The organism is Mesorhizobium sp. M0848, assembly GCF_040319805.1.
Taxonomy (GTDB): Bacteria; Pseudomonadota; Alphaproteobacteria; order Rhizobiales; family Rhizobiaceae; genus Mesorhizobium.
The window spans coordinates 57,672-148,743 of sequence record NZ_JAMYOM010000020.1 but is presented as its reverse complement, the minus strand read 5'-3'; the positions used below and the strand labels follow the sequence as shown (position 1 = coordinate 148,743).

Below are 91,072 nucleotides of genomic sequence, written 5' to 3'. Positions count from 1 at the left end.
CCCACTCTAGTTCAATACAAGTCGAGTCGTCTAGTCGTCTAGTCGACTAGTCTCCTAGTCCCCTACTCCCCTACTCCCCTACTCCCCTACTCCCTGCGAGCATCATGGCCTACCAATCCCCGATCTCCCCCGGCCGGTCCTGGTATGAGGACACAGCCGGTCCGAGACCTGAATACCCGGCGCTGGATGGCGACCGGGCATGCGATGTCGTCATCGTCGGCGGCGGCTTTACCGGTCTGTCGGCGGCGGCGCACCTGGCCAAGGCAGGCACCAATGTCGTGCTGATCGACGCTTACCGCTTCGGCGATGGCGCCTCCGGTCGCAATGGCGGGCAGCTCGGCACCGGCCAGCGCGCCTGGGCCGAGGACCTGGAAGCCGAGTATGGCTTGGCCCGCGCCAAGGCGCTGTTTGATCTTGCCGAAGAGGCCAAGGCGCATCTCCTCGAATTCACTGCCGCCAACCAGATCGATATCGACTATATGCCGGGCCAGCTCTCGGTGGCGCACAAGCCGCGCTATGTCGACGACTACAAGGCGCATGCCGAGATCATGGCGAGCCGTTTTTCCTACCCGCATATCTCGTTCATGGATGCCAGGGAGACGGCGGAGCGGTTGGGCTCGACCGCCTATTTCGGCGGCACGCACGACACCGGCACCGGCCACATCCATCCGATGAAGCTGGTGATCGGCACGGCGCGGGTGGCAGCGCTTGCAGGCGCGCAGCTGTTCGAGGGGACGCCGTCAACCGGCATCATGTCCAGTGGCGGCAAGGTCAAGGTTTCGACACCGAGGGGGACGGTGACGGCGCAGAAATGCCTGATAGCGGTCAACGCCTATGGCGGCGCGCTCGAGCCGGTTAGTGCGGCGCACATCATGCCGATCGGTTCCTTCATCGGTGCGACCGTGCCTTTGGGAGCGGATTCGAACGTTTTGCCGGGCGGCGAGGCGGTCGACGATTCCCGCTTCGTCGTGCGCTATTTCCGCAGATCGAAGGACGGACGGCTGCTGTTTGGCGGACGCGAGGTCTATGGCGTCAACGATCCGAAGGATATCCACATTCACATCCGCCGCCAGATCGCGGAACTCTATCCGGCGCTCGGGGATGTCGAGATCACGCATGGCTGGGGCGGCTATGTCGGCATCACGGTGCCGAGAAAGCCTTTCGTGCGCGAAGTGATGCCCAATGTGATCTCGGCCGGCGGCTATTCCGGCCACGGCGTCATGCTGTCGAACTACTTCGGTAAACTCTATGCTGAAACCGTTGCCGGCAACCGCGACCGGCTGAAGCTGATCGAGGATCTGAAAATCCCGCCGTTCCCCGGCGGTCGGCGCTTCCGCACGCCGCTGCTGTTCCTGGCGCTCAACTGGTTTGCGTTGCGGGACAGGATCTAGCCGACCGACCTGATGTAATATTGTAATATTCATTGTAACATTTGTTGCCCGTGCGACGCATTGCGCAATTTCCCGCAAAGGCGCAGAATCCCCTATAATGGCGTACTGATGCCACAATCGCAGGCGAAAGCTGCCGGTTCTGGGCGATTGTTCGGGGATTGTTGCGGGACTGCCCGCGTTGTTTTTTTGACCTATGCGGATCAGACGCCGGACTTCCGGCACCGACCGATAGAACGTCGGCCCCGCTTATGGAGGTGGCAAGAGTGAGAGAGCCCTTCAGTTTCGGTACGCCGGAACGTCGGCGCTTTGCCATGCAGTTCGGATACGACATGCGGCCGTCCTTCTGGCAGGAAGTCCGTTCGAACTCGCATCTGGTGATCGCCGCGATCGGCACTGCCGCGCTGCTTGGCGTCGCCGCCGTGGCGCTGTGGCTGGCATTGCCGGCCAGCGACAGACAAGCGGCAGCGAGCCCCGAGCAGACCATTCCAACGGTTCCGGTGAAGACGACGAAAATAACCCCGGTTGGGGCCGCGGTCGCCGCGGCAGCCGTGCCGCAGGCGCGCAAGTCCGACGCTATTCCGACAACCGTGGCGGCCGCGCAAGCCAACATCTCCGCACTCGCCGCCAACGATCCGCGCTGGACCGGTTCGCAGCCGAAGGACGCCGCCACTTCCGATTCGACTGCTCCCAGCCAGGCAGCGGACAAGCAAGCTGCGGCATTCGCACAGCCGGCAGCCGATACCGATGCCGCCACCGAACTTGCCAAGGTAGCCGCGCCCAGCGCAGCCGCGGGCAACCACCCCGACGGCGCACAAACCGCCGCCATCCCCGCGGTGCAGCCGCAAGAGCCAGCGGCAGAAGGCGATGACAGCCAAGCCAAGGCGAAGCCCAGGAAAGCCGCAGCCGCCGGAACAGGGCGCATCCTGAGGGCCGTGACCATGCGAAGCGGCCCGAAGAAAAATGCCGCCGCCATCGGTACGGTGCCAGCCAAAACCTCGGTGCAGGTGATGAGCTGCAAGAAATGGTGCCAGATCACCTACAACGGCAAGACCGGCTGGATCTACAAGAGTTACATCAAGACCGGCGCCTGACGCCCACCGCTCTGCGTGAGGCAGGCCTGTTGTTCTGATGCATGTCGTTCTCCCAAACCGGGGCCGCTTTCGAGCGACATACATCAGGCTTTCAGATGCAGCGGCCGCCATCGACCTCCAGCGCCACGCCGGTGATGAAGGCGGCCTCGTCCGAGGCCAGCCAGAGTGCGGCGTTGGCGATGTCGAGCGGCGTCGAAAGCCGGCCGAGTGGGATCGATGCGCGGAACTTCTCGCGGATCTCGGGCGTGTCGGCGCCCATGAATTTCTCCAGCATGCCGGTCTCGCCGGCAACCGGGCAGAGGCAGTTGACGCGGATGTTCTTCGGCGCCAGTTCCACCGCCATCGATTTGGTGGCGGTGATCGCCCAGCCTTTCGACGCATTGTACCAGGTGAGGCCGGGGCGCGGCCGCAGACCCGCGGTGGAGGCCGTGGTCAGGATGACGCCGCCGCCCTGCCGCTCCATGATCGGCACCACGGCAAGTGCCGCGTGATAGATCGCCTTCATGTTGACGGCGGTTATCAGGTCGAAGGTGTCCTCGTCGACATTGAGCATGTCGCCGTTGCGATGGGTGTAACCGGCATTGTTGACCATGATGTCGATGCGGCCGAAGGCGCTTTTCGCGGCATAGATCATCTCGTCGAATTCGGAGCGCAGCGAGACATCCGTCTGGGTCCAGATCGCAGCTTCACCGATTTCGCCGGCGACGCGCTCCGCACCCCTGGCGTTGAGATCGGCGACAACGACCCTGGCACCCTCCTGCGCAAAGCGCCTGGCGATGCCCTCGCCAAAACCCGACGCAGCACCGGTGATGATCGCAACCTTGTTTTCCAGACGCATGTTTTTTCCGCTCATTATTGGTGACGATCAACGGGCACGTCATTGGCGCTCCTCCGCGCAAAGCCACGGCTTCTGACCGGATTGGCCGAAAGATGTGGGTCCATCGCCGATTTCTCCTTTGGCTTTCGCGTCGATCCCGCTCTATGCTGCAACTGCGAAGGCTTCCGGAGCCGCGCCTTCGACAAGCCTCCGGGTCATCGGACTGTCAAGGGGCCGGCGCATACACCCAGATGTGACACCATGGCACTGGAAAATTTAAATCGATTAGATTATATCAGCCGCGTCACAGCGACCGGCGTCAAAGCGGACAGACCATGACCAGCCAGATCATCCCCGTCGAGCCTTTCGACTTCATCATTTTCGGCGGCACCGGCGATCTGTCGGAACGCAAGCTTCTGCCGTCGCTCTATTATCGCCAGCGCGACCATCAGTTTTCGGAGCCGACACGCATCATCGGCACGTCGCGCTCGAAAATGAGCGACGAAGAATTCCAGGCCTTCGCCAAACAGGCGATCTCCGAGCACGTCAAACCGGCCGACATCGACGCCAAGGAACTGAAGACTTTTCTGGCGCGGCTGTCCTACGTCTCCGCCGATGCGACGAGCGGCGCCGGCTTCGACAAGCTTAAGAAGGCGATCGGAGACAGCGACCGCATCCGAGCCTTCTACCTGGCGGTGGCGCCGGCGCTGTTCGGCGACATCTCGCACAAGCTGAAAGAGCACAATCTGATCACGCCGAACTCGCGCATCGTGCTGGAAAAGCCGATCGGCCGCGATCTCGATTCGGCACGCAAGCTCAACGACCTGGTCGGCGACGACTTCCACGAAAGCCAGATCTTCCGCATCGACCATTATCTAGGCAAGGAGACGGTGCAGAACCTGATGGCGCTGCGCTTCGCCAACGCGCTCTACGAGCCGTTGTGGAATTCAGCCCACATCGACCATGTCCAGATCACAGTGGCCGAGACCGTCGGTCTGGAAGACCGCGTCACCTATTACGACAAGGCCGGCGCGCTGCGCGACATGGTGCAGAACCATATGCTGCAGCTGCTGTGTCTCGTCGCCATGGAAGCGCCGTCATCGATGGATGCCGACGCCGTGCGCGACGAGAAGCTGAAGGTGCTGCGGGCGCTGAAGCGCATCAACGGCAACGAGGCGCCAAAGCACACCGTGCGCGGCCAGTACCGCGCAGGCGCCTCGGCCAGCGGAGCTGTAAAGGGCTATGTCGAGGAGCTTTCCCACGACAGCAATACCGAGACCTTCGTCGCCATCAAGGCCGAGATCGGCACCTGGCGCTGGGCGGGCGTTCCGTTCTACCTCAGGACCGGCAAGCGGCTGGCAACCCGGGTTTCGGAAATCGTCATCGAATTCAAGCCGATCCCGCATTCGATCTTCGGCGACAGCGCTGGTCCGATCTTCGCCAACCAGCTGGTCATCCGGCTGCAGCCCGACGAAGGCGTCAAGCAGTTCATCATGATCAAGGATCCGGGTCCGGGCGGCATGCGGTTGCGCCAGATCTCGCTCGACATGAGTTTTGCGCAGTCCTTCGATGGCCGCGCGCCGGACGCCTATGAGCGGCTGATCATGGACGTCATCCGTGGCAACCAGACCCTGTTCATGCGCCGTGACGAAGTCGAGGCGGCGTGGAAATGGATCGACCCGATCCAGAATGCCTGGGAAAGTGCCAGGCAGGAGGCGCAGGGCTACACGGCGGGCACCTGGGGCCCATCGGCCTCGATAGCACTGATCGAACGTGACGGGCGGACATGGCACGAGAGCAATTGAACAGCGCCGCCTATAGCTGGAACGGCTTCGCTGAGCGCCAGGAACTGGCGGCAGCCCTTGCCGGCCATGTTGCAGGCAGACTGACCAAGGCGATCGCCGAGCGCGGCACGGGGCTGCTCGCCGTCTCCGGCGGCACCACGCCGGCAAAATTCTTCGCCGCCCTTTCGGCGATACCTATCGCTTGGGACAAGGTGATCGTGACGCTGGTCGACGAGCGTTTCGTGCCGGCCTCCTCGCCACGCTCCAATGCCGGGCTGGTAGCCGCCAATCTGTTGCAGAACGCGGCCAAGGCGGCTCGTTTCGTGCCGCTCTATCACGAAGCCACCAGCATCGAGGATGCGGCCTCGTCCGACGATGCAGCGCTCCGGTCCTTACCCTGGCCGCTCGATGTCGTCGTTCTCGGCATGGGGCCGGACGGCCACACCGCCTCGTTCTTTCCCGATGCCGACGATCTGGCAACGCTGCTCGAGCCGTCTTCCGACAGGATCGTGCTGCCCGTTCATGCGGCAAGCGCGGGCGAGCCGCGGCTGACCCTGTCGCTGGCGCGCATCGTCGAAGCCGGCTTCATCGCGCTGCACATAGAGGGTGAGGACAAGCGTGTCGCCTTCGACGGCGCGGTTGCGCCCGGGCCGCGAAAGCCAATCCGTGCCGTGCTCGACGCAGCACATAAGCCCGTAGAGGTTTTCTGGGCCCCCTGAATCTCGATTTACTCTGGTCCCGGCAAACGGCGGGAGGATGTTTCCGGGACCTCGCCTGAAAGGACCGACCGCCATGACCGCCAGACGCGACATCGAAGCCATCACCGAACGCATCCGCCAGCGCTCAAAGCCAGGCCGCGAGCGTTATCTCGGCCGCATCGCCGAGGCATCGAACCGCACCGCCAACCGGGCTGTGCTGTCGTGCGGCAATCTCGCCCACGGCTTTGCGGTGTGCAGCCCCTCGGAAAAGCTCGCGCTTGGCGCCGACAAGGTGCCGAACCTGGGCATCATCACCTCCTACAACGACATGCTGTCGGCGCATCAGCCGTTCGAGACCTTCCCGGCGCTGATCAAGGACGCGGCCCGCGAAGCCGGCGGCATCGCCCAGGTGGCCGGCGGCGTACCGGCAATGTGCGATGGGGTCACGCAAGGCCAGCCCGGCATGGAGCTGTCGCTGTTTTCGCGCGATGTCATCGCCATGGCCGCCGCGATCGGCCTGTCGCACAACATGTTCGACGCCGCCGTCTATCTCGGCGTCTGCGACAAGATCGTGCCGGGGCTGGTGATCGCAGCGCTCACCTTCGGCCATCTGCCGGCGGTGTTCATTCCGGCCGGACCGATGACATCAGGCCTGCCCAATGACGAAAAAGCCAAGGTCCGCCAGCTCTTCGCCGAGGGCAAGGTCGGACGCGCCGAACTGCTGGAGGCCGAGTCCAAATCCTATCATGGGCCGGGGACCTGCACCTTCTACGGCACGGCGAATTCCAACCAGATGCTGATGGAGATCATGGGCCTGCACACGCCGGGCGCTTCCTTCGTCAACCCTGGCACGCCGCTGCGCGAGGCGTTGACCCGCGAGGCGACGAAGCGGGCGCTGGCGATCACCGCGCTCGGCAACGCCTATACGCCTGTCGGCCGGATGATCGACGAACGCTCGATCGTCAACGGCGTCGTCGGCCTGCACGCCACCGGCGGCTCGACCAATCACACCATCCACCTGATCGCCATGGCGGCGGCGGCCGGCATAGCCATCACCTGGCAGGATATTTCCGACCTGTCGGAGGCGGTGCCACTGCTGGCGCGGGTCTATCCGAACGGCCTCGCCGACGTGAACCATTTCCACGCCGCCGGCGGGCTCGGCTTCCTGATCCGCGAGCTGCTCGACGAAGGCATCTTGCATGAGGATGTGCAGACGGTGTGGGGCGAAGGCCTGCGGCCCTATGCGGTCGAGGCAAAGCTCGGCGCCGACGGAGGCGTGGTGCGCGAGGCCTCGCCGAAGGCAAGCGGCGACGAAAAGGTGCTGGCGCCGTTCAACAAGGCATTCCAGGCGACCGGCGGCCTGAAGGTGCTGTCAGGCAATCTCGGCCACGCCGTCATCAAGACTTCCGCGGTGAAGCCGGAGCGGCGTATCATCGAGGCGCCGGCCAAGGTCTTCGACAGCCAGCAAGGGCTGAACGATGCGTTCAAGGCCGGCACGCTGATCGGTGATTTCATCGCCGTCATCCGCTTCCAGGGGCCCAAGGCCAACGGCATGCCGGAGCTGCACAAGCTGACTACCGTGCTCGGCATCCTGCAGGATCGCGGCCAGCGCGTGGCGCTGGTCACCGACGGACGCATGTCGGGCGCCTCCGGCAAGGTGCCGGCGGCGATCCATGTCACGCCGGAAGCGGTCGAGGAGGGTCCTATCGCCAGGATCCACGAAGGCGACATCATCCGGCTCGACGCCGAAGCCGGCACACTCGAAGTGCTGGTGCCGGCCGGCGACTTCGCTTTGCGCCGGACGGCGGATGCCGATCTCATCGGCAACGAGTTCGGTTTCGGCCGCGAGCTGTTTGCCGGCTTTCGACAACTGGTCGGCCGCGCCGATCATGGCGCCAGCGCCTTCGGCACGGCTTGACGGCAGTTCTGCGTAGTTCACGAAAAAGGGCGGCACATGGCCGCCCTCTTGCGGTTGTGCATACGATTCTATTGCACGGTTAGCTCGGCTCGCTCGCCGGCCTTGACCGTCACGTTGCCTTCTTTGGAACTGTTGTCGGATTTCTCCGAGACGACGGCGTAGTCGCCCGCAGGGATCGCTGCCTGATACTTCTGGTCGAATGCATAGCCAAGCGACTTGCGGTTGCCGTTGATGTCCTTCTTGGCCTCGAAAATCTCGATCTTCGAGGCTCCGGGCGCGATGATCGCCAGCACGCCGGCATTCATTGCGACCTTCAGATTCTGAGATTCGCCCACCTTGACAGTGAACGGCTGCTCGACGACGGCGAGATCAACCGTCGCAATCAACACATAGTCATCGGGTGGCAGATCGAATTTGCTGTCGGGTCCGTAGGCATAGGTCACCTCGTCTCTGGTTCCATCGATCTTCTTTTTTGCCTTGAGCACCTTGAAGCCGATGCCTGAACCGTCCGCCTTGTCGCCGCCGGCAGCATAATAAGCATTGGCAACGACATGGCCGACACCGGCAATCATGTCCTTTTCCACGGTCTTGCCGGCAGCCAGCGGAATCGTCTCGGTAGCCGCCCCCTGCCCGATCGTGACAGTCACCTTCTGGTCGCCGGCCGGCAACACGGCTTTCGTCGTCCCATAAAAGGTCGCGGGCATGTCTGCACCCGGATAATCGATGACGACAGCCGCGCCATCGACGACATCCGCCCCCGCGTTCGGTCGCGGGTGGATGATGAGCGTGCCGGCATTCAAGTTGAAAAGCGGCTTGTAGACCTGGCCGACCTCGATCTTGACCTTCTGCTCGGTTTTCGCCTGGCCGTCACTGGCCACGACGATATAGTCGCCCGGTTCCAGATTGGCCTTATAGGCGCCGTATTCGGTGCTGACGTAGTCGCCGCGCGTACCGTCGGGTTTGGCCTTGTGGATTTCCCAGGCGTTGCCGTCGGTGACGGGATCGCCGCCCTCGGCAAGCACCGCTATCGGCAGGAAATTGAATTCCGGTTTGGCCGGCTCCGGCGCGGGCGCTGGCGCAGGTGCCGGAGCCGGTTCAGGAGCAGGCGCCGCCACTGTCTCGGCAAGCGCCTCCTGCAACGCCTTCTCGTCGGAGGCCTGGATGTATTTGCCCCCGGTGTTGTCGGCGAGGCAGGCGATCTGCTTGCCCTCGTCGGCGGTGAGGCCGAAGCCGACGACATCGGCGGTGAAGTCGACGCCGGATGCCTCGAGCTCCTTGCCGAGCGCGCAGGGGTCGCCGCCGCATGTTTCGAGCCCGTCGGTGATGAGCACGACGGTCGCCTTGTCCTCGGTGTATTTCAACGCCTCGGCCGCCTGCTTGACGGCAGCGGTCAGCGGTGTCTTGCCGAGGAATTTCAGGCTGTCGGCAGCGGCCGAAATGGCGCTGCCCGAACCTGCCTGCGGCGGCACGATCAGCTGGATGTCGTCGCAGCTGCCCTTTGCACGATGGCCATAGGCCATGAAGCCGATCTCGTCGTCGGTGGGGACCGATTGAAGCACGGTTCGAAGCGACTCGCGGGCGATTTCGAGCTTGGGCTTGCCGTCGATCTGCGCCCACATCGAGCCGGACGCATCGAGAATGATGATGACCTTGTTTGCGGCGAAGCCGAACGTCGTCATCGACAAAAGGAGGACCGCCACCGCGACACCCCGTGCAAGTCCCGCCATCGAAATCTCCTAAATCCACCCCTGATCCGGGCGGCAAGCTATTTGACGCGGCGCCGGGACACAAGTCCGGGCGCCGGTGCGTAGGGCTCCGAACCCAGCTTGACAAAGACCAGACGGCAGCCAGTTCGGCAGTGCCGGCAGTTTTTGCGATAGGAATTTTTTCTTGACTCTATGCCCTCAGCTATGGTACATTTTCGTCCATGGTGCTGATTTGCGCCGGTGACCCGCCGCTCAGGCGGGTTTTTCGTTTGATGCACCCGTCAGCCTACGCGCAGCGAAGGCACCGAAGGAACCCGTTAACCCGAAATCGCTGCCCTGGTCCGATGCGCCGGGCCGAATGCCGTACTTTCAACGGAAGCGAAGTTCAGTAGGTCGTGCGGCGCTCTTCCGAGGGCGGCCTGCCGAATTGCAGCCGGTAGCTCTGGGCGAAGTAGGAATGCGAGGTGAAGCCTGTCGCGATCGCCACGTCGAGGATCGGCATGTTGGTCTGGCGCAGCAGTTCGCGCGCCCGCTCCAGCCGCAACCGCATGTAATAACGGCCGGGCGTGACGCTGAGATGGCGCAGGAACAGGCGCTCGACCTGGCGCACCGAAAGGCCGGCGGATTTGGCCAGCTGTACCGCCGACAGCGGCTCGTCGAGGTGGTCGGCCATCAGTTCGACGATACGCCTAAGCTTCTCCGACTTGCCGGTCAGGTCGCGTTCCGGCCCGACGCGCTGACGGTCGCCGGCCGAGCGGATGCGTTCGTGCTGGAACTGGTTGGCGACGCCATTGGCGAGGTTCGAGCCGAAATCGCCGCGCACGATCTCCAGCATCAGGTCGATCGAAGTGGTGCCGCCGGCACAGGTGTAGCGCTTGCGATCGATCTCGAAGACGTTGCCGGTGCAGTTGATGTCGGGGAAGCGTTCGACGAAGCCGGCACGGTTTTCCCAATGGATGGTGCAGCGATAGCCTTCGAGCTGGCCGGCCTCGGCCAGCAGATAGGAGCCGACCGACAGGGCACCCAGCGCATTGCCGCGCCGGCCCCAGCTTCGCAAAGCCGCCAGCACCTTGCTCTTGCCGGGGAATTCCGTCGTCAGCCCAACCGAGACGAACAGGATATCGACCGGCGGCAGGTCGGCAACGGCATAGTCGATCTTGAGCGGCAGGCCGTTGGAAGCCATCACCGGATCGCCATCGGCCGACACCGTCGTCCAGCCGTAGAAGTCACGGCCGAGCAACCGGTTCGCCGACCGGAACGTATCGATCGCGGCAGCCAGCGAGAACATGGAGAACTTGTCGACCAGCAGGAATGCGAACTGCCGGCCACCTTGAACGGGGTCCGCGATGACCGGCCGTTCTGAGGGAACACTGGGGTTCGGCAAAGCTGCGGCTTTCTGGCGGGTCAGAAGGACGGCCGTTTCAATCCGGCCGCAAGGTAGGCCGAGGCTAACGTATTGGCCATCAGCATGGCAATGGTCATAGGCCCGACACCGCCAGGCACCGGCGTGATGGCGCCGGCGGCCTTGGCCGCTTCGGCATAGGCGACATCGCCGACGAGACGGGACTTGCCCTCGCCCTTTTCCGGCGCCGGAATGCGGTTGATGCCGACATCGATGACGGTGGCGCCTGGCTTGACCCAATCACCCCTGATCATCTCCGGCCTGCCGACGGCCGCGACAAGAATGTCGGCGGTGCGGGCAAGTGCCGGCAGGTCCCTGGTGCGGCTATGGGCGATGGTGACGGTGCAATTGGCGGCAAGCAGGAGGTTGGCCATCGGCTTGCCGACGATGTTGGAGCGGCCGACGACGACGGCGTTGAGACCGGACAAATCCTTACCGCGCACCCGCTCGATCAGAAGCATCGAGCCGGCCGGCGTGCAAGGCACGAAGGCTGTCTCGAGTTCACCGGTGCCGAGCTTGCCGACATTGATGAAATGGAAGCCGTCGACATCCTTTTCCGGCGCGATGGTCTGGATGATCTTGCCGGCGTCGATGTGGGCCGGCAGCGGAAGCTGCACAAGGATGCCGTTGATGGCCGGATCGGCGTTGAGGTCGCCGATGATCTTCAGCAATGCCGGTTCCGAGGTTTCGGCCGGCAGCGTGTGCTGGACGGAATGAAAGCCGCATTCCTTGGCGGTGCGCGACTTGGACGCGACATAGACCTGGCTGGCAGGATCCTCGCCGACGATGACCACGGCAAGACCGGGCTTGGGCTTGCCCTTGGCGACAAGTTCAGCCGTCAGGGACTTGACCGTCCCCACAACGTCCCCGGCAACGCTCTTGCCATCAATCACTACAGCCATGGACTACCCTCAACACCAGAATGCCCAAGCGCGTCGCTTCCGAAAGCGACGCGCTTTTCGATCTTTCACAGCGTGGCATTTTCACGAAAATTCCAACATGCAATCCCGCCAAAGCGCCGTCCCATGCCGTTTACGCGAAACCGGCATGTTTTTGTACGGCGCCTGGAAGAATTTTGTGGCTCAGAAGTAGCGGCGCCGCGCGCGGCTCTCGGTCAGTTCGCGAACCGCTTCGCGGAATTCGCGCAGGCTGGCGCGGATTTCCTCGATTGGCGCTTGCTGCTCGGCATCCTCCACGGCCCGCGACGGCTCCGCCGATTGCTGATGAGGCTGAGGCGCCTGTTGCTGCTGGAGGGGCGGTTGTGGATAGGACTCGGAAGCAGGCTGAGCCGGATCGGGCTGCTGCCCGGCGTTGGCGGCCGGCATCGATGGCAAATAGGGATAGCCCGGCGGCTGCGCGTATCCCAATGGCTGCGCGTAGGGATAGAGCTGCGGCCCGGAATATGGCCGCTGCGTCACCATGGGAGGCGGCAGTGGCGGCTGCGCCGTCTGCTGCGGATGGCCGCCGGGCTGGAAAGGCGGCGCCGGGTATGCTGTCGCGGCCGCCTGCCGAGGCTCGAAGGCCGGCGCCGACTGGGGATAAGCGCGGTATTGCGGATCCTGCATTGGTTTCGCGTTTTCGGCAGAGGCCCATTCAACGGTATCGAACGGCTCCTCCCGGGATGGCCTGCGGGAGACGGACTTATGCAGTCTCGACAGCAAGGCACCGATCCGGCCGGGACCTTCGGCCGGCGAGACCTCGGCTTGCTGGACAGGCGGTGGCGCGGCCGGCGGTGGTGATGCAGGCGGGGGTGTCGATGGCTGCGGCGCTGGTGTTTGTGGCGGCGCCGGCGGCGCTGCCCGATATGCCTTGTCTTCGTAAGGCGTCCGGCGTTCGTCCGTGCCATGGTCGCGGCGCGAGCGCGAATTGGCGGTGTCACGCAGGCTCTCATAGGCGCCACGCATGGCTCCGAGGCCAATGCCGGAGGCAAAGCCCAGCAACAGGCCGCCGAGCGCGACCACGACCCGCGACGGCCCGTTTGCCTCGAGCGGCGCGAAGGCCTTCGAGATCACGTTGATGTTGGCTGTGTTGATGTCCTTCTGCTCGCCGGTTTCCTTGGCGCGCAGCAGATACTGTTCGTAGACGGAACGCTTGGCGGTCGCCTCGCGCTCCAGTTCGCGCATCGACACCAGGTCGCTGTTGACGTCGCCGCTGCGGACCTTCAGCTGCGCCAGGCGAGAGGCAAGGTCCTGTTCGAGCTGGACCGCGCGCTTGAGGTCGACCTGCAGCGACGAGCCTATACGGCGCAGCTCCGCGGCGATGCGGTCGCGTGCGCCGGCAATCTGGGCATTGAGCGCCTGGAGTTCGGGATGACGCGGGCCGAACCGGATAGCGGCGCGGTCAGCCTCCTGCTTGAGCGACGCATATTGCGAACGCAGATCGCTCATCGTGTTGGAGTTGATCTCCTCCGGCAAGGTGCCGGTGAGGACCGAATTGACGTCGACCGACCGCGCCGAAGCGGCCCGGGCATTCAGCTCCAGCGTGCGGGCGCGGGCAATCGACAGTTGCTCGTTGAGCTTCAGCATCTCGTCATCGCTGATGAGATGGCCCTGCGCGTCGACAAGGTCGTGCGTGGCCCTGAAATCTTCGACCTTGCGCTCGGCGGCCTCGACTCCCTTGCGCAACTCGTCAAGCCGGGCCGTCAGTTCGTCGGTGGCGCGGCCTGCGGTGTCCGACTGTATCTGGCCGAAAGTCTGCAGAAAGACATCCGTCATCGTGTTGGCGATGAGGGCCGATTTCTCGCCATTCTGCGTGGTGGCACTGACGGTGATGACGAAGGTCTTGCCGCCGCGCTCGACCGAAAGGCTCTCGGCCAGATTGCCGACAGCAAGCGCGCGGCGGCGGGCGTCGTCGACACCGCCCGGCCCGTCATTGCGGGACAGGACGGAGCGGATGAGCGACATGACGCTGAGGCCGCCGCCGCCTTGCCCATTGAATTCCGGATCATTGACCAGATTGAGCTTGTCCACGACCTTGTTGAGAACGGTGCCTGATGTCAGCACCCGGACCTGGTTCTCGACGATGGCCAGCGTTGCATCGGAAGCCACGACCGACTGGGTGAGGTCGCGATCGGTGAGCTTCAGGTCGCGTGGGTCGACGATCAGTTCGGTGGTGGCTTCGTATTTCTTCGGCGTCGACAGCGCGATGGTGATGCCGAGCGCGGCGCCCAGTATCGTCGTCGTCACGATCAGCAGCTTCGACTTGCCGACACCGCGCACGACCTGCATCGGGTCGATCAGCGGCTTCCACTGCTGGCTGTCCATGCCGTCGTTTCGGGATACCGACGCGTCGCCCGCAGCGTAAGGTTCCGATGCATGATCGGCGCGACGGGCGCCAGCGGTTTCGGCGGCACTGATTTGTGTCCGTGGCGTGGTTTGCGCGCGGTGCGGCGATGAAGCCCGCTCCTGATCCCCGTCGGTTGCGACCGGATCCGACAGTTTCGGGTTGCGCGCCTCGCGCTGCGAACGGGCGAGGCGATGACGGGTGGCGGCATCCTCGCGCCATGACGGGTCTGCCCGATCGCCTATCGAGACCAGGGACGCGTCGGGTTCGTCGCCGCGCACAGCCTGGCCAAGCGCCAGCAATGAGCGCTCGCGCTTCCAGTCTTCGCGGTTTTCCCTGTCGACCATCGTCTGGAACTTTACCTTTGGCGACCTGCAAACGGCGATTGGCCATTCGTTAAGCCACGCTAAACAGGCATGGAAAACAAAAGGTTAATTTTCCCGCGCCGAAGCGTCGGTTTCTCGCTTCGGTTGCATCTATTTTCGACACAAGCCCAAGCTCCAGAACGGCACGTTAAGTTTTCCGGCCTAGGCTCTCCTCGAGACATGACGCAGGCCAGTGACATACCGCAAAGGCGGCCCCTCGCCCGGATCGGCAGCTTTTTGGCCGAACGACGGGGGCTGCTTCGCGACTATTTCTCGGCGATCAGCGGCGCCGGCGGGCGACTGGTGTTTTCGCTGGCCTATTTCATCGCGTTGGCCAACACGCTGTCCATTTCCGAATTCGGCATGTTCGCCACCGCATCGGCGGCCGGTGTCATGCTGTCGCGCATCCTCGCTTTCGGGTTCATCTCGGCGCTCTACCGCACCGCCACCATCCGCCCCAATCTGATCGGCACCTTCTCCGCCGGCTTCCTGCTGCTCGGCGTGCTGTCGCTGCCGCTGCTGGCCGCGGCCTCGTTCGGCGTCTATCTGCTTTTCTTCGCCGACACCGTGCCGCTGTCGGTGTTTGCGGCAATCGTCTTTGCCGAAGCGCTGTTGTGGCGGCCGGTCGAGGTAGCACTGATCGTCAACAACGGCCTGGGCAAATTCGGCCGCGCCGCGCTGCTGGCCATCCTGGCGACCGCGCTGCGGGCGCTCGGCGCGGTGCTGTTCATGTTCTCAGCACAACACAGCGTCTGGATATGGTCTTGGTTCTATATCGGCGCCAATGCCGCCTCGCTGCTGATTGCCTTCGGCTTCTTCTACCCGCGCCAGAGGCTGCGGCTGCGGGTCGCTCTGTATCTTCGGCGATTGGCCGATTCCATCTATGTGGCCGGCGCCGAAGTGCTGTTCTACCTGCAGATGGAGTTCGACAAGCTGCTGGTGCTGGCGATCGGCGGCCCGCATCTGGCTGGCATCTACGCCATCATCATGCGGCTGGTAGACCTGACGGCCATTCCGATCCGCACCTTCTCGATGATGCTGGTGCAGCGCATGATGCGCGCACCGGAACTGTTGTCACGGCTGGCGGTCAAGAGCGGCATCGAAGGCGGTGTGTTCGCGGTCTCCACGGCAGCGCTGCTGACGCTTGGCATCGTGCTGCACTTCTTCCCCAACGCACTCGGCAAGAATGTCGCCGAGGCTGCCCCGCTGGTGGTGCTGGCGATCTGCGTGCCGGGACTGCGCAATCTTGTCGAATACCAGGCCGAACTTTTGTTCGCGCGCGGCCAGACGCTGGTACGGGCGCTCAATCTCGGCCTGCTCGCCGCGCTGAAGGCACTGTTGCTGACCTATGTGCTGACGACCATCCTCGACACGCCGAATCTGGTGCTATCGCTCAATGTCGTCTTCCTGCTTCTGTATCTCGCCTCGACGCTGCTCACCTATTCGGCGATGCGCAAGCCGGCGAAGGCGATTTAGCACTAAGAGCGGTCTAGCCCGATCAGACGGCGGATGCGGCCGATGTCGGTGCCGATGAAGGACTGCATGCCGATCGCCACCTGCTCCGGCGCCATGGCGGCAACGAAGCGGCGGAACTCGTCATCCGAAAGCGCTTCGCCGGTCCAGTGCACACGGCAGAACTCTTCGGAACCGTGGAAGTGGCCGGCTCCGTCCAGCAGATCATCGACATAGCGGCCGTAGATCATGCATTCGGAGAATTTGCGCGCCCAGCCGACGACCTCGACCCAGTCGCGGCCATGGACCTTCTCGATCTCGCCGCACATGGCCAGCACGCTGTCGCGCCGCCACGCGATCAGCGTCGAGATATAATCATGGATCGACGTCCGGGACGGGTCGATGCCGAGTGCCGATCCCGCATTGCGCGACCAGATGCGATGCTCCTCATGACCTTCGTCCGCCAGGACACCGTCGCGGCGAAACAGGCGCACCTTGCCGTCGCGCCAGAAGGCGCCGCAGTCGAAAGGTTTGAGGAAAGCGACGTCTGAATCGCAGAAGATGAGCACGTCTTGAGATGCATGCCCCGAGATGGCGATGCGGCGCAATTGCTGCACATGCCAGCCGCGCAGCGGCTGGGTCTTCAGGCTGAGCCAGACGCGCCGGCGAAACAGGCTGAGCGGATCGTCGACGGCGTGCAGCCAGCGCGGCAGCAATTCACGCTCGTCGACGACCGTGCGGCGGCCGGTTTCCAATTGGCGAAACAGACTGACGTCGCGATGTTCGACCAGGATGTAATGGTGCGCCGCGCCCGAAACGTGGCGATCAAGTGTCTCGCACAGCAGGCGGCAGCGCTCGAAGTCGGGCGCGTAGCTTGCCGTCACGATTGCCGCCGTCGGTGTCTGCCGCAGCGGGCTTGGCTCGACAGCGGCACCTGGCACGAACCTGCTGTTCACTTGATATCCCTCGCTGCTTCGGGTGTCCGCGAGAATTTCTGCCTGACGACGCGCAGCAGGAACAGGGGGTTGCCGACCACATAGCGGCGCCACAGGCGGCTCGGTTCGACAGCCAACCGGAACAGCCATTCGAGCCGCAGCCGGCGCATCCACAAGGGCGCGCGGGGCACCGCGCCGCTCAGGAAATCAAGCAACGCGCCGACGGCGATCGGCAGCGTGCAATGGCGCGCGTCGATGTGGCGTTCGATCCACAATTCCTGGCGTGGCACGCCCATGGCGACGAGCAGCACGTCGGGCCGAAGCGCGGCGATCCGGTCGACGATTTCCTGCTCCTGCGAAGCAGGGAAATAGCCGTCATGGATCACCACGAAGCTGTGCTGCACCGCCAATGCGGCCAGCTTGACCGACGCCGCTTCGGCATTGACGCGCGTCGCGCCGAGCAGGCCGACGGTGAGCGGCGTCGTTGAGGCCTGCAGGAAGGCCGGGACGAAATCGGTACCGTTCAGATTGTCGGGAAATGGCGCCCCGTAGAGGAGTCTCGCCGCCAGATCGATACCGATGCCGTCGGGCAGGATGAGGAAATCATCGAGTGCCTCGGCGAACACCGGGTCGGTATAGGCGATGTTGGCGTTGTGGGCGTTGAGGAAACTGACCTTGGTGAAGCGCCGCTCGGCAATCAACCGGTTCAGCAGGGCGATGGCATCGTTCCAGCGGACCGCAACCACCGGGATGCCAAGGATCGTCTTCAGCTTGTCGAGCCCGGACGCGGCGCGGGCGGAATGCATGTTCACGCAAACGCCTCCTGCCTGACGGGAGCGAGTTTTTCGAGGCCGAGCCGGATGGCGGCGTCGAGCGCCTTGACCTGCGAGCCCCGGAACGCGCTGCCGTCAACGTCGCGGATGTCGGCCGCCGCGGCCTCGAGTGCCCTGGCGAAGGCGGCGGGATCGTCGGTGACGACGCAATTGGACGGACGGTGGTCGATGCCGCGCAGCGAACGGCTGGTGGCGACGGAAGGCAGGCCGAGCTCGAAGGTTTCGATTGTCTTCAACTGGACGCCGCTGCCTGCGGTGCTGACCAGCGGAATGACGGCAGCACCGCGCACGAACGCCTGCGCGTCGGGCACGCGGCCGACAAATTCAACACCCGGATGCTTCGACGTGACGCCCGAAGGCATGTGGCCGGCGATGCGGATGCGAAAGTCGAGCCGCAGATGCGGCACGACCTTGCCCAGGAACCAGTCGAGGCCGATGCGGTTCGGCTGCCAGGTCCAGGTGCCGATCAGGGCGGCGTCGCAGTCGATGCGGCGCGGGCCTTTCAGGGTCGGCGCGTGGGCACCGGTCACCAGCGGCAGCACCGCCGAGCGGTCGTGCGAGGCGACACCGAGGGCGGTGCGGTCTTCTTCGGCCAGGGTGAAGACGAAGCGCGCCCGGCGGCAGAGACGGTCTTCGATGGTCTTGAGCAGCCTCGCCTCGCGGCGAAACAGCAGGCGCTGGAAGAGGCTGCCGGCGGCAGCGGCATTCTCCCGCGCCGAAAGATGCTCGACATTGTGGGCAACGAAGATCGAAGGCCGGTCGGTGAACAGTTTTTCGAAGGCACCGGCGAACTGCACGGAATTCAAGACATAGCCATCAACCGGTCCAGCGCGCTCAATGGCAGCGAGAACATCGCTGTCGGACACGGCGCGCAGCTTGGCCGAGGCGAAGGTGAGGCCCGAAAGCAGCGCCTTGCCGACCCAGGCCAGCTTTTGCCGCGCGGAGGCATTGTCCGTGCGCACGTCGATGGCACCCAGAACCACGGTGTTTTCGGGGTCGGCCGCGGGTTTTCCCGGCCAGGTGAAGCCGATGACGGTTACGCGCGCGCCAGCGCGCCGCAAGGCAGCGATGATCGCAGCGTTGGCGATCTCGTAGCCCGAGGCGAGAGCGCCGTCAGGCACGATCGATGTGGCGAACAGCAGATGCATCTCACCTATCCTGTGGTGTAGCCGGTAGCAAAGTGCGGTGAACCCTTGATTAAGCCAGCACATTCGACGGCCGAAAGTCCCTGTCTGGCGGGCTTCTCCGTGGAAGGTGATTAACGAAACCTTATCAACCGTGGTGCTACCAGAGCCCAACTCACCATGTGGCTGGACGCGGATGATCCCTTTGCCATCGGACGGTTCGGTATCGATCGCTGGACGCACGCCGCGGCTCGACGTCGAGGCCGTCGAAGCCGTCGTCACCTTGCCGACCTTCAAGCGCCCCGAGCAGGTGCTGGAAACGCTGGCGTCGCTGCGCGCGCAGCAAACCGGCAGGCGCTTTGCCGTGATCGTCATGGAAAACGAAGCCGAGGCGCGGGCCGGCGCCAAGGCAGCGCTGCCGCTGTTCGAGCGGGGCGAAATGTCGGGCTTAGCGATCATCGCGCATGAGCGCGGCAATTGCAGCGCCTACAATGCCGGCTGGCAGACGGCCATCCTGCAATTCCCGAACTTCAGGCATCTGCTGGTCATCGACGATGACGAGATCGCCGATCCGCAATGGCTGGAACGGATGTGCCAGGCTGCCGAAACGCTTGGCGCCGATATTGTCGGCGGCCCGCAGGTGCCCATGTTTGCCGACCCTGCCCATGCGCGATGGGCCGAGCATCCGGTGTTCGCGCCGCCTTATCGGGAAACCGGACGCGTGCCGGCGCTCTATTCGTCCGGCAATCTTCTGGTCGGGCGCAACGTGCTGATCGCCATGGGTCCGCCCTTTCTCGATCTCAGATTCAACTTCATGGGCGGCGGCGATTCCGACTTTCTCAGCCGGTCGGCGCAAAAGGGCTTTGTTCTGGGTTGGTGCGCCGAGGCCAAGGTGCTGGAAACCGTTCCGGCGCGGCGTATCGAAGCCGACTGGATCCGTGCCCGCAGCCTGCGCAACGGCGTGATCTCGACACTGGTCGAAAAGAAGAAGCGTGCCGGCACGCCAATGGCCGGCGCCAAAGTGTTGCTGAAGAGCCTGGCACTGCTTGCCGCTTCGCCCTTTCGCGGCCTGATCCGGCTGGCGCGGACCGGATCGCCTGATATCGCCATCTACCCCGTCCATGTGGCGCTGGGCCGCGTGCTGGCCGAATTCGGATATGCCAATGAGCAATACCGCCAGCCTGAGAAAAACTGAGCACGCGCCGCTCAGCGCCGCGTTCACGCGCGAAGGCGTGGCCACCGCCATTGCCGCGCTGCTGTTCACCGTCATCATGGTGTCCTTCCGGCCGTTCCAGCCGGGCGGCGCAGAACTTACCGGTCAAGGCGGCGACATCGTCAACCAGCTTGGCTTCGGCTCGCTCGGCGCCATGTCGATCTTCTCGCTGATGGCCTTTGCCGATCCGCGCGTCGTGCGCTCGCTGCTCAGCCCATCCTGGGTGCTGATGCTGGGCTTCTTTTTCCTGTCGGTGGTCCTGTCGACCGATCCGCCTTCGGCGATGCGCGCCGCCTCCTTCACCCTGATCGGCATCCTGACGATGGCGACGATCCTGGTGCTGCCGCGCGACGCCGAAGCCTTCTCGAAGGTGATCATCTTCACCGCCGTCGTGGTCATGGGCCTTTCCTATCTCGGCCTCATCGTCTTTCCGCACGAGGCGATGCACACCGCCGACTCGCAGGAGCCCGAGCATGCCGGCCTGTGGCGCGGCGTGTTTACCCACAAGAACATCGCCGGGCCGATCATGGCCTGCCTCAGCTTCGCAGGCCTCTATCTCTACCGGCGCGGACAGCGCTACTGGGGCGCCGGGATCTTCCTCGCAGCAATGATCTTCATGCTGCACACCGGCTCCAAGACGACCGCCGGCCTGGTGCCGTTCTCGATCCTGATCGTGATGTTCCCGAGCCTGATAGGCATGCGGCTCGGCACGCCGATCCTGTTTTCGCTGGCGATCGTCGCGACAGCGGTCGGCACGCTGGGCATCGTCTTCCTGCCGCCTGTAAAACATCTGGCGGCGATCTATTTCCCCGGCATGACCTATACCGGCCGCACGACGCTGTGGGAGTTCGCCGGCAGCATGCTGGCGAAGAAGCCATGGACCGGCTACGGCTATGAGAGCTTCTGGGGCACGCCGCTGCTGCTCAACCAGGATCAGCCTTTCGACCGGCCGTGGGACATCAGGACCATCGTGCACGGCCATGACGGCTATCTCGACATCGCCGTGCTGATGGGCATTCCGGCACTGTGCGTGGCGGTCTACACTTTCCTCATCGCGCCGCTGCGCGACTACATGCGCATTCCGTTGCGCAGGGAAAACATCTTTCTCGGCGACTTCTTCATGATGGTGGTGCTGTTCACGGCGCTGAACGCCTTCCTCGAAAGCTTCTTCTTCCATCGCGGCGACCCGGTCTGGCTGTTCTTCGTGCTCGGCGTGCTTGGCCTCAGGCAAGTGTCGCTGCGGCCAATCGCGGTACGCGATCCCGATCGTGGCTCGCGATCCTGACAGGGCTTCCCCAGGGAAGCGCCAGCGTCTATGTGATGGCTTCCTTCGGAGGGCTTTCGATGACGATCAGACTTGTTCTCGCCGGCTGCGGCAATATGGGCTACGCCATGCTCTCGGGCTGGCTGAAATCCGGCAAGCTTGCGCCGTCGGCGGTCTTCGTGGTCGAGCCCAATGCCGATCTGCGCAATCGCGCGGCAGCGCTGGGCTGCGCGACATCAGCCGATGCCGATGGCATACCGGCCGATGCCGTGCCCGATCTCGTCGTCATCGCGGTGAAGCCGCAAGTGATCCGCAACGTGATTGCCGCCTACAAGCGCTTCGGCGACGGCCGCACCACCTTCGTCAGCATCGCCGCCGGCACGCCTGCCGCCACCTTCGAGGAAATCCTCGGCAACCGCGCGCCGGTCGTGCGCTGCATGCCCAACACGCCCGCGGCGATCGGCAAGGGGATGATGGTGGTGTTCTCCAACAGACTGGTGTCCGACGATACCAAGCGTTTCGTCGCCGACCTTTTGTCGGCGAGCGGCGAAGTGGCCACCATCGACGACGAGGGCTTGATGGATGCGGTGACCGCCGTGTCCGGATCGGGGCCGGCCTATATCTTCCATTTCATCGAGGCGCTGACCGTGGCCGCCGAGAAGGCCGGGCTGCCAGCCAAAACCGCCAAGCTGCTCGCCATGCAGACCGTCTACGGCGCTGCCTCGCTTGCCGCAGAAAGCAGCGAAGAGCCGGGCGTGCTGCGCCAGCAGGTGACCAGCCCCAACGGCACGACGGCAGCAGCGCTTGGCGTGCTGATGGGCGAAGACCGGCTGACCAATCTGCTGACGCAGGCCGTGGAGGCGGCGCGGTTGCGGTCTGTCGAGCTGGGGAAATAGAGCGGACGTCCCGCTAAGCGAGATCCGTACGCGAAAAATCATTGCCCTTGTAGAGCAACGCTGAGCCGTGGCTCTTCGCGCAAGCGTAGGACAGGCAATCGGCGAGATTGAGCTGGGCGGGATGCCCGCGTCCCTTTCCATAGTCTGAAAAGGCCTGGACCGCGAGCTTGGCGTCACCAGCGTCGATCGGCACGATTTCGATTTCAGCCTCGCGCAGAAACGCCTCTATCGCCGCTTCCACAACAACAGGCTCGACAGCAAGCATGGTGGAGAGCCGCATTGCTGCTTCGAGCACGACTAGTGCTGAGGTTATTTTGCGTGGTGTTGCCTGGATTCGATTGCTCCATTCGCCGGCGTCCCCTTCTCTCGAAAGAATTGCGACAACCACCGAGGTATCAACGAACATCAGGAATGTCCCCACATGTCGTCGATCTCATCCTTACTTACAGGGCGGCCGCCCTGGCCGGCTTTGGCCTTAAGATCCTCGGCGATGGCAGCAAGTCGATCCGCTAGAGGAACGCGTCCGCTTTCCCGTTTCAATTCAGACTCAAGCGCTTCGATGACCGCCTCGGTCATGGAAATCTTGCGTTTGGCGGCGAGCCGCCGCGCCAGTTCGCGGGCGCGCGGATCCCTGATCTGGAGGTTCATTGGCCTGTCCTCAGTGACATTTGCCACTACAAGATAGTGCATTCGTCATGACAGTGCCACAACGGACTATCTTCCGTACAGCATCTCGTCCTGCAGCTGGCGCAAGGCGAACAGCCTTGTCGTCTGGTCGGGCGCCGCATTGTCTGACGTCAGCAACTCACCTTTCCTGACCGGTTTCAGCACCTTGCCGCCCTCGAGCAGGCCGACCGGCACAGCGCGCCGGGCGCGGGCTTCGCCGACGGTCATGGTCCAGGAGCGGTAGCAGGTCTCGCCGATCGCATCGAAGGTCTCGCCGGCGGCAAGGTCGCGCTTGGCGACGGCGCAGACTTCGGCGACCGGCCGCGGCAGCGGCACCATGTCGGGCTTGCCGAAAAGCACGATGCGGGCGGCGGTCAGCGGCACCTCCAGCGACGTCAGATGATAGGGCCGGAACAGGCTGTAATAGGGGCCGTGGCCGATATGCAGATCGTCCATGCGCTCGATGATGCGCGGATGCGTCGCCTCGACGATGACGAAGACGCCAGGCGCGACGCCTTTGCCGACCGTGTAGTCGACGACGCCTTTCTTCAACAGCAGACCGCCATCCTCGCGCGGGATCAGCACCTTGGCGAGATCATCGCGGTCGGCCTTGGGGCCGTGCATACCGGGCACGTCGGGCACCAGCCCGGTGGCGTTGGCGATGGCGCACATCTCGACCATGGTCTTGGAACCGTCGACGAACTCGACCAGCATGCGCGGGTTCATGTTGCGGCGGATGGCTTCGGCGCGATAGTCGTCCGGTACGGCATCGTGGTTGAGCGGGTTGTTCTTGCCCTTGCCGGCCGAGACGATGGTCAGCCCGAGCGCCGACGCGAATTCAATCAGTTCCATGCAGCTCGACGGCTCGTCGCCCGCACCCACCGAATAGACGACGCCAAGCCGGTCGGCCTGCTGCTTCAGATAGCAACCGATGGTGACGTCGGCCTCGACGTTCATCATCACAAGATGCTTGCCGTGCTCCATCGCCATGAGGTCGAAGTCGGCGGCGACACCCGGCTTGCCGGTGGCGTCGATGACGACGTCGATCAACGGATTGGTGACCAGCATCTCGTTCGAGGTGATGGCGATCTTGCCGCTCTCGATGGCGCCGGTGACTTTCGACGCGGTGTCGGCTTCGACCGCCATGGCTTCATCGCCATAGGCGATGCGGATGGCATCGCGCGCGGTGTGCGGGCGGCGCGTCGAGACGGCGCAGATCGAAATGCCTGGCATCAGCATGCCTTGGGTGACCAGATCGGTGCCCATTTCGCCCGAGCCGATGACACCAATGCGCACCGGGCGGCCCTCGGCGGCACGCCTGGCGAGATCACGGGCAAGGCCGGTCAGGGCGACGTTGGTCATGCAGGAATGTCCACAGCTTCGTGATTTGGGATCGGATAGCAGGGAACGGGTTCTATTTGCCAACGAAACCCGGTCGCGACCGGCAATTTCCACGAAATCGCCTCGGAAGGGACGTCCTTCGGGGCTCGATCGGCCGAAGCGCAACCAATTGACATCGCAGCGAACAACCCCAATAAAACATTCGTTTGTCAACAAAGGCAAATGTTCACCGACGCGACAGTCGGGAAGCATTCGCCTCTGGGGCAAATTGGGGAGTGTCTTTGCGCCACGGCGTCAAAGGCTGGATGGAGCATCATTGCGAGGCGTCGAGCGAAGGCTCGCGGCTCCAGGGGAGGAAAAATGGATACTGTTCTCGCGGGCCTCAAAGGGGCCATCGATACGCTTGGCCCGACGATCCTGCTGCCGATCGTCATTTTCATCATCGCCGTGGTTCTGGGCGCCAAAGTGAGCAAGGCTTTTCGCGCCGCCGTCACCATCGGCGTCGCCTTCATCGGCATCAATCTGGTGCTTGGCCTGATGTTCACGTCGATTGGCGACGTCGCCAAGGCCATCGTCACCAACACCGGCATCCATCGCGACATCATCGATGTCGGCTGGCCCTCCGCGGCCGCGATCGCCTTCGGCTCATCGGTCGGCCTTTGGGTCATTCCGGTCGGCATCCTGGTCAATATCGTGCTGCTGCTGACACGCATGACGCGCACGCTCAATGTCGACGTCTGGAATTTCTGGCACTTTGCCTTTGTCGGCTCGCTGGTGGTCGCCGCAACCGACAATCTGGCCTATGGCATCGCGGTCGCAGCACTTGTCGCAGCACTCTCGCTGCTGTTCGCCGACTGGTCCGCGCGCGCGGTGCAGCAGTTCTACGGCGTGCCCGGCATTTCGGTGCCGCATCTCGCCTCGGCACAGATCCTGCCGATCGCCATCGTGCTCAACTGGATCATGGACCGCATCCCCGGGATCAACCGCATCAACATCAACACGGACACGATCGAGCGCAGGTTCGGCGTGTTCGGCGAACCTGTCGTGATGGGCCTCATCATCGGCCTCGTGCTTGGTGCGATCGCCTTCTATAATGCGGGTGATCTCAGCGTGGTGCTGGCAAAGGTTCTGGGCACCGGCATGACGCTGGCCGCGGTGATGCTGCTGCTGCCGCGCATGGTCAAGATCCTGATGGAGGGGCTGATCCCCGTCTCCGACGCCGCACAGGCGTTCGTGCGCAAGCGCACCGGTGACCGAGAGCTTCTCGTTGGTCTCGATTCGGCGATCCTGATCGGCCATCCGGCCGCGATCTCGTCGTCGCTGATCCTGGTGCCGATTGCAATCATCCTGTCCATCATCCTGCCGGGCAACCGCGTCATCCTGTTCGCCGACCTCGCGGTCATCCCCTTCATCGTCGCCATGACCGCGCCGCTGGTCAAAGGCAACGTGTTCCGCATGGTGGTGATCGGCACGGTGACGCTGGCCATCGGCTTCTACGTCGCCAACGCGCTGGCGCCGCTGTTCACAAGCGCTGCTGTCGCATCGGGCTTCAAGCTGCCGGCGGACGCGCTGCAGATCACCTCGGTGGTCGACGGCTTCCTGTGGGTGCCTTACGTGGTCATCGAGGCGATCCAGGGGATGGGGCTTGTCGGCATCATCGTGATCGCGGTGGTCATCGCGGCATTGTTTGTCCTCTACCGCCGCAATCCGCTCGGCTGGGAGCGGGCCGCGGGCGCCGAGGACGAGCCGGCCGAAGAGACGGCCTGACCTGATAGCGTCCACCCTTTAAACCGATCGTGCGCCCTTTCCGGGGCGCACGATTTCATCGACGGAGCAAAGAATGTCCGACGTCCTCATGCAGCTTCTGGACCCCGACGCGATCGTGCTCGGATCCGATGCCTCGACCAATGAGGAGATCATCCGCATCCTGGCGGGCCGGCTGGAGAGACTTGGCTATGTCAAAAGCAGCTATGCCGACGCGGTCGTGCGCCGCGAATTGACCATCCCGACCGGACTGCCGCTGGAACGCTCCGACAATGTCGCGGTGCCGCACACCGATCCGGAGCATGTGCTGAAGCCTGGCATCGCGATGGGCACATTGAAGCAACCAGTCACCTTCGCCAACATGGAGGATCCCGACGAGATGCTGCCGGTCGGCTTCGTCTTCCTGCTTGCCATCAACGACAAGGACAAGCAGATTGAGGCGCTGCAGGCCGTCATGGCCACCATCCAGAACCCGCAAGCCTTGGATGATTTGAGGTCGGCCAGAACCCTCGAAGACGTGCGAGCCGTACTCGGCTGAAACAAGGAGAAGCAGAGATGTCCAGACAGAAAACCATTCTCTTTGCCTGCGGCACGGGCATCGCCACCTCGACCGCGGTCAATGTCGCCGTCACCGAGGAAATGAAGAAACGCGGCCTCACCTTCAACGCCCAGCAGGCAAAGGCCACCGAAGTGCCTGGACTGGCCGACAATGTCGACTTCATCGTCGCAACCACACCGATCTCCGCTTCGGTGACCAAGCCGGTGATCAAGGGCCTCGCCTTCCTCACCGGCATCGGCAAGGACAAGGTGCTGGACGAGATCGAGGCGCAGTTGCGCAAATGACGGCACAGACGCTACGCGCAGGCTGACGCGGCTTCACACCACCCTGACATAGCTCGTCATTCCCGATTTCTGGTGCTCGATGATATGGCAGTGCAGCAGCCAATCGCCGGGATTGTCGGCGACGAAGCCGAGCTGAACCTTCTCGTTGGGCTGGATAAGATAGGTGTCGGAAATCGCAGGCTGAACCTGGCGCGTCGAGGATGACAGCACCTTGAAGCTCATGCCGTGCAGATGCATCGGATGGGATTGCGGCGTCAGGTTCTCCATGTCGATGACGTAGCTTTGGCCAAGCTTCAGTTCGGCCAGAGGCGCGGTCGGATCCTTGGTGTCGCCGGGCCACGGCACTTTGTTGATGGCCCAGAAACTGTAGCCAAGCGAACCGCAGATGCCATCGCTCGGGACGTTTTCCGCCGTGGCGCTCAGTGCCAGGGAAATATGCCTGGCGCTGGCGAGATCCACTTCCGCCACCGGATTGAGCTCCAGCGGCGCGAGATCGCGAATGTCCCGTTTGAGCGAGTTTCCAGTCGCACGCAGGGTCGCCAGGATTTTTGGCTTGGTGCCCCTGACGTCCCTCAAGCTGACGATCGCACCTTCCTCGTCGGGCATGCGTATGGCCAGCTCCATGCGCTGGCCGGGTCCAAGCAGCAAGGCATCGGGCGAAAAACGTTCAGGCACCGGATTGCCGTCGAGCGCCATGACACTCGCCTCCGCACCGTCGACGCGAAAAGCGTAGATGCGCGTGACGTCGGTGATGGCGACCCTGAGCCGCACCAGCCCTCCCGCCGGCGCGTCATATTGCGGCTGATCCAGCCAATTGGCGGTGCGCACCGTGCCGTAAGTGCCGGTTCTCGCGGCATCGCGCGGCCGGAACTGGTCGATGAACTGACCGTCGTCGCCGAGGCGCCAGTCGCGCAAATTGAGGACGATTTCGGCATCGAATTTCGGGTCGTTGGGATTCTCGACCACGATCACGCCGGTCAGGCCATGGCCCATCTGCTCCAGTGTGTTGCAATGCGGGTGGTACCAGAAGGTGCCGGCGTCGGGCGGCGTGAAGGCGTAGTCGAAATGATCGCCGGTATAGACGTAGGGCTGGACCAGGAACGGCACGCCGTCCATCTTGTTTGGAACGCGAATGCCGTGCCAGTGGATCGTCGTCGGATCGTCGATCGCGTTGACAAGGCGTGCAGCGAAGGGCTCGCCCTTTTTCATTCTGAGCACGGGCGGCATTCCGGCGTTACCATAGGTCAGCACATCCCTGGTCTGGCCGACATCCATCAGCTTCGCCTGGATCTTTGCCGTCTGCAAAACCACCGGCTCAGTTGTGGCAGCTGCCAAGCCGCCAAGCCGACCCATGGCCGAAAGCCCGACCCCGCCCGCGCCGGCTATCGCTGCCGTTTTCAAAAGCCTGCGGCGTGTGAGTAAGGTCATTCGGCGCTCCAACTGCAAAGGCGACTGCCCGCGAAGGTGTAACCGCCGCGCCATGGATCACAAGCCGGGAACCCGCGCAAATTCTGTTGAGGGCATGCCGTCGCTATTCAGCCGCCTCGGCGTAGTGTGCCGGCACGTAGTTGAGGATGGGGCCAAGCCAGCGCTCGACCTCGGCCAAGGGCATTGCCTTGCGGCGTGCATAATCTTCGACCTGGTCGCGTTCGACCTTGGCGACGCCGAAATAGTAGCTTTCGGGATGCGACAGATAGATCCCCGACACGGACGAGCCCGGCCACATCGCATAGCTTTCGGTCAGGCTCACGCCCGCATTGCCCTCACCGTCAAGCAGCCGGAACAGCGTCGCCTTCTCGGTGTGATCCGGCTGCGCCGGATAGCCGGGCGCCGGACGGATGCCGCGGTAAGGTTCGCCGATCAGCTCGTCGGGCGCCAAGGCTTCGTCGGGAGTATAACCCCAGAATTCCTTGCGCACCTTCTCGTGCATGCGCTCGGCAAAGGCTTCGGCGAAGCGGTCCGCCAGCGCCTTGACCATGATCGACGAATAGTCGTCGTTCGCCCGCTCGAACCGTTCGGCGATCGCCACCTCCTCGATGCCGGCGGTGACGATGAAGCCGCCGATGTAGTCGGGCTTTCCGCTGTCGGCCGGCGCGACAAAATCCGACAGCGCGACATTGGCCTTGCCGTCGCGCTTGGTCAGTTGCTGGCGCAAGGTAAAGAAGGTCGCCAGTTCCTGCGACCGCTTTTCGTCCGTGAACAGCCTGATGTCGTCGCCGACGGCATTGGCCGGCCAGAAGCCGATGACGCCGCGCGGGGCGAACCATTTTTCGGCGATGATCTTTTTCAGCATCGCCTGCGCATCCTCGAACAGCTGGCGCGCGGCGGCGCCTTGCGCCTCGTCTTCGAGAATTTTGGGATAACGGCCCTTCAGCTCCCAGGTCTGGAAGAACGGCGTCCAATCGATGTAGCGCGCGAGTTCGGTGAGATCCCAGTTCTCGAACACCTTGACGCCGGTAAAAGACGGCTTCGGCGGCTCGTAGGCAGACCAGTCGATCCGGTGCGCATTGGCCCTCGCCTTGGCCAGCGGCAGCCGTTGCTTGTCGGCTTCGGAGCGGGCATGTGCATCCGCGACCTTCTTGTATTCGGTGCGCACCGTGTCGACATAGCCGCCCTTGCTCTCGTTCGACAGCAAGGACGACACGACGCCGACCGCCCGGCTGGCGTCGGTGACGTAGACCGTCTGCCCCTTGCTGTAGCGCGGGTGGATCTTCACCGCCGTGTGCACGCGGCTGGTCGTCGCGCCGCCGATCAGCAGCGGAATGTCGAAGCCTTCACGCTCCATCTCGGCGGCCATGTGCACCATTTCATCGAGGGATGGCGTGATCAGGCCGGACAGGCCGATGATGTCGACATTTTGGTCGCGCGCCGTCTGCAGGATTTTCGCTGCCGGCACCATGACGCCGAGATCGATGATCTCGTAATTGTTGCAGGCCAGCACGACGCCGACGATGTTCTTGCCAATATCGTGGACATCGCCCTTCACCGTCGCCATCAGGATCTTGCCCGCGGTCTGGCGTTCGCCATTGTCGATGCCGTTGGCGGCGTTGACCACCTTCTCGGCCTCCATATGCGGCAGCAGCCCGGCCACCGCCTGCTTCATCACACGCGCCGACTTAACCACCTGCGGCAGGAACATCTTGCCCGCGCCGAACAGGTCGCCGACGACGTTCATGCCGGCCATCAGCGGGCCTTCGATGACATGGAGCGGGCGCTCGGCGGCAAGCCGCGCTTCCTCAGTGTCGGCGTCGATGAATTCGGTGATGCCGTTGACCAGTGCATGGCCGATCCGCTGTTCGACAGTCCATTCGCGCCAGGCGAGATCGCGCTCCTGCGCTTCCTTGCCGGCCGTGCCCTTGAAGCGTTCGGCGATCTCCAGCATGCGTTCGGTGGCGGTGCCGCCGGCCTTGGGCATGCGGTTGAGCACGACATCCTCGCAGGCTTCGCGCAGTGCCGGCTCGATCGTATCGTAGACGGCGAGCTGACCGGCATTGACGATGCCCATGTCCATGCCGCGCTGGATGGCATGGTAGAGGAACACGGCATGCATTGCCTCCCGCACCGGCTCGTTGCCGCGGAACGAGAAGGAGAGGTTCGACACACCGCCGGAAATGTGGACATGCGGCAGCGTCGCGGTGATCTCGCCCGCCGCCTCGATGAAGTCGACGCCGTAATTGTCGTGCTCCTCGATGCCGGTGGCGATGGCGAACACGTTCGGATCGAAGACGATGTCCTCGGGCGGGAAGCCGGCCTGTTCGGTCAAAAGCTTGTAGGCGCGGGTGCATATCTCCACCTTGCGCGCTTTGGTGTCGGCCTGGCCATCCTCGTCGAACGCCATGACGACCACGGCGGCGCCATAAGCGCGCACGAGCCTTGCATGATGCAGGAATGCCGCCTCGCCTTCCTTCATCGAGATGGAGTTGACCAGCGGCTTGCCCTGCACGCATTTCAGGCCAGCCTCGATGATCTCCCATTTGGAACTGTCGACCATGACCGGGACACGGGCGATGTCCGGTTCAGCGGCGATCAGGTTGAGATACTCCACCATCGCCTTCTTCGAATCGATCAGGCCTTCGTCCATATTGATGTCGATGATCTGCGCGCCATTGGCGACCTGGTCGCGCGCCACGTCGAGCGCGGCGACATAGTCACCCGCCGTGATCAGCTTCCTGAACTTGGCCGACCCGGTAACATTGGTGCGCTCGCCTACATTGACGAAGGGAATTTCGTCCGTCAGCGTGAACGGCTCCAACCCGGACAGGCGCATCTTGCGCTCGATGTCGGGAATGGCGCGTGGCGGATACTTTTTCACCGCCTCGGCGATGGCGCGGATGTGCTCGGGCGTCGAACCGCAGCAGCCGCCGACGACATTGACCAGTCCCTCGCGGGCAAACTCCTCGATCTGCGCGGCCATGAAGTCCGGGCTCTCGTCATACCGACCGAATTCATTGGGCAGGCCGGCATTCGGATAGGCGCAGGTGAAGGTGTTGGCGACGCCTGAAATCTCGGCCAGATGCGCGCGCATGGCGTTGGCGCCGAGCGCGCAGTTGAGGCCGATGGTGAACGGGCTGGCGTGGCGCACCGAATGCCAGAAGGCCGTCGGCGTCTGGCCCGACAGCGTGCGGCCGGCGAGGTCCGTGATGGTGCCCGAAATCATCACCGGCAGGCGCACGCCCTTCTCGATGAAGATCTCTTCCGCTGCAAAGATCGCCGCCTTGGCGTTCAGCGTGTCGAAGATGGTCTCTATCAGGATGATGTCGGCGCCACCGTCGATCAGGCCGCGCAGCTGCTCGCCATAGGCGAGGCGCAGATCGTCGAAGGTCACGGCGCGATAGCCGGGATTGTTGACGTCGGGCGACATCGAGGCGGTGCGGTTGGTCGGCCCGAGTGCACCGGCGACAAAGCGGCGCTTGCCGTCCTGCTGCTCGGCCCGAACAGCGGCGCGCCGCACCAGCCGCGCGCCATCGCGGTTCAGCGCGTAGACGGCATCCTCCATGCCGTAATCGGCCTGGGCGATCGAGGTCGAGGAGAAGGTGTTGGTTTCGAGGATATCGGCGCCTGCGATGGCGTATTGATAGTGAATCTCCTCGATCGCCTTCGGCTGCGTCAGGATCAGAAGATCGTTGTTGCCTTGCTGGTGGCAGGCGCAGCCGGCGAAGGCCTCGCCGCGAAACTGGTCCTCGTCAAAGCCGAGGCCCTGGATCTGCGTGCCCATGGCGCCATCGAGGATGAGGATGCGTTCGCGTGCTGCTGCCGTCAGCGCGGCAAGCACTTCCGAGCCGTCCGGTTTTGCCGCGACGGGGCCGAACAAATCGTCCAGCGATGCAGAATTCTGCGACATTTTTTATCCCTTTGGCGACAGGCCTTTTCATGTCACATAAGGATATCTTTATGTCAATATACGGTAGGTGCGCGTGATTGTCACCCACCTGTCTCGAAGGCGGGGTCTGTGGCGCCGGTTTTCCGACGGACCTACGCTCTGTCGAAGCTTGCCAGGAAGCGGGCGAAGACCGGATTGAAGCGATCCGGCGAATCCCAGAACGGCGCGTGGCCGGATTTGTCGAGCAGATGGGCCTTGCCTTCCCATAGATTGGAGAATTTCACAGCGGAGACGAAATCGATGTTGACGAATGGCTCGTCGATGCCGTTCAGAACGGCGATCGGCGGCGTCTTGCCGGCCACGATCTCGCGCTGGTTCCGCCCGGTGCCGGCCGCGAACTTTTCGAACATCAGGCGCCGCGCCCTTCCATCGGTGCGCGCCACCGTGTCGATGAGAAACGGCTCGAACGGCTCGCCGCAGGTGCTGCGCGCATAGGCCTCGACATCCGCGTCAGTGAAGGTTTCCTGCCCGGCAAGGTGCATATGCGGGCTCGGCTTGAAGCCGTTGCCGACCTCCTCGGGCGAGACGGGCGGCGTGCCGGTGATCATCAGGCCAAGCAGGCCGGGAAAGCGGTCGATCATCTCAAGCCCGATATGGCCGCCGAGCGACCAGCCGAAGACGATGGCCTTGTCGATGCCGAGCAGCCCGAGCACTTCGGCCATGGCATCGGCATAGCCTTCCATGCTGTAGGAACGCTCCGGATCGATCGCATCGCCGGACGCTCCGTGGCCGGGCAGGTCCGGAGCGATGAGGTGGTAGCGCTCGCCCAACGGGCCGTCCAACTGGTTGCGGAAAACGGCGCTGGAAGATGAATTGCCGTGGATCAGCATGACAGCGGTGCCTTCGCCACCGGTCTGGCGAACCGCGATCTTGCCGTGGCTGGTTTCAAGGGTCTTCTGCGAGATCGCCATTGTCCGCTCCGTCGGGGGAATTGCCCTGTTTTAATGCAGTTGCGCAGCAAAGCGCCATGGCTTCCAAACCTTTGCGGGAACCATCTTCCCGGCCAGGTTGCGTTGAAAAATCCTTTTCAAATAAGAACAATTATGCGTAGATTGTCAATTATCCAACTCCCGATGAACGGGAGGAAAACAGGGAACAGCACGATGAAGCCCAAATCCGCCGCAAGTCGAATCCGCCATATGCTGATGAGCACGACGCTGATCGGCATGTTTGCCGTGTCAGGCGCCCCCGCCTTTGCCGAAATCGTCAAGATCGGCCTGCTTGCGCCGCTGACCGGCCCTGCCGCGGCGGACGGCCAGGAATTCCAGCGCGGCGTGCAGATGGCCATCGACGAGGCCAACGCAGCCGGCGGCGTTGCCGGGGATACGTTCGAACTGGTGGTCGGCGACGTCAAGGATCAGTCCGCCGGCAACGTTACCAGCGCGGTCGAGCGCCTGCTTGGCGATCCGGGCGTGCACTTCATGCTGACCGGCTATGCCAGCCTGACCAATTTCGAGATCGACAACATGGCCGAAGCGGAAATGCCTTACATGCTGGCGGCCACCTCGCAGCAGACCAGGGACATCATCGCGCCGAGCCCCGATAAATACATGTGCTGCTGGTCGCTGACGCCTTCCTTCGACGCCTACAACACCGACGTCACCCTGTTCGTCGAGAAGCTCGCGGCCGACGGCAAGATCACCTTGCCGACCAAGAAGGTCGCCATCATCTCGTCCGACAACGCTTATTCGAAGACCATCTCCGAAGGCATGAAGAAGACCTTCAAGGAGAAGGGCTGGACCATCACCGTCGACGAGATCGTGCCCTTCGGCGAAGTGACCGACTGGCGTTCGATCCTCGCCAAGGTGCGCGAGAACGTTCCCGACGTCGTCATCAACACCGACTATCTGCCGGGCAATTCGGCGTCCTTCCTGAACCAGTTCCTCGAGCAGCCGACCAAGAGCCTCGTCTTCCTGCAATACGCACCGAGCGTTCCGGAATTCGTCGAACTGACCGGCAAGAAGTCGGATGGTGTCATCTACAACCTGCTCGGCGGCGCGCTGACGACGCCGAAGAACCCGCGGGCCGACGAGGTGGCAGCCAAGTTCAAGGCAAAATACGGCGTCGAGAGCGGCACCTATGGCGTCGGCCTCTACGAAATGACCAATGTCTATTTCGACGCGATCAAGAAGGTCGGCGGCGCGTCCGACCATGCGGCGATCATGAAGGCGCTGTCGGAAACCGACAAGCAGGTCGCCGAAGGGCGGCTTAAGTTCGATCCGGCCACCCACCTTGCCACGCAGGGCGACGACTATATCCCGATCACCTTCTTCCAGATCTGGGATGGCCAGCGCACGCTGATCTCGCCGGAGAAATACGCCACCGGCGCCTTCAAGCTCCAGCCCTGGATGAAGTAGGGAATGGCCCTGCTTGAACTGGACGACGTGTCGAAGGCCTTCGGTTCGCTGAAGGCCGTCGATGGCGTGTCGTTCAAGGTCGAGGCCGGCGAGATCTTCGGTATCGCCGGCCCGAACGGCAGCGGCAAGAGCACGCTGTTCAACATCATCACCGGCATCCCGTTCGGCCCCGACCGGGGCCAGATCCGCTTTGACGGCATTGCCATAAATGGCAAATCGGGACACGCCATCGCGCGCCTCGGCCTCGCCCGTACCTTCCAGCGCGAGACCAGCTTCGACGGGCTGACCGTGTTCGAGAACGCGCTGATCGGCGCCAGTTACGGCAAGCAGGAAAAGACAGCGGCCACGGCCCGCAATGCCGCCGCCGAGGCGCTGGAGTTCGTCGGTCTGGGATCTCAGTCGTTCGGCCGGCTTGCCGGCGAATTATCCGTGTTCGAGCGCAAATGCCTGATGCTTGCCACCGCGATTGCCATGCAGCCGCGCATGCTCTTGCTCGACGAGCCGGCATCGAGCCTGACCAAGCCCGAGATCGAGACGTCGATCGGCCTGATCCGCCGCACCGCCGACCGCGGCATCACCATCCTTCTGATCGAGCACGTGCTGACCTTCCTGATGAGCCTTTCGCAGCATCTGCTGGTGCTCAACAATGGCCGTGTCCTGGCCGCCGGCGATCCGGCAGGCGTAATCGCCGATCCGCGCGTCATCGAAGCCTATCTCGGCACGAGGAGATCGGCGGCGTGAACCCGATTCTCAGCGTCGAAGGCGTCACCGCCGGCTATGGCCGCGTCACCGTGCTGCACGATATCTCGCTGGAGGCCGGCCGTTTCGGCAATGTCGGCCTGTTCGGCCCCAACGGCCATGGCAAGACGACGCTGCTGCGGGCGATCTCCGGGCTGCTGCAGCCGAAGAGCGGCCGCATCCTGTTCGACGGGCAGGACATTGCCGGCCGCAGCGCACGCGCCATCGTCGGCGCCGGCCTGATCCATGTGCCGCAAGGCAACCGGCTGTTTCCCGATCTCTCGATCGCCGACTGCATGGCGCTCGGAGCCTATTCGCCGCGGGCCCGGCCGCATGAGGCGGAGAACCGCGAGAAGGTGATCAAGCTGTTTCCGAAACTGGCGGAACGCTGGCGCCAGCGCGTGCGCACATTGTCGGGCGGCGAGCGCCAGATGGTGTCGATCGGCACCGCGCTGATGAGCCATCCGCGCCTGCTGATCCTCGACGAGCCGACGCTGGGGCTGGCACCCAAGATCAAGGACGAACTCTGCGCCTCCGTCATGGACATTTCGCGCGGCGGCGTGCCGCTGATCGTCGTCGAGCAGGACATCGAATTCCTGCTGGAGCTGACGCAGCAACTCTACCTCGTCAACCATGGCGCCGTGGCGACCGAGATCAAGCCGGGCGAAAGCCTCGACCACGGCGAGATCATGTCGATGTATTTTGGCCATTAGGAAAATCCGAAGATGAGCGCATTGGCGGAAATCCTGTTCGGCGGCCTGTTCCAGGGCTCGCTCTACGCCATGATGGCGGTCGGGCTGGCTCTGGTGTGGACGACGATCGGCGTGTTCAATTTCAGCCATGGCGTATTCATGATGCTGGGCGCCTACATCGCCTGGCAGTTGGTCGAACTCGGCCTGCCGGCGGCGGTCGCCTTTCCGATCGCCGTCGTCGTCATGGCCGGCGTCGGCTGGATCCTGCAGGCGAGCGTCGTGCGGCCGCTGATCGGCCGACCCAACATCGTGCTGGTCGTCGTCATCACCACGCTGGCGGCCGGATCGCTGATCGAGAACGGCGCCTTGACCATCTGGGGACCGCGCTCGAAGCAGATCCCTGCCCTGATCGCCGGCAACACCACCATCGGCGGCGTCGGCGTCTCCCTGCACCAGATCGCCATCATCGTCATCACGCCGCTGATCCTGGCCGCACTTTGGATGTTCCTCAACCGCACGCGGCTCGGGCTGGCGCTGCGCGCCGTGGCGCAAAACGAAGATGCCAGCCATCTTGTCGGGCTGAACGTCACCGCGCTCTATGGGCTGGCCTTCGCCATCGCCGCTTCGCTCGCCGGGCTCGCCGGCATCTTCATGGGCGGCTACCGTTTCATGTCGCCGGTGATGGGCAGCGACCCGCTGCTCAAGGCGCTGATCGTCGTCGTCTTCGGCGGCATATCGAGCATATCGGGCCCGATCTTCGCCGCCTATCTGATCGGCTTCTTCGAGGCCGCCTGCAGCTATTATTTCGGCTTGTACTGGACACCCGCGCTGCTGTTCGGCGTGCTCATCCTGACCCTGATGGTGCGCCCCGAGGGCATCTTCGCCAGCCGCTCCCGAGGCCTAGCATGACCAACACGACATCGCCGATCACCCTTGGCCATGCAGAGGCGGCAACCCCGATCGCTCCCGGCCGCACGCCGTGGGAGCAGGAGGCCATCGGCTTCGTGATCGGCTTCGCCTTGCTGGCATTGCTGCCGCTGATCTTCGGCGACACCTATGCCCGCCACATCCTGATCATGGCCTTCATCTATGCGATCGTCGCCTCGAACTGGGACCTCAGCCTCGGCTATGGCGGCGTCTTCAATTTCGGCCATCTGGCGCTGTTCGGCATCGGCGTCTATGCCTACAGCCTGCTGACCAAGCTGGCCGAATTCGACCCGTGGATCGCGCTGTTTGCCAGCGGTGTCATCGCAACCCTGGCGGCGATCCTGGTGACCATCCCGATCCTGCGGCTGAAGGGCATCTACATCATCCTGGTCACTTTCGGCTTCGCGCAGTTGGTCATGCAGGTGATCATCAGCCAGTCCGCCATCACCGGTGGCACGCAAGGGCTGGTGCGCATTCCCGGACTTTACGTGTTCGACCACAATATGGTCCGTGACGGCAAGTCAGCCTATTTCTACATCGCGCTGGCGCTGCTGGTGGCGAGCACGCTGTTCCTGCGCGTGTTCGTGCGCTCACGCGCCGGGGCCAGTATCGTCGCCTTGCGCGACAATGAGGAATACGCCGTCAGCCGCGGCGTCTCGATCGTCCGCCAGCGCATGCTGACGCTTGCCGCGAGCGCCTTCTTCACCGGCATCGCCGGCGCCTTCTACGCCGCCTACCAGCGCAATGCCTCGATCGACGTCTTCGGCATGAGCCTGGCGACCATCATCCTGTCGATGGTGCTGCTCGGCGGCACCAGCACCATTTACGGCGCCATCATCGCTTCGTTCGTGCTGACGATCTTCGCCGAATGGATGGCCGATTTCGGTGCGTGGCGGCCGATGATCACGGCGGTGCTGATCATCGGCGTGATGCTGGCCTACCCGAGCGGCCTGGTCGGCATGATCAAGGCTTCATGGGGCGCCGTCGCCGGACGCCTGGAACGCCCGGCCTGACCGTTTCGGAATAGCGGCTCCGCCTCAGCGGATGCCGCACCAGTCGATGACCGAAGCAGCGATCACCTTGGCGGTCTCGACCACCGATTCGACCTCGACATATTCGTCGGAACCGTGAAAACCGTCGCCCGACGGGCCGAAGATGACACCGTCGACGCCGGCGCCGGCATAGTGCGCGGCATCGCACACAGCGACGAAGCCGCGCGCCTGCGGCGCCTTGCCGACCATGGCCTTGCGCTTCATCAGCGAGGTCACCAGCGGATGATCGACCGGGGTGTTCATCGGCGGGAAATACAGCCCGCCGAGCTCCCATTGGATCGCAGGCGGGTTGTCGCGCAGCCACGCATCGGTCTGGGCGAAATGGTGGACGAACGTCTCGAAATCGCGGCGGTAGTCGGCCGAGTTCTCATCGGGCAGGAATTTCATGTCGAGATCGAGCACCGCGACGTCGGGAATGATGGCCGGGTTGGTCATGACGGTCGGCAGGCCGTGTTCGCCAAGGCCGGTGCCGCCATGCATGACGCCGATGTTGATCGTGTTCATACCGAGCGGCAGCAATGGATGCGATTTCGCCCGCGTCCGGTCCAGTTCATACTGGCGCACGGCGGCGATGAAGCGAGCGGCGATCTCGATGGCGTTGACGCCCGGCTCGAGCCGGTCCTTGTCGTGGCGCTGCGGATAAATCTCGTTGTAGCGCAGCGCCGAATGGGCGTTGCGGCCGCGGATCGTCACCCGCGCCCATTCGAGCCCGCCTTCGACGGGCAGGACATCGCCCCAGGTCGGTTCGGCGACCAGCACCGCCTTGGCGAGCTTGCCCTTCTTCACCGCGTCCATGGCGCCGAAGCCGCCGGCTTCCTCGTCGACGACCGAGTGGATGGCGAGCCGGCCCTGCAACGTGATGCCCACCTTGCGGATCGCGCGCGCGGCGGCGATGCAAGCGGCGACGCCGCCCTTCATGTCGACGGCGCCACGGCCATAGAGCAGGCCATTGGCGATCTCGCCGCCGAACGGATCGACCGACCAGTCCTTCATCGCGCCGACCGGCACGACGTCGATATGGCCGCACAGGATCAGGCTGCGGTCCTCGTCTCCCGCCCATTCGCCGACCAGATTGGGCCGCCCGGGCAAGGCATCCCATTGCTCGGTCCTGAACCCGTCCTGCTTGAGGATCGGCTCGAGCAGCGCCTGGACATCCGCCTCGCGGTTGATGGCCGGATTGGGCTCGAATTTGGGGTTGACCGAAGGGATGCGGACCATGTCGCGGGTCAGGCCGATCAACCAGTCGCGATCGGTCTCGATCTCAGCCTGCACGGCATCGATGATGGCTTGGTTGTCGGGCATCGTCGTTTCCTTCTCTGCATCGCCGCGTTTTGCATCGCTGCACTGGGCGCAACGACACTATTTCCTTGTGGTTTTGGATTTGGCGGCGTCGTCGGCCGATGACGACAGGGCGGTATCGAGCGTGACCGCATTGGCGCTGCGGATCCTTTCGATGTCCTCAATGCGCTTGCGCACCCCGGCGCCGTGGCCCTCCAGCGCGTGGGCAAACACGGTTTCCATCTGGGCAACGGCCGTCGCCAGCGTGTCGAACGGCGAGTTGGCGTCGATCGCGGCGACCATGGTCAGGTCCGCTATGTCAGATATCGGCGACAGCCAGACATCGGTGAACAGCAGGATGGAGACGCCGCGCTCCTTGGCCTGCTGGGCAAAGCTCACCACGTCCGACTGGTAACGCCGGTAGTCGAACACGACGAGGAGGTCGCGCTTGCCAAGGTCGATCAACAGGTCGAAATCGGCGGGGCTCAACGAACCGATGTCGCGCACGCCGGAGCGGAACTGCAGGAGGTAGCCGGCCAGCATGGAGGCGATATGCCGGCTGAACCGGCCGCCCAGCAGCACGACCTGGCCCTTGCTCTCCAGCAGCATGTTGACGGCCCGCGTGTAGGCCTGCACCGGCACTGCCGTGCGCGTGCGCTCCAAGCTGTCGGAAACCGAATGGAAATAGGCAAGTGCGGTGCCTTCGCTGGAGCCGCCCGGACGCTTGGCCTCCATCATCAAAAGCGGCGAATGCAGCCTGGATTCGACTTCGGTGAGCAGGCGTGCCTGGAAGTCGGCAAAGCCGACATAGCCAAGCTTGGTCATCAGCCGCGTCACGCTCGGGTCGCTGACGCCAGCGCGCCGTGCCAGCCGGGTCGCGGTGCCCAGCCCCGACATCGGATAATCGGCGAGCAGGACCTGGACGATCTTCTCTTCCGCGGAAGTGAACGCCACGGTCGTATTGGCCAGTTCTTCGCGGATCGACATTGTCATCGCCTATCGTCGACGGAAAGACAATTATCTTACAATTTCGCACATGTTTGTCAAATTTGGAACTTTTCTTACAGAACCATCGAGAGTTCGGCATGACTTGCAATCCCATGACAGCCAAGCCAGTCGTGCAACACATCCACGTCGGCTCGAACGAGGGCTTGCGTCTATCTGAAGCTGGCGATGGGCAGGAACTTGACCGCTGAACCGGTGAAGCGTCGGTGATCGGAGGTCTGTCCTCGCGGCTGGAATCCATCGAGATAGATGTGCTCCGGCGCTGTGCGGATGAGATTGGCGGCAATGACGGACGCCGCCGCAGGGCTAGCTCCGCCGGCGATGCCACGACCCGTCTCAATCAGCCGGCCGGACAACGCTGCCGGCACGATGACCGCGGTGGCTTCGGGATCGAGATTTGGCTGGACACGGTCGGCCTTCGGGCTGGTCCTGACGCGATCTTCGGGCTTCGATTGGGCAACCGAGACCCGCTGGCCGGCCAACCCATTGTGGCCGTCATCGGCGTGGTTCAAGGCCAGCAAGGCAGCGACCGCATCGCCGGCTTTGTCTGCTTCAGGCTGGCGCATCGGGCTTGTCAAGCTTTCCGGTCGCCATGTCGGCAACGGGATGTTGAGCGCCACAGGGTCCGGCGCGCCGCTCGCGGGACCGGCATCCGACTTGCCCGAGGGAATTTCAGCATCGGTTGCCGCTGGATTGGCCAGTTCGGCCCGCGCCGTGGAAGCGTTGGCTGTTGCAAGTTGCGCGATTTGCGGGGTCGGAATGCTGGTCGTTGGCCCGGTGCGCGGGGCGAAGGCTGGCAACGGCACTGAGCCCGGCGCCATCGCCATCACGATCGCTTCAGGCGTCTTTCCCTCCGCTCCGATCGGCGATTCTTCGGCCCGATCGACGGAAGCCGTCTGGATGTCGGCGCGCTGGGCATCCTGTGGCGGCACGATTGCGATGCCGGCGGGCCTGGGTTCAACGGACTTGGCCGGCTTGCGTGGCGCCGGCACCGCTTCGGCGACATCATCGGTCTCGTCCGCGCCGCGCCCGCCCAAAAGCGTCGCCAGCAGGCCGCGCGGCCTGCGTTGGCCGCCGTCGGCACTTGCCAGGTCGATGTTGGGCGCGCCGGTGCCCTTGCGCGATTTGTAGGCGGCAAACGCCTGCCCATAACCGGGCAGCGGTTTGCCGTCGCTCGGCACATGCAGCGTATTGCCGTTCGGGAATACCCTTGCGAGTTCCTGGCGGCTGATGCCAGGCCAATGCCGCACATTGCCGACATCCATATGTATGAAAGGCGAACCGGAGGTCGGGTAATAGCCTACGCCGCCGCCCTGCATCTTGAGGCCGATGTCGCGCAGCTTCTTCAGCGGCACATCCGGCAGGAAGAAGTCCATCGCGCGGCCAACCATGTGTTGGCTTTCCCGAGCCACGCCCTTCGAGCGGCTGCGCAGCATGGCGTTCGTCGCTGGCGACCGATAGGCGCTGACCACGTGGATATAGGCTCTCGAGCCGCTGGCGCGATAGGCCTGCCAGACAAGATCGAGCAGGCGCGGATCCATCTTCGTCGGTTCGTTGCGACGCCAGTCGCGCAGCATGAGATTGATCTTCTTCAATCCCGCCGGATCATAGCGCCCATTGCGCTTGAAGACGATTTCAGCCTTCTCGCCCGTATGGAGATGTTGAATCTTCAAAGCACGCGTCTCCGCGAACGCGCCGGTAACGCACAGACATAAGAACGCTGCCATGATGGCTGGCAGTGTCCAAAGACGGGAAGCACCGGGGGCGTTTTGCACGTTTTCGCTCACGTTCATGCCTTGCACGCTCTTTTGTTTCGGGCGATTTCAGGTTCCCGCCCAGATGAAGAGCCTTTCAGCCCCTCTTCCTGACAAGCATGGACTTGACCGACGCAGACAGGCGTCCATGCCACAATACGTCATGTCGATGAACAGCATCTTGGTTAACGAATCGTGTCTTGCCGGGAATGCGCTTGGGCTGGAGTTGCCTGTGGCAGCCATTTTCTGGAGCAATGCACCGCTGATGAGGTCCGCCAGCACGACGGCCGCGCCGTTCCCGTGTAGCCGCCTCGCCCTTGCAAATGCAGAGGACGAATGTGCGGCAACAAGGATGTTGGAAACTGGTGCTGCGAGAGAGGATTGAACTCTCGACCTCTCCCTTACCAAGGGAGTGCTCTACCACTGAGCTACCGCAGCCGCTGATGGCGGGGCTTCTGCCATATCGAACCGGCAAGCGCAAGGCCAAGCGCAACGCTTCTGTGAAAGCCTTTGCCGGATAGCTTTTAATGACATGGGGGCGCCACAATGTTGGCTATCCCTGAATGGCGGGCTGGCTGCTCACGGGCCAGAGCGGGACAATGGATGACAAGGCAATTCCAGTGAAAAAGGATGGTCCACCGAATAACAGCGCAACAATCCGCAAGGATCGGCTGGCAGAGCAATTGCGCGCCAATCTGCAGAAGCGCAAGGCGCAGTCACGCTCGCGGCGCACCGGAGATGCAGATCAACGGCCGGACGGGCTCGCTGCATCGAAGGAAATACAAAAAGATTAACTCAAATCGGCCACTCTTGGCCCGGGGTGGGCGAAATCCCATTTCTTGAACCAGCGTAATTCTTGAACCAGATCGGCCAATGGTCTAGACGGGCCGCTACTCAAACGATTGAACCGGCCCTGTTTGGCCGAGAGGGACTTTCTTCCATGGATCGCATCAGAATTGTCGGGGGCAACCAGCTCTCCGGAAGCATTCCGATCTCGGGCGCGAAAAACGCGGCGTTGCCTTTGATGATCGCCTCGCTTTTGACCGACGACACGCTGACGCTGGAAAACGTGCCGCATCTGGCCGATGTCGAGCAACTGATCCGCATCCTGGGCAACCACGGCGTCGATTATTCGGTCAATGGCCGCCGCGAGAAGCAGAATGAGGGCTATTCGCGCACCATCAACTTCTCCGCCCGCAACATCGTCGACACCACAGCGCCCTACGAGCTGGTGTCGAAGATGCGCGCCTCGTTCTGGGTGATCGGCCCGCTGCTGGCCCGCATGGGCGAAGCCAAAGTGTCGCTGCCGGGCGGTTGCGCCATCGGTACGCGGCCGGTTGATCTGTTCCTCGAAGGCCTGCAGGCGCTGGGCGCCGATATCGATGTCGACACCGGCTATGTCATCGCCAAGACAAGGAATGGCCGCCTTGTCGGCAACCGCTACATCTTCCCGAAGGTCTCGGTCGGCGCCACCCATGTGCTGATGATGGCCGCGGCGCTCGCCAAAGGCGAGACCGTGCTGGAAAACGCGGCTTGCGAGCCTGAAATCGTCAACCTCGCCGAGTGCCTCAATGCCATGGGCGCGAAGATTTCCGGCGCCGGCACCCCGACAATCACCATCGACGGTGTCGAATCATTGTCGGGCGCGCGCGTGCGCGTCATTCCCGATCGCATCGAGACCGGCACCTATGCCATGGCCGTCGCCATGACCGGCGGCGACGTCGTGCTCGAAGGTGCGCGTCCGGATCTGCTGCAGACCGCGCTGGACGTGATCGCGCAGACGGGTGCGGAGATCACGCCGACCAATTCCGGCATCCGGGTGAGGCGCAACGGCGCCGGCATTTCGCCGGTCGACGTGACGACGGCGCCGTTCCCGGCCTTCCCGACCGATTTGCAGGCGCAGTTCATGGGCCTGATGACGATGGCCAAGGGCAAGTCGCGGATCACCGAGACGATCTTCGAGAACCGCTTCATGCATGTGCAGGAACTGGCGCGGCTCGGCGCTCACATCACCCTTTCGGGCCAGACGGCGATCGTCGACGGCGTGCCGAAACTGAAGGGCGCGCCGGTCATGGCGACCGATCTTCGCGCCTCTGTCTCGCTGGTCATCGCCGGCCTGGCGGCGGAAGGCGAGACCACGGTCAACCGCGTTTACCACCTCGACCGCGGCTTCGAGCGGCTGGAAGAAAAGCTGTCCAACTGCGGCGCGGTGATCGAGCGGATTTCCGCATAGGCCAATCGCTAGGCCTCGCGGTGCGGTTGCGCGGACGGGAAAGACCGCCTAACAGAAGGTTCAGTTATCAACCTTCAGGTGCGAAATCCGCATGACTGCCCTTAAGCTTATCGCGCTCGACGATCAGGATCTGAGCATCGTTTCGGCCCATGTCCAGGACGCCGTGATGAAGGTCTCAGACCTCGAATTCCTGCCCAGAGCCAAGCGTTTCCTGCTGACCATGAACCGTTTCGTCTGGGAGGCTAAATCCGGCCTGTTTCGCCAGCACAATGAGCGGCGGCAGGCGGTGCTGCATTTCGACCGGGTGCTTGGCGCCAAGACCAACGGCATCGCCCGCGACAAGCCCAATGAGGTCCTGTCGCTGCTGGCGATCAGCTTCATCGAGATCAGCAAGCCGGCGGGCATCGTCGAGCTGATCTTTGCCGGCGGCGGCACGATCATGCTCGACGTCGAATGCATCGAGGCGCGCCTTGCCGATATTGGCGGGGCGTGGGAAGCCACCTCGCGCCCCATCCACAAGGCCTGAGCGTCCGATGGCCATCAAGCTTCGTCAGTCCGACGCCGATTTCGAGCAGCGTTTCGCCGCCTTCCTGTTGACCAAGCGGGAAGTGTCCGCCGACGTTGATGCCGCGGTGCGCGACATCATCGCGCGCGTGCGCGCCGAAGGCGACGCGGCGCTGATCGACTATTCACAGAAATTCGATCGCGCCGATCTGACTGGATTGGGCATCGCCGTCTCGAAGGACGACATCGCTCAAGCTTACAAGGCTGCCGACTCAAAGACGATCGAGGCGCTGGAATTCGCGCGAGACCGTATCCGCTCCCACCATGAGCGGCAGCGGCCGAAGGATGATCGCTATACGGATGCCGCCGGCGTCGAGCTCGGCTGGCGCTGGACGGCGGTCGAGGCGGTCGGGCTCTATGTGCCGGGCGGCACGGCGAGCTATCCAAGCTCGGTGCTGATGAACGCCATACCGGCCAGGGTGGCCGGGGTCGAGCGCATCGTCATGGTCGTGCCGGCGCCCGGCGGCATCATCAATCCGCTGGTGCTGGTGGCGGCCGACATATCAGGCGTGTCGGAAATCTACCGTGTCGGCGGCGCCCAGGCGATCGCAGCCCTCGCCTACGGCACCCGGACTATAAAGCCGGTCGCCAAGATCGTCGGCCCGGGCAATGCCTATGTCGCGGCGGCCAAGCGCCAGGTGTTCGGCACCGTCGGCATCGACATGATCGCCGGGCCGTCGGAAGTGCTCGTCGTGGCCGACGGCAGCAACGATCCGGACTGGATCGCGGCCGACCTGCTGGCCCAGGCCGAGCACGATGCATCGGCGCAATCGATCCTGGTCACCGACGATCCGGCCTTCGGCATCGCTGTCGAACAAGCGGTCGAGCGCCAGTTGCAGAGCCTGCCGCGGGCCGAAACGGCTGCGGCGAGCTGGCGCGATTTTGGCGCCGTGATCCTGGTTCCAACCATTGAATCCGCGCTGCCGCTGGTCGACCGCATCGCCGCCGAACATGTCGAACTGGCCATCGACGATGCCGAGGGTTTCCTGGCGCGGATGCGCAATGCCGGTGCCGTCTTTCTCGGCCGCCACACGCCGGAAGCCATCGGCGACTATGTCGGCGGCTCCAACCATGTGCTGCCGACGGCACGCTCGGCGCGCTTCTCGTCGGGCCTGTCGGTGCTCGATTTCGTCAAGCGCACGTCGATCCTCAAGCTTGGACCGGAGCAGTTGCGTATCTTGGCGCCGGCGGCGATTGCGCTCGCCAAGGCGGAAGGCCTTGAGGCGCATGGACGCTCCGTCGCCATACGGTTGAACATGTAGGCGGCGATGTCTGGCCCCGATCAAACCCGCGCCAGGCTGATCGATGTCGAACTCGATGAATCGATCGGCCGGTCGACACCCGATGTCGAGCATGAACGCGCGGTGGCGATCTTCGACCTGATCGAGGAGAACAGTTTTCAGCCCGTCAATGACAGCGGCGACGGCCCTTACCGGCTGAAACTGTCGCTGGCCGAGCAGCGCCTGGTGTTTGCCGTGGCGCGCGAGGATGGCACCGCCGTCGTCACTCATATCCTGTCGCTGACGCCGCTGAGGCGCATCGTCAAGGATTACTATATGATCTGCGAAAGCTACTACGACGCCATCCGTTCCTCGACGCCGAGCCACATCGAGGCGATCGACATGGGCCGCCGCGGCCTGCACAATGAAGGTTCGCAGACGCTGATGGACCGGCTATCCGGCAAGATCGACATAGACTTCGATACGGCGCGCCGGCTGTTCACGCTGGTCTGCGTACTGCACTGGCGGGGCTAGCCCTGGCACCCGGCGCCCTACCCCGTTCGATCCTGTTCCTGTGCGGCATGAATGCCGTGCGCTCGCCAATGGCAGAGCAGCTGGCGCGCCGCATGCTGCCCGCGGCCATCTTTGTCGCTTCGGCCGGCGTTCGCGCCGGCGAGCGCGATCCGTTCGTCGATGCGGTGCTTGCCGAGGAAGGCCTGTCGTTGGGCGAGCGTCACCCACGGACCATGGACGATCTCGAGGACGATTATTTCGACCTCATCGTCACGCTGGCGCCGGAAGCGCACCACGCCGCACTTGAACTCACCCGCTCGCTCGCTGTCGAGGTCGAATACTGGCCGACGCCGGACCCGACCGACGCCGCCGGCACGCGCGAACAGATCATGGCGGCCTACCGGGACGTGCGCGAGCGCCTGAAAGCGCGGATCGGGCGTCGATTCACACCTCCGGAGGCCGCCGATTAAGCGTGTTCACAAGCGGACGATTATCATATAGGTTCCGCCGAAATTCCGGCCAGGGCGCTGGAACTACCATCCAAGCAAAGGTATCGAATGCCGAAGGAAGAAGTCCTCGAGTTTCCGGGTGTCGTGACGGAATTGTTGCCGAACGCGATGTTCCGGGTAAAGCTCGAAAACGAACACGAAATCATCGCCCATACGGCCGGCCGCATGCGCAAGAACCGCATCCGCGTGCTGACCGGCGACAAGGTTCTGGTCGAGATGACGCCATACGACCTGACCAAGGGCCGCATCACCTATCGTTTCAAGTAAGCAAAGCCCGACTGGTCCGCGATGAGCATTTTGCAGAAGCTGGTGCTTGCCTCGGGTTCGCCGCGCCGAATCGAGCTCTTGCAGCAGGCCGGCATCGAGCCGGACCGCGTGCTGCCGGCCGATGTCGACGAAACGCCGCTGCGTGCAGAGCATCCGCGCTCGCTGGCCAAGCGGCTGTCGAAGGAAAAGGCCGAGAAGGCGTTCGCGTCGCTGAAAACCGAAGCCGACTACGCGCCGGGCTTCGTGCTGGCCGCGGATACGGTCGTCGCCGTCGGGCGGCGCATCCTGCCCAAGGCAGAAACCCTCGACGACGCCGCCAACTGCCTCGGGCTGTTGTCGGGCCGTTCGCACCGGGTCTATTCCGGCATCTGCCTGATCACCCCGGGCGGCAAGCTGCGTCAGCGGCTGGTCGAGACGCGGGTGCGCTTCAAGCGGCTGCCGCGCGAGGAGATCGACGCCTATGTCGCGTCGGGCGAATGGCGCGGCAAAGCGGGTGGTTACGCCGTCCAGGGTCTCGCCGGCGCCTTCGTCGTCAAGCTGGTCGGCTCCTACACCAACATCGTTGGGCTGCCGCTGTATGAGACCGTCGCGCTGTTGAGCGGCGAAGGCTTCAAGGTGCATGGCGGCTGGCTGGCGGGAACCCGGCTGTGAATTCCGACTCCAAAGTCACGCCCTTACGCCCAAAGCGCCCCTGCCCCGAATGCGGCAAGCCCTCGGCGCGCGACACCTTTCCGTTCTGCTCGACGCGCTGCAAGGACATCGACCTCAACCGCTGGCTGAAGGGCGCCTATGTCATCAAGGCCCGCGATGACGAGGAAGAGACGGACCCCGACGCTCCGAATTAAGGCTGGGCGCCGCCGATCAGGCGGCGGCCTCGTTCTTGCGCTTCAAGCGCGCCCAGGCAGGCAGCCATTCACCATGAGCAGCCAAGAGATCATCGACCAGTGACCAGATCTGGTCGAGATCGAGTTCGGCCGCGGTGTGCGGATCCATCATCGCCGCATGGTAGATGTGTTCGCGGTTCTCGCTCATCAGCGCCCGCACCGTCAGTTCCTGCACGTTGATGTTGGTGCGGATCAGCGCGGTCAATTGCGGCGGCAGGTCACCGATATAGGTCGGCTGGATGCCGGAGGCATCGACCAGGCACGGCACTTCGGCGGCGCAATCCCGGGGCAGCGAGGTGATGCAGCCATTGTTGCGGACGTTGCCGTAGATCACCGAGGGTTCGCCCGTCCACACCGAATTCATGATCGATGAGGCATATTCCCGGGACTGCTCGACCTCGATGCGATCGGCCGAGCGATAGGCCTCAGCCTGTCCCTTCCAGCGCTCGATCTGTTCGATGCAGCGCTTGGGATACTCATCCAGCGGGATGCCGTACTTCTCGATCAGGTCCGGGCGGCCTTCCTTGATGAAATAGGGCGTGTATTCGGCGAAATGTTCCGAGCTCTCGGTGACGAAATAGCCGAGCCTGGTCAGCATCTCGTAGCGCACCTTGTTGGGGCAGCGCGGGTTCCAGCCGGGCTTGGGCGCGCGGCCTTCGCGATAGGCGCGCACGAGATCGGGGTAGAGGTCGCGGTACGAACCGTCCGGCTGGCGATGCTCGAAGCTGAGATAGAAGGCCATGTGGTTGATGCCGGCCGAGCGATAGCGGATCTCTTCGTAGGGAAGGTCGAGATCGTGCGCCAGCTCCATTGCCGTGCCCTGCACGGAATGGCAGAGACCGACCTGCCTGATGTCAGGGTATTTCTCCGCTATCGCCCAGGTGTTGATCGCCATCGGGTTGACATATTGCAGCATGATCGCCTGCGGGCAGACGGCGAGCATGTCCTCGCAGATCTTCCACAGATGCGGCACGGTCCTCAAGCCGCGCATAATGCCGCCGACGCCGAGCGTGTCGGCGATCGTCTGGCGCAGGCCGTATTTCTTCGGCACTTCGAAGTCGGTGACCGTGCAGGGCTCGTAGCCGCCGATCTGGAAGGCGACGACGACGAAATCTGCGCCCGCCAGCGCCTTGCGCTGGTCCGAATGGGTCTCGGCCTTCGCCTTGACGCCGAGCGTCGCGATCAGCTTGTTGACGACGATGGCGCTCTCTTCCAGCCGCTGCGGATTGATGTCCATCAGCGCGATGGTCGCGCCGGAAAGCGACGGGCGCTGCAGCACGTCGCCGACAATGTTCTTCATGAACACCGTCGAGCCTGCGCCGATGAAAGTGATCTTGGGATTTCTTGCCATGCTAACCTCCGGCATATGTTCAGGCCACGTCGAAAGCGGCCCTGACGAGCCGTTCCGTGTAGGCGGTCTTGGGATTGGACAGGACGTCGTCGACGGGGCCCTGCTCGACGATCTTGCCGTTCTGCATGACGATCACGCGATGGCACAGTGCGCGCACCACCTTGAGGTCGTGCGAGATGAAGAGGTAGCTGAGGCCGCGCTCGTCCTGCAGCTTGCGCAACAGGTCGATGATCTGCGCCTGGACGGAGAGATCCAGCGCCGATGTCGGCTCGTCGAGCAGGATGAATTCGGGTTCGAGTGCGATGGCGCGGGCGATCGCGATGCGCTGGCGCTGGCCACCGGAGAATTCGTGCGGAAACCGTGACAGTATATCGCCCGGCATGCCGGCGCTGACCAGCGCGTCGCGCACCCGTTCGACCCGCTCGCGCCGCGTCGCCCCTATGCTGTTGACGATCAGCCCTTCCTCGATGATCTGGCCGATCGTCATGCGCGGGTTGAGCGAGGAGAACGGATCCTGGAAGACGATCTGCATGCGCGAGCGCAACGGCCGCATCTGCGCCCGCGACAGGCCGTGGATCGGCTTGCCGTCGAAACGGATCTCGCCGCGCTTGGCGTCGATCAACCTGAGCAGGGCCTGGCCGAAGGTGGTCTTGCCTGAACCGGACTCGCCGACCAGCCCCAGCGTCTCGTGGCGACAGAGTTTCAGGCCGAGATCGTCGACGGCGACCAGCTCTCGCCAGTCCGGTTTCAGGAAGGTGCCGTGGCGCAGCATGAATGAGACGCGCACGCCGCTGGCCTCCAGGATGGTGCCGCAGCCCTCCGGCAGCGGCTTCGGCTGCCCCTGCGGCTCGGAAGCGAGCAGCCGTCTCGTATAGGGGTGCTGGGGGTTGGCGAATAGCCGTTCGGTGACGTTGTGCTCGCACATTTCGCCATGCTGCATGACATAGACGTAGTCGGAGAACTGGCGCACCACGGTCAGGTCGTGGGTGATCAGGATCACCGCCATGCGCAGCTCTTTCTGCAGGCTGCGGATCAGGTTCAGGATCTGCGCCTGGACGGTGACATCGAGCGCTGTGGTCGGCTCATCGGCGATCAGCACATCGGGATTGTTGGCCAGCGCCATGGCGATCATCACCCGCTGACGTTGCCCGCCCGATAGCTGGTGCGGGTATTGCTTGAGCCGCGCGGCGGGATCGGGAATCTGCACATGCTGCAGAAGTTCCAGTGCGCGCGCCCAGGCCTGCTTGCGGCTGACTTTGCGATGCACCCGGATCGCCTCGACGATCTGGCTGCCGACCGTATAGATCGGGTTGAGCGAGCTCATCGGCTCCTGGAAGATCATCGAGATGCGGTTGCCGCGCAGCTTGCGCCGGGCGCTCTCGGGAAATTTCAGGATGTTTTGCCCGTCATAACAGACGCTCGACCCGGGCGACACCGTGGCGCGCCGCGACAGAAGGCCCATGACGGTGCGCGCCGTCACCGACTTGCCCGAACCGGATTCGCCAACGATGGCGATCGTCTCGCCGCGATAGAGCTGAAACGAGATGTCCTTGACCGCGTCGACGACGCCATGCTCGACCTTGAAGGCCACGGCGACGTTGCGGGCGTCGATGATCGGCTGGCTCTGGCGTCCGTCATGGTCGTGACGGACGATGGGTGCGAAGGATTCGGCGAGCGCGACGGACATCTCAGGCACCTCAATAAGGGTCGACGGCGTCGCGCAGGCCGTCGCCCAGCGCGTTGAAGGCAAAGACGGTGACGAGCACGAAACCGACCGGCGACAGGATCCAGGGATAAGTGCCGATGACGGAATAGGTCGCGGTGTCCTGCAGCATCAGACCCCACGAGATCAGCGGCGGCTTGACGGCGAAGCCGAGGAAACCGAGGAAGGATTCGAGCAGCACCACCGTTGGGATCGCCAGCGTCACGGCGACGATCACGTGGCTCATCACATTGGGGAAGATGTGCTGCATGATGATGCGCCGGTCGGTGGCGCCGACCGCCATGGCGGCGCGCACATACTCGATCCGCGCCAGCGCCAAAGTCTTGCCGCGCACCTCGCGAGACATCTGCGCCCAACCCAAGGCCGACATGACGATGATGACGAAAGCGAGGAAGACGTTGGTGGGAGCGGTGACCGGGATCAGCGTCGTCAGCGCCAAATAGAGCGGCAGCTGCGGGAAGGCGAGCACCAGTTCGACGAAGCGCTGCATCCAGACATCGAACCTGCCGCCAAAATAGCCGGAGACCATGCCGACGGTGGTGCCGATGACGGTGATGATTAAGACGACCGTCAGCGCGATCATCAACGAGACGCGCGAGCCATGGATGGCGCGCGACAACACGTCACGACCAAACTTGTCGGTGCCCAGGAAATGCACCGGCTGGCCGTCCAGCGAGCCGAACAGATGCCGGTCCGCCGGCAACAGCCCGAAGAGCTTGTAAGGCGCGCCATGCACGAAGAAACCAAGCAGCCTTGGATGATCGTAGTCGGGACCGACGACGGGCTGGAAAGTGACCGGATCGAGGTCCGCCGAATCGGCCAGCGCATAGACCCTCGGCCGCGCGACGAAACCGCCATCTCTGTCATGGAAAACAGGCACCTGCGGAGGCGCGAAGCCGACATCCGTCACCTTCGGGTCCATTGGCGCGATGAACTCGGCGAACACGGCCATCACCAGCAGCAGCACGACGAGCCAGAGCCCGGCCATGCCGGTCCAGGAGCGCTTCAGCCGGCGCCAGACAAGCGCGAGGTAGCTTTCGTTACCGCGCGCCGGTTTGGCTACGATGCGACCTTCGGCCGGCAGCGGTGGAGGGGATGGATCGCGCGCCAGCATCTCAGCGCTCCCCGAACTGGCGCACGCGCGGATCGAGCAGGACGAGCAGCATGTCGGCGATGATGTTGCCGACGATCAGCGTCGCCGACAGCACCATCATGAAGGTGGCGGTGACATAGACATCGCCGACAGCCATGGAGCCGACGATCGCCGGGCCGACAGTCGGCAGCGCGAAGATGATCGCCGTCTCGATTTCGCCGGTCAGCATGTAAGGCAGCACCACACCCTGATACATGATGAGCGGGTGCAGTGCGTTAGGCACGGCGTGGCGCATGACGACAGCGGCGCCGGTCAGCCCCTTGGCCCTTGCCGTCTCGACATATTGCGCGTTCAGCGTATCGAGCAGATTGCCGCGCATGACGCGCATATTGTAGGCGAGCCCGCCGAAAGTCGCGATCGCCACCACCGGCCAGACATGCTTGACCAGATCGACGAATTTGGCCCACGACCACGGCGCGCCCCCATATTGCGGCGAGAAGAATGAGCCGATCTCCGACACGTTGAACTGGAAGACCAGGAGATAGACGATGATCAGCGCCATCAGGAAGCGCGGCACCGTCATACCGAGGAAGGAGATGGCCGACAGCGCCGAGTCGATCCAGGTGTATTGCCGGGTCGCCGCCCATATGCCGAATGTGATGCCCAGCACCGAAGCCAGCAGATGGCAGACCAGCGCCAGGAGAAGGGTGCGCGGCAGGCGCTCTCCGACCACATCGGCGACCGGTTTGTTGTAGTAGAGGCTGTAGCCGAAATCGCCGCGGGTGACGATGCCGCCGATCCAGTTGAGATACTGGAGGGGCAGCGGCTTATCGAGACCATGCTCGATGCGGTAGGCCTTTGCCTGCGCGTCGGCCTCGGCGAAGGAGGCTCCACCCTGGTTGATCGCCTGCGAGCGGATGTAGTCGGCATAATCGCCCGGCGGCGCCTGGATGATGGCAAATGTGGCCAGGCTCAAAATGGCGAGGACCGGGATTGCCGACGCTATTCGCGTGAGCAGGAATCGCAGCATGGACGGTTCGTTTCCTCGTCTCGCCGACCGCGCCCTTGGTTGCGTCCGGAGGTTGGTTTGTCCGGCCGCGCCAGCGGCGCGGCCGGAGGTCTCTCAGTCAGGGAGGTAAACCTAATTCATCGGCCCCTTCTCGCCGGGTTTGCCGGGCAGTTCTTGCGGGAACAATTCGTATTTCGCCTGCTTGTCGGCCGCGACAAAGACCCGTTCGCGGGTGATCGAATCCTCGGCCCAGTTGAACATGAAGATCGGCGTGCCCTGCGGAATGTTCGAGAAACGCTTGTTGACGATCAACGCGCCGGGATACTCCGTCAGGCCGACATTGTAGACGTGCTCCGTCGAGATCTTCTGGAATTGTTTCATCAGGCTGGCGCGCTGGTCATTGTCCTGGGTGGAGACGAACTTGTTGACGATGTCGACGAGGTCCTTTTCGAACGGCATCACATCGACCTCGCCATTCTCCGGCGCACGATGGTCCCAGCTGGTGCGCGGGCCGATCGGGGCAAGCTGCACGGTGTTCTGCACCACCGACGTCAGTTCCTGTTCGTTGCGCCGGACCAGCCAATCGAAGCGGCCGGAATATTGCGAAGCGTCGCGCTGGGTGCCGTTGAGCCCGTTGAGGACGACCCGCAGCCCAAGCTTTTCCATCTGGGCGACGACGCCTTCGGCAAGGCTCTTGTCGGTCGTGTAGTCGTTGTTGACCAGCATCACGATCTCGACGTTCTTTCCGCCGGCGGTGCCGGAAGGGAAATTCACGAAGCCGTCGCCGTCCGTATCCTTGAGGCCGGCCTTGGCGAGTTCGGCCTTGGCGCCCTCGAGATCGAAGGGGTAGTAGACGGTCGAATCGCGGTCATAGAAGCTGGTGCCCGAAGACAGGCCGCCGGGATAGATGGCGGTGAACGGCCCCTTGACCAGCGAGTCGCCGAGCGCCTTGCGGTCGAGTGCCATGGTGACGGCCTTGCGGAAATCCTCATTACGGTTCAGCTCGCGGATCGCCTGGCCGCGTTCGTCCGGATTGCCCCAGCCATTGGCGGAAAAATTAAAGCGCAGATTGTAGCCGATGAGCCGCGGGCCGAAAGCAAGACGGGCCGGCGCGTTCGCCTCTGCCGCACGCTTCAGCGAGGCGACGAAGTTTTCCGGCTGCTCCAAATTGGAAAAATCGGCCGCGCCGCCCACCGCCTGGACATCGCGATCGGCCCAGGTCGACAGCTTGTAATGCAGTTCGTTGAGATAGGGCAGTTGATTGCCCTTTTCGTCGACCTTCCAGTAATAGGGATTGCGGCGCATGACGATGATGTCGTCCGGCCGGTATTCGACCGGCACCCAGCCACCCATCACCGGCATGTTCATGAATTCCGGCGGGAAGGCATTTTTGAACTGATCATAGGTGTTCTTCGAGTATTTCGGATGCTGCGGCTTCAGGATGTGCGCGGGGCCAGGACAGAAGGTGCCGTAGGCCATGGCATACAGGTACTGTTTCGGGAAGGCATCCTTGAAGGTCCATTCGACGGTGTAGTCGTCGATCTTCTTCAGCGTCGTGCCGACGCCGAAGGTTTCCGGCGTCGCACCATTCAGCGGCGAGACGTTAGGATCGACCACCTCGTCGTCCCAGTAGAACATGACGTCGTCGGCGTTGAACGGCACGCCGTCCGACCACTTTGCTCCTTCGATGAGGTGCATGGTCAGCTTGTGGCCATCGCTCGACCAATCCCAGCTCCTGGCCAGGTTCGGCAGCGGCTCGGTGTCCTTGGCCTCGACCTGGAACAGCGGGGCGGTGCGCGTCAGGCATTCGGAGAGGCCGATGTCGATGCCGCCCCAGCCTTGCGTCTGACCGGCGCCGTAGTTCCAGCCTTCCGGCCGCCCGCCGATGACGTGGCGCATCGTATCGCCATAGACGCCGATGCCGTCCTGCATGTTGCCTGTCTTGAAGACCAGCGGATCTTTCGGCAGCCTGTCTTTCACCGGCGGCAGCTTGCCGGTCTTGACGTATTTCTCGGTGACCCAGTCGGGCTCGTGATATTCGGGGAGCGGCTTGAACTCCAGGATCGAGTCTCGCGCGACATAGTTGATCTTGCCTTCGGCGGGAAACGGTGTCGGCGCCGGCGGAACCGTCGGCTCGGAAGCGTAAGCACTGAGTGCCGAGACGCTCAGCGTCAGTCCGGCAGCAAGGCCGATATTGCGTAAATTCCTCACGGTCTCTCTCCCTCTTGTTTGTCCGGAGCGTTTGCACCCGCTCCGCCTCTTCTCGAATTCAAACGGCTTCGTGGCAGTGGATCCGCCTCCCATGGATCCACCATCACCGCATGAATTTTCAGCCGGCCCGTCTCAGCCGGCTTGCTTCAGCGCGGCCTTTTCGGCGCGCAATTCCTCGATCGAGCGAACGCTGCGCCGTGCGGCGCCCGCCCACTCGCGGGTCTTCACCTGAGATGTCGACAGCCGCTCCCTTGCGGCCGGAACCGCATGGGCATATTGCGGCAGCCAGGCTGCCTGGGCGACGACCATTTCGTCGACCATCTGCCAGACCTCCTCCGGCGTCGAAACCGCGCCGACCAATGGGTCATGCAGCACGGCGAGCTTCAGAAGATCGATGTCGCCTGATATCGCGGCATGCACCGACATGCGCTGGACGTTGATCGAAGCGATGCAGGTGGCGGCGCAGGCTTCCGGCAACGTGATGCCGGCGGCCATGTTGATGCCAAAACGGTCGACGAAGCCCGGCGACTCGATGATGGCGTCCTGCGGCAGGTTGGTAATCACGCCATTGTTCTTGACGTTGAAGTGGCCGCGATAGACCCGGTTGGTCTCCAGCGCCTCCAATATGTGGCTGGCATGCTCGTTGGAGCGCTTCTCCCGGTCGATCGGCTTGGACGCCGCTTCGAGGAACTGCGGATATTCCGTCTCGAACCAGTTGCGGGTTTCGGTGGAGTAACGGAGATAGCCGCCAGTCTCGCCATGGATCCAGTCGGACATATCGATCCAGCGCGTGATCTCGTCGGGACGTTTGCGGTACCAGGGCAGATATTCGGAAAGATGGCCGTTGCTTTCGGTCGAATAGACGCCGAAGCGCTTCAGGACATCGATGCGCAGTTTCTCCTGCCTGGAATAGACGGGATGCGCCTCGAAGGCAGCCACCAGTTCGTCCTTGCCGATGGAGCGGCCGTTCAGGCGCAGGCCGATGAACCAGGTCTGGTGGTTGATGCCGGAACAGACATAGTCGAGCTCCTGCGTGGACTTGGCGCCAAGCACCTCGGCGATCTGCTCGGCGCCGTGCTGGACGCCGTGGCAGAGCCCAACAGTGTCGACCTTGCCGTATTCGATCGCCGCCCAGGTGTTCATCGCCATCGGGTTGGCGTAGTTCAGGAACTTGACGTTCGTCTCGGCGACCTCGCGCATGTCCTTGCAGAAATCCAGGATCACCGGGATGTTGCGCTGGCCATAGAGAATGCCGCCGGCACAGATCGTGTCGCCGACGCATTGGTCGATGCCATATTTCAGGGGAATGCGGATATCGTCGGCATAGGCTTCGAGACCGCCGACCCGCACGCAGCTGATGACGTAGCGAGCGCCTTCGAGAGCCTGGCGGCGGTCGGTCGTCGCCGTCACCCTGGTCGGCAATCTGTTTGCCTCGACGATCTTGTCGAGGATCGCCTTGATCATCTGAAGGTTGTGCTCGCTGACATCGGTCAGCGCGAATTCGATGTCCTCGAATTCGGGCACGCACAGGATGTCGGTGAACAATTTCTTGGTGAAGCCGACGCTGCCCGCGCCGATGATAGCGATTTTGAAACTCATCAGCCGCACCTCATTCCACTTCGAATTGCAGGCAAGGAATGACAATGGGAAGCTGTAGCCACATGCCGACATGTATGCAGGACAAGCCGGAATCGGGCTCGCCAACCTCCCCGTCCGCTCCTCGACTGCGGATCTCTCTCGCTTTTCGACGGGGATTATGCGCTTATTCGCGAGCGCGACCAGAGAAGGATTATGCTTTCGGGGGTAATTTTGTGCTGCAGGATTTGATACAAAACGGACAGTCCATGCGCACGATCTCGCTGCCGCGCGGCCGCCAGCGCCTGCATGCCATGCCGACGAGCACGGGCTATGAAGTGCGCGAGGACGAGATCTACGACTGGGATGGGCGAAAGCGCGGCCAGACGCCGTTCACCGTGCTCCAGCACACGATCAGCGGGACTGGCCGGCTGCGCTACGAGAACCGCAATTACCGCCTGCAGAAGAACGACACATTGCTGGTGCTGGTGCCGCACAACCACCGCTACTGGCTGGCTGAGGACGAGCGCTGGGAGTATTTCTGGATTTCGATGAACGGCGAGGAGGCGTTGCGCATTCACAAGTCGATCCTCAGCGTCTCGGGTCCTGTATTTCGGCTGCAGCCGGCGACGATCGATCATCTTGCCGATTGCAGCCTGCGCCTGATCAAAGGCGCCGCTTCGCCGGGCGCTGCTTCGGCGATAGCCTACGAGGCTGCGATGGCGCTCTATGACGATGTCTTCGGCTCCCATGCCTTTGCCGAAAAACAGAGCGTTATGCAGCCGGTCATCGATCACATCAACGCAAATCTCGACAAGCCGCTGCCGGTGGCGGATCTGGTGCAGATCAGCGGCCTCAGCCGGGCCCATTTCTCACGCTGTTTTGCTGAAAGCGAAGGCTTGCCGCCTGCCGAGTTCGTGCTGCAGCAGCGTCTGCAACGCGCGGCGAAGCTGCTGACCAAGGCGGATTTTCTGCCGGTGAAGGAGGTCGCTATCCTGTGCGGCTTCGAGGACGCGAACTACTTTTCAAAGGTCTTCCGCCGCTGCTACGGCATCACGCCGAGCCAATTCCGCACCACAGGCATGTACGCCAATTTGCGGACTCCGGCCAGGCGTGGCGTCAGGGCGCCTGATGACGAGACCTGACGCCGCGACCGTTAAGCCGGCAGCCAGCTAGGCAGCGCGCAGACTGCCGCCATCCAGCCATTCGAGATCGGCTTGCGAAAGCGTGATGTCGAGAGCGCGCAGGCTGTCGTCCAACTCATCCAGCGTGCGTGGCCCGATCAGCGGGATGGATGGGAAGGGCTGAGCGAGCACATAGGCCAGCGCAATTTGGATCGGGCTCTTGCCCAGTCTCGCGGCAAGTTCGATCGCCCGGTCGCGGCGACCGAAATTCCGCTCGGAGTACCAGACCCGCACCAGTTCCTCATTGTCTTGCTTGTCCCGACCTGCGCGATCGGTGAAGAAGCCGCGCCCCTGGCTCGACCAGGCGAAATTCGGCATCTGCCTGGATGTCAGCCAGGCCTTCCATGCATCCGTGGAGGACGTGACGCAGCCTGCCCAGATCGGCTCCAGCATTTCAGCCAGCGAGAAATTGTTGGACAGCGCGCCGGGCTTTTGCTTGCCGGTGCGTTCGGCATAGGCGATCGCCTCATCCATGCGTTCCATCGTCCAGTTCGAGCCGCCGAACGGGCCGCGGATGCGGCCGGCCTTGACCTCACGATCCATCGCATCGACGAATTCGCCGACCGGCACATCCGGATTGTCGCGGTGCATGAAGTAGACATCGACATGGTCGGTCTGCAGGCGTTCGAGCGACTGGTCGAGCTGCTTGCCGATCACATCGGGATAGCAGAGCGGTGAATGCGCGCCCTTGGCGATGACCACCGATTGCGCGCGCACGCCACGGTTTTTCAACCACTCGCCAAGCAGCTTCTCGGTATAACCACCACCGTAGACGTAACCGGTGTCGAAGAGATTGCCGCCGGCCTCGAAAAAGGCATCGAGCAGGATCGAGCCTGAGGAAAACGTGCGGAAATCCTCAAAGCCGAGCGCCAGCACCGACGCCGGCTTCGACAGGCCAGGGATCGTGCGCTTGGCGATCGCCGTGCCGCCCGATCGCAAAGGCCGGCCGGAGATGGTGTTGGTACGCTGCTGGGCCTTCTCGATCCCGTATTCGAGGCCGGCGGCCGCCCGCCATTTGTCCAGCACGCGCAACGTGCCGAGGCTTTCCGCCCATGCCATGCCCGGCCAGGCGAATTCTTGGCCGCCGGCGCGGATGGCCTCACCGGCTGCGTCGACCTCGAAGGAATAGACATGGCGCTTCTCGTTGACGCTGATGGTCTCGCGCGTGCCATCGGATGCAATGACGTCGATCTGGCCGAGACCAACGTCGCGGTTGCCGCCGGCGAACCAGAAGTCCGGCACTTCGATGCGGCCTTTGGTGCCGAGGATGCGCAGAACATTGTCCTGGTTGAGCGAGATGCTGCAGGAGGCTTCGGCGACAATGCCACCCGGGAACTGCAGCAGCGCCGAGGCCCATTCGTCGACGCCGGACTGGCCAAGATGGGCAGTACCGACCACCTTGTCAGGCTCGGCGAAGGGTTTTCCGGCCGCGGCGCCGGCAATCAACCGCACCATCGAGACGGGATAGCCGCCGACGTCAAGAATGCCGCCGCCGGCGAGATCGTTGGCGTAGAGCCGGTGCTCCGGCATGAAGCGCGGCATCGCAAAACCAAAGCTCGACTTGATCATTCTGATCTCGCCGATGACGCCCGATCTGATCAGTTCCACCAGCTTCAGCGTCTGCGGATGCAGCCGGTACATGAAGGCTTCGCCGAGAAACGTGCCGGCCTTGCGCGCGGCATGCATCATGGCGTCGGCCTCGAAGGCGGTCAGCGCCAGCGGCTTTTCGCACAGCACATGCTTTCCTGCCTCGGCCGCCTTGATCGCCCATTGCGCATGGCCGGGATGCGGTATCGAAATGTAGACGGCATCGATTTCGGGATCAGCAAGCAGCGCATCGTAGCCATCGAGGATGCGGGCGCGGGGGAAACTCTCGGCGAGGCCAGGCTTGGCGGGATTGCGGGCACCGATGGCGACCAGCTTTCCGGTGCGCGAATCGGCCACGCCACCGGCAAAGGACTGGGCGATGCTGCCCGGTCCGAGGATGCCCCAGCGAATGGGCGTGGTTGCGGTCATTGTCATTCTCCTTGAAGGCTGGAAACGGCGGCCGGTCAGCGCAGCCGCAGTCCTTTTTCGTCGAACAGGTAGGATTTGCGGATTGAAACGGTGATCTCTGATGTGTCGGGGACCTTTGTCGCGTCGCGCTGGATCACCACGTCGTCACCATTGGCCGTTCTTGCGTAGAGGAAACTTGTGCCGCCCAGGTGCTCGACCACGTCGATGGCAACCACAAGGTCGGCGTCGCCCTCTCCGGCATTGCCGAAATGTTCGGGCCGCACGCCGACAATGACCTTGCTGCCGATTTTTGGGCTGCCCATTTCGGGTGCAGCGCCGGTCAGCGGTTGCGTGATGCGGGTCTTCTCCTGACCCGCCAGATCGACCACGACGCCACCCGCATCGTGCCCGACAACCCGGCCCTTGATGAAGTTCATCTTCGGCGACCCGACAAAGCCCGCAACGAACTGATTGTCGGGGTTGTCATAGAGATCGAGCGGCCGGCCGATCTGCTCGATATGGCCGGCGCGCATCACGACGATCCTGTCGGCGAGCGTCATCGCCTCGGTCTGGTCGTGCGTGACATAGATCATTGTCGTGCCGAGTTCCTTGTGCAGCCGGGAGATCTCGACGCGCATCTGGACGCGCAATTCGGCGTCGAGGTTGGAGAGCGGCTCGTCGAACAGGAACACCTGCGGTTCGCGCACGATGGCGCGGCCGATGGCGACGCGCTGGCGCTGTCCGCCGGAGAGTTTTTTCGGGCGCCTGTCCATCAATTCGCTGATGCGCAGGATCTCGGCCGCCCGCGTCACCCGCCGTTCGGTGTCGGCCTTTGGATTGCCGGTCATGCGCAAGCCGAAAGAGAGGTTCTGTTCGACGCTCATATGCGGATAGAGCGCGTAGGACTGGAAGACCATGGCGATGCCGCGGTCGGCCGGCTCGACATCGTTGACCACCTTGCCGCCGATGGCGATCTCGCCGCCGCTGACGTCCTCGAGCCCGGCGATCATCCTGAGCAGCGTCGATTTTCCGCAGCCGGAGGGGCCGACGAAGACGACGAACTCGCCGTCCTTGATGTCGATGCTCGCGCCATGGACGACCTCGAAGACGCCGAAGCGCTTGACGACACTGTTAAGCGTGACCGTTGCCATGCTGCCCCTTACTTGACCGCGCCGGCGGCGATGCCGGCGATGAAATGGCGCTGCAGCAGCACGAAGACGACGAGCATCGGCACCGTCAGCATCACCGCACCCGCCATGATGCCGCCCCATGACACCTTGGTGAGGCCGATCAGCGTGCCGAGCGCTACGGGTGCTGTCATCGAACCCGGCTGGCTGTTGATCAAAAGCGGCCACAGATAATTGTTCCAGGAGGCGAGGAACAGGATGATGGCGAGTGCGGCCAGCATCGGCCGCGCCAAAGGCAGCGCGACGAAGAGGAAGATGCGCCATTCCTTGACGCCCTCGACGCGCGCCGCATCGAAGAGATCGTCCGGCATCATCGAAAAACTCTGCCGCATGAACAGCACGCCGAGCGAATTGAACAGCGGCGGGACGATCAGCGCCACCCAGGTGTTGGCGAGCTTGAAGTCGCGCGCCACCATGATGAATTGCGGGATCAGCACGACCGCATAGGGCAGCGTTATGGTGCCGAGGATGATGGCGACAACCGCGCCCTTGCCGAAAAACTGGTAGCGGGCCAGAGCCCAACCGGCCATCGACGTCAGCAGCACCGACAGGAATGTGTAAGTCACCGCCACCGATACCGAGATGCCGATGGCGCCGACGAAGTTGGTGTCACGCTGCAGATTGTTGAAATTGTCGATGAAATTGCCGTGCGGCAACAGCTCGATGCCGGGGCTGAAGATGCCGTTGTCCGGCATGGTCGAGAACACGACCATCATCCACAACGGAAACAGCCAGATCAGCGCCAGCGGCGTCAGGAACAGATGCAGAGCGATGCTGCGTCCCAATCTGGCTGCGGAGCGCGAACTCATTTCGGTTCCCTCGTCAGCCACAGCTGCGCCAGCGTGATGGCGATCGCCAGCCCGGCCATGGTGTAGGCCACGGCCGAGGCGTAGCCGAAATTGAGCGACCGAAAGCCCTGGCGGTAAAGCAGCAGGCCAAGCGTCTCCGTGCCGCCGCCCGGCCCGCCGCGCTCGGTGATCAGGAAGGGCTCGGTGAACAGCTGCATGGTGCCGATGATCGACAGCACGAGGCAGAACACGATGACCGGCTTCAGCAGCGGCAGGGTGATGTAGAAGAACTGCTTGAGCTTGCTGACGCGGTCGAGCGTCGCCGCCTCGTAGACATCTTCGGGAATGGACTGCATGCCGGCGAGCAGGATGATGGCGTTGTAACCGGCCCAGCGCCAGGTCACCGCGATCATGATCAGCGCCATCGCCGGCGTGACGTTGGAAAACCAGTCGATCTTGGGCAGGCCGATGCTGTTCAGGAGCTTGTTGATGATGCCGAAATCGAGGTTGAACATCAGCCGGAACACCGCCGAATAGGCAACCTCGCCGACCACCACCGGGGCGAAGAAGGCAAAGCGGTAGAGGCCGCGCGCCTTCAAGAGCGGCGAGTTCAAAAGCACCGCCATGACCAGCGCCAGCGAGATCATCACCGGCACCTGGATGACAAGGATGAGCAGCGTGTTCTTCAGGGCGTTGAAGAAGGCCGGATCGCCGATCAACCGGCCCCAGTTGAAGCCGGGCGCGAACCGCCACGGCACGGTACGCGTCGCCTGGAAGGAAATCATGAAGGAGCTGATGATCGGCCATACCCAGAAGATCGCGAAGATCAGCAGATAGGGCGTGAGGAAGCGATAGGCCGTGGCGTTGCGATTGCGCATCTTCCTCCTCCTTCATTTCGTTGCCGCTTCGGCCATGGCCCTCGCAGCAGCGGAGCCGGTTTGCCAGCAAATACAGGTCCCGTGGGAGAACCCCACAGGCCGCGACCAGGTCCGGGCGGCGCAAACGCCTGTCCCGGACCCGGCTTGGGAGGTTATGACTTGACGGGCAGTCCGGTTGCCGCCGCGATCTGGCTTGCGGCATCGTCGAGTGCCGTCTTGGCGTCGGGGTAGCCGCCGGCCAGATACTTGGTCTGCACGGCGCGGACGATGATTTCGGCGTCGCTCTGGAACTGCGTGCCGCGGCTCGGAACAACCTTCGGCAAGGTGCCGAGAATGTCCTTCCACACCGCCTGGCCGCCCCAATAAGGCAGGCCTTGCGCGACATAGGGATCGTCAAGCGCCGAGATCAGGGACGGCACCAGGCCGAACTCCTTCAGCATCGTGATCTGGCCTTCATTGGTTCCGAGCGTGTATTTCAGATAGGCGTAGGCGGCCTCCTTGTTCTTCGACGCCGAGGTGATAGCCAGTGAGGAACCGCCGAGATTGGCGGCGCGCGGCCCGTCGGCGGTGAGGCTCGGCATCAGATAGACGCCCCATTTGCCGTTTTCACCGGCAGATTCGGTGCGAATGGTGCCCTCATACCAGCCGCCATAGATCTGGGTGGCGACGGTGCCGGCGGTGTTGTTGGTGATCTTGGTGCCCCAGTCGGCCGACGAGATGATGCCGGCGTCCTTCATCTCCTTGACCTTGGTCATGGCATCGACGCATTTGGGCTGGTTGACCGTGATCGATTGTCCGTCCTCGGAGAAATAGGCGCAGCCCTGTTCGTTGGAGATCATGCGGAAGAATTCCGAGTCACCGTTGAAATCGGCATTGGTCATCGAGACGCCTGGGTTGGCGGCCTGGATTTTCTTGCCGGCGGCGATGAAATCATCCCAGGTCTTGATCGAAGTCGGATCGACGCCGGCCTTTTCGTAGAAGTCGCGGCGATAAAAGGCGGCCACCGGGCCGGAATCCCACGGCATTGCGTAGGCCTTGTCGCCCACTTCCAGCTCGGTGCGCTTGAAATCGGGGAACTTTTTCTGGTCGTCGGCTGTGTAGCCCAGCGTATGCAGGTCGACGAAGCAGTCGGGGAACTGGCTCCAGTAATTCTCGGCCTCACCGTTCTCGACGGTGACGATGTCGGGCAGGCCTACGCCGCCGGCGGCGCAGCCGGCGATCGACTTGTCGTAGGTTGGCTGGTTGCCGAGATCCTGGACCGTGACCTTGACGTCGGGAAATTGCTTGTTAAAGCCGGCAATGGTCGCCTTCAGCGATGAAGCCGCGACATTCCAGCTCCAGATGGTGATTTCGCCGGATTGCGCGAAGGCCGGGGCTGAGCCCAGGGCAAGCGCGAGCGCGGCGCAGGTCATTGTGATGCGCATTGAAATCCTCCCATTCATTTGCTCTCTCACTGTGAGCGTGGCTAGACTATGCAGTGGGCAAGGCCTGTCGCCGTCAAAGGGAATATGAAATTGGCGGAAAGTAAGATGCCTGAACGGCCGTTCTACCAGCCTGGGGCCAGCAGCGTGGAAGGCCTGCCGCTGCTCCTGCAGATGTTTCACACCAATCCGCTGGTGATGCTCAAGCCGCACTGGCACGCCCAGGTCGAGGTTAATTTCATCGTGCGCGGCAGCGTGCATTACCTCATGAACGACCACGAGATTTCGCTTTCGGCCGGCGAGATGTGCCTGTTCTGGGGTGGCCTGCCGCACCAGATGGACGATTTGTCCGACGACGCCATCTATGCCGGGGCGCATCTGCCACTGGTGCACTTCTTCCGGCTGCACCTGCCCACCGATATAAGGCACCGGCTGATGACCGGCGCGACACTGGTGACATCAGCCACCGACCAGTCCGACAACCATAATTTCGAGCGCTGGAACCGCTACGCCCGGTCCGGCGACCAGGCCAAGGCCGAACATGCCGTCAACGAATTGCTGCTGCGGCTGGAGCGGGTGCGGTTCGAGCCCTACCGGCTGGTATCCGCAACTCCGACCGACCAGGAAACAGGCAGCCCCTTCGACCAGCAATCGTCGCGCAATGTCGGACGCATGTGCGATTTCATCGCCGAAAACTTCCTCTACGACATCGATTGCGTGAACATCGCGGCGGCCGCCGACATCCATCCCAAATATGCCATGAGCCTGTTCAAGAAATCCACCGGCATGACGCTCAACGAGTATGTGAATCTGTTGCGGCTGAGCTATGCGCAGGCGCTTTTGATGCATCAGGACGCCAATGTGCTGCGCGTCGCCATGGATTCAGGCTTCGGCTCGCTCAGCGCCTTCAACAAGTCGTTCCGCAAGCTCGCCGGCATGTCGCCCTCCGATTTTCGCCGCGGCGTGACCGGCGTCAGATAGGCGGCGGCGACCAGTGGCGCGTCTGAGCCGCAAATGCATTGGTGCGCCTCGATCGCCGGCTAAAGGCAGTGCCACGGCATGTCAGCCGGCAATAGCGGCACGGACAGGGATGGCGAAGGCCGCATCGTGCCATGCCGTGCCCGATTCCGGCCTGCAAGCGGCATGGAAACCGGGGCACCGCACGGCATCGCTTTTCCTGCCCGAAATCGCCCACTAGGCGCTGGACAGGCCGAATTCCCGTGCTATAACCCACGCGCTTTCAAGGGGCGCCCACGGCGCCTCGATGAAATCCGGTCAACGCGTTTTCGTTTGCCGGAACAGGCCCAGATAGCTCAGTTGGTAGAGCAGCGGACTGAAAATCCGCGTGTCGGTGGTTCGAATCCGCCTCTGGGCACCATCCCCCCTTCTCCCGACACTCCCTTTCACCGAACCTTCTACGCTGCAGCTTCTGCAAGCGCCTGGAATTGTTGATGTTTTGCAGTCGCATTGCGCAGTTAAGCGGGACAGGGAGCGCTTCAGGAGCATTTGGTCCAACGAGGCGGGGGGATGGTATTTCCGTTGGTATTCGACATCCTGATGGTATCGAAACAGCTAAGGGAGACCTGACGAATGCCCCTCTCCGACGTGAAATGTCGAAATGCCCGCCCTGCTTCCAAGCTCGTGAAATTATCTGACGGGGGCGGGCTGCAGCTATGGGTACAGCCCACGGGCTCTCGCCTCTGGCGGGTCGCCTACCGCTTTAAGGGCAAGCAGAAACTGCTCGCGCTGGGCAGCTATCCCCTTATCTCTCTCGCCGAGGCACGGGAGGCGCGCGATGATGCTAAAAGGCTCCTGCTAGCTGGCGTCGACCCTGGAAAGGAACGCAGCTTGCAAAAGGCTGATTCGGCTAAGGACTCCTTTCGCTCAATCGCGGACGAATATGTCGACAAGCTAAAGAAGGAGGGACGTGCCGACCGGACGATCAGCAAGGTCAAATGGCTGCTCGACTTTGCCTATCCGATTATCGGCGATAAGTGCATTCGGGAGATCGATACGGCCACCATCCTTGCCGCCCTCCGTCGCGTTGAGGTTCGCGGTCGATACGAGTCGGCCAGGCGACTGCGCTCCACCATCGGCAGCGTGTTTCGATACGCAATCGCCACCGCACGCGCCGAGACAGATCCGACCTTCGCCCTCAGAGGCGCACTCATCAGTCCGACGGTAACGCCTCGCGCCGCGATTACCGATCAGAAGGCCTTGGGCGGTTTGCTGAGGGCGATCTATGCATTTGACGGACAGCCTACAACCCGAGCCGGTCTGAAGCTGATGGCTCTGATGTTTCCCCGCCCCGGCGAGCTTCGCTCCGCTGAATGGGAAGATTTCGATTTTGAAAGCTCGGTATGGACCATCCCTGAAGCACGCATGAAAATGCGACGTCCGCACCGCATACCCCTGTCAAAGCAGGCGATCAGCGTCCTGACTTCACTGAGGGAAATCTCTGGTGGTGGATTGCTGCTGTTTCCTAGTGTTCGATCGGCTTCGCGTCCGATTTCCGACAATACGCTCAACGCCGCACTGCGTCGTATGGGATATAGCAAGGAAGAAGCTACCGCGCATGGTTTTCGAGCAACGGCATCAACTCTGCTGAACGAATGCGGCAAGTGGCATCCGGACGCGATAGAGCGGCAGCTGGCCCACATTGAAAACAACGACGTTCGGCGCGCCTACGCCCGGGCAGAGCATTGGGACGAGCGCGTCAAGATGATGCAGTGGTGGGCCGATTATCTGGATGAACTCAAGAGCAAAAACCTGCGGGTGATCCAATCGAGGGACGCCGCAAGCCTGCTGTCCACACACCAACGCGACCATCCACTTTGAACCCAACAGCGGCCGTTCATCAAACGCGGATACAAATCTCCAACCGCCGGAATCATACTGACCGTCGAAAAACGCCACAACTCGACGCCAAATCGTAGGCCCGCATTGTCAGATTTTCTGGAGAGAAAGTTGACCGCGTTCGGCGGGAAGCTGCCGATGGCCGGTTCCGAAACCGGCCATCTACCCGGCCCGGAGCCGGGGCGCTATTAGAGCGAGAATCCCGTGGGCAGTGTGCGGTCCGTCCATTTCGCCGGCATTAGTCCGTGGATCCGCTATCCCTGCCCGACTTTAACCTCCACAACATTCCTCTCCATAGATCCGGGACAAGCCCTTGATGCGCGTCGCGATCGCGTCGACGAGGCGACCAACGATCTCATGGATGATCCCCTCCTGGCGAAGCTCTTGGGCGCACTCCGATGCCATATCGGGCATCACCGCGAGCTGATGGCGGATCGTCCGCACCGTGTACTCGCTGCCAACCTTTGCTGAGGACGCACAGCGCCCCCAGTGGCGCGGCATGATCTCCTCAATGGGATAGACTCTGTCGATCTTCATCGCCAGTTTAAGGTCGCGCATCTCAGATTGGATCTCTCCCCCGAGGTGCGGCAGAATGGAGGAGATGTCGTAGAGCGGAGCTAGGCGGGCCTCGCCCTGGGCACCGAGCAGCATCGAGTAGTTCTTTGCATGCGCGTCCGTGCCGGCGATGATCCAGTTGAAGACGTTCGCGGCCATGAAGATCTGACGGTCTTGGACGGGGTCGAGGGAGGCCGACAGCACCTTTCTGGAGATCGTTGTGATACCTGGCCCACCCTGGTTCTCGTACTTGAGCGTCGGCATCACCGACAGGGCCTGGCACATGTCCTCCTGATGGATGCGGATGGTCTTGCCGTCGATGTTGCGGCGGTCGTAGCGCTCGATAACGATCGCCTTTTCGCCTGCGAAGTCGAGAACCTGGCTATGTGCAGCGTCCATGCCGAGCTTGGATGCAAGCTGCAGGCAGAAATGCTCGTTCTCGGTATGCCCGTGCAAGTGCGGCAAAGGCGGCTTGAAGATGTGTGTCGTGGGCGTGTCGCCTAGAGGGATCCCCCAGCGATTGCTGCCCTTGTCGAAATGGAACGCCGTCTTTGCCTGCGCACCAGCGAGACTGAACTGACCAGGATCGCCGATTCGCCGGGTCGCTGCACCATCCTTGCGCAGGTCGCGCAGGCGGTCGCCGATCTGCGCCTCGGTGAGCAACTCCACGTTCTCGCCGCGGGAAACCTGGTCGCCACGAGGAAGGAACTGGACGGCGCCGGCGCAGTCGCGGCCGACATTCTTGAGCAGGGCAAACGGGTTTCGCGCGGAGACCTGGAACCTCTGCGCCCATCTGGCGAGGGTCTGCTCATTATCCGGCAGCAGACCCCAGAGGAATGCCTCGACGACTTTGCCCTCGTAGGTCCTGGTGATCGTCGGCATGGACAGGGAGAGCGGGATCGCCACCCGGCCCTCCATCCATGCCTCGTGATAGGAGAACGAAAGCTTGCCGCCCTGCAGGTGGTGGAGCCACCCAACCGGTCTGCCAGCGATATGGACGTCGAGGGTGTCGATGGGGTTCACCATGATCATCGTCACCTAGAGCTTGTAGGGAATCTCGTCGTCATCATCGTCGACATGCCGTTCATCGGCATTATGATGATGATCAGCAGCCGCCGTCGGCGCCGTCGGGATCTGAAAGTCCAGTTCCACACCAAGCGTGGTCAGCGCCAGCAGCACGTTGCCGATCTCGGCGCTGGGCTTGCCGTTCTCGATCCACGACACCCACGTCTGCGTGGTGTTGATCACCTTGGCCAAGGCAGCCTGGGACAGGCCGCGCCGGGTGCGGGCCTCCTTGATCAGGATACCAATGTCGCGAGCTGTTCTGATCTTCATGGCCTATACGATTCTGCATGAGCTAGCCCGATATAGGACCGTATATGACGGGTGTCAATATACGTTTATATATCAATTTACCGCTATATAGGCTCCCATATCGGCAGTTCCCATATACGAGCCGATATAAACTTATTGCGCCATGCAAACATTTTCGGCATGTGCGATCAAACCTTTCGACACGGTACCAAGACCGCGCGCTGGTCGAGAACTGGAACGACGTTGTTGGGGCCGGGACCGGACTGTCAGGTCTTCGCGACGGTTACGCAGAAAGCAGCCGTTCTACAGTCGACCCAATTTCAGCCGTTTACGATTGGGGCTGAACATCCCGATAGCTGCTGTTGGATCGGTTACGCAAGCGCCCGCGATTTTTACTAAGGCCGGGACGACGACCTCGTGCGTGAACGGCGTGCGCGCTTCACCGGATTTAGAGCTTCGATGCTTCTAAGGTGGCGGACGACCTCGTCTGTCAACCCTTCACGAACGTAGTGTCGGTCGCCTGGTCCATCGCCGAAAAACTGCTTGTAGCGGCGTATAGTTTCTTCCGCCGCTTTCGTGCTGCCGCCCGTTATGACGGTAATATCGGGTGGGATACCTCGGTCAGTTGAACGCGTTTGAGTAGGTATTTGAACTCGAAGTCTGCAGGCGGCATGGAGTATCCGAAGAATACCCAGTGAATCGCAGTTTTCAGATGTGCTTCCGCGGTCCGCCAAGTTGCAGCGTGCATTGCGAAATCTAGCGCTTTGCGATAGCTGAAAGTTGCTATCCTCGTGCCGAGTGACTGTGAACCACAATGCGGACAGTGAGGCTTTATTGACTTGGGCAACGAGCCCTTATGCGATGGCCCAAATACGGCGCGCCAGTCTCTCTCTTGAAACAGGGTCTGCGCCACACGCTCCGTGTCAGTTGACGGCACCCAGAACAATTCGCGGCACGCGTCGCAGTAAAGCCAATTTATCGATCCATGTGGCTTCAGAAGGTGGAGCGTCTTTGTCCCCAAATCTGCCGAGCGTCTTCTGCGCACAACGTCATCTTCGAGGCGCGTCGGCGTGGCATTGCAGCCGTACTCGACGTTGCGTACCTCTTGCCGCAACTCGATGCCTCTTTCGAAGACCATATCCCAATTCATACTCAAGACGGCCGTGTTATCCAATTTGAGGCCATCAAACAGAGCGTTGAGCAGCTTCGAATCCGCGCCACGGCGCTTCAATTGCTTATTGTAAGCCTGCTGGAGCATTCGGACGATACGGACAATCATCGCCCGCCGAACCACGCGAAGATCTGCCGCAGAGTAAAGGGGCCCGAGGTGATGCCCGGAGTTGGCAGACTGGTCGACCAGAGTAAAAATGTCCTCAAGTTCCGGCCACTTGTCATCAGGGGTAGTGGAACCATCGTTGAAGGTTTTATCCACGAATTCCCGGAGGAACGCCGCCTGCGCGGCGCTAGGTCCGTTATCCTTCAGACCATCTAAATCCAAGAGGCGCTCGGTAAACTCGCTGGCTAATGGCAAGCCTGCATTCTTCGCGAACCCAGCACCGACAACCAAAACAACGCCCGCTTCAAAATCCATCACGATACTCCAGGCCTGATGACTTCATATTCTTGAAGTTCTACTTCGGGTCGCATCCTGCCCGAAAGCCGCCGTTTCGCAATCCACCCCATTTCGCCCGCGATTGGCACAGCGGCAGCAACCGACCCATTCTTACCGTTCGCAACACAGTAGTTACTGGGTGGGGACCGGCCATTCCTTCGGTGTTGCCAAACGGCAGAACTGGCGATCCGCCAGGCAGCTTCGGGCTGGCGTGTTAGTTACGCGATACGTCGGAGCGAGTGCGTTCCATACTCCTCCGAACGCAGACCGATCGCGGTCACCCATTCGTCGACCAGGCGCGCGTACTGCCTTGTGCTCATGTGGCGTGCATGATCGACGACGGCTCGGGAAATCCTCGACCGAGCCTCCACGTCGTTGGAGCCAAACCAGAAGGCTGGCTCTCACGTCGTTAGTGATCTCGAACTGAACCGGCCGCCCCGTCTTTTGCTGAACAACGATCGCGCGGGTCCTTATCTCCGGTCCGGCGACGACATCGCGAATCCTGACCTTGGCCAGGTCACAGCCGCGAAGCTTGCTATCGATTGCCAGATCGAATAGCGCACGGTCCCGAACGCGCCTCTCGCGATCGAGGAAAAAGCGAATAGCCCAAATCTGCTTCTGGGTGAAAGGACGCTTGGTGCCGACCTTCTTCCCAGCATTCCAGGCTGCGTGCTGGCGGCTGGCATCGTCAAATTGAGAATGGCCCATGTCATTCTCCTCGGCCGTGATTGGCCGAGAGAGAAGAACGTCGCAGGACACTGCCGCTCATGGGGCCGGCAGCGAACTGTCAGCTATTGGGAGCAAACCGCGCAATGCGGTCGTTCCGCTCAAGCCGGGACGAGCCAAACGAGATGCAATCCCGGTCATTGGTGAAGCGCCGACATCGCTTGTCCGAACATTTTCCATCTTATTTACTTGCTCTGGTGTTCCAGGGTCTGATCGAGCATCCCGCGCCACAGCGCAAACCAATCGCGGCTCGAGCAATCGTCGGAAACCGCCGTTCGCCGCTGTCCAGCGTCACATCGCTAAGCCCTGCTCGCGCGTTTATGTCGCTGAAACGGCCGGCCGAATCTCACCAGCAACAATACGGCGGAAGAGCCACAGAATGACCGGGCAAACCAGGAGCACGGCGGCGCCGAAGTCGAGCGCGGCGCTCGCGCCGCCCAGCCACGTCGAGAGCTTTCCACCGATCGCCGGTCCAACCGGGCTCCCGGCATAGAAAACCGTGTAGAATATTCCCATTCCGATCGACCGCGTCTTCCGCTCGAGCACAAGCGCAGACAGGCTGATGATCGCGCCGGCGGGCAGGCCGCAGACGATCCCAAGCGCAACGACGATGGGAAGCACCGCGTCGCTTCGCGACAGGAGCAGCGTCAGCAGCGCGAAGGCGATACAGCCTGTGACGACCACGGCGTCGCCGCGTTTGGTCTGGTCGGCGAGGAAGCCCCCGAAAGGAACCGAGAGCACAGCGAGCCAGAGCACGATGCTAATCGTCGATCCAGCTGCCGTGCTGGACCAGCCTCGCTCGACGAGCATCGATGGTCCGAAACTGAAGATCATTGCAAGACCGATATTATAGAGACACCAGATCGAGCCGGCTACAATCACGGCATAGATCGCTTTTGCGGTCAGACTGCCGCGCTCGCCTTCCGCAGAAACGGGGGTGGCCGGCGAACGATAGATAAAGGCGATGAAGCCGAATCCGATCAGAATCAGGCCTGCGACAGCAAGGTTGACGGCATGGAGCCCGAACCTCTCTCCGATCGCTGGCAACAGCATGAGCGCGATTGCGATGCCAGCCGGCCACGAGTTGACGAAGATGGCCATCGCTGTGGCTATTTCCCGGCCAGTAAACCAGTCGGCGACCATCTTGGTCATCTGAACGCTCAAGAGTATGCCACCAGTGCCGGCAATCAGTCGGCCTGCGATCTGCATGCTCCATGACGCCGACGAGGTCATCATTAATTCGCCTGCCAGCATCATCAGCAGCCCGGCGAGGACCGTCGTCTTGTCACCATAGCGGCGGCCGATCGTCCCGCCGGGCAAGGCAAGCAGGACGCCCGGCGCAAAATAGATGCCGATAAGGATACCGACATCGGCCAAACTCACACCGAGACTTCGGCTGAGCTGCGGCGCGACGGGCCCTACGCTCCCAAATTGAAAGGCGAAGGCGGCACGAGCGACAAACAAAACAGTAAGAATGGTCCAGCGGCTTCGCACTTGGATCCTCCCCAACCACCGGCCGGTGAGCGGCTTGTTCCTATTACATTAGCAGACTGACATGTAACATCATAGTTGATTAGGGTTGATCTGGATAAGGAGGCGCTGGAGAGTTCCGTGCTTGAGCTCAGACGAGCTGCTAATCCAGGCCGGCGAGAGGCACCAAGGCCCGCGGAAGCCGAAACGAGTGCTGGCGGGCTCTGCGGCGCCGCTCCGGCTGCGGAGCTTGCGCCATTATATTGGATGCGTGTAATAAATCCATGATCTGGCCATTGAGTGGACATCTGACTTCGTAGGGCGCACTTCGAAAGCCGCCAGTCCGCTTCCCACCATTGCCCGTCACGATTTACCCTAGGGTAAATCGCCGCTTTCGAGACACAATAGTGCGGGTCTGAAGCAGAGATTGGGCGCATTGCCGCGCGGCGGCATTTAGGCCGACAGCGGAATGGCGGCTTTTGGCGCAATGCGGGCAAGTGGCTTTCAGATCGGGGACAGTGACGGCTCCAGCTACGGAGCCGAGCTGAAGGCGCTCCAAGAGGAAATTGAGGCAGTCGATCGCGCCATCCAAGACGAGAAGCAGCTGGCCTTGGCCCTTGAGAGCGCGGCTCAATCCCGCCGACCGGCCAAACCGAGAATCGTGAAGGGAACATAGAGGCAGATACAGCCCTTGGCGCCCCTCGCGTCGATCGGCTGCGGCAGCCGATCCGAATAGCGCCGGCCGGCCACGCGCACCGATAGGCGCGTGTCGCTCACGGACGAACGCGGATGATCGTCTTTCCCGTGCGTCGCTCGGTCGGGTTGAAGGCGGCGACGGCGTTACCAAGAACCTTGTGTGATGGGCAATAGGCTCGGATCAACTGTTTGCCTGAGGCAGATCGCCCATTGGTTCAAACATCGGCGGGCAAATTGCCTTGCGCGACTTTGGAAGACATATAGCGCGTTCGGAACTTGTGGGATCATGAGGTTCGGAGCAATTCATTTCTGACCGAATCGACTAATATTGGCCATACATCAATGCCCGCGAACAAGAGATGCGGTGGATCTGGCAATGGCTTCGCAACTAGGCGTTAGAGGTATAGATTCAACATCCACGTTCTACTCGCGCTTTTTCACTCTTTTGTTGCTCCGCTCAAAGCGGCAGTTGTAACGAATTCGTGCCGCTAAGCTGCTGCAAGCGGTTCAGATGGCGAGATTGAAATAATCTGCGGCCCTGTTGGAAATCGTGCAAGATAGTTTTCTTTGCGAGGCGATTCGCACAAACAGCTATTAGCACCTGTGAGGGCTTGGTTCTTGAATATACTATCCTACAATCCAGGTCACGATGGCGCAGTTGTCTACCTAAAGGACGCGCGCCTGATGTTCTCGATCGAGTCGGAGAAAGACTCGCACTACCGAAATTCTCAGTTGTCCATCTCCCACGTCTTGGATTCTATCGGAGAGATCGGAGAATTGCCGGACGTCATCTGCATGGGAGGCTGGTGGCCCTATGATCACCATGAGTATCTATTCGGATCACTAAGGAATTCTGGATACCGGGGTATTTCGACCGATCAGTCGATCATCCAGAAGGGCCGCTTCTTCAAAGGTAAAGTCGACTATTTTTCGTCAACCCATGAGCGCTCCCATATTCTTTGCGCATTCGGCATGTCCCGCATCCCCAAAGGCACCCCATTTTATGCACTGGTTTGGGAAGGAGATATCGGGGCGTTCTACGAAGTGGATGCAGAGTTCCACATTACGCCACTCGGCGACGTCCTGAAACAACCGGGCAATCGATATGGAATGCTCTACGGCCTAGCAGACCCGACTTTCCCGAAAGATGGGCCTTATCCTCGCGCCACGGATGCTGGGAAACTTATGGCTCTTGCGTCGTTCTCGACGCGCAACCAGCCCACGATCGAGGAGAAGAAATTGCTCCGGTTTCTGCTCGATGGCCAATACAGGAAGCTAAGCGATTACGAAAACATCGACAATGCCCCGCATCTAAACTCAGGACTCGACGATCCAGAGTTTCGCAACTTCGCTGGCATATACAGCGATGCCATCTTCGACATTTTTCACAAGTTCGCGCGAGCGAACATGAAGAGGGGCCTGCCCCTAGTCATTGCAGGCGGCTGTGGCCTTAACTGCGACTGGAATTCGAAATGGGTGGAAACGGGACTGTTCGAGGAGGTTTTTGTCCCACCTGTCGCGAACGATTCCGGTTCCGCCATAGGCACCGCGATCGACGCTCAGCTGCACTTCACGGGCAATCCGAAGATAGGTTGGGATTTGTACTCAGGCTTGGCCTTCCAAGAACGGGGGCGTTTCGATGCGAGCAAGTACGACGTCTACAATATCGATTATACGAAGATTGCCGATCTCCTAGCCGGCGGCCTAATTCTAGGATGGGTCAACGGCAGGTACGAGATCGGCCCACGTGCGCTTGGCAATAGATCAATCTTGGCTGCTCCATTTCGAGACGACACCAGGGTGCGATTGAACGAAATCAAGCAACGAGAGCAGTTCCGCCCAATAGCACCCGTTTGCTTGAGAGATGATGCCGAAGCTTGGTTCGGCTGTGACCACGATAGCCCCTATATGTTGTTCACGTATCGCACGACGACTGATGCACTGGCAGCAGTAACGCATGTGAACGGGACGGCCCGCATTCAAACAGTAACACCCGTCTCAAACGCCCGTCTTCATGACCTTCTGGCCGCCTTCAAAGAAAGGACAGGCTTTGGGGTGTTGTGCAACACATCTTTGAATTTCAATGGAAAGGGATTCATCAACAACATCATCGATCTGAACGCATACGTTACAGACCATGGTCTTGACGGGTTTGTGCTTGAAGGGAAATCTTACATTCTCAAGTCATCTGAACATTATCAAGGGTATCTCAGGAGTTCGGACAGGAAGCCCGTGTGAGATGAGACAAATGCAGAGTTACCCACCGGGCTTTGAGAACGATGAGACACTTCGATCAACCTGCATCCGCCAGATCACTCTGCGGCAGATGGATCGATCAACGCACGGAGCAATCGTCGCCACTTCCAATTCCTCGTCAATCCCGAAAACGCTTATCCAGTACTGGCACGACCATAGCGATCTCCCCGACGACGTTCGGGCCTGTCTCGACAGCTGGAAACGACTTGGCGATGAAGGATTCTTCTTTCGGCTTTTTGATGATGCCTCCGCCGCGGAATATATCGCAGACTGGTACGGGCCCAGGGAAATCGCAGCATTCGCTCGTTGTCGGCACCCGGCGATGCGCAGCGACTATCTTCGGATGTGCTTCGTGCTCGCAGAGGGGGGCATGTACGTGGATGCCGATGACGTGCTGCTGGGTGATGGTTGGCGACGCATATTCGATGACGGCAAATTGAAGATACAGCCGCTCTGCTACGACTTGGCGACCAGCAGGATGGTGCCAGCTTCTCAAATTTGGGGGGCTGATCTGCCTACACAGGGGCGAGTATTCTATGTCAACAACGATCCGATCGCAGCTCCGGCGCGGCACCCCGTCCTGGTTCAGGCACTTGCTCGCGCCACTAGAAAACTGCTGAGTGATGATCCGCTCCCAGAAATTCAAGGAACGACAGGCCCTGGTAACCTGACCCTGGTCCTGGCTGCACACGCAAATGCTTTGACTATCGCTGGCTATCCTTTCGATTTCGAATTGCTACGCGATTGGGAGGAAATCGCGGAAACCAAATGGGACCTTTCCTACCGTGGCGACGCGAGGAATTGGCGCAACGTCGACGGGTCAGGGTTTTGAATTTCTTTGGGCCTTGCGATGAACCTTAGCAAAGCGTCTTGTTTCCTACATAACTTCATCTTCCGAGCTGCACGTGCTGCAGCGTGCGTCCTGCCGGGTGGTCGAATGGTTGCATTCGGTACTCGGGACGACCAGATCGGGGCAATTCTGGTCGTGAATCTCACCCGGCAACCCCGACGGTGGCGCCGAGTTATCCGCGAACTTCGCCGCTTCCGAATGGCCGATGGATCCCCACTTACCTCGATAGTCAACAGGTTCGCTGCTATCGACGCCCGCGATGGCCGTGCGATTGCAGCGACGGCGGATGTCGATCCCAATTATCGCATAGGAGACCAACTATATGTCCAGCCGGACAAGAGGCTGGCAGAGTGTTTTAGCGCCAATGAACCAGTGATGATGACCCGTCAGGAAACTGCGGTCGCGCGGTCGCACATAGAGGTCTGGAAGAGCATCGCAAAGGGCCCCCACAAGTTCGTGTTGGTACTTGAAGATGACGTCTGGTTTCGCCGGGGAGCTGCGGCGGCCGTGGATAGCGGTTGGCAGGCTGCACTGCAGCGCTGCCGGATCGAAGGTGGACCACGTCTCCTATATCTCTCCTACTCTGATGCTGGCGGAACAGCGGAACGTGCTGATGTTTGCGACGCCCTGTTCAGGCCGGTGCGCGGGCTTTGGTTCCTATCGGGCTATGTTTTGTCAAAAGAAGGAGCAGTTGCACTACTGAAAGCAATGCCAGTCATCGGTCCGGTGGATATGTGGATCAACTATCGCTTCGACGAACTCCAGGCACTCGCGCTTTCCACTCCATCAATCCTCCAAAGACACGACAGCGGGTCCGACAACTCCTACTCCGTCCTACCGTTCCTGGCTCGGGCGGGAATCGTCGACGCAGGTTCAGGCGACATGCCCTCCAATCGGATTCGTGTCGAGCCGCTACTGGCTTGGACGAAACTTGGCGAGCGGGACGGCCTTGCCATGGCATTGTCGATGTTGGGACTACGTGTCCGCGTATTCGACGGTCACGAGAACCAAATCGATGCAGCGGAGCTTTCTTCCCTATTTGATGAGTTTGACGCTCTTGTCGACCCACCGCTTTCGCGGCGCGCATTATCGGCCGCGTTGGCGAACGCCGACCTCAAATTCGTTTTCGAACCTGACGCCCCGAAACGGGTCGGCATCAACTTGGACGACATTCCTGCGCCCCGGACCGCAGTTCTGTCGCTAGATTGCACAACCATCGAACGCTGGGAACCACTCTGCACCTTTTTGGGTCTCGCCGAACCGGTTGAGGCCTTCCCGCTTGGCGCCTCTCGAAGTTTGAGGGTTTTTCGAGATGATCGTCCTTACGTAGAACGCAAGTCCGGACCTGCACCGAAGAAAAGTATCAATTTGATTGACGATTCGCCATGGGTCCTGCCGCCTCATCCTGATTGGCCATTACGCCCTCAGGGCGCGCGACGCCATGAGCGCTCCGGTAGCCGCATCATCCATGCAGATATGAGCTCTGCTTCGCCCGAGTTACCCAGTGTAGTAGAGACGTTCCCAGGCAACTTGGCCACATTCGCGCACGAAACCATCACCTATCAGGATAGCGGAGCCAATATCTCAATCAGTGTGGCCGAAGCGGGGCTACGTCCTTATCGATCAGGTGCCTTTGCATCCAGGCGGTCCTTTGAGCAGGGGCGCTTCGAAGCTGGGATAAGGGCAGCGCGCGGATCTGGTCTCGTTACAGGATTTTTTCTTCATCGCAGCGACCCTCGACAGGAAATAGACGTCGAACTTGCAGGCGGTGATCCTCGCCGAATGTTGGTCAACGTATATTTCAACCCAGGCGATGATGGCTCCAACATGAGCTTCGGGTATCGAGGAACTCCATGCCATATTGACCTAGGTTTCGACAGCACATTGGACATTCATATGTACGCCATCGACTGGCAGCCAGGCCGTATCGTGTGGTCTGTCGATGGCAAAGTTGTCCATGAACGTGTTGGTTGGGACCCTACGCCGATTCCGCACCTTCCAATGCGTTTGCATGCAAATTTATGGGCGCCGCGATCAGAAAAGCTTGCAGGGCAAGTTGACAAAGCTACTCTGCCGTCAACTGCGGCATTCCGAAACATATCCGTGTTTGGGACTATCGATGACCGCCAAAGATCTCCATATATGGCACCGCAATTGGTCGACTTGAATGAGCCCTAGGGTGAGGTAGCGCAGCGTTTGAACTGCTTGCCTTGAATATTGGGGAGTACACCGGCACTTGATACAGAAAACTACCTGAAGCCACCCAATGACGACCACCGCTGACGGCTTCGAACCAATGACTGCTTTCGGGAGACCGCCATGCTGACCCGAACGACCGATAATGGGAAGGGTTTCGGGTGCCGTCGGGCGTACGAAAGCCTCTCATGCAGGAACCCGCGCGCCACAGTCGACGTCTATGGGGATTTCGATTTGCAGCTGATGTCGGCGATGGCGCGACCGCCGTCGGGAAGCTCTGGGGTGAATGCGGACAGCCGCTTCGTTGCGCCTCCGCGCGGTATTGTCGGGACGGTGGGCGGCTGGGCGCGGCTCTGTCGGAGTCGATAATCACCCGCGTCGATCCGTTGCCGGAGGCTGAGGGCCTGCGACTGAAGTCTGGACCATGCCATGCCGGGTCATGGAGCGGTCTCCCGGTTCGTCGCGGTTGCGTCCGGCGGACCGCGTGGCTGCCTCCAGCGTTCGAACACCTCGACGACGATCATGCGTCCGCCGCAGCACGGGCATTACGGACGGAAGTCGTCCGGTTCGTCGGAATCGCCAAGGTCAGGCGGCGCGGCGACGTCCAGGAGTTCGCGGGCGCGGGCGAGGCTATCCTTGCGGGCGGAGCCGGCGAGCAGGCCGTAGTGACGGATGCGGTGGAACCCACGCGGCAGGACATGGAGCAGGAAGCGGCGGATGAACTCGTCCGTCGCAAGCGTCATAACCTGCTGCCGGTCGACGCCGTCGCGACCGGTAGTCCTTGTAGCGGCCATCTCAGAAGGAGGCGGCCCTCCCGCGCAGCGGGTTCGTGCATTGGGCGCGAAGCGGACGCGAAGGCCGGCGCTTGGAATGTCGATTAGACTAGCTAAGGTAAAACATCGAACGGCACGGTATGTCAGCAACGCATCAAATAAAGTCCAATCTCATCCGAGATTATGAATCGCTACGCCAGGCACAACAGTCTTGGCGATCTCGCACAGGTGCTGATGATGCGTGAGGTAGATTACCTGACCGGCACTCGCCATCTCTCCAAACAACCGGAAAACCTCCTCTGACCGGAAATGGTCGAAGGTTTCCATGATGTCGTCGGCAATGAAGGGCACGGAGGGCCGAAACTGAGCGAACTCGTAATAGCCTGCAAGCCGCAGGGCCAGATAAAGCTGAAAACGCGCGCCCTTCGACAGCGCGTCCGCGACCTTGGACTGCCCGTCGCGCTGTAATGCGATGAGCACTTCGCCACCCTTGACCGGTTGGGTTGTCAGGCCTGAGTACTGGCCGCGCGTCATAAGCGCGAAAGCGTCGGATGCCCGCGCCATCATTCCGGATCGATGGCGCTCCCGATAGACGCGCAAAGCGTTCCCGGCGGCCATGACGCCCAATTTCAGCTCGATGTAGCGGATGGCCTTTTCTTGGATCTCCAGAAGGACGGTGCGTCGTTCGGCATCTATGCGGGCAACAGCGCTGTCGCCGCCGATATCGTCCAGCTTGTCGGCCGCTCGCGTCTGCCGAATGAGTTGTTGCTGTATCGCTTCGTCAAGATCCCGAAGCCGTTGCTCGGCCTCAGCCTTCTCGATTGCGAGACTGTCGAGATCGACAGCATCCAATATCGAACGCGCCTGCTCGAACCCTTCCACCGCGAGTTCGGACGATACCTGCTCCTCAAGTTCGGCGACGGCTGTGCGCACGCGATCCCTGTTGCGCAGGACTTCGTCGCGTTGCACGACGTCCGCCAGCGTGGCCACGCCAAAGACGCTCAGGACCTCGCTCTTGCGGCGCTCATGTGCCGAAATCTCCCCATCGAGGATCTCACGCGCTTCCTGCAGGCGCTGCAGGTCGTTGACGAGATTTACCTTCGCCTCGCGCGTACGATCGGCACGCTCCAGGCGCTCGGCAAGCCGGATCGCTAGCTGTTCCGGTTCTTCGTTGTCCGCCACGTCGCCCGCCTCGGCTGCAACGGCATTGACCTCGACCAGGAAATTTTCTCTGTCCGCCTCCATCTTCTCGATGCGGAGCTGCATGGCGTGCCGGTCTTGAAGACTCTTGGACAGTTCAGCCAATTGATCGAGGACGCTGCCGACGCCGGCCGCCGATATGCCGCTATCGAGCCAGGTGCCCTTGAGCGCTTCGGCAACGCCGGCCAGCCATTCGTCCTCACGTCGCTCTGAAACGTCGACGGCTCGCCGCCTGGCGGCCAGATCCTCGTGCCGTGTGCTAACCGTTTTGAGCGTCTCGGTACGCTCGGCGTCCACCTTGAATTGCCTGTCAAGGAACAATTCTGCCACGGCCATGACCGTCTCAAGGCTGTCGGCGGGATCTGAACCAACGCCGACACTCGCCAGAGCCCCGCTCAGCTCCAGGCGTATTTGGTCCCTCTCATCAACCGCCCGCTCGGCTTTCTTGCGGGCAAGCTCGATCTCGTCCCAGGTCACGAGCGCTTCGATCCGGGCAGCAATGCGATTCTCGATCAGCTCAATCAGCCGTTCGGAGGAAATTTCCAGGCACTCTCCGAATAGCTCTCTTGCCGCTGCGCGAATTTCCGAGAGTACGACCTCCCGGTCCGAGCTGTTGCGTGCAAGTTGGGCGCGCGCATGCGCGATGGTGGCACCGGTTTCAGCGAGGCTGCGGCTTGCCGTGCGAATCTCAACGAGCTCCCGTGCGTTGGCCAGACGGCCTGCTCCGACACTGTCATCTCGAGCCAGTGCTGCCGCGAACTCGTCCGCCGTGTCCCCAGTGAGGTCATCGCGATGCCGTGCCCAGGCCTCTTCCCGGGCGCGACGAATGACGGCGGCGGATTCATCGTCGCTGACATCGACCGAGGAGCGAAGGGCATCCAGCCGCACCGAAAGCAAGTCGTGATTGTCCTGGTGCTCGGCAAGACGTTCGGAAACGACGCCCCTGCTCTTTCCGAGCTCTGCTGCAAGCGCCTTCCATGCGCCAAGCTGTCCAGCATTCGGAATGGCGACCCTGGCCAATGCCTGAGCATCTCCCGACCAGGGATGCAAGCGCGCGATCGCGGCCTCCCATCGGATTGCGCCGGCATCCACGGCCTCGCGTGCCGCCTTGATTTCCCTCAAGTGCCCACTCGCCCTTGCCGTTGACACAGCCGAGGCCAGTCTTGCCCTGGCAGGCTCGGGCACGGCCCGTTCTTCGCCAACCCGCTCGCGTGCCGCCTGAAGCGCATCAGCGGCTGCCGCAGCCTCGTCGCGCGCGACGCGCACGCTAGTAACGATCCCGGATCGCTGCTCGACCATGGTGCGGACAGCCCCGATGGTTGCAGCAGGCAAGAGCAGTCTGGCAGGTTCTGGCTCGCAGGATCGTCCGAGGGTAGCAAGGCAGCTCGTCACGGCATTGTTGAGGATCTGCAGCTCGGTCCTGCGACTTGGCAGGTCCAGACCGGCCGAGACGTAGCGCACCTTGCGGTCGGCCAGACCGCGAACCCGTTCGGAAATCGCCAGGATCACCGCGTCCACATCGACCGAGGCGATTTTGGTCGTCACCCGCTCGAGCTCGTCCACACTCGCAGATAGCCGTGTTCTCAGACTGGCGTCGGTCTCGATCATGTCGGCGACGCTGCCCGTCCAGGTCCGTGACGGTGAAGCGATCTCAGGCAAGTCAGCCAGTTGGGCTTCCTTACGTCGGATATCGGCAAGGATCGGGATCGCGCGTAGATACTTCGCGATGGTATCGAGCCGAGCCGACAGCACCGACCGTTCGGCGATGCTGCGGTCGTATTTTTCTGTCGCGTCGAGACGCTCGGCTTCAAGGCTCTCATAAGTCGACGCCAAGGTGTCGATCGCGTCCTTACCGGCCTTCAGTTCCGCAAGCCGCTTCTTGAGCAGCGCAAGCTCGGTCCCGTGTGCCTGCTTGCGATAGAGCCTGTCCGCTTCGGCCTCGAGTACGCTCAATGTATCACTTGCGTGCCCGAGGCCGGCGCTGGCCGTAAACAGCAGCTTGCCCAGGTCGCCGCGGGATTCCAGGATTGATTTTCCACCTGCTTCCAGCGTTTCGTCGTCCAGCGAGAACATGGTCTCGTATGCGTCGCGAGACAGCCCCGCGAGATGTGCTGATATCGCCATTTCGCTGACCGGTTGGCCCGTCTCGTTCAGCAATGAGTTGGTGCGCTGTTTCGTGCGTGTGAACGAGTGCTCCGCGCCGCCGAGTTCGACCACACCGCCGATGCGCATTGCGCTGTACTCGTGCAGGAAATTGTAGCGGCTGCGTTCCTCGATTCCGAACAGCAGGTCGAGATACCCGGAAAGCGCCGTCGATTTGCCGGCCTCGTTCAGGCCGAAGACAATATGCAGGTCGGGTCCGGATTCCGGTTTCTGCCCGAAGTCGATCGTCCTGTCGGTGAACTTGCCGTAACGGATGAGATCAAGTCGCCGGAGCCTCATTGTGATCCACCGGCCTTGAGGCGGGCGGTGACCAGGTCGGCGCCGTTGGCAAGCATCCTATCGAGGAACAACTCCAGCCCAGCCTCATCCTTTCCGGCGAAATCTCGCCCGTCGGGCGGAAGATCCGCGATCACCTTCTGGACCAACGCCCTCGCCTCGGCACGGAAAGCTTCTGAGCTGGCATCGGCGCGCATGGATTGAGCGAGTTCGAAAATCGGATCAGCGACGCCCTCCGATGTTTCGCCCGCGGATGGAGAGACATTGAGCTCGAGCTTCTCCACCCAGGTGTCCCCCGTGTGTTCCGCGACCTGCTCGGCTTCTGCGAGCAGCAGGTCGCGGTCACGTATCAGCGCCCAGGATAAGGGTGACGCCCCGGTCAAACCGAGACGGACCACAAGATGACGGGATCTGACGGAGGCGCGCACATCTTCGAGCGCGGAGCGCAGCCGCCCGACGACTTCGGACCATTCCACCGTTCCGGTCAGGTCGACGCTCAACCGCTCGAACTGCGCGATACTGGTCAGCCTTTCCTCGATCTCGACGGTGCGATCGTCTCGTATCGTCACCAGGGTGACGGATTTCTCGCCGGCCTCGTTGATGTCCCTGCCCTGTGGAATTCCTGGCATCACCACGGTGCTCGCCCCGGCGTGGACTTGGCGGACATGGATGTGCCCAAGCGCCCAGTAGTCGAAGCCATGGCCATGAAGGTCAGCGACGCTGCAGGGAGCGTAGACGTCGTGGCCCGGCGATCCGGCCAGGCTCGTATGCATGATGCCGACATTGACCGTACCTTCACGCGGAGCTGAATACTTGGGAAGCAGACTGTCCGGCGCCTTGGGGCTGGCAAAGCTCAAGCCATGGAACGCAATGTCGAGCCCGCCGGCTGTCTGCAGCACTGACTGGGGACGGCCGCCGAAGATCGTGACCGTGTCCGGGAACACCAACTGCTTCGATATCCGCGACATGGCGTCATGATTGCCACGGATCTTGAAAACCTTGATGCCGGCCTGGTGAAGTCGTGTCATCTGTGACGCTAGGAACCGCGCCGTTTTCATCGAGGTCTGATCGCCGTCATAGAGATCGCCGGCAATGACCAGGGTATCGACAAATTCCGCAAGGCAGAGATCCACGATCGAGACAAACGCCTGACGGCTGGCGTCTCCGACGAGTTCGGCAAGGTCGGTGTTTCGCATCGCCAGCGAACGCAGCGGCGAGTCGAGATGAATGTCGGCCGTGTGTACAAATCGAAATGCCATTGCGCGGTCTCCGATCACAAACATACCGATGTTCGATCGTGGTCCGATAGAAGAATTTCAAGGTACGCTGTATTGGCTTTCTATCGCGCTGGATGGAGTTGAAACTGGCCGAGCTTGGCGTCCGGCCACAACGGGTGACGGTATCGTTGCCTGCTCCACCACATCATTGCCGAGCGTGGGTTCACGCCGCTCGGCTTTCGTTGATGGTCAGTCATGCTTTCGACCGCTCGACCGAAGCCGTTCTTGCATGCCTGCGAGCGACGCCAGTTCGAGCACGATGTGCCAAGGGGAGAAACCTGAGGCTTAGGTTCATGGCGTCACAAAACCACAGTCGGCATGTACTGGACGTTCAAGTGTTGGATACAAGAAATAGTAGCGCCTGATCCGGTTGGATATTGACTTTATGCCCGATTACTTATCGGAGTGACGGCTGATCGGGGGAGACAAATTGACAGTTCAGGACGTGCAGGCGGCCCCGCCCTCTCAGGTGACGGTTTGGGATGAGCTGGAGATTTGGGCGAAGGATTTCTCGCCCTGGCAAAAGCTGACACTTGCTTGGGCGGTGCGCTATGGCGTTCTTACTGCTGAGCAGATCGGGCAGGTCTATAGTGTCTTCCTGCATGGATTCGGACTGGCGGACGAACCAAGTCCAAAGCTCGAGATTCCGGCAACAATAACCGGCAAAGCGAGCGGGCTCGCCTCCCAAAAACCCCGGCTCTTGCGAATTCATGACGTCAGCGGCGTAAATGCGCTGACCCCATCTGCCGAGCTGGCTTTTTCGCCCCAACTGACGCTCATCTATGGTGGAAATGGTGCTGGAAAAAGCGGCTTTGCGCGCATCCTGACGAATGTGTGTTTCAGCAGAACTCGGCACGCGATCATTCCCGACATTTATGACGACACGGCTCCAAGAAAAGCCTCGGCCACCATTGTCTTGGTCGATCACGCTGGCAACGAAATCCCACTCGTCTTCGATGGAACGACGGAGCATGCCGAGCTGAAGAGGTCTTTTGCAGTTTTCGACAGTTCGGTGGCGGGAAAGCATTTGTCGGACTCAGGACCTCTTGGCTTCAAGCCGGCAGGTTTTGACGTATTTCCCGAGATGGCGAGGGTGTATGGTCTGTTGGCTCAGAAGCTGGCCGCCGCCATCGATGTGCGACCAAAGCAAAATCGCTTCGTAAATGCTTTCATCGGAAACGTAACGGCCGCTTCGGCGGCGGTTGCTGCACTGGGGCCAAAGACCGACCTGGTGGCTCTACGGAAGCTAGCCGAGTACGGCAAGGACGAAGATGCCCGACTTGAGGAAATCCAGCGTTTGACGTTGGAATTGCAGTCCACCTCGCCGGAGGAGAGCATTCGACGGCTCACGGAAGCGCGTATGCCGGTCGAGGTTCTGCGTGACACGTTAAAGCAGGTACGCGCAGGTCTTTCGCAGACTGAGCGGGATGGGGCAAAAAGCCTACTTAGGGAATTCAACGACACTGCCAAGAAAGTAGCGGCAACCGGTACGGCATCGTTCAAGTCGGAAAAGCTGAAGGGTGCCGGTGGGCCGGAATGGGAAAAACTCATTACAGCCGCTTACAAGTCGGCTGCCGTTGAACACGATCATTATCCAAACGACGGTGACAGTTGTTTGCTTTGCCAGCAGCCGTTAGGCGACCAGGCCGTTGAACTCTTCGGGCGATATTGGGAATTCCTCACCAGTACGGACCGAACGGCGCTGATGGCCTTGGACACCCAGATCAAGGCCAAGATCAAAGGTTTCGAGAGCCTAACCCTCGATGTTTTCGGCGAAGACACGGTTGCGCGAACATATCTCAAGGCTGCGCATCCCTCGCTCGATGAGCAGATTCTTCAGCTCCTTGCCATCCTCAAGCTTGACCGGGATGCCATCGTTGTAGCCTTGCAAAAGGCAGGAGAGACATTTCCAGGCGACGGCACCATGGATTTGACGCCAGCATTTGAGGCTGTGATTACAAAGATTGACGCGGATATAGCAGATTTGAAGCTTCTCAGTGTCGCGGATGCCATCGCCAAGCTCGACGCAGAGAGGGTGGAGCTTCGTCATCGCGAAGTTCTAAGCAAGAATCTCGATGACATCGAAAAATACGTATCGGATCTCAAATGGTGTGAGGTCGCTGACTCTAAGGCCAAGCCGGCTTTGAGCCCCCGCCGCCTCACCGAGAAAGAGGGGGAACTGTTTTCAAGGGTCATTGCAGAAACCTACAGATCGCGACTCGGACAAGAGTGCTCCGGACTCGAATGTGCCATCCCGGTTGAGTTTCGCACCAAGGGCCAAAAGGGGCAAACGATCCGCTCGCTTGCCATCAAGGAATTCGCTTTGGATCAAATCCTGAGTGAGGGTGAGCAAAGGGCCGTTGCCTTGGCGGACTTTCTGACTGAGGCCGCTCTCAATGAGCTCAATGCCGGGCTAATTTTTGATGATCCGGTAAATTCCCAGGACCATCAGCGCAAGGAACGTATCGCTGGCCGGCTGGTTGAGGAGGCAAAGAGCCGGCAGGTCATAATATTCACACACGATCTCTTATTTTTCACCAAGGTTTGCGGCGCAGCGGAAAGAGCCCAGATCGAACCAATGATGCACTGGGTTCAAAGAGGCGCCAACGATAAACCTGGATTCGTCAGCCTTAACGACGCCCCAATTTCCACGCCCCAGTATCTCAAAACCAAGCTGGCGGAAGAAACGTTGGCCCAAGCGCAACAGCTCCTCGGCTCGGCTCGGGTAGATCTGGTGCGCAAGGGCGCCGGGCAGCTACGGCGCACAATCGAGGAAGTGGTGCCGCACCTGTTGCTCAAGCAAGTTGTGAGACGTTGGGACGACCGCATCATGGTGACAGCACTTCGTCGCGTCATGTGGGATCAGATCCTGATCGAAGAAATCATCGAAGTATTCGAGATGTGTTCGGCCATGATGGAAGGCCATAGCCATACGGAGGCCGGCACAGAAGCTCCTCCGACCATCGAAAAGCTGGGGCAGCTTGTCGAGCGCGCCAAAGCGATCATCACCAAGGCGAAACCGGATAAGCCTAAGAACTAGAAATTACAACGGAATGGGCGCGAACGGGTTCGCGCCTGGTGTCGAGCCGCTGACTGGCGAGAGCGGATGGACCATGCGCTCGGACGACCAGACGAGAACCTCCTTTCGACCAAACGGCCAGTTGCTCCTGCTTGTGCTCCGGCAAATGATCGATGCTGGTTTTCATTTGATCAAGTCTGGTGAGCGCAGGTGCGAGTCGACGTGCCCGTTATAACAGGCTCGGACATGTGCGAAAGGCTGCCAGAGGCGAGTGCGGGCAACCGGTCCCCGCGGTCATGCGACTTCATGCGTCGTATGATTTCCCAGCGCGTTGGCCGCGATCAGGGGCAAGTCCTTGGCGCTGATTCTTTCCACCATTGTGACCAATGTCATCAAGTGATCGCTCAGGAACGTGTCGAACTTGGCCAATGCGGGCTGTGCTAGTCGTTTAGCAAGTTCTTGCCCGTCTGGTGCCGGCGAGCCAGCTATATCCTGCAGTGCTTCCATAACCTTCGCTGCCTCGCATTCCTGAAGCTCAATGGCATGCCCGCAATGCGATGCTTTGAACTCGCGGGCCAGCAATGCCAGGGTTAGGGTCTGCAGCTTCCTGGTTCCGACCCAGGGGAAAATCACGACCCCCTCTCCATGCGCAATGGTTGAACTGGCCTGCTGCCGGTTTCGTGGACACCGAGATAAGGTGCCTGGCGAAGGACTATCCCATGGTCGCTCCGAACTATTCGGCCGCCCGATCAGCGCTGGCAAAATCGTTAGGTTTGGGAAGGAAGGCTGCTCCGGCCAAGAAACCTTCCTAAAGCGTAAAGCGAAAGCCTGATCTCAAATTGTGCGAAACGCTCGCTGGGACCGGCGGCAACGCGGTCAGGATCAAGAACCTAGCTGCTCCAAAACGACACTAAGCGCTAACCTTTGTCCAGTGTGGAAGATGATTGCCTTCGTGGTTTCTCAGACGCGCCGGCGCCCGGCAGACCTTCCTTTCTGGCCTTGGCAAACGCCCGGTCGCCTCCCAGGAACCCGACCAGCATAAAGGGGATCAGTTCCGCCACCGTTTCGGACTCGCCATAGGTCTCACGGTAAAGTGCGGCATAGTCGTTGAGTGCTTGGCTCAAGTCGGCGGCAACGGTGATGGTGATCTTCGAAGGTGTCCGGTCCGGAAGTTTTCCGAGTTTCAGGTTAGCCATGAAGTCCTCCTGTTCACCCCGTGTATGGCCGCAACACGAGGTCCTTGTGCACGATGACGCGCAACGGCCAACCAGGGCGGACGGTGATCGTGGGTTGGACGTTCAGGTTCTTTTCAGTGATCCGTTGGCCGGCTTGACTGACGTTCTGCTGGGTGGATTCACGAATCGCCTTGACTAAGTCGCTTTCGTTTTCCCCAAAGGTCAACTCGGTACCAACCCCCAGCAATGTGGCCACGGCGATGCCCTTGATCAGCTGCCAAGTATGGAAATCCACCTTGTCCTCGAGCCCGGCATAGCCGGCCGCGTCGGTCACGGGCAGATTGTCGATTTCGGTAGAGGAGCCGTCCGGCATAACGATGCGTTGCCACACCAACAGAGCGCGCCTTTGCCCAAAGGCTACAACGCTGTCGTAGGTGCCGATCAGCCGTGAGCCCTGCGGGATGATCAGGATGCTGCCGGTGACGCTGTCGCGCACATTCTCGGTAACCTGCGCGACGACGAGGCCGGGCAAGTCGGAATTGATGCCGGTGATCAGGCTTGCCGCAATCACGCTGCCGGCCATGATCTGATAGGGCGAAGCCGGCGTCTGCAGCGCATGCGGATTGTAGATCCCGCTGGTGTTCCGTTGATCGATAAAATCGAGCTTGCGCTGTTGGTTGTTCTGGTCGCCCTCGGCCGGGGCGACGGAAGCTCGCGTGCCTTCGGTATTTGGCTGCTGAGGCGCCGTCTCGAAAGGTGAACGTCCGCCCTGCCCATTGCTAAGAGCTTTCGTTTTCTGGAGTCGGTTTTCGATGCGGAAGAGGACTTGCGACTCGCGCGCCTCAATCGCTTGTTGTGCAAGCCGCTGCGCCTCGGCGGAAACGTCTTGCCCAGGTGCGATGCCAAGCTGGCGCTGGTGCTCGAGAATAGGACGGCCGAGATCCCCGGGCAGCGGCGGTCCAAGCACCGGAGCCTTCGGCTTGCTCCCGGAATAGTCCTTGGGCAGCGATTCAAGTCCCTCGGCGGTCGGCTTGCGGTCCGTGCTGTAGAGCTCTTCGGCCTGCTGTTTCAGGCGCAATGCGGGTCCCTGCAGCGCCATCATCGTGACGCCAAAAACAGCGCCGGAACCAACAGCAGCGATCGCGACGATTATGCCGCGCCTGAACCGCACCGGTCGGCGGGGCGAGGCTCGCAGCTGCAGCTGTTCGGGATTGAGCTTCGGCGGAGCATTCGGATGGGAAGTATCGGTCATGAGCCTCCCCTCACCTGCCAAAACGCGAAAACAGCGAAACCCGCCGCGGCGGTTGCCGACCGTCGGTTCTCGTAATGCGCACCACCTGCTGCTGTTTGGTGCCCAGCCTTAGCTCGGCCGCAGCAAAGAGGCGATCGACGATGTAGTAGTTGCCGCGCATGCGATAGTTGACGAGCTGGTTGTCTCCGTCGGCTCCGACGATGAAGAGCGGCGGCGCCTCACCTTGATCGATACGGCGCGGGAATTCGATATAGACCCTGCTGCCATCATCAAAGGCGCGGGTCGGTCTCCACGGTGGCGTGTCGCCGGCGATCGAATAGCGGAAGCGGATGTTTTCGAGTGCTACGTTCGAGGCCGCGGGCATTTCAGCCTCTGCCTGAGCGTTGCGCCGCCGAAGCGCCACGAGTTGGTCTTCGCTGTAAATCCAGGAGAGCGCCGCCATGGCAGTTTTCTCAGTGCTTTGAAGCTGCAGGTGATAGGATCGCCTGTCCGTCGTGATGACCAGATTGGTGGCAAGCCCCGGCGCGAATGGCTTCACCAGCACATGAGTGCGCTGGTCATCGCCAGAGCCACTAACGGTGTCACCGATCACCCAACGGACCGTATCGCCGGCTGAGACCGAGGTCAGCTTCTCGCCCCGCTGCAATGAGATATCGGTGACGCGCTCCGGCGCGGCGTAGAGCTGGTAGAGCGCGCCGTCGGCAAAGGGGTAAACCTGCACCGCATTGACATAGCCAAACTTGGTGGGTTGTTGCGTCGCCGCCTTGTTGGCATCGGCGACCTGTTCTTCCGGCGAGCGCTTATCTGGGGCGGGCTTGCCGGGTGCGGGCATC

General features: G+C 61.9%; 71 protein-coding genes, 2 tRNA genes and 3 pseudogenes (1 of these 76 running past the window's edge). 35 read left to right on the top strand and 41 right to left on the bottom strand.

All coding sequences use genetic code 11. The features are described 5' to 3' along the window. The first annotated feature begins 104 nt into the window (after positions 1-104). Both NKH95_RS22705 and NKH95_RS22700 read left to right on the top strand, forming a co-directional pair. Positions 105-1,391, top strand: a complete 1,287-nt coding sequence (locus tag NKH95_RS22705; RefSeq protein ID WP_352893275.1) for an NAD(P)/FAD-dependent oxidoreductase — start codon at positions 105-107, stop codon at positions 1,389-1,391. A 263-nt stretch (positions 1,392-1,654) separates the two neighbouring features. Further along, a complete protein-coding gene (locus NKH95_RS22700) occupies positions 1,655-2,482 on the top strand; it encodes an SH3 domain-containing protein (protein ID WP_352735553.1) in 828 nt (275 codons plus the stop codon). A 91-nt stretch (positions 2,483-2,573) separates the two neighbouring features. Here NKH95_RS22700 and NKH95_RS22695 read toward each other — a convergent pair whose 3' ends face one another. Continuing rightward, on the bottom strand, positions 2,574-3,320 hold the full coding sequence (locus NKH95_RS22695) for an SDR family oxidoreductase (protein ID WP_352441046.1): 747 nt from the start codon (positions 3,318-3,320) through the stop codon (positions 2,574-2,576). A 314-nt stretch (positions 3,321-3,634) separates the two neighbouring features. On the opposite strand from NKH95_RS22695, the gene zwf reads away from it, so the two are divergent. From zwf to edd, 3 genes are all read left to right on the top strand, one after another. Then, on the top strand, positions 3,635-5,104 hold the full coding sequence (gene zwf, locus NKH95_RS22690) for a glucose-6-phosphate dehydrogenase (protein WP_023809187.1): 1,470 nt from the start codon (positions 3,635-3,637) through the stop codon (positions 5,102-5,104). Then, a complete protein-coding gene (gene pgl / locus NKH95_RS22685; protein ID WP_352893272.1) occupies positions 5,086-5,802 on the top strand; it encodes a 6-phosphogluconolactonase in 717 nt (238 codons plus the stop codon). Before zwf ends, pgl begins: the two co-directional genes overlap by 19 nt. Positions 5,803-5,875: 73 nt before the next feature. After that, a complete protein-coding gene (gene edd, locus NKH95_RS22680; RefSeq protein WP_128302653.1) occupies positions 5,876-7,699 on the top strand; it encodes a phosphogluconate dehydratase in 1,824 nt (607 codons plus the stop codon). Between the two features lie 68 nt (positions 7,700-7,767). Here edd and NKH95_RS22675 read toward each other — a convergent pair whose 3' ends face one another. The 4 genes from NKH95_RS22675 to NKH95_RS22660 all read right to left on the bottom strand — a co-directional run bounded on the left by NKH95_RS22675 (position 7,768) and on the right by NKH95_RS22660 (position 14,436). Then, the gene (locus NKH95_RS22675; protein WP_352893269.1) at positions 7,768-9,426 is read right to left on the bottom strand and encodes a vWA domain-containing protein; all 1,659 of its coding nucleotides are present in this window, start codon (positions 9,424-9,426) and stop codon (positions 7,768-7,770) included. A 364-nt stretch (positions 9,427-9,790) separates the two neighbouring features. Continuing rightward, the gene (locus tag NKH95_RS22670) at positions 9,791-10,789 is read right to left on the bottom strand and encodes a GlxA family transcriptional regulator (protein ID WP_032908654.1); all 999 of its coding nucleotides are present in this window, start codon (positions 10,787-10,789) and stop codon (positions 9,791-9,793) included. A gap of 20 nt (positions 10,790-10,809) precedes the next feature. Beyond that, entirely contained in the window at positions 10,810-11,709 is a 900-nt protein-coding gene (gene folD, locus NKH95_RS22665; RefSeq protein ID WP_128302655.1) for a bifunctional methylenetetrahydrofolate dehydrogenase/methenyltetrahydrofolate cyclohydrolase FolD, read from the bottom strand. 180 nt (positions 11,710-11,889) lie between these two features. Continuing rightward, positions 11,890-14,436 carry a GumC family protein gene (locus NKH95_RS22660; protein WP_352752576.1) on the bottom strand — a complete coding sequence of 849 codons (2,547 nt, stop codon included), beginning with the start codon at positions 14,434-14,436 and terminating at the stop codon, positions 11,890-11,892. 198 nt (positions 14,437-14,634) lie between these two features. On the opposite strand from NKH95_RS22660, the gene NKH95_RS22655 reads away from it, so the two are divergent. Then, entirely contained in the window at positions 14,635-15,930 is a 1,296-nt protein-coding gene (locus NKH95_RS22655; protein WP_023809194.1) for a lipopolysaccharide biosynthesis protein, read from the top strand. 2 nt (positions 15,931-15,932) lie between these two features. Here NKH95_RS22655 and NKH95_RS22650 read toward each other — a convergent pair whose 3' ends face one another. From NKH95_RS22650 to NKH95_RS22640, 3 genes are read right to left on the bottom strand one after another with little or no spacing between them, the layout of a single operon-like run. Next, positions 15,933-16,862 (bottom strand): DUF6492 family protein, encoded by a 930-nt coding sequence (locus NKH95_RS22650; RefSeq protein WP_023809195.1) that lies wholly within the window; start codon positions 16,860-16,862, stop codon positions 15,933-15,935. Then, positions 16,859-17,653, bottom strand: a complete 795-nt coding sequence (locus tag NKH95_RS22645; protein ID WP_023809196.1) for a WecB/TagA/CpsF family glycosyltransferase — start codon at positions 17,651-17,653, stop codon at positions 16,859-16,861. Before NKH95_RS22645 ends, NKH95_RS22650 begins: the two co-directional genes overlap by 4 nt. Further along, the gene (locus NKH95_RS22640) at positions 17,650-18,822 is read right to left on the bottom strand and encodes a glycosyltransferase family 4 protein (RefSeq protein WP_352893267.1); all 1,173 of its coding nucleotides are present in this window, start codon (positions 18,820-18,822) and stop codon (positions 17,650-17,652) included. The genes NKH95_RS22645 and NKH95_RS22640 overlap by 4 nt, the downstream gene beginning before the upstream one ends. Before the next feature lie 172 nt (positions 18,823-18,994). On the opposite strand from NKH95_RS22640, the gene NKH95_RS22635 reads away from it, so the two are divergent. From NKH95_RS22635 to proC, 3 genes are read left to right on the top strand one after another with little or no spacing between them, the layout of a single operon-like run. Further along, positions 18,995-19,993 carry a glycosyltransferase family 2 protein gene (locus NKH95_RS22635; RefSeq protein ID WP_352441054.1) on the top strand — a complete coding sequence of 333 codons (999 nt, stop codon included), beginning with the start codon at positions 18,995-18,997 and terminating at the stop codon, positions 19,991-19,993. Next, positions 19,962-21,296, top strand: a complete 1,335-nt coding sequence (locus NKH95_RS22630) for an O-antigen ligase family protein (RefSeq protein ID WP_352752582.1) — start codon at positions 19,962-19,964, stop codon at positions 21,294-21,296. The genes NKH95_RS22635 and NKH95_RS22630 overlap by 32 nt, the downstream gene beginning before the upstream one ends. A 59-nt stretch (positions 21,297-21,355) precedes the next feature. Next, positions 21,356-22,171, top strand: a complete 816-nt coding sequence (gene proC, locus NKH95_RS22625) for a pyrroline-5-carboxylate reductase (RefSeq protein ID WP_352893265.1) — start codon at positions 21,356-21,358, stop codon at positions 22,169-22,171. Between the two features lie 13 nt (positions 22,172-22,184). Here the strand turns inward: proC and NKH95_RS22620 are convergent, their stop codons facing one another. From NKH95_RS22620 to NKH95_RS22610, 3 genes are all read right to left on the bottom strand, one after another. Next, positions 22,185-22,577, bottom strand: coding sequence for a type II toxin-antitoxin system VapC family toxin (locus tag NKH95_RS22620; RefSeq protein ID WP_352893261.1), 393 nt, complete (start codon positions 22,575-22,577; stop codon positions 22,185-22,187). Beyond that, positions 22,577-22,819, bottom strand: coding sequence for a type II toxin-antitoxin system VapB family antitoxin (locus NKH95_RS22615; protein WP_352553696.1), 243 nt, complete (start codon positions 22,817-22,819; stop codon positions 22,577-22,579). Before NKH95_RS22615 ends, NKH95_RS22620 begins: the two co-directional genes overlap by 1 nt. Before the next feature lie 66 nt (positions 22,820-22,885). Next, on the bottom strand, positions 22,886-24,199 hold the full coding sequence (locus NKH95_RS22610) for an NAD(P)H-dependent oxidoreductase (RefSeq protein WP_352893258.1): 1,314 nt from the start codon (positions 24,197-24,199) through the stop codon (positions 22,886-22,888). A gap of 339 nt (positions 24,200-24,538) precedes the next feature. Between NKH95_RS22610 and NKH95_RS22605 the strand changes: the two genes are divergently transcribed. The 3 genes from NKH95_RS22605 to NKH95_RS22595 all read left to right on the top strand — a co-directional run bounded on the left by NKH95_RS22605 (position 24,539) and on the right by NKH95_RS22595 (position 26,785). Continuing rightward, positions 24,539-25,945 (top strand): PTS galactitol transporter subunit IIC, encoded by a 1,407-nt coding sequence (locus tag NKH95_RS22605; protein WP_352553700.1) that lies wholly within the window; start codon positions 24,539-24,541, stop codon positions 25,943-25,945. A 73-nt stretch (positions 25,946-26,018) separates the two neighbouring features. Further along, the gene (locus NKH95_RS22600; RefSeq protein WP_352794742.1) at positions 26,019-26,480 is read left to right on the top strand and encodes a PTS sugar transporter subunit IIA; all 462 of its coding nucleotides are present in this window, start codon (positions 26,019-26,021) and stop codon (positions 26,478-26,480) included. Between the two features lie 17 nt (positions 26,481-26,497). After that, a complete protein-coding gene (locus NKH95_RS22595; RefSeq protein ID WP_023809203.1) occupies positions 26,498-26,785 on the top strand; it encodes a PTS sugar transporter subunit IIB in 288 nt (95 codons plus the stop codon). Between the two features lie 33 nt (positions 26,786-26,818). Here NKH95_RS22595 and NKH95_RS22590 read toward each other — a convergent pair whose 3' ends face one another. The 3 genes from NKH95_RS22590 to NKH95_RS22580 all read right to left on the bottom strand — a co-directional run bounded on the left by NKH95_RS22590 (position 26,819) and on the right by NKH95_RS22580 (position 33,076). Further along, positions 26,819-28,213: a multicopper oxidase family protein gene (locus tag NKH95_RS22590; protein ID WP_128302668.1), complete on the bottom strand. Its 1,395-nt coding sequence runs from the start codon at positions 28,211-28,213 to the stop codon at positions 26,819-26,821. 103 nt (positions 28,214-28,316) lie between these two features. Beyond that, the gene (metH, locus tag NKH95_RS22585) at positions 28,317-32,126 is read right to left on the bottom strand and encodes a methionine synthase (protein WP_352893253.1); all 3,810 of its coding nucleotides are present in this window, start codon (positions 32,124-32,126) and stop codon (positions 28,317-28,319) included. 131 nt (positions 32,127-32,257) lie between these two features. Continuing rightward, a complete protein-coding gene (locus NKH95_RS22580; protein WP_352893251.1) occupies positions 32,258-33,076 on the bottom strand; it encodes an alpha/beta fold hydrolase in 819 nt (272 codons plus the stop codon). 192 nt (positions 33,077-33,268) lie between these two features. Here NKH95_RS22580 and NKH95_RS22575 point away from each other — a divergent pair, with 192 nt between their 5' ends. The 5 genes from NKH95_RS22575 to NKH95_RS22555 are packed head-to-tail and all read left to right on the top strand — an operon-like array spanning position 33,269 to position 37,892. After that, positions 33,269-34,522, top strand: coding sequence for an ABC transporter substrate-binding protein (locus tag NKH95_RS22575; RefSeq protein WP_352893249.1), 1,254 nt, complete (start codon positions 33,269-33,271; stop codon positions 34,520-34,522). Positions 34,523-34,525: 3 nt separating this feature from the next. Further along, positions 34,526-35,263 (top strand): ABC transporter ATP-binding protein, encoded by a 738-nt coding sequence (locus NKH95_RS22570; protein ID WP_023809209.1) that lies wholly within the window; start codon positions 34,526-34,528, stop codon positions 35,261-35,263. Further along, positions 35,260-35,973, top strand: coding sequence for an ABC transporter ATP-binding protein (locus NKH95_RS22565; protein WP_352676255.1), 714 nt, complete (start codon positions 35,260-35,262; stop codon positions 35,971-35,973). Before NKH95_RS22570 ends, NKH95_RS22565 begins: the two co-directional genes overlap by 4 nt. Positions 35,974-35,985: 12 nt before the next feature. Continuing rightward, positions 35,986-36,861 (top strand): branched-chain amino acid ABC transporter permease, encoded by an 876-nt coding sequence (locus NKH95_RS22560; RefSeq protein WP_126067682.1) that lies wholly within the window; start codon positions 35,986-35,988, stop codon positions 36,859-36,861. Then, positions 36,858-37,892: a branched-chain amino acid ABC transporter permease gene (locus tag NKH95_RS22555; RefSeq protein WP_352893243.1), complete on the top strand. Its 1,035-nt coding sequence runs from the start codon at positions 36,858-36,860 to the stop codon at positions 37,890-37,892. Before NKH95_RS22560 ends, NKH95_RS22555 begins: the two co-directional genes overlap by 4 nt. A 24-nt stretch (positions 37,893-37,916) precedes the next feature. On the opposite strand, the gene NKH95_RS22550 is transcribed toward NKH95_RS22555, so the two are convergent. The 4 genes from NKH95_RS22550 to NKH95_RS22535 form a co-directional block, all read right to left on the bottom strand. After that, positions 37,917-39,233 carry a M20 family metallopeptidase gene (locus tag NKH95_RS22550; protein ID WP_352893241.1) on the bottom strand — a complete coding sequence of 439 codons (1,317 nt, stop codon included), beginning with the start codon at positions 39,231-39,233 and terminating at the stop codon, positions 37,917-37,919. Positions 39,234-39,290: 57 nt separating this feature from the next. Further along, entirely contained in the window at positions 39,291-40,196 is a 906-nt protein-coding gene (locus NKH95_RS22545) for a MurR/RpiR family transcriptional regulator (protein WP_352553715.1), read from the bottom strand. Between the two features lie 170 nt (positions 40,197-40,366). After that, positions 40,367-42,007 carry a peptidoglycan L,D-endopeptidase MepK gene (locus tag NKH95_RS22540; RefSeq protein ID WP_502895301.1) on the bottom strand — a complete coding sequence of 547 codons (1,641 nt, stop codon included), beginning with the start codon at positions 42,005-42,007 and terminating at the stop codon, positions 40,367-40,369. Between the two features lie 324 nt (positions 42,008-42,331). Continuing rightward, positions 42,332-42,406, bottom strand: a tRNA-Thr gene (locus NKH95_RS22535). Positions 42,407-42,567: 161 nt separating this feature from the next. Here NKH95_RS22535 and NKH95_RS22530 point away from each other — a divergent pair. From NKH95_RS22530 to yacG, 9 genes are all read left to right on the top strand, one after another. Beyond that, positions 42,568-42,762, top strand: coding sequence for a hypothetical protein (locus NKH95_RS22530; protein WP_023809256.1), 195 nt, complete (start codon positions 42,568-42,570; stop codon positions 42,760-42,762). A gap of 146 nt (positions 42,763-42,908) precedes the next feature. Beyond that, entirely contained in the window at positions 42,909-44,201 is a 1,293-nt protein-coding gene (gene murA, locus NKH95_RS22525; RefSeq protein WP_127296626.1) for a UDP-N-acetylglucosamine 1-carboxyvinyltransferase, read from the top strand. A 91-nt stretch (positions 44,202-44,292) separates the two neighbouring features. After that, positions 44,293-44,727: a DUF2948 family protein gene (locus NKH95_RS22520; protein ID WP_352676242.1), complete on the top strand. Its 435-nt coding sequence runs from the start codon at positions 44,293-44,295 to the stop codon at positions 44,725-44,727. Between the two features lie 7 nt (positions 44,728-44,734). Then, positions 44,735-46,027 carry a histidinol dehydrogenase gene (gene hisD / locus NKH95_RS22515; protein WP_352441082.1) on the top strand — a complete coding sequence of 431 codons (1,293 nt, stop codon included), beginning with the start codon at positions 44,735-44,737 and terminating at the stop codon, positions 46,025-46,027. Positions 46,028-46,033: 6 nt separating this feature from the next. Next, positions 46,034-46,519 carry a UPF0262 family protein gene (locus tag NKH95_RS22510; RefSeq protein WP_013530198.1) on the top strand — a complete coding sequence of 162 codons (486 nt, stop codon included), beginning with the start codon at positions 46,034-46,036 and terminating at the stop codon, positions 46,517-46,519. Further along, entirely contained in the window at positions 46,507-46,968 is a 462-nt protein-coding gene (locus NKH95_RS22505; protein WP_081734750.1) for an arsenate-mycothiol transferase ArsC, read from the top strand. Before NKH95_RS22510 ends, NKH95_RS22505 begins: the two co-directional genes overlap by 13 nt. 87 nt (positions 46,969-47,055) lie before the next feature. Then, complete coding sequence (gene infA / locus NKH95_RS22500; RefSeq protein WP_006200926.1) at positions 47,056-47,274, top strand: translation initiation factor IF-1; 219 nt, start codon at positions 47,056-47,058, stop codon at positions 47,272-47,274. A gap of 21 nt (positions 47,275-47,295) precedes the next feature. Then, positions 47,296-47,925: a Maf-like protein gene (locus tag NKH95_RS22495; protein ID WP_023809261.1), complete on the top strand. Its 630-nt coding sequence runs from the start codon at positions 47,296-47,298 to the stop codon at positions 47,923-47,925. Further along, positions 47,922-48,119, top strand: coding sequence for a DNA gyrase inhibitor YacG (gene yacG, locus NKH95_RS22490; RefSeq protein ID WP_023809262.1), 198 nt, complete (start codon positions 47,922-47,924; stop codon positions 48,117-48,119). The genes NKH95_RS22495 and yacG overlap by 4 nt, the downstream gene beginning before the upstream one ends. Positions 48,120-48,135: 16 nt before the next feature. Here yacG and NKH95_RS22485 read toward each other — a convergent pair whose 3' ends face one another. The 6 genes from NKH95_RS22485 to NKH95_RS22460 all read right to left on the bottom strand — a co-directional run bounded on the left by NKH95_RS22485 (position 48,136) and on the right by NKH95_RS22460 (position 57,144). Beyond that, positions 48,136-49,509, bottom strand: coding sequence for an alpha-glucosidase/alpha-galactosidase (locus NKH95_RS22485; RefSeq protein WP_023809263.1), 1,374 nt, complete (start codon positions 49,507-49,509; stop codon positions 48,136-48,138). A gap of 19 nt (positions 49,510-49,528) precedes the next feature. Next, complete coding sequence (locus NKH95_RS22480) at positions 49,529-51,196, bottom strand: ABC transporter ATP-binding protein (RefSeq protein WP_352722858.1); 1,668 nt, start codon at positions 51,194-51,196, stop codon at positions 49,529-49,531. A 10-nt stretch (positions 51,197-51,206) separates the two neighbouring features. After that, positions 51,207-52,346, bottom strand: coding sequence for an ABC transporter permease (locus NKH95_RS22475; protein ID WP_023809264.1), 1,140 nt, complete (start codon positions 52,344-52,346; stop codon positions 51,207-51,209). 1 nt (position 52,347) lies between these two features. Then, on the bottom strand, positions 52,348-53,355 hold the full coding sequence (locus NKH95_RS22470) for an ABC transporter permease (RefSeq protein ID WP_127296635.1): 1,008 nt from the start codon (positions 53,353-53,355) through the stop codon (positions 52,348-52,350). Positions 53,356-53,466: 111 nt separating this feature from the next. Next, positions 53,467-55,545 (bottom strand): ABC transporter substrate-binding protein, encoded by a 2,079-nt coding sequence (locus tag NKH95_RS22465; protein WP_352798981.1) that lies wholly within the window; start codon positions 55,543-55,545, stop codon positions 53,467-53,469. Positions 55,546-55,677: 132 nt separating this feature from the next. Then, positions 55,678-57,144, bottom strand: a complete 1,467-nt coding sequence (locus NKH95_RS22460; RefSeq protein WP_352441086.1) for an alpha-glucosidase/alpha-galactosidase — start codon at positions 57,142-57,144, stop codon at positions 55,678-55,680. Between the two features lie 212 nt (positions 57,145-57,356). On the opposite strand from NKH95_RS22460, the gene NKH95_RS22455 reads away from it, so the two are divergent. Then, the gene (locus NKH95_RS22455; protein ID WP_352441087.1) at positions 57,357-58,265 is read left to right on the top strand and encodes an AraC family transcriptional regulator; all 909 of its coding nucleotides are present in this window, start codon (positions 57,357-57,359) and stop codon (positions 58,263-58,265) included. A gap of 27 nt (positions 58,266-58,292) precedes the next feature. On the opposite strand, the gene NKH95_RS22450 is transcribed toward NKH95_RS22455, so the two are convergent. From NKH95_RS22450 to NKH95_RS22430, 5 genes are all read right to left on the bottom strand, one after another. Continuing rightward, positions 58,293-60,320 (bottom strand): aldo/keto reductase, encoded by a 2,028-nt coding sequence (locus NKH95_RS22450; protein ID WP_352611467.1) that lies wholly within the window; start codon positions 60,318-60,320, stop codon positions 58,293-58,295. Between the two features lie 35 nt (positions 60,321-60,355). Next, positions 60,356-61,450 carry an ABC transporter ATP-binding protein gene (locus NKH95_RS22445; RefSeq protein WP_352611466.1) on the bottom strand — a complete coding sequence of 365 codons (1,095 nt, stop codon included), beginning with the start codon at positions 61,448-61,450 and terminating at the stop codon, positions 60,356-60,358. An 8-nt stretch (positions 61,451-61,458) separates the two neighbouring features. Further along, positions 61,459-62,295: a carbohydrate ABC transporter permease gene (locus tag NKH95_RS22440; RefSeq protein ID WP_023809271.1), complete on the bottom strand. Its 837-nt coding sequence runs from the start codon at positions 62,293-62,295 to the stop codon at positions 61,459-61,461. Further along, positions 62,292-63,152 (bottom strand): carbohydrate ABC transporter permease, encoded by an 861-nt coding sequence (locus NKH95_RS22435; protein ID WP_023809272.1) that lies wholly within the window; start codon positions 63,150-63,152, stop codon positions 62,292-62,294. Before NKH95_RS22435 ends, NKH95_RS22440 begins: the two co-directional genes overlap by 4 nt. Positions 63,153-63,304: 152 nt before the next feature. Continuing rightward, the gene (locus NKH95_RS22430) at positions 63,305-64,576 is read right to left on the bottom strand and encodes an extracellular solute-binding protein (RefSeq protein ID WP_023809274.1); all 1,272 of its coding nucleotides are present in this window, start codon (positions 64,574-64,576) and stop codon (positions 63,305-63,307) included. An 84-nt stretch (positions 64,577-64,660) separates the two neighbouring features. Here NKH95_RS22430 and NKH95_RS22425 point away from each other — a divergent pair, with 84 nt between their 5' ends. The 3 genes from NKH95_RS22425 to NKH95_RS22415 all read left to right on the top strand — a co-directional run bounded on the left by NKH95_RS22425 (position 64,661) and on the right by NKH95_RS22415 (position 67,411). Next, entirely contained in the window at positions 64,661-65,554 is an 894-nt protein-coding gene (locus NKH95_RS22425; protein ID WP_196815295.1) for a helix-turn-helix domain-containing protein, read from the top strand. A gap of 321 nt (positions 65,555-65,875) precedes the next feature. Continuing rightward, positions 65,876-65,951 (top strand) — tRNA-Phe (locus tag NKH95_RS22420). A 212-nt stretch (positions 65,952-66,163) separates the two neighbouring features. Next, positions 66,164-67,411, top strand: a complete 1,248-nt coding sequence (locus NKH95_RS22415) for a tyrosine-type recombinase/integrase (protein ID WP_352893227.1) — start codon at positions 66,164-66,166, stop codon at positions 67,409-67,411. 288 nt (positions 67,412-67,699) lie between these two features. Here NKH95_RS22415 and NKH95_RS22410 read toward each other — a convergent pair whose 3' ends face one another. From NKH95_RS22410 to NKH95_RS22390, 5 genes and pseudogenes are all read right to left on the bottom strand, one after another. After that, complete coding sequence (locus NKH95_RS22410) at positions 67,700-69,010, bottom strand: type II toxin-antitoxin system HipA family toxin (protein ID WP_352893226.1); 1,311 nt, start codon at positions 69,008-69,010, stop codon at positions 67,700-67,702. A 12-nt stretch (positions 69,011-69,022) separates the two neighbouring features. Further along, positions 69,023-69,319 carry a helix-turn-helix domain-containing protein gene (locus NKH95_RS22405; protein WP_023701836.1) on the bottom strand — a complete coding sequence of 99 codons (297 nt, stop codon included), beginning with the start codon at positions 69,317-69,319 and terminating at the stop codon, positions 69,023-69,025. A 568-nt stretch (positions 69,320-69,887) separates the two neighbouring features. Then, the gene (locus NKH95_RS22400; protein WP_352893222.1) at positions 69,888-70,889 is read right to left on the bottom strand and encodes a hypothetical protein; all 1,002 of its coding nucleotides are present in this window, start codon (positions 70,887-70,889) and stop codon (positions 69,888-69,890) included. A gap of 248 nt (positions 70,890-71,137) precedes the next feature. Beyond that, positions 71,138-71,618, bottom strand: a pseudogene (locus NKH95_RS22395) (tyrosine-type recombinase/integrase); the annotation flags it as partial. Positions 71,619-71,954: 336 nt separating this feature from the next. Continuing rightward, entirely contained in the window at positions 71,955-73,130 is a 1,176-nt protein-coding gene (locus NKH95_RS22390; RefSeq protein WP_352596019.1) for an MFS transporter, read from the bottom strand. Between the two features lie 1,356 nt (positions 73,131-74,486). Between NKH95_RS22390 and NKH95_RS22385 the strand changes: the two genes are divergently transcribed. From NKH95_RS22385 to NKH95_RS22375, 3 genes are all read left to right on the top strand, one after another. Next, the gene (locus NKH95_RS22385) at positions 74,487-76,040 is read left to right on the top strand and encodes a carbamoyltransferase C-terminal domain-containing protein (protein WP_352596025.1); all 1,554 of its coding nucleotides are present in this window, start codon (positions 74,487-74,489) and stop codon (positions 76,038-76,040) included. 1 nt (position 76,041) lies between these two features. After that, positions 76,042-76,890 (top strand): glycosyltransferase family 32 protein, encoded by an 849-nt coding sequence (locus NKH95_RS22380; RefSeq protein ID WP_352893219.1) that lies wholly within the window; start codon positions 76,042-76,044, stop codon positions 76,888-76,890. Between the two features lie 105 nt (positions 76,891-76,995). Continuing rightward, complete coding sequence (locus tag NKH95_RS22375) at positions 76,996-79,086, top strand: family 16 glycosylhydrolase (protein ID WP_352893217.1); 2,091 nt, start codon at positions 76,996-76,998, stop codon at positions 79,084-79,086. 455 nt (positions 79,087-79,541) lie between these two features. On the opposite strand, the pseudogene NKH95_RS33490 reads toward NKH95_RS22375, so the two are convergent. The 3 genes and pseudogenes from NKH95_RS33490 to NKH95_RS22360 form a co-directional block, all read right to left on the bottom strand. Beyond that, positions 79,542-79,893: pseudogene (locus tag NKH95_RS33490) on the bottom strand (transposase); the annotation flags it as partial. A gap of 155 nt (positions 79,894-80,048) precedes the next feature. Further along, entirely contained in the window at positions 80,049-83,519 is a 3,471-nt protein-coding gene (locus tag NKH95_RS22365) for an ATP-binding protein (protein ID WP_352893215.1), read from the bottom strand. Beyond that, the gene (locus tag NKH95_RS22360) at positions 83,516-84,775 is read right to left on the bottom strand and encodes a metallophosphoesterase family protein (protein WP_023750611.1); all 1,260 of its coding nucleotides are present in this window, start codon (positions 84,773-84,775) and stop codon (positions 83,516-83,518) included. Before NKH95_RS22360 ends, NKH95_RS22365 begins: the two co-directional genes overlap by 4 nt. Positions 84,776-85,223: 448 nt before the next feature. Between NKH95_RS22360 and NKH95_RS22355 the strand changes: the two genes are divergently transcribed. Further along, positions 85,224-87,833 (top strand): AAA family ATPase, encoded by a 2,610-nt coding sequence (locus tag NKH95_RS22355; protein ID WP_352893212.1) that lies wholly within the window; start codon positions 85,224-85,226, stop codon positions 87,831-87,833. A gap of 273 nt (positions 87,834-88,106) precedes the next feature. On the opposite strand, the gene NKH95_RS22350 is transcribed toward NKH95_RS22355, so the two are convergent. After that, a complete protein-coding gene (locus NKH95_RS22350; RefSeq protein WP_352893210.1) occupies positions 88,107-88,445 on the bottom strand; it encodes a hypothetical protein in 339 nt (112 codons plus the stop codon). Positions 88,446-88,513: 68 nt separating this feature from the next. Here NKH95_RS22350 and NKH95_RS22345 point away from each other — a divergent pair. Further along, positions 88,514-88,624, top strand: a pseudogene (locus tag NKH95_RS22345) (MucR family transcriptional regulator); the annotation flags it as partial. Positions 88,625-88,729: 105 nt separating this feature from the next. On the opposite strand, the gene NKH95_RS22340 reads toward NKH95_RS22345, so the two are convergent. The 3 genes in view from NKH95_RS22340 to trbG are tightly spaced (at most 13 nt apart) and all read right to left on the bottom strand, a layout consistent with a single transcriptional unit that may run on beyond the window. Beyond that, positions 88,730-89,008, bottom strand: a complete 279-nt coding sequence (locus NKH95_RS22340) for a DUF2274 domain-containing protein (RefSeq protein WP_352893206.1) — start codon at positions 89,006-89,008, stop codon at positions 88,730-88,732. Between the two features lie 13 nt (positions 89,009-89,021). Continuing rightward, a complete protein-coding gene (locus NKH95_RS22335) occupies positions 89,022-90,239 on the bottom strand; it encodes a TraB/TrbI/VirB10 family type IV secretion system protein (RefSeq protein WP_352893204.1) in 1,218 nt (405 codons plus the stop codon). A gap of 10 nt (positions 90,240-90,249) precedes the next feature. Next, positions 90,250-91,072 carry the 3' portion of a P-type conjugative transfer protein TrbG gene (trbG, locus tag NKH95_RS22330; RefSeq protein WP_352893202.1) on the bottom strand. The gene runs 206 nt beyond the window's last position, so only the last 823 of its 1,029 coding nucleotides appear in the window; its start codon lies off the right edge, out of view; its stop codon occupies positions 90,250-90,252.

Coding starts and splice junctions, on each gene's coding strand:
- NKH95_RS22470 (WP_127296635.1), bottom strand. CDS start 53,355: ATGCTGCGATTCCTGCTCACGCGAATAGCGTCGGCAATCCCGGTCCTC.
- murA (WP_127296626.1), top strand. CDS start 42,909: ATGGATCGCATCAGAATTGTCGGGGGCAACCAGCTCTCCGGAAGCATT.
- NKH95_RS22530 (WP_023809256.1), top strand. CDS start 42,568: ATGGATGACAAGGCAATTCCAGTGAAAAAGGATGGTCCACCGAATAAC.
- NKH95_RS22410 (WP_352893226.1), bottom strand. CDS start 69,010: ATGGTGAACCCCATCGACACCCTCGACGTCCATATCGCTGGCAGACCG.
- NKH95_RS22485 (WP_023809263.1), bottom strand. CDS start 49,509: ATGGCAAGAAATCCCAAGATCACTTTCATCGGCGCAGGCTCGACGGTG.
- zwf (WP_023809187.1), top strand. CDS start 3,635: ATGACCAGCCAGATCATCCCCGTCGAGCCTTTCGACTTCATCATTTTC.
- NKH95_RS22635 (WP_352441054.1), top strand. CDS start 18,995: ATGATCCCTTTGCCATCGGACGGTTCGGTATCGATCGCTGGACGCACG.
- NKH95_RS22360 (WP_023750611.1), bottom strand. CDS start 84,775: ATGGCATTTCGATTTGTACACACGGCCGACATTCATCTCGACTCGCCG.
- NKH95_RS22600 (WP_352794742.1), top strand. CDS start 26,019: ATGTCCGACGTCCTCATGCAGCTTCTGGACCCCGACGCGATCGTGCTC.
- NKH95_RS22510 (WP_013530198.1), top strand. CDS start 46,034: ATGTCTGGCCCCGATCAAACCCGCGCCAGGCTGATCGATGTCGAACTC.
- NKH95_RS22640 (WP_352893267.1), bottom strand. CDS start 18,822: ATGCATCTGCTGTTCGCCACATCGATCGTGCCTGACGGCGCTCTCGCC.
- NKH95_RS22365 (WP_352893215.1), bottom strand. CDS start 83,519: ATGAGGCTCCGGCGACTTGATCTCATCCGTTACGGCAAGTTCACCGAC.
- NKH95_RS22580 (WP_352893251.1), bottom strand. CDS start 33,076: ATGGCGATCTCGCAGAAGACCCTTGAAACCAGCCACGGCAAGATCGCG.
- NKH95_RS22460 (WP_352441086.1), bottom strand. CDS start 57,144: ATGAGTTTCAAAATCGCTATCATCGGCGCGGGCAGCGTCGGCTTCACC.
- proC (WP_352893265.1), top strand. CDS start 21,356: ATGACGATCAGACTTGTTCTCGCCGGCTGCGGCAATATGGGCTACGCC.
- NKH95_RS22375 (WP_352893217.1), top strand. CDS start 76,996: ATGGTTGCATTCGGTACTCGGGACGACCAGATCGGGGCAATTCTGGTC.
- NKH95_RS22660 (WP_352752576.1), bottom strand. CDS start 14,436: ATGGTCGACAGGGAAAACCGCGAAGACTGGAAGCGCGAGCGCTCATTG.
- NKH95_RS22615 (WP_352553696.1), bottom strand. CDS start 22,819: ATGAACCTCCAGATCAGGGATCCGCGCGCCCGCGAACTGGCGCGGCGG.
- NKH95_RS22520 (WP_352676242.1), top strand. CDS start 44,293: ATGACTGCCCTTAAGCTTATCGCGCTCGACGATCAGGATCTGAGCATC.
- NKH95_RS22380 (WP_352893219.1), top strand. CDS start 76,042: ATGAGACAAATGCAGAGTTACCCACCGGGCTTTGAGAACGATGAGACA.
- NKH95_RS22440 (WP_023809271.1), bottom strand. CDS start 62,295: ATGAGTTCGCGCTCCGCAGCCAGATTGGGACGCAGCATCGCTCTGCAT.
- NKH95_RS22610 (WP_352893258.1), bottom strand. CDS start 24,199: ATGACCAACGTCGCCCTGACCGGCCTTGCCCGTGATCTCGCCAGGCGT.
- NKH95_RS22695 (WP_352441046.1), bottom strand. CDS start 3,320: ATGCGTCTGGAAAACAAGGTTGCGATCATCACCGGTGCTGCGTCGGGT.
- NKH95_RS22475 (WP_023809264.1), bottom strand. CDS start 52,346: ATGCTGGCGCGCGATCCATCCCCTCCACCGCTGCCGGCCGAAGGTCGC.
- infA (WP_006200926.1), top strand. CDS start 47,056: ATGCCGAAGGAAGAAGTCCTCGAGTTTCCGGGTGTCGTGACGGAATTG.
- NKH95_RS22605 (WP_352553700.1), top strand. CDS start 24,539: ATGGATACTGTTCTCGCGGGCCTCAAAGGGGCCATCGATACGCTTGGC.
- NKH95_RS22340 (WP_352893206.1), bottom strand. CDS start 89,008: ATGGCTAACCTGAAACTCGGAAAACTTCCGGACCGGACACCTTCGAAG.
- NKH95_RS22480 (WP_352722858.1), bottom strand. CDS start 51,196: ATGTCCGTCGCGCTCGCCGAATCCTTCGCACCCATCGTCCGTCACGAC.
- NKH95_RS22555 (WP_352893243.1), top strand. CDS start 36,858: ATGACCAACACGACATCGCCGATCACCCTTGGCCATGCAGAGGCGGCA.
- pgl (WP_352893272.1), top strand. CDS start 5,086: ATGGCACGAGAGCAATTGAACAGCGCCGCCTATAGCTGGAACGGCTTC.
- hisD (WP_352441082.1), top strand. CDS start 44,735: ATGGCCATCAAGCTTCGTCAGTCCGACGCCGATTTCGAGCAGCGTTTC.
- NKH95_RS22560 (WP_126067682.1), top strand. CDS start 35,986: ATGAGCGCATTGGCGGAAATCCTGTTCGGCGGCCTGTTCCAGGGCTCG.
- NKH95_RS22405 (WP_023701836.1), bottom strand. CDS start 69,319: ATGAAGATCAGAACAGCTCGCGACATTGGTATCCTGATCAAGGAGGCC.
- NKH95_RS22655 (WP_023809194.1), top strand. CDS start 14,635: ATGACGCAGGCCAGTGACATACCGCAAAGGCGGCCCCTCGCCCGGATC.
- folD (WP_128302655.1), bottom strand. CDS start 11,709: ATGGCTGTAGTGATTGATGGCAAGAGCGTTGCCGGGGACGTTGTGGGG.
- NKH95_RS22540 (WP_502895301.1), bottom strand. CDS start 42,007: ATGAACGTGAGCGAAAACGTGCAAAACGCCCCCGGTGCTTCCCGTCTT.
- NKH95_RS22620 (WP_352893261.1), bottom strand. CDS start 22,577: ATGTTCGTTGATACCTCGGTGGTTGTCGCAATTCTTTCGAGAGAAGGG.
- NKH95_RS22675 (WP_352893269.1), bottom strand. CDS start 9,426: ATGGCGGGACTTGCACGGGGTGTCGCGGTGGCGGTCCTCCTTTTGTCG.
- NKH95_RS22335 (WP_352893204.1), bottom strand. CDS start 90,239: ATGACCGATACTTCCCATCCGAATGCTCCGCCGAAGCTCAATCCCGAA.
- NKH95_RS22545 (WP_352553715.1), bottom strand. CDS start 40,196: ATGTCGATCCGCGAAGAACTGGCCAATACGACCGTGGCGTTCACTTCC.
- NKH95_RS22570 (WP_023809209.1), top strand. CDS start 34,526: ATGGCCCTGCTTGAACTGGACGACGTGTCGAAGGCCTTCGGTTCGCTG.
- NKH95_RS22435 (WP_023809272.1), bottom strand. CDS start 63,152: ATGCGCAATCGCAACGCCACGGCCTATCGCTTCCTCACGCCCTATCTG.
- NKH95_RS22400 (WP_352893222.1), bottom strand. CDS start 70,889: ATGGATTTTGAAGCGGGCGTTGTTTTGGTTGTCGGTGCTGGGTTCGCG.
- NKH95_RS22430 (WP_023809274.1), bottom strand. CDS start 64,576: ATGCGCATCACAATGACCTGCGCCGCGCTCGCGCTTGCCCTGGGCTCA.
- edd (WP_128302653.1), top strand. CDS start 5,876: ATGACCGCCAGACGCGACATCGAAGCCATCACCGAACGCATCCGCCAG.
- metH (WP_352893253.1), bottom strand. CDS start 32,126: ATGTCGCAGAATTCTGCATCGCTGGACGATTTGTTCGGCCCCGTCGCG.
- NKH95_RS22595 (WP_023809203.1), top strand. CDS start 26,498: ATGTCCAGACAGAAAACCATTCTCTTTGCCTGCGGCACGGGCATCGCC.
- NKH95_RS22425 (WP_196815295.1), top strand. CDS start 64,661: ATGAAATTGGCGGAAAGTAAGATGCCTGAACGGCCGTTCTACCAGCCT.
- NKH95_RS22415 (WP_352893227.1), top strand. CDS start 66,164: ATGCCCCTCTCCGACGTGAAATGTCGAAATGCCCGCCCTGCTTCCAAG.
- NKH95_RS22385 (WP_352596025.1), top strand. CDS start 74,487: ATGTTCTCGATCGAGTCGGAGAAAGACTCGCACTACCGAAATTCTCAG.
- NKH95_RS22705 (WP_352893275.1), top strand. CDS start 105: ATGGCCTACCAATCCCCGATCTCCCCCGGCCGGTCCTGGTATGAGGAC.
- NKH95_RS22630 (WP_352752582.1), top strand. CDS start 19,962: ATGAGCAATACCGCCAGCCTGAGAAAAACTGAGCACGCGCCGCTCAGC.
- NKH95_RS22550 (WP_352893241.1), bottom strand. CDS start 39,233: ATGCCCGACAACCAAGCCATCATCGATGCCGTGCAGGCTGAGATCGAG.
- NKH95_RS22590 (WP_128302668.1), bottom strand. CDS start 28,213: ATGACCTTACTCACACGCCGCAGGCTTTTGAAAACGGCAGCGATAGCC.
- NKH95_RS22575 (WP_352893249.1), top strand. CDS start 33,269: ATGAAGCCCAAATCCGCCGCAAGTCGAATCCGCCATATGCTGATGAGC.
- NKH95_RS22450 (WP_352611467.1), bottom strand. CDS start 60,320: ATGACCGCAACCACGCCCATTCGCTGGGGCATCCTCGGACCGGGCAGC.
- NKH95_RS22495 (WP_023809261.1), top strand. CDS start 47,296: ATGAGCATTTTGCAGAAGCTGGTGCTTGCCTCGGGTTCGCCGCGCCGA.
- NKH95_RS22445 (WP_352611466.1), bottom strand. CDS start 61,450: ATGGCAACGGTCACGCTTAACAGTGTCGTCAAGCGCTTCGGCGTCTTC.